The organism is Aequorivita iocasae (assembly GCF_016757735.1).
GTDB lineage: Bacteria > Bacteroidota > Bacteroidia > Flavobacteriales > Flavobacteriaceae > Aequorivita > Aequorivita iocasae.
Map to the genome: position 1 here is coordinate 288,063 of NZ_CP068439.1, position 115,343 is coordinate 403,405.

Consider the following 115,343-nt stretch of genomic DNA (forward strand, 5'->3'; position numbering starts at 1 on the left):
TATTCAAGAATCCATCGCATTTTAAACCCTCAAAGCCCAAAATTTCTTCCATACTATTACTAAATTTACAGTTCCGAAAAAACCAAAAATGAAAAACCTACTCATAGCAAGTACCAGCACTGTTTACGGCGGCGAATATTTAGACTATTTAACCGAAGAAATAGCCGAGCTTTTTAAGGACTCCGAAGAAGTAATCTTTATTCCCTACGCACGTCCCGGAGGAATCAGCCACGACGAATACACAGAAAAAGCCGCAAAAACATTTCAGAAAATTGGCAAAAAACTAATTGGGCTGCACACTTTTGAAAACCCAGTGGAAGCATTAAAAAACGCAAAAGGTGCCTTTACCGGCGGCGGAAACACCTTTGTTTTGGTAAGCGCGCTCTACCGTTTGGAAATTATGCAACCGCTTCGCGAAGCTATTTTTAATGGGTTACCATATTTAGGCACCAGCGCTGGCAGTAATATTTGCGGGGTTTCTATGCAGACTACTAATGATATGCCCATAGTATATCCGCCTTCTTTTAAAACTTTGGGCGTGATTCCCTTCAACCTCAACCCACATTATTTAGATCTCGACCCAAACAGCAAACACATGGGCGAAACCCGAGAAACCCGTATTGCGGAATTCCATACGCAAAACACAATTCCGGTTATAGGACTGCGCGAAGGAAGTTGGCTTCGAGTAAACGGCGATGAAATTATTTTGAAAGGCAAACTGAAAGCCCGCGTTTTTGAGCAAAACAAAGAACCGTACGAGGTTGAAACTGGAACTGAGTTTTCAAATTTTCAATAATGAGTTCTCGGCTGCACTCAAACTGTCACGCTTTATAATTCCTTCACAAAATGATACCCTTTTGCCACAAAACCTTGGTTGTAAAAAAATTTATGCGAAGGAAAATTGTGCACATAGCTATTTAGCTCTACCCAATTGCAGGATTTTTTGGCGGCGTAATCGCTTACAAAATCAACTAGCATTTTGCCAATTCCGTGACGTCGGTAGGTATGGTCAATAATCACGTGGTCCATTTCCAGACTTCTGCCTGCGTAATGCCGCGTTTGAAACCACAGTCCGCAAATGCCAATTAATTTTTCTTCGTCAAAAATGCCAAGGCATTCGTAATTCTGCTGAACCATTTCCTTTAATCGCTCTTTAATGACAGCTTCTGGCACAGCATTATTCCCCAATATTTGTAAATAAGGAACGATGCTAAAAATTTCTGAAGGAGGAATGACTTTAATAGATATTTCAATTTCCGAAGCCATTATTCAACTACAATCATTTTAAGGGTTTTAGTGTTTCCATTCACTGTCAGTTTGCAAAAATAGCTTCCGTTGGCAAGGTTCATTTCGCTTAAATCCATAGGAATTATATACTTGCCGTAACCTTTAGTTTCATTGTTCATTACAGTATAGACCTTTCTTCCTTGTCCATCAAAAAGATCAATACTAACAGTGGCTTCTTCGTGAAGCTTAAACGAAACATAGCTTATCTCGCTGGCAGGATTTGGGTATTGAACAATATTGTTTACTTGCTGTTCTGCTCCATTTCCAGCAAAAAGAATGGGAGATGGGGTAATGTCTGTCCAAATGCTTAATTGAGAGGTATCAAGCCTTGTCCAAATGGGTCGAACGATATTGTTGTGCGCAACTATGTTTGTGTAATCACCAAAGAAAATTCCAGAATTAGGCGTGAAGGGCGATTCACTTATCCGTTTGTTTACAATAGTATTTCCGCCATCATCTGAATAAGCAATATAAACATCCGTTTGGTTGTCGTTATATTCCCTTCTGTCGTAAAACACAAAAAACAAATTGCCGTTGGTTTGGTCTATGTCCATCCAAGTAAAAAATTGATGTTTCCCGACAGGATCGTCATTTACTCGTGTAGGTGCGCTCCATGTATCACCGCCGTCAATAGACTTGCTCATAAAAACATCAGTATCGTTTGCGCCGTTTCGTTGGTCGCTCCAGTTCACATAGATTGTTCCATGGTTCGGACCCCCACTTAAATCGCATTTAGTTATTGGCAAACCATTTGCACGACTAATGCCCGGAATGGAATAATCCCAGCCTGTTGGCATCGGGTCTATTGCAATTTCTTCATTAAGCCAAGTTTCGCCCTGATCTAATGATTTATTGAAAACAAGGCCGTTCGGGCCCGCCCAGGCCACATAAATTTCGCCATTGGGGCCAACTGCAGGGACTGCGCCCTCAACCGTATCGTCTTCATCAATACAATTTCCATCAACAATGTTAATCTTTTTTGCTTCGGACCATGTTTGTCCGCGATCTGTAGATTTTGAAAAAAGAATGACAGACTTATCATTTGGGTTGCTACTTCCATAATCATCAAACTGAGTCCAGGTTACATAAATGTTATTATTGGTTCTGTCCACAATGCTCCACTGCTTATCCTGCGCCTTTGTACCATTCAAACCCATAAATGTACCATTGCTCCAATTGTTGCCGCTATCTGTAGATTTTTGACAGACTATACGGTCAATCCAGTTACCGCTTGGAGGGTTTGAAAGGTGGAAATAATAGAAATTTCCATCCGTATCCACATCAAAAGTGGGGTCACCCCACACACCGTAGCTCGACGTCATTTGCTGCTCACTCCAGGTAAGACCTCCATCGCTGCTGTTATAAACATTGTTTAAGTTAGCGCCCGCCACAAGAATATCCGTGTTCAGCGGGTTCATCATAATGGAAGGTTCGTTTGGAGAGTTGTTATCAGTTATCATTATATTTTGGGCCGCTACAGAAGCAACCATAAAACCTGAGAGCAATAAAGTAGAAGATAGTTTTTTGGGAGTCATACTATTTCAAATTTTGATACGTGGAGTAAATGTATAAAATACATTCGTTTTCTTCGGAAGAAATACTTCTTCAATTGTGAAAATTGAATTAAAAAAGAAACAATAGGCAATCACTAAATTATTTTTAACGAATTTCGTATTGAAAAAGTTATCACTTTTAAGTTATTCAATACTTTCTTCCAAAAAAGTCAATAGCCTAATAACCCATTAACTTAGTAACATTTAAAATGAGACGAAAAGAATTCATCAAAATTTCAGGTATTGCCGGACTCAGCTTGGCTATTTTTCCGCAGTTCTCTTTCAATAATTTTTCAGGAGAATTTAGCCGAAACCAACTAATTGGAAAAGGCAACCCAGATATTGTGGGCGATAGCTACACTTCAAAAATGCACAAAACTGCAAAGGAAGCATTCCATAAAATGAAAGCTGCGGCTGCCAAGGAAAACATAAATATTGAAGTAGTTTCGGCATTTAGAAGCTTTCAGCGGCAGAAGGAAATATTTGAGGGAAAATACAAGCGCTTTACAAATGAAGGGCTCACTCCCGAAAAAGCCATTGAAAAAATCATAGAATATTCCACCATTCCCGGTACTTCGCGCCACCATTGGGGAACCGATATTGATATTATTGATGCCAATGCCCCACGCCCCGCAAATGTACTGATGCCCGAAAATTTTCACGGAACAGGGCCTTTTTGTAAATTGAAAACATGGCTTAACGAAAATTCTGAAAGTTTTGGCTTTTATGAAGTCTATACCGACAACGGCAACCGAAAAGGCTTTAAATATGAACCGTGGCATTTCAGCTATGCGCCAGTTTCCATTCCAATGCTGAAAGCTTATAAAGAGCAGATTGACGTGAAAAAAATGCTTTCCGAAGAAAAGATTGTAGGAAGTGAGCATTTTTCAGAAGCCTTTGTTACAAAATATGTGAAAGAAAATATTTTCGATATCAATCCAAAATTACTTTAACCATCCAACCTATAAGCTCTGGGTTACAGCCTTAAATTTTCAGCAACACTTTGTACCTTTGCAGAATGAATAAAAAAGTCCTTTTAATGATACTCGACGGTTGGGGCATTACGCAAGATCCTGCCGTTTCGGCCATCGCACAAGCCGATACGCCTTTTATCGATTCACTTTATAAAAAATATGCACACGCACAATTGCTCACCCACGGCATGAACGTAGGGCTTCCCAATGGACAAATGGGCAATAGTGAGGTTGGCCATATGAATCTGGGCGCAGGAAGAATTGTTTATCAAGACCTTGCCAAAATAAATATTGCGGTTGAAAACGGAACGCTGAAAAGTGAACCTGAGCTTGAAAAAGCATTCAATCACGCCATCTTTCACAACAAAAAAGTACATTTTTTGGGTCTTGTTTCCAACGGTGGCGTACATTCGCACATAGACCATTTAAAAGGGTTGTTAACAGCCGCTCAGCAACACGGATTAAAAAACATGTACGTCCATGCCTTTACTGATGGCCGCGATGTGGATCCACATTCAGGCAAAGGTTTTATTGCAGACTTACAAAGTCATTTGGAAAAAACGGGTGGAAGACTGGCCTCTATCATTGGTCGCTATTATGCCATGGATCGCGACAAACGCTGGGAGCGTGTAAAGAAAGCCTATGACTTGTTGCGATTTGGAATAGGGAAACCTTCAACCAACGCCGTAAAAAGTATCGAAGAAAGTTATGCGGAAGGCATTACGGATGAATTCATCGAACCCATTGTAATGACAAATCCTGAAGGAAACCCTGTAGCTACTATCGAGAAAGACGACGTTGTAATTTTCTTCAACTTTAGAACCGATCGCGGCAGGCAACTTACCGAGGTTTTGACGCAAAAAGATTACGAAAAATATGGAATGAAAACGCTTCCGCTTTATTTTGTAACGCTTACCAATTATGATGATTCCTTTGGAAATATCCACGTGGTTTACAATAAGGAAAACCTGCACGATACCTTGGGCGAAGTTTTGGAAAGAAATAAAAAGAAGCAAATACGAATTGCTGAAACCGAAAAATACCCGCACGTAACCTTTTTCTTTTCGGGCGGAAGGGAAATTCCCTTTGAGGGCGAAAAACGAATCCTTTGCCCCTCACCAACCGTTGCCACCTACGATTTAAAACCCGAAATGAGCGCTTATGAACTTCGGGATATGATACTTCCCGAGATTGAAAAAGAGACTGCAGATTTTATTTGCCTAAATTTTGCAAACCCAGATATGGTAGGACATACCGGCGTTTTTGAAGCAGCCGTAAAAGCCTGCGAAACCGTGGATAATTGTGCCCGCGCAATCGTGGAGCAAGCCTTGGAAAGCCATTATGTAACAATCATAATTGCAGATCACGGCAACAGTGAAACCATGCGAAACCCCGACGGCTCGCCTAATACGGCACATACCACCAATCCGGTGCCAATTATCATTGTGGACGATGAAATTAAAACCGTGAAAAATGGTGTTCTGGGAGATATCGCCCCGACAATCTTAAAAATTATGGGCATTGAAAAACCAAAAATAATGACGCAACATTCCTTAATTTAAAACTATGAAAAAACTATTTATAATACTCTCAGCAACACTTTTGGTAGCCTGCAATTCTTCCAAAGAGAAAAACAAAGTAGATGAAAACACTTCAAAAGAAATGATTTCAGAAAACAATAAAGAAAAAATAAATGACACCGTACCCTACGAAGATTCCGTGATGCTTTTGGGAAAGGCCAACCGCAAGGGTTTTCAAATGGATGCTTTTAAGGATTGGTTCAATGCGGGTTATGAAGGTTACAATGTAGACTCCGAAACTGTGGAAAAACTGAAACCGCTTTTGAAAGATGTGGAAATCACTGTTTTTATGGGCACTTGGTGCGAGGACAGCCAGCGCGAAACACCACATTTTTATAAAATTTTGGACGAGGCCAATTTTGATGAATCCAAGCTTACGCTTATTACGGTATCAGACGAAAAAACTACACCCCAAGGTTTTGAGGATGGTAAAAATATCACGAATGTCCCGACCCTCATTTTCTACAAAAACGACAAAGAATTGGGCAGAATTGTGGAATATCCTATTGAGAGCCTCGAAAAAGACATGCTAGCTATTTTGAGTGGAAAGGATTACAAACACGCTTACGCCGAATAAAACTTTAGCAACGGTATAATTCTTTGTAAATTTGCGGCTCGAAAAATGACGATGATTAGAGAAACCCTCACCATAGCCGTAGATTTTGACGGAACCATTGTGGAAGATGAATATCCACGCATTGGCAGGCCCATTATTTTTGCTTTTGATACTTTGAAAAAACTGCAGCATGAAGGCCATAGACTTATTTTATGGACTTACCGAAAAGGACGCGCCTTGGAAGAAGCGGTAAAATTCTGTGAAGAAAACGGTGTTGTTTTTTATGCAGTAAACCAAAGTTTCCCCGAAGAGGAATTCGATGTTTCCTATAGTCGAAAAATTCACGCTGATGTTTTTATTGACGATCGCAATGTTGGCGGACTTAAAAGCTGGGGCGAAATTTACCAGCAACTTGTTGGCGAGCCCGTACCCGCAAAACCAAAAACCCAGAAAAAAGGATTGTTTTCCTTTTTAAAATAGCAGTATGATAATTCAAAAGACAAGAGAAGAAATAGAATTGATGCGCGAAAGCGCCTTGGTGGTTTCCCGCACTTTGGGAATGCTCGCAAAAGAGGTAAAACCGGGCGTTACCACCAACCAACTCAATAAAATGGCCGAAGATTACATTCGCAGTCAGGATGCCATTCCCGGCTTTTTGGGATTGTACGATTGCCCCTCAACGCTACTTACAAGTGTAAATGAAGCGGTAGTTCACGGCCTTCCAACGGACATCCCTTTAAAAGAAGGCGATATTGTGGCCATTGATTGCGGTGCTATAAAAAACGGTTTTTACGGTGACCACGCATATACTTTTGAAGTAGGCGAAGTTGCTGAAGAAACAAAAAAACTGTTGAAAATCACCAAAGAATCACTTTACGTCGGTATCCGTGAATTTAAAGCCGGTAACCGCGTAGGCGATGTTGGTTTCGCCATTCAAAATTATTGTGAAGCACACGGTTACGGTGTGGTACGCGAGCTGGTAGGCCACGGCTTGGGAAGAAAGATGCATGAAGACCCCGAAATGCCAAATTACGGGCGGCGCGGGCGCGGAAAAAAATTCATTGAAGGAATGACCATTGCCTTGGAACCTATGATAAATATGGGCACCCACAAAGTGAAACAATTAAAAGACGGCTGGACCATTGTAACCCAAGACGGACAACCGAGCGCCCACTTTGAACACAATATTGCCTTGGTCAACGGAAAACCTGAATTACTTTCCACCTTTGCGTATGTTTATGAAGCCTTGGGGATTGTAAGTAATGAAGAAAATGAGTTTCGGGAAAAGGAATTCGTGTTGTAACAATTTTAAACTTTGTTCAAAAAAATTCTAAATACGATTCCCCGGCCGCTGCTCATCCGATTGAGTATTATTGGCAGACCTATTCTTGCATTTTTTCTTAGGGGAAATAAATACACAGACCCCATTAACGGTAAATCATACCGAAAATTTCTTCCTTATGGATATGAAAATGTTCGTGAGAATGTGCTTTCCCCTGGTACACTTTCGTTGGAAAGACACCGATTGTTTTGGCTTTATCTTGAAAACGAAACCGGTTTCTTCACTGAAAATTTAAAGGTGCTCCATTTCGCTCCCGAGCAGGCATTTTATAAAAAATTCAGAAAAATGAAGAATCTGGATTATACCACAACCGATCTTAATTCGCCCATTGCAGATGTGAAGGCCGATATCTGTAATTTACCCTTTCCCGATAACGAATTTGATTTTATTATTTGCAACCACGTTTTGGAACACATTCCGAACGATACAAAAGCGATGCAGGAAATTTACCGCGTTTTGGCATCTGGCGGGACGGCGATTCTTCAAGTTCCCTATAAAGAAGATTTGGAAAAAACATTTGAGGACAACAGCATCACAGATCCAAAAGAACGTGCAAAAATATTTGGTCAGTATGACCACGTTCGGGTGTATGGAATGGATTATTTCTCCAAACTTGAAAGTATTGGCTTTAAAGTAGAAGCCGTGGATTATACAAAAATTCTTTCTTCAGAAGAAGTTGAAAAATACAGATTGCCAAAAGGAGAATTAATTCCTATATGTAAAAAATATTGTGTTCTTTTGTCCGAAAATAATTCTTAATGAAATTAACATTACTACTTCTTTTTTTGGGGTTTTCAACACTTGTTATTTCCCAAAATCCTAATGATTGTGTAAATGCAATAATTATCTGTGGTGATTCAAGTTTAGGAGTTGATCCAAGCGGAATCGGTTTTGACGAGTTTTCATTGCTTGGAAATGAGGTTCCGCCTTGTTATGTTTTTGATCAAAATAATATTTGGTTCAAATTTATTATTATTGAATCGGGCACTTTCACATTTGATATTATTCCAGATAATGGTGAAGATGATTATGATTTTGCCATATATGGCCCTACAGTTACTTGCACTTCTTTGGGTTCTTCCATTCGGTGTTCCAGCACAAATCCTTTAGATGCCGGCGTTCAGGTTGCAACTGGATTGAATATGGATGAAACGGACGTCAATGAGGGCCCGGGAGAAGATGGCAATGGTTATTTAATGTATATTGAAGCTTCGGCAGGCGACGTTTATTATTTGCTTGTTGACCGCGCTGTGGGTTCTGGCCCATTAAGCCTTTTTTATACAGGTACGGCGAGATTACCAAATGCGGTTGAAGCCAATCAGCCCGATAATCTTATAACTTGTGATACAGACGGCAACCCAGATGGTCTTGCTGACTTTAATTTAGAATTGCAAACTAATGACATAATTGGCTCACAAACTGATGTAACAGTTACTTACCACGAAACACTAAACGATGCCAGTATAGGCATTAACCCGCTTTCAAGCCCTTACCATAGTACAGCTAACCCACAAACTATTTATGCGCGAATTGAAAGAACAAACGGCTGCAGTGATTTGACCTCTTTTACAATTGAAGTTGGATCTCCTGAATTAATGACCCCGGCAGATGTTGTTTTGTGCAATTATACTTCTACGGTACTTTATCCATTGGATACTATTATTCCTGAGGTGATTGACGATCCACAAGGCTATGTTTTCAGTTATCACTATACTGAAAATGACGCTAATAACAATAGCAATCCAATTGGCAGATATATAAATCTCACTGAAACTCCGCTTACTATATATGTTAGAATGACCGATGAAAATGATCCGCTTTGTTTTGCAATAACATCTTTTCAAGGATATATAAATATTATAAAACGGGCTACACAGCCATCAGGCTTTATTGCTTGTGATGATGATTTTGACGGTCAAATTTCTGTAAATCTCAATGAAAAAGATGAAGAAATACTCAATGGTCTCCCCTCCAGCGATTTTCAAATAACTTACTACACTTCTCTTGATGATAGGTTAAACGAAACCAATCCAGTTTCTGGTACTTTTCGAAATACAGTAAATCCTCAAACCATTTATGTAAAAATGCTGGAAATTGCTACGGGATGTTTTGATTATACCCAATTCAACATAGTTGTAAATTCATTGCCAGTCCCTGTATTTGAACAGGATTCGTATTTATATTGCCTAAATGCCACCGAGCCATTAAGAATTTCGGTGCAAGCAGGTTTTCAGTATTATGTTTGGAGTACGGGAGAAGAAGGAGCCAATCTGAATAAAATTTTTATTGACACTCCGGGAACTTATACGGTTACAGTTACAAATTATTTTGGTTGTGAAAACAACGTAAGCGTTGAAGTTTTACCTTCAAATATTGCAACAATAACAAATATTAAGATTAATGATTTTAATGGAAAACATAATTCCATTGAGATAATTGTGGAAGGCGAAGGAGATTATGAATATGCACTAAACAGTACTTCATCTTACCAAGACAGCAATATTTTTGACGGCTTGGCAAATGGTTATCACACAATCTTCGTTCGTGATAAAAATGGTTGCGGGGTAGTTTCGCAAGAGATTTTAATATTGGACTATCCACGCTATTTTACACCCAATAATGATACTCATAACGATTACTGGCACATCATTGGGATGCATGAATTTCCAGAAGCAAAGATTTATATTTTTGATCGCTTCGGAAAGTTATTGAAGCAGATTCCACCGCGATCAAAAGGTTGGGATGGCACCAATCAAGAAGGAAAAGCAATGCCTTCCAGCGATTATTGGTTTACTATTGACATAAGAGACAGACCTACATATCGAGGACACTTCACCTTAAAAAGGTAACTTATTGTGACATCAATTCTTTGAAGCCATCAGTAATGTAAACCTGATGTTGGTTCAAAGAATCTGTGTACGTTAAATAAGCCTCAACATTTGGAAGGCTTTTTAAAAGTTCTTTAGATTTCTCCAATCCCAGCGCCATAAAGGAAGTTGCATAGGCATCAGCCATAGCACAAGTAGGTGCAATAACCGTAGAACTCGTAACGTCACTCATTTCAGCAGAACCTGTTAATGGATTCAATGTATGCACGTATTTTTTTCCCGTAAGGGAGTCAATTCTGAATTTTCGATAATTTCCCGAAGACGCCATTCCTTCATTTTTCAAGGTAACCATCGCTTCGTAACTTCGGTCTTCCAATTCGGAATCTACGGCTTCAATACCCACTACCCATTTTTGATTTTTATCAAGGTTTTCGCCTTTAGTGAGAATTTCACCGCCCAATTCAATTAAGTAATCGGTTACTCCTTTTGACTCCAAATACCTTCCAAGACAATCTATTCCAAAGCCTTTAGCTACGGCGTTAAAGTCGAAATATATTTGTGGATACTCTTTCGAAACGGTTCCATCTGGGTTCATTCTTACTTTGTGAAAACCTACATATTTCATTAAGGAATCTAAAGTGGCGCTGTCTATATCCTTCAATGGTTTCACATCGCCAAAACCGTATGCATTCCGGAGAACACCTATGGTTGGGTCAAAATAACCATTGGTGGTTTTGTTTACTTCTTCGGAAATTTTAAAAACTTCTTTAAAAATTGAATCCACAACAACGGTGGAATCACCATTATTAATTTTTGAAATATCGCTTTGGGGAATATACGTGCTCACGGAATGATTTACGGCATCGATAACGGAGTCCAGCCCTTTTTTGAAATCGACATCCCTTTCCGAATAAAGCTGAATATTGTAAGTAGTTCCAAAAGCTTCTCCCTGTAATAAATAGTTTGTGTTTTCTCTTTTTTCACAAAAAATGAAAAGTAACAGCACGGGAATAAATATAATTTTTTTCATACTATTTCCTGCAATCCTTTATATACCAAGGTATAATCTTCATCTTTAATAACTGGCTTACCGTAATCTGTTCCATGCCCCAGACCCACGCCTGCATAATAGGTTCTTGCCTCAAACTTTTCGGCATGTGCTTTTATGGTTTCCATAAAAACAGGGTCATAGGCGTGTGCATCCTGAGGATATGTAACGGCACGTACTATTATAAAATGAAGCACTTTGTCTTTTAAGGCAACAAATTGTGGGTCTCGTTTCAATTTTGAATTGACGCCCAAAAATTCGTAGCCTTCAGCTTCTAAATTTTTCCCCACAATGTTCATTGCAAGGTTGTGGAGTTCTTGTTTGTTAAGTTTCTCGCCCATAAGTAGCGTCAAAATTACAAATAATTGTATTATTCCAAGGCATAAAAAAACCGTTTCAAATTATTATGAAACGGTTTTTAGATTTTTAAAAATCTTAATTATCCTCCGAAATCGTCAAAACGAATATTTTCATCAGGAATTCCAAAATCCTCACCCATTTTCTGCACGGCTTGGTTCATCAATGGTGGGCCACAGAAATAAAGCTCTATATCTTCTGGGGATTCGTGGTGGCTTAAATAGTTATCAATTACCACTTGGTGAATGAAGCCCACAAAGCCGTCGCCAGCCTCATCATGTATATCTTTTTTCACTTTCCAGTTATCCTCCTCCATCGGTTCAGAAAGTGCAAGGTAGAATTTGAAATTCGGGAATTCATTCTCCAATTGTTTAAAGTGGTCTAAATAGAATAATTCTCTTTTAGAGCGACCTCCGTACCAATATGTAACTTTTCTACCAGTTTTAAGGGTTTTGAAAAGATGGTATAAATGTGAACGCATAGGTGCCATTCCTGCACCACCACCTACATAAAGCATTTCTGCGTCTGAAGGATTGATAAAGAACTCGCCATAAGGACCAGAAATAACAACCTTATCTCCTTTTTTACAGTTGAAAATATAAGAGGAAGCAATTCCGGGATTCACTTGCATCCACTGGTTTTTTGCGCGATCCCATGGCGGTGTGGCAATACGAACGTTAAGCATAATCTCACGTCCTTCAGCTGGATAAGAGGCCATGGAATAGGCTCTCTCTACAGTTTCGGTATTTTTCATCACCAAAGGCCATAGTCCAAATTTATCCCATTCAGCTTGAAACTTATCTGGCGTATCGTGCTCTTCGGGATGTGCGGTAATATCAATATCAGAATATTTTACTTCGCAGGGCGGAATTTCAATTTGAATGTAACCTCCAGCCTTGTAGTTCATATCTTCTGGAATTTCAACCACAAATTCTTTAATAAAAGAAGCAACGTTATAGTTACGAACCACAGTAGCATCCCATTTCTTAATACCGAAAACTTCTTCGGGAATGTGGATGTTCATGTCCTGCTTTACTTTTACTTGACAAGAAAGACGGGCACCTTCCTTTAACTCTTTGCGGGTAAAGTGTGGAGTCTCAGTAGGTAAGGCTTCACCTCCCCCCGAAAGAACGTGACACTCACATTGAATACAAGTTCCACCCCCACCACAGGCAGAAGGAAGAAATATTTTCTCATTTCCCAAGGTGGACAAAAGCGTTCCACCACTTTCAACTTCAATTACTTTTTCATCATTAATAGTGATTTTTACGGGGCCAGAAGGCGAAAGCTTCTGTTTTGTAAAAAGTAATAATGATACCAACAGCAAGGTCAAGACTAAAAAGGCGATGACCGTTACTACAATAACTCCAAGTGTACTTACTGCTAAAAACATACTATTGCTTCGTTATAGTTGAAACTTCAACTGTTTGTGCGGTTTCTATATTTTCTTGATTGATTTGTTCGGTCTGCATTCCCACATTTTCTGGATTTCCGTCCAAAGAAGGGGTAGATTCATCGCCTCCAGTAAGCATTCCCCCAAAACTCATAAAACCAATTGCCATTAACCCTGTTATGATGAAGGTAATGCCTAGGCCACGTAATGGCGCTGGAACATTTGAGTAACGTATTTTTTCTCTAATCGCTGCAATGGCAAGAATAGCTAAAAACCAACCAATTCCTGAACTTACACCATAATTAAGCGCCAAGCCTAAAGTTGCAATATCTCTGGACTGCATAAAAAGCGAGCCTCCCAAGATTGCACAGTTTACCGCAATTAACGGAAGAAAAATACCTAAAGAGTTATAAAGTGAAGGCGAAAATTTTTCAACCACAATCTCTACTAACTGTACCATCGTGGCGATAGTAGCAATAAAAAGAATAAAGGAAAGGAAGCTCAAATCATAAGAGGCATACTCCTCGCCCAACCATACCAATGCTCCGTCTCTCAATATGTATTGATCCAACAACCAATTAATAGGTACGGTAACTGCAAGTACGAAAATTACTGCGGCACCAAGACCCACTGCAGTTGAAACCTTTTTAGAAACAGCAAGGTACGAACACATTCCGAGGAAGGTTGCAAATACCATGTTGTCTATAAATATTGACTTAAAAAATAACTCTACGTGTTCCATTTTTTTAAAGTATTCATTGAGCAGTAGCAGTTTTTCTGTAGTGATTTCTTACAAAATACTGCGAATGCAACTATTTTTTTATTCCTCTATTAAATCTTTATTCTTTGCGCGTTGCACCCAAATAATCAATCCCACGATAATCAAAGCCATAGGCGATAATAACATAAAGCCATTATTCTCATAACCGATGGCATATAAACCAGTTTTTTGAATTGGATCACCCAATACCTGAAAGCCCAACAATGTTCCTGAACCTAAAAGCTCACGGAAAAAACCAACGATTATAAGTATAAGCCCGTAGCCAGCAGCATTACCGATGCCGTCCAAGAATGAACGCCAAGGCCCATTACCCAAAGCGAATGCTTCAAAACGTCCCATAATAATACAGTTTGTAATAATCAAACCAATGAATACTGATAATTCTTTACTTAACGAGTAAGCAAAGGCCTTCAATACTTGGTCAACTATAATTACCAAGGCCGCTACAACTACCAATTGTACGATAATCCTAATTTTTGAAGGTATGATGTTTCGCATAAGCGAAATAACCACATTGCCAATCCCTAAAACGGCAATAACCGATATGGCCATTACGATCGAAGCCTTTAATTGAGCCGTAATAGCAAGTGCAGAACAAATTCCCAAAACCTGAATGGTAATCGGGTTATTGTCCGCCAATGGGTCTAGTATTAATTTACTGTCCTTTTTTGATAGCAATCCCATAATTTAATTATTTAATGATTTTAAGTATGGCAAATACATTCTAACGTCTTTTTTGATCATTGCGGTAACTCCATTACCGGTAATGGTTGCTCCAGCAATGGCATCAACTTTATTGTCCATTTTGTTTTCGTTAATGGGATCATTGTTGCCTTTTGCAACGGTTATGCCCTTAAAAACATCGTTGTCAAGAATAGCTTCACCTTTAAAGTCGTCCATAAAGTAACGCTGCTTAATTTCAGCACCCAAACCTGGGGTTTCACCTTTGTGGTCAAAAAATACTCCTTGCACAGTAAACGATTTATCCAACGCAACAAAGCCCCAAATGGCATCCCAAAGTCCTTTGCCACGCATTGGTATTACATAAATAGTTTCACCGTCCTTCTCTCCTATGAATAGGGGTAACCTTCTCTTATAGTTAGAGTCCTTAGCTTTGGTCTCTTCTTTTTTAAGATCAATTAAATAAGCTTCATCATTTTCGGTAACATCATCCCCTTGAATCACCAATTGCTGCTTAATGTATTTATGAAAGGTTTCTTCCACTTTATCTGTGGGCACAAATGTTACATCGCCCTCGCCCTCGTTATCGTTCACGCCCATGGCATACAGAATATTCTGCATTTTCTCATAACGCTCATTAAGGGTAATCTTGCTTTTTAAACCTTGTGCAACACCAGCCAAAAGGGAGCCCACAACCACAACCATAACAATTGCAAAGATAATTGTGTATGAATTTTTATCTGTATTCTTTGCCATGATTACGCTGTTTTAACTTTTAAACGTTTCATTCTCTTTTTAATATTTCCTTGAACTACATAGTGATCAATAGTTGGTGCAAATACGTTCATCAAGAGTATAGATAGCATAAAGCCTTCTGGATAGGCAGGATTGAATACACGTATCATAATTCCCATGAACCCAATAAAGAAGCCATAAATCCATTTCCCTTTATTGGTTTGCGAAGCCGTTACAGGGTCTGTAGCCATATAAACGATTGCGAAAGCAGCACTACCTATAATTAAGTGATGCCAGAAAGGCTCACTCATCAATCCATAAAAGTTGCTGCTTTTTTCTATCCAGCCTGCATCTGCAACACCATTAAATATAAGCCCCATAACGATGGCTCCAATTACGGAAGAAAGCATAATTCTCCAACTACCCACTTTCGTGAATATCAAGAATAATGCACCTAAAATTATCAAAAACGTAGAGGTCTCACCTACAGACCCTGGAATAAAGCCCCAGAACATATCCCAAGTACTATATACCGGCTCAGTGTTTGCAGCAAGACTTCCCAAAATTGTTTCTCCAGAAATAGCATCCGGTTGGCCGGCCATTTCTTTTGCACCGTGAACCCAAACCTTATCCCCACTCATCCACGTTGGGTATGCAAAGAATAAGAAAGCACGAATTGTAAGCGCAGGGTTGAGGATATTCATTCCCGTTCCACCAAAAACTTCTTTACCTATAACAACACCAAAGATTACCGCAACGGCGAGCATCCAAAGTGGAATATCTATAGGAACAATAAGTGGCACAAGCATTCCTGTTACCAAATAACCTTCCTCTACTTCGTGTTTTTTAATAATTGCAAAAATGAATTCCACTGCCAGACCTACCCCGTAAGAAACAATTACCAAAGGAAGTACCGTCCAGGCACCCAAAATAAAATTGTCCCAAGTGAAGAAATTAGCAAGTGGATCAAGACGCAAAGTATTGTCTATAGCTGCGTAATGCTGATAACCTGCATTAAATATTCCAAATATTAAGCACGGCACAAGCGCCATGATAACGGTGTTCATAGTACGCTTTAAATCATCTACAGCACGCACATGCGAGCCAGAATGCGTAGTTTCATTGGGAGTATATAAAAAGGTATGCAGCGCATTAAACGCAGGCGCCATTTTTGTACCCTTGTACTTTTCCTTTAGCTTATGTAAATTCTGTTTCAATCCCATAGCGGTTATCCTATTTCTTTATACATTAAATCAAGACCGTTCCTGATAATTTGCTGGTGTGGCTGCTTGCTTACACAAACAAATTCGGTAAGCGCAAAATCCTCAGGAGCCACTTCATACATTCCTAAAGCTTCCATTTCATCCAGATCTTGAACCATACAGGCTTTTAGCATTTGTAATGGATACATATCCAGTGGAAAGACTTCTTCGTAAACCCCAGTTACAACAAAAGCACGGTGCTCTCCATTGGTATTGGTATCGAGGTCGTATTTTTTATTTGGCGTTAACCACGAAAAAGTTAAAGCTCTTGAAGTTGAAATTTTATTGAATACGGGTTTGTTCCAGCCAAATAGTTCGTAATCGTCACCTTCGGGAATAACTGTTACTGTATTACTGTAATAGCCCAAATGCCCTTTTGGGGAAATCTTTTTCCCTGTAAGCACATCGCCACTGATAACGCGAACGTTTTCGTCTTTCAAGCCAGAGTCGTATAAAAAGGTTGCTGCCTCAGAACCAATTCTTGTTTTATAATATTTAGGAGTTTTCACTTCAGAACCAGAAAGTGCGATGATACGCTCTGCGTGGAATTTTCCCGTAAGCAATAATTCACCAATAATAATAAGATCCTGTGGCGCGATGGTCCAAACAATTTCGCCTTTGTTAACGGGTCCAAGTTTGTTTATTTGTGTACCCACATTTCCTGCAGGGTGCGGCCCGGAAACGTTATGAAGCACAATATCCTTCAAACCATTAAAAGGAGAGTCACCGCTTTTGCTTACACCTACGTGCACTTGCCCTGTTGTAAGCTTGCTTAGGGCGGTAACTGCTGCTTGTAATTCTTTTTCTTTTCCTTTTAATGAAAAATCGCAGTCGTTTGCAAGTGGAGCGGTACTGTATGCAGAAACATAGATATCTCTTGGCTCTTGCTCAGTATCAGCAATCACCGCATAGGGACGCTGCATAATAAATGGCCAGCAACCAGCCTCCAGCAAACGGGTTTTGATGGCTTCAGCACTTGAAGAATCTGGGCTCAAAATACCAAAATCCCTAAAAGTATCCTGCTGATCCGCTTCAATGATTATTTCAGTAATAACACGTTTTGCGCCACGCTCTATTTTGGTAAGCGTTCCGCTAACAGGCGAAACAAATTTGACGGCCTCATTACGTTTTGAATAGAAAATGATATCGCCAGCCTGAACTTTTCCACCCTCTTTTACCACCATTTTGGGAGTGATGAGATGAAAATCGGAAGGTCTAATTGCGAAAGTTCTGGATCGCGGGGCGTTGGAAAGTATTTTCTCGGCTTCGCCCTTTAATTTGATGGTAAGACCTTTTTTAATCTTAATGTCTTTGGACATACATATGGATATTAATAATACCTTTTTAACACCCTATCTCCCTTTAAAACAAATGTGCAGGGAATAAGGGCGTGCAAATTTATAAATTAAATATACCATTGCACAACAAATGCATATAATTTTCTGTGTTAAAAAGAAGTGTAGTGAAAGTTTATAATGTTTTTAAATAGTTAAAAAAATTGATTCGGAAAAGAATACTAGATTCTAATGAGGAAGAGATTCTATAACTTATGTACTCTCAATTTTAATATAAATCCTGAAACCATATATTATTCCTGAACCCCCCAATGGAAGAGGCACAAAATTTGTTTATATTAGCTTCTTAAATCCCAGTTATGTCAAAAACATTTGCCACCATCCTTTTTATAATACTTTCAGTCTTTCCTGTATTTTCCCAAATTGTCGAAAAAGTAGAACCTTCATACATCAGCACCATACAATTTCGTGGCGCTACGGACCTTAGCCAGCTACCCGTTATCCGGTTGGGCGGTCAGTTGCAACTATCTTTTGATGCACTTAATGGCGAAGAAGAAGACTATTACTACACCATAACCCACCATAATTTTGACTGGAGCCCCAGCGATCTTTCAAAAAGTGAATATTTGGATGGTTTTGATGATGTGCGTATAGACACCTATCAAAATTCGGTAAATACGCTTCAAATTTTTTCGCATTACGAACTCACCATCCCCAATCGTGATACCCGAGCGATTGAAAAAAGCGGAAATTACCTATTAAGCATTTTTAACAGCGATGGAGAATTGATATTTACACGAAAGTTTTTGGTGATTGAAAACATAGCTTCTGTGAGCGTGGAAATAAAACGCGCTAGGGACTTAAGGGTTATTGAAGAAAAACAAGTAGTTCATTTCACCATAAATTCGCCCAATTTACTATTGGTTAACCCCAAGCAAACTGTAAAAACATTAGTATTGCAAAATAGCAACCTTAAAACCGCAATTACAGACCTGGTGCCACAATATACTATGGGTAATGAACTTATTTATAGATATGATAAGGAAGCTTCTTTCGGTGGCGGCAATGAATTTCTTGCTTTTGATAACAAAGACGAACGGTCTGCTACTAACGGTGTACGCTCCATAGAACTTACGGATGTTTATGAGAATTATCTCTACACAAATATACCCAGGTATAACAGGCCATACACTTATAATCCAGATATTAACGGAAATTTTGTGGTGCGCAATGTAGATGCCAGAGACCAAGACCTTGAAGCCGAATATGTGCGTATGCATTTTAACCTTCAATATTATGACGACCTAGGCGATAAGGAACTTCATCTATATGGCAATTTCAACAACTGGACCATCGATGCCAGCACTTATATGAAATATGATCCTACAACGGATACCTACCGAAATTCACGCCTGTTTAAGCAAGGATTTTATAATTACAAATACGTTGTTGTAAACCGTGATGGAAGTATAGATGAAGGTGCCGTGAGTGGCGATTTTTGGCAAACTGAAAATGATTATGCTGTTATTGTTTATTTCCGCGACCTGGGCGCTAGGTATGACCGTATTATTGGCACAGGTTATGCCAATTCTATAAATATTAACAACAATTAATTTAAATGAAATAAAGCTAAAAATCTAACTTTTCTTTTAGCTATGAAACGCAAAAAAAATGAAATTTTCACCGGAAGAAAATCATTGCAATACCGCGGCAACAAATGCTTAAATTGCGAGCAACCTTTAGACACTAGCGATATTTACTGCCCATACTGCTCCCAACTTAACAGCAACAAACAACTTTCTGCAGTTGATTTTTTTGGGGAATTCATCAATAGTATTGTAGTGTATGATTCGCGCCTTAGAAACACGCTAAAGGACCTGCTTTTTAGGCCCGGTATAATTACCCGAAATTATGTAAATGGACAATACCTAAAGTACGCTAATCCTTTTCGGTTTTTTTTAAGCGTATCCATTATTTATTTCTTGCTGAGCGGCTTTATTAATATATTCCAAGCTGATTCAGAAAATGAAACGGCAAATCTAAAAACAGCAGATACCAACACCTTCAGTCTTGACTCACTGGCCCAAAACTTTTCGTCTACTAATTCGCAAGCCTCTCGTTTTTCAGATTCCATAAATAAGCAACAACAGGGTGCACCCACAAAACAGCTTACGGATAAAGAACTTGACAGCATGTCTTTTATTAAAAGTTATTTTAAAAGATTTGTTCTTTATAATGATTTTTACCGAACCCATAAAATAAAAAATGCCCACGCAGCATTGGACAGCCTCAACCACAGGAACACCTCTTTCAACCGATGGGTCTATTCCAAAAATATAACTGTTGAAAAAATTAGGGAGAATCCACCGGCATTTGTAAATTATATACTTGCCAAAATACCTTTCTTTCTGTTCTTTTTCACGCCCTTTTTCGCACTCTTTTTTTGGCTTATCTATTCGCGGAAAAAATATACTTACGTAGAGCATATGGTTTTTATATTCCATATCTTCAGTTTTATCTTTTTGGGAATGCTCATATCACTAATTCCAGACCTAATTTTGAAGACTCAAGTTTTAGTCGGTATTCTCTTTATGCTCATCGGACCCTTTTATTTTTATAAGGCTTTAAGAAATTTTTACAGACAGGATAGGCTGCTAACTTTAATAAAATTCGTATTTTTAAACATTGTGTTTGGAATAGGATTGAGTTTTTCAGCGATCATTTTTGTAGCGATGAGCGCAGCATTTTATTAAATAATGGTACAACAGGTAACACAGGGAATTAAAATTTCGGTAAAAACGGAATTTGACGGCACATTTTACAAAAACCGTAAAATGCAGTATGCATTTGCCTATACAGTAACCATTGAAAATCAAAGCAAAGACACTGTCCAACTTACCTCGCGTCTTTGGAAAATAAAGGATTCTCTCAACAATACTGAAATTGTGGAAGGCGAAGGAGTAATAGGTCAAAAACCAATACTATTGCCCGGGGACAGACATTCCTATACCAGCGGCTGCCTTCTGTTTTCACCTTTTGGGGCTATGAAGGGTCACTATAATATGGTCAACTTTGCTACCACACGAAAATTTAGAGTCTCAATTCCGCTCTTCAATTTAAGCGCGCCATTTTCTATGAATTAAAGACCCTTTGGGTTATTAATCCAGTTTGCAAATCTTCATAACGCATTTCAACGGTTTCTTTTTGTTTGGAAATCTGTGTAATGCTTTTTGTTTTTATAAACCCACGGTCCATAATTAGATCACTGGACAAATCACCTTCTCCAGCGGTTTTGTGGAATTTGAGCAGTTCTTCTTCCGAAGGTCTTACTGTTTCTAATAAAAACCTTGAAAACCACTGCTCGCGCTTTTTCTTTAAGTCTTCAGGGTACAAGGGCGAAGAAGACCAAATAGTGGGTGCAAGGGGTCTTTCGGAAAAATGATATTCCCTTCCATCCCAAACCAATTGAAATAGTTGTATTTCAGAAATCCATGAAACCAAAACTGCAGTAAAAGGTTCTATATCGTTAAAATCATAAGCTTCTATTTCTTTTTGGAAATCGTCAGTTTTCAACAAGTCTTTTACAACCACCCCCCTACTTTTTTCGTAAAATGGTTTTCGCTCATGGGCCACAAATCCACCATTCATCAAACAAATAATCCTTTTTTTTCCACTCACACCAATCCAAGTTCCACCCGCTACTGCATCTTTTGGATAAAGCAATTTTACGCCATCCTCTTCATATATCTTTGGTGGAAAAGTTTCTCTCTCGGGAGCTTCGTCGCGATTGGATGTGAGAATGAAATCGGTGTTTGATTTTGGTATAAATGTGATGGTGCACATATTTATCAGTGTTCAGTGTTCAGTGTTCAGTGTTCAGTAAAACTAAGGAATTAGGAAATTTTTATTTGTTTAAAACGCAACTATTTTCCTATAATAAAAGGAAAACTGCCAACTGCTACGGGATACTGAACACTAAAAAAATTGTACCTTTGCAATCTTCATAAACAGAAAAAACAAAACAGTTATGGGAAATGGATTTTTTGAAGTACCAATCGCCGTAAATGAACCTGTAAAGAGTTATGCTCCAGGTTCACCGGAACGCAAGGAAGTACTTGAAACCTACAAAAAAATGTACGATTCAAAAGTGGAAGTGCCTTTATTCATTAACGGGAAAGAAGTAAAGACGGGGGATACTGCTACTATGTCACCTCCACACGATCACAAACATGTATTGGGAACGTATCATAAGGCTACCAAAAAAAATGTGGAGGAAGCAATTGAAACTGCTTTGGAAGCCAGAAAAAAATGGGCTGCCATGCCTTGGGAGCAACGCGCAGGAATATTTCTACGCGCAGCAGAATTGATTGCCGGGCCGTATAGAGCCAAGATTAATGCAGCCACTATGCTTGCGCAATCCAAAAATATCTACCAAGCTGAAATAGATGCAGCGTGCGAGTTAATCGATTTTTTACGTTTTAATGTTCAGTTTATGACTGAAATATATGCCGAGCAACCAGAATCAACCTCGGCAAATTGGAACCGAATTGAATATAGACCTTTGGAAGGTTTTATTTATGCAATAACACCTTTTAACTTTACCGCTATAGCTGGAAATCTTCCGGCTAGTGCCGCTTTAATGGGCAATGTGGTTCTTTGGAAACCTAGCGACAGCCAGGTTTATTCCGCAAAAGTCGTGCTGGATGTATTCATAGAAGCTGGCGTTCCTGCGGGAGTTATAAATATGGTAATGGGAGATCCGGTGATGATAACGGATACTGTTCTTGCAAGCCCCGATTTCAGTGGAATCCACTTTACAGGTTCAACGAATGTTTTTAAAGATATTTGGCAAAAAATCGGAACCAATATCCACAACTACAAAACATATCCGCGTATTGTGGGCGAGACTGGTGGAAAAGACTTTATCGTCGCACATAAATCATCAAACCCAAAACAAGTTGCAACCGCTATGAGCCGTGGTGCTTTTGAATTCCAAGGCCAAAAATGTAGCGCCGCAAGTAGATGCTATATTTCAGAAAGCATTTGGAAAGATGTTAAAAATGATGTGGTTGCAGACATAAGCTCATTCAAAATGGGATCTCCAGAAGATATGGGCAATTTTATAACCGCAGTAATCCACGAAGGTTCTTTTGACAAGCTTGTAAAATATATTGATGCGGCCAAAAAAGACAAAAATGCCGAAATAATTGCTGGTGGAAATTATGATAAAAGCACAGGATACTTTATTGAGCCTACAGTAATAGTTGTTAAAGACCCAAAATATACTACCATGTGCACAGAGCTTTTTGGACCGGTTTTAACTGTGTATGTTTTTGAGGACAGCAAGTGGGAAGAAACGCTCCATTTGGTTGATGAAACCAGTGAGTATGGTTTAACAGGCGCCGTTTTTAGCGAAGATAGATATGCTTTGGAACAAGCCGTAAAAATTCTTGAGAATGCTGCTGGTAATTTTTATATAAATGATAAGCCTACTGGAGCTGTAGTTGGCCAGCAACCATTTGGTGGTGCACGCGCAAGCGGCACAAACGATAAAGCTGGAAGTAAGTTAAATCTTTACAGATGGATTTCTCCGCGGATGGTAAAGGAAACTTTTGTATCACCAACGGATTATAGATATCCTTTTTTGGGATAAATAAATCAGTAATCTACAAATAAAAAAATCCCTTCCTGATGTTTAGTTTAGGAAGGGATTTTTCATAAATGAATAATTAATTATTCAAAATCCTTAGTCTCATTTATATGGGCTACTTGCGCATTTTTCGCATTATTTTCAGAATCTACAACCATAACAACAAAGCTCAGGTTATTTCCTACATAGTTTGAAGGAACTGAAAAATTGTAGTTTTTAGTAAATTCCTGGAAGGGCTGTGTTTCTGGTATGTTATCACCGAACAAGGCTGATAATGAATTACGCAAGCCATCATTGTGAATATAATCCTCTATAGGATTCCCCTTTCCTTCAAATGGGTGTCCTGGCGTTTCGTTAAAATAGTTTGCCTGATCTGCCGCTACCCCGCTTTCCAATAAATAAACAACGAGTTTATCTCCGGCCTGTGAACCATTTTCATATTTTACTTTTGCTTCCACGGTAAGGTCTGCGCCACTGAGCTGTGAATTAATTGCAATGGAAACGTTAGTTTCAGAACCAGCCATGGCAAGGATTCCAGTATCTTCAATAATAAATTCAGGACCGGATCGGGCAACCCAAGAGGTCGTTCTATTGATTTGAGCTTTTGGGAAACCGTTCCCTACGCCAAATTCCTGTTGTAAATCTGTGATTCTTGGAAAATCCAAAGGATCTGGATGGCTAGAGGCGGTTTTATGAATTGCAACAACCGCTATATGATCCGTTCTCACTCTTAGGCTATCTATAGCAACAACCAAAGCCGGGCAAAAGCCGCACCATGTTCCGGTGTAATCCTCTATAACTACTTTTCGTTTTGGAATAAAGACAGAAAAGCTTTTTGTGCTAGAAGTTATTGTTTGTCCGTTTTCCATATATTCAGCATACACCTCAAAATTTCCTTCATCGGCAGAAGAGTAGCTGAAACCTGTAATAGGATTATTATTAACGTAAAAAATTGCTTCGGAAGCAGTGTTGTTTCCTTCGCTATCCAATAAGCCGAAGGTAATAGTTTGGTTACGCATTGCCTTGGCCACATCTACAGTAAGCGCACGCTCGTTTTCTGAAAGCACTTGAAAACTCAACATATTGCTGGTAATACCTTGGTAAATTGCCTTTACGGTATATTCACCAATTGTTGAAAATGTATATGACCCTCCTTCTATTTCGGTATCATTAACGTATATTATTGAAGAAGAAGTATAGTCTTCACCATCACTTCCAGTAACTCTGAAAGTAACTGTCTGATCAACGGCCAAAACTTCTACAGTGCCATCTCCGGCATCGCTCGTAAGAACAATAGAGGTGTTTTCATTTCCCGCACCAATAGGATCCTCTTTTTTACTACAAGCCACAATAGCTATAAAGGCAAATAGTAATGAAAATTTTAAAATAAATTGATTTCTCATAATAACGAGTTAAAAAATAATGTGTGCTAATATACGTTTTTTATAAAACAGGTACGGCTTTGTAACGTTAAATACATAATTTAAACGCAGCAAAACGATTTTTTTATTAAAAAAAACTTAATATTGCTATTCTTATAAATTAATAATATTTTCAATTCATGAAAAAGTTTCTTTTCCTCTTTCTTGTAATGGTATCAATTCCTGCCATTTCACAAAACGAACTTCCAAATATTGATATGAAAACCCTTGACGGTGAGCCTTTCAATTCTAAAGAATTATCTACAGATGATAGTGTAGTTGTGGTTTCACTTTGGGCTACCTGGTGCGTTCCCTGCATCAAAGAACTAGATGCTATTAGTGAACTATATTCAGAGTGGCAGGAAGAAACCAATGTTAAGCTTTATGCGGTTTCAATAGATGACAGCCGTGGCGTAAAAAGAGTTAAACCCATGGTAAATGGAAAAGGGTGGGAATACACCGTTATTCTGGACACCAATAATGACTTTAAAAGAGCACTTGGGGCTGCAACCGTTCCATTAACACTCTTAGTGAAAAACAATCAAATCGTCTACAGACACTCTGGGTATAGTCCGGGTGCAGAAATGGAGCTTTATGAAAAAATAAAAGAATACACTAATTAAAACTTTTACCAACCAACTTTTTATAATGAGAAAAATTATTCTGGGCGCCTTTATACTTATGGGCACCATATCCTATTCGCAAGACACTGGCTACTTTTTCGGTGGTTTGGAATCAAACTCACAATGGCTGCTTGACGACGACGATCTTCCTTTTATTGCCCCAGAGGATCAGTTTCGCTCTAACAACTATTTTCAGCTTAATTATACGTATGGAAAATTTACTGCTGGCATTCAATATGAAGCCTATCTGCCCTCAGTACTGCTTGGCTACTCTCCCACCTGGGAAAACCAAAATGGAGTAGGCACCTACTATCTTAATTTTAAAAGTGAATCCCTGGACGTTACCGGCGGATATTTTTACGAACAGTTTGGCAGCGGACTTATTCTTAGAACTTGGGAAGACAGACAATTAGGTATCAATAATGCTATAAAAGGAATTCGAGTAAAATTCAATCCTACCGCAGAAGTTGATGTAACAGGGGTATACGGCCAAGTACGGAATGGTTTCGATGTATCGGAAGGTGTGATACAAGGATTAAATGCAAATCTTGACGTTTCCAGCCTAATGAAAGTAGAGACAATTGACGTTAAACTTGGAGCAAGTTACGTAGGTCGATACCAAGCAAACGGAGCCAATGATTCTATTCCTGCAAATGTGAATGCTTATGGAGGACGATTGGATTTTGTCTTGAAAAATTTTTACGGAGGAGTTGAAGCTATCACCAAAGATCCCGATGTTATTGTTAATGAAGGCACAATATCATCTGCACAACATTTTGACGGTACTGCCCTGCAGGTTAACTTAGGATATGCCCAAAAAGGTCTCGGAATTAATTCTACATTTAGAAGGCTTGAAAATTTTAATTTCTATGCAGACCGCTATGCCGAAGGAAACATTTACAATGAACAAATTGTAAACTACATTCCAGCGCTCACAAAGCAACACGATTATCTACTTTCAAATATATATGTGTATAATGCACAGCCAAGATTACTGTTTAACGATACTGAAAAAAGAGCTGGAGAAGTAGGTACACAGGTAGACCTTTTTTATTCCTTTGACAAGGAAAGTACCTTGGGCAAGTTGGGAACGAAAATAGCTGGTAATTTTTCTTATTGGGCCGGTTTGGACGCCACCTTCAACTCTGAAGACCAAACTTATGACGCTAAGTTTATTGGTGAAGGTGATCGGTATTTTCGCGATCTCAACATTGAAATCAAAAACCGATGGTCATCAAAATGGAGTACCGTTGCCACCTACCAAGACGTTATTATTGATAAAGGTGTTTCCTTGGGCGGTCCGCTTGGGGTTCAGGGAGATATTAGAGCTCAAATTGCTGTAGTGGAAGGAACCCGTCGTTTTGAAGGTGGCAAGGCATTGCGCATGGAATTACAGCACTTATGGACACCAGATGACCGTAAAAACTGGGCAGCGGGTGTTTTGGAATATAATTTTAATCCCGCATTTACATTATATGCTGCAGATTCATGGAATTATGGAGGAGAAGACGAATTGCATTATTACAATTTTGGCGGAAGCTACACCAAAGGCCGCACACGCTTTGCAATGAACTATGGCCGCCAACGAGGTGGTTTAATATGTGTAGGTGGCGTTTGTAGATTTGTTCCTGAGAATACTGGCGTTACAGCAAATTTAGTTGTTACTTTTTAACCCTATCATATCAATATATAAAAAAAAGCCCCGAAGAATCTTCGGGGCTTTTTCATTGTATAATTTAAAATGGCTATTGAACCAAAATCTTAGTTGTTTGTGCAGCTCCTTTTTCGTTTTTAAATTGAACGATATAGGTTTGTGGGTTTAAATCGGAAACATTTACTGTTTGACGGCCAGTAGCCAATTGCATTTGTTTTACAACTCTTCCTTGTATATCATACAGCATCATACTTACAGGCTCATTTATAATTAAAACCAATTCACTATCCACAACAGTAGATTGAACTGTTAGGTTAACTTTTGAGTTACTGTTAACTCCCAATGTTGGATTATAGCGGTATGTAAAAGTTAAGGGAGTACCTATCTCTATGGTCCCGGCCGGATCTTCAAATTGACGGAAACTGAAAACAAAATCAACATTGTCGGATCCATTTCCCGGATCATCATTATAAAAATGATTTCCCATCGGAGTGGTTTCTCCAACTCCAATAGCAAGAGCAGATTCAGTAGATGGAGGCACAGTCTCTCCAACTACCAAATTATTATAGCATAATCCATAACACAATTGCTCAAACTCCCCATTTGTGGAATTAGACTCGTCAACATATTCTATTCTGGTATATATTTCCTCGGATGGATTATCATTGGTCACATAAAATTCATATTCTGCATCCAGAAATTCCACTGACCCAAATTCTTTAACATCGCCATCATTAAGGACATTTCCCGCTCTGTCTGTAACGGTAAATTGAGCATTTGCCAAAGCTACCGAACCGAGCACACTCAAAAAAAGTAATTTAAATTTCATAATTTTTTTAGTTTTTAGGATTATTTGAAATATTTACTAAGCAGAGCAAAAGTAAACATAATAATTAAAAAAACTTTGCTAGGGATACTTTCTATTTCAGACTTTTAACGTTTTTGATTGATTTTTAAAAAAATTCTAGTCCTAACCCACCTTTTTTAGAAAATATGTTTTTTGCACCTTCTTATGCTTTTAATGAAAAAAATCATAAAAAAAATTAATATCTGATCTTTTTTATTATAGTGAATGCCTCATTTTAACAATAAAATCCTATATTTTTATTTTCAAAGATTATTTTAATAATATTTTATCAATTATATTTGTAGCTAAACTTATATCAAACAACTATTTAAAATAAAAAATATGTTTAAAAAACTACCCCTCAGTTTGGTTGTTGCCTTATTTGCTATTTCATCATATGGGCAAACAATTGTTTCAACTTCTCCCGAAAACAAAAATGTTGTTCTTGAAGAATTTACAGGAATAAACTGTGTTTTTTGTCCTCAAGGGCACGCAATTGCAAAAGCAATACAGGATGCCCATCCAGATGATGTATCTTTAATTAATATTCACGTCGGTGGTTTTGCTACTCCCAGCGGAAACCAGCCCGACTTTAGAACCCCTTACGGTTCTGCCATAGTTGGACAAACAGGCTTGACAGGATACCCTGGCGGGACTGTAAACCGCCATGTATTCCCGGGTCGCGGAATGAGCCCAGGAGGTACCGCAATGGGCAGAGGCAGTTGGACAGTATCTTCCAATGAAACACTAGCCTTAGGCTCTGAAGTGAATGTAGCCGTGGAAGCTGAAATAGACGTTAACACCAATGTTATAACAATTCACGTGGAAGCTTATTATACGGGAAATAGTCCCGAACCTACTAACAAGTTAAATGTGGCTTTGCTACAAAACAATACCAAAGGCCCTCAAACCGGAGGTGGTCAAGGCAACAATTACAACCACATGCACCGATTAGTAGAAATGATAACAGGACAATGGGGCGAAGACATTAATACAACAACTTCAGGCACTTTTGTGGATCGCACCTATACCTATACCATTCCGCCAGATTACAACGGAGTACCGACAGATATTGCAGAGATGGAAGTAGTAGCTTACATTGCTAATAACACACAGGAAATACCTAGCGGAAGTCGTGCAAACCCTACCTACGCTGGTATTACAAATGATGATGATGCCAACTTAAGATATATAGTTGAACTCCCAAATACATGTAAAAACACCATAACGCCAGAAGTAAACATCCAAAACATGGGGCAAAACACAATTACTTCTTTAGATATCGAATATGTGATTAATGGGGATGTTCATAACTACACATGGACCGGAAGTCTTGAAACCCTTCAAAATGAAACTATCGAGCTTCCCGAAGTATCATATAACCTACAAGGAAACAATACGCTAGTAGTGAGTCTTCCTAATGATGATGACAACGCCAATAATGAAGCTACGGCATCTTTTAATGAAGCCGTTGAAGGAACCGGAATTGTAAACATGGTCTTAAATACAGATGGATATGGAAGTGAAGTAAGATGGTATTTAAGAGACGGAGCAGGAGATATAGTTGACTTTGGCGGACCTTACGGAAACAACCAAACCATAAATGAAACTTTTACATTAGACGTAGATTGCTATTCTTTTGAAATACGTGATACCTACGGTGACGGCGGTGGCTCAGTAACTTTAACAGATCACCATGGAAACCTTATATATTACACTGATGGAGATTATGGCTCAGGTGAAACTATTCAATTCTCGAGTAATGGTGTTTTAGGAGTAAATGACAATCAAGTAAGCAGCATTGCTTTATATCCAAACCCAGCAAGCACAATCTTAAATCTTAAAAATGCTGAGAATGCAGATATTCAAATATTTGATATCCTTGGAAAACTTATTCTTTCGCAAACTAATATTTCTAGAGATGCGCAAGTAAACGTTTCAAGTCTTGAAAACGGAACTTACTTTATGAAAATCGCTAAGGATAATGCGGTAATTACAAAAAGATTCTTGGTTACCAAATAAATGCATTTTTATTAAACTTCTTGGAAACCCCGACTCGTTCGGGGTTTTTTTATTACTTTAATTGAAAATCATATTATGGAATATTCAATAAAAAATGAAAGAACCGTTTTTGATGACCATTATAAAATGGTCAAAGCCGAAGTGATTTATGACACCTTTGACGGCAATAAAATAAATACCGAAAGATTGGCCTTTGAAAGAGGCGATTCTGTAGCCATTCTAATTTATGAAAAAGAAACAAAGAGTATTTTAGCAACCAATCAATTTCGGTATCCAACCTGCAAACATACCGAAGGGTGGCTGCTTGAAATTCCGGCTGGATCCTTGGAAGAAAATGAAAAACCAGATGACTGCATTCAACGTGAAGTAATGGAAGAGTTAGGATATAAGCTAACTAGCATAAATCTGATATATACATTTTACACTTCTCCCGGTGCTTCAACCGAGCGCATTTTTTTATACTATTCTGAAATATCCATTAAAGACAAAATTGAAAAAGGTGGAGGAAATTCACAGGAAAATGAAGATATTCAATTGGTGAAAATCCCCGTGTCCGAAATACCTTCAAAAATTATGGAAGTAAAGGACGCAAAAACTATCCTTGCGCTCCAATGGTATGTATTAAAAAACTGTTCTTAAGTTATCAGCATCAGGCTCTCATCCCTTAAATTTTAAAGGAAGGTGCACTACGCTTTTTGTCTCAAAAAAATCTTCTTCAAAATAATCGTATAAAGGAAAAACTGTAGATTTTGGATAATACTTTAATTCTTCGGCCAAGTCACCCCCCTTTAAATATAAAATTCCATTTTTTCGTTCGTGCAAGCTTTTTTTTGCGATTTTGCCGGCTACCCAATGTACAAAGGTTTCCATTTGGGCAACGGCACGGCTTACAATAAAATCATATTTCCCGGAAACGGTTTCTACGCGTGCATTTGTTGTTTTTACATTTTGCAGTTGCAAGCCGGAAACTACCTCTTCTACAACCTTTATCTTTTTTCCGATACTATCGACCAAATGAAATTGCACCTCCGGAAATAAAATTGCCAGTGGAATACCCGGAAAACCACCGCCTGTGCCTACATCTAATATTCGCGAACCGGGAAGAAACGGTTGTACCTTTGCAATTCCCAAAGAATGAAGAACGTGCCGAAGGTAAAGTTCCTCAATATCCTTTCTGGAAACTACGTTTATTTTTAAATTCCAGTCCTCATAAAGCTCCTGAAGTTTTTTAAATTGAGCTAACTGTGTATCCGTTATTTCCGGAAAATATTTTAATATGAGTTCCATAATTATATTTAAGAGGCAAAAGTATGTTATCTTTGGGAAAATTATGATTTTGTACCTCGAGATTTCCGCAAAAGATAATTATTTTTGTGGCTTTCATTGTAACAATTTCCCGTTAAAAATTTCATTTTGTCATATACACATTTAAATTTCTCCCGAGTTGATAGCGCTAAATTTTTCAGAACGCTGAACAGGCGCGTTAACGATTATTTTAAGGATAACAACATAGCACGCACCGGAAACTGGAAACTGCACTTGAAAACAATCATTATGTTTTCGCTCTATCTAACACCGTACTTCCTGCTTCTTACACTTGATTTTCCTGGCTGGGCACAATTGCTTTTTACCATTATTATGGGCGTGGGCATGGCTGGCGTGGGCATGAATGTAATGCACGATGCAAACCACGGATCCTATTCATCAAAAAAATGGGTGAATAAAATTATGGGCGGAAGCATGTATATTCTTGCCGGAAACGTATATAACTGGCAGGTACAGCACAATGTACTGCACCACACTTACACCAATATCCACGGCCACGACGAAGATCTGGAAGCAGGAAGAATACTTCGATTTTCAAAACATTCTAAGTGGCACAGATTCCATAAATTCCAACACTGGTACAGTCTCTTTTTCTACGGCCTATTAACTTTTAATTGGGTCTTGACCACCGATTTTTTTCAGACAAAAAGATACTTGGCCCGTAAACTTTCCTATGGAAAACTGCCAAAACCGGTTACACAGTGGAGTATTTTGGTCATTACCAAAATAATTTACGTATCCCTTTGGATCGTTATACCCATTCTCTTTTTTAATATTGTCTGGTGGAAAATTCTTTTGGGATTCTTCATTATGCACTATGTTGCAGGCTTAATATTGAGCATTGTTTTTCAACTCGCACATGTAGTAAATTCTACAGATATAATGTTGCCGGACGAAAGCGGAACGATGAAAAACACTTGGGCGATCCACCAGCTATTTACTACAGTAAACTTTTCAACAAACAATAAAATTGTAAATTGGTACACCGGTGGCTTGAACCATCAAGTAGAGCATCATATTTTTCCGAATATAAGCCACATACATTACAAGAATATTTCTAAAATTGTAAAAAGCACTACCAAAGAGTTCAATTTACCCTACAAAGAATATAAAACCACCCGCAAGGCTATTATTGCACATTTTAGGCATTTAAAAGAAATGGGGCTAAAGCCTGCCGTATCCGTTTAAATATTATGGACAACAGACTTTCAAAACGCGTGAACGAGATGGCCACCTCGGCCACATTGGCAATGGCCGCCAAAACAAGAGAATTAAAAGAACAGGGCATAGATATAATTGGGTTAAGTTTGGGAGAGCCAGATTTTCCTGTGCCAGATTTTATTAAGGATGCAGCTATTCAAGCCATTCAAGACAATTACCATTCCTATACACCCGTTGATGGTTATGGCGATCTAAAAAAGGCTATCATTACCAAGTTTAAAAGAGACAATCATTTAGAATATAAGCCATCACAAATTGTGGTTTCCTCTGGAGCCAAGCAGTCATTGGCAAATTTGACAATGGTTTTATTGGATGATGGCGATGAGGTTTTGTTACCAGCACCATATTGGGTAAGCTATGCAGACCAATGTAAAGTTGCCGGTGGTATTCCAAAAGAAATACCTACTTCTATTGAAACCGATTTCAAGGTAACTGCCGAGGCTTTGGAAGCCGCCATTACACCAAAAACAAAACTTATTATTTATAGTTCCCCATGCAATCCAAGTGGCTCTGTTTACAGCAAAAAAGAGCTACGCAAATTGGCCGATGTTTTGGTAAAATATCCAGATGTTATCGTTATCAGTGATGAAATTTATGAACACATAAACTTCAGTGGGGGCCATGCCTCGATGGCAGAATTTGATGATATGTATGACCGTACCGTAGTTGTAAACGGTGTTTCCAAAGCATTTTCCATGACAGGTTGGCGCATTGGCTACATCGGTGGGCCAGAGTGGATCGCAAAAGCCTGCAATAAGATGCAAGGACAAGTTACCAGCGGTGCCAATTGTATTGCACAAAGAGCCACAATCACAGCCTTGGAAAATCCACCAAGCAAGATTCAATTTATGGTAGACGCCTTTAAGGAAAGAAGAAAATTAATTTTGAATTTGCTTTCTGAAATTGAAGGCTTTAAAACAAACCAGCCTGAGGGTGCTTTTTATGTGTTTCCCGATATTTCCTATTTCTTTGGAAAAACCCTGCGCGGAAAAAACATAAACACGGCTTCTGATTTTTCTCTTTATCTTTTGGAGGAGGCCAAAGTAGCAACCGTAACAGGCGAAGCCTTTGGCGACCCAAATTGCATACGTCTTTCTTATGCAGCTTCTGAAACGGAAATAAAAGAAGCCATGCGACGGATTAAGGAAGCCTTAGCGTAACTTGTAGTAGAAACGGGATTGATAAAAATTAATCAATCCCTTTTTTATTTTCAATTTATCAGTACTTTAGACTATTATTTTTTTTAATTTAATCCCAATCATTAACAATGAAAACTAAAATTACCTTAATTCTATTTTTCTTAGTAATTGTCTTTCAAGTACAAGCTCAGGAAAAAACAAATGCTACATACGTTGGTACTATAGGATCGATGGTACATGTACCATCAATAGCTTCCCAAACAAATTTACCGCCTGCGAGGGTAAAAGAACAAGTGATGCAAGATGGAAGAGCTTCAAAAAACTTGATTGTTCCTGGAAAAGACCCCCAGATAGAAGATGATTATTTCAAGAGAAATCCAGACAAGATGGAGCAAGTACTTAGTGGAAGAGCCCCTACCTTGGTTTTTGATGCTGCAGAGTCAAGCTCACAGCCTACCGACCCCTCGATTGGTGTTGGCCCAAATCATGCGGTGGTAGTATTCAATACCGGTTTCAGAATATTTGACAAAAGTGGAAATCCGCTTACAGGACAAATCTCTCCAAATCCAACAATTTTTCCAAACGGAGGTTGCTGCGACCTTACCATTTCATATGATAATGCTGCTGATAGATTTGTAATGACCTTTTTAGGCAATGGTGCACAAATTGCTGTTTCTGATGGTCCAGATCCAGTGAATGACGGCTGGTATGTTTATACTATTCCTCAAATTAATGATTACCAAAAACTTTCTGTATGGAGCGATGGGTATTATATGACTGACAATACTACGGCAACCAATAGAATTTATGCAATGGAACGCACAAAAATGATTGCGGGCGACCCTTCTGCCCAAATAATTGGTTTTCCATTGCCGGGTATTGTAACCAGTGGTTTCTATAGCCCCCAAGCTTTAAATGTAAGCAATAATAATCTTCCTGCCGCTGGAGGCTTACCTATTATATATTTACAAGATGATGCTTGGTCGGGAGTTTCCCAAGATCACATAAAAATATGGACTGTAGACGTAAATTGGGCCAGCCCAGGAAGTTCAACAATATCTGCCCCTGTAGAGCTAACCACTACTCCATTTATTTCAGTTTTTGATGGCGGAAGTTTTTCAAACTTGACCCAGCCAGGTGGTGGCTCTGATATAGATGCATTACAAGCCACCATAATGAATCAGGCCCAATTCAGAAAATTTTCAGACCACAATTCCGCTTTATTCAACTTTGTGGTTGATACGGATGCTTCCGGAGGTGAACTTGCAGGCGTTCGTTGGTTTGAGCTTCGCCAATCTGCAGATGGACAGCCTTGGTCTATTTATCAAGAAGGTACATATACATCACCTGAAGGAAAACACGCTTGGCATGCAAGTATGATAATGGATGTTCAAGGGAATATTGGTATGGGTTATACCGCAATGGCAGGCCCTACGACCCCAAATCCTAATTCAAAGAGAGTTAGTTCCTACTATACAGGACGTTATGCAAACGACCCATTAAATACAATGACTATTGCTGAAGAATTGATCGCTGCAGGAAACCAAAATATTCCTAGCTTTCGCTATGGTGACTATAGTAAAATCGATTTGGACCCTGCTAATGACAAACAATTTTGGTTCATTAATGAATATATGAACAATGGAAGAAAAGATGTGGTAGGTGTATTCCAAATTGCCCCAAACTTCAATAACGATGTTGGAGTTGTTAGTATTGACTCACCAATAACCGGAACCCTTTCAAACAGTGAAACAGTTACCGTTACCATTTTTAACTACGGGCAAAACAGTGCTTCAAACTTTCCTGTAACCTTCCAGGTAGATGGAGGGGCTGTAATTTCAGAAAATTTTACCGGAACAATAGCTTCTGCTGCAACAGCTCAATATACCTTTACAGCTACTGCAAACCTAGGTACTGTAGGGCAAACCTATTCCATTACTTCTGAAACCAACTTGAGTGGTGATCAAGACACATCTAACGATGGTCGCACAAAAATGGTTACTTATCTGCAACCAAATGATATTGGCGTAAGCGCAATTACAGCACCAGTTTCAGGAACTGACTTAACAGCTGCAGAAAATATTGTAGTTACCATTAATAACTTTGGAGGCGAGCCAAAATCAAATTTTGATGTATCGTACAACTTAGACGGAACTATAGTTACAGAAGTAGTTGCCGGTCCTTTAGCAGGAAATTCATCAACCTCATATACTTTTACTCAAACTGGAGATTTTTCTGCACTCGGCACTTATAATCTTAGCGCTTATACTTCCTTACCCGGTGACAGCGATACTTCAAATGATGAAACTTCAGTTGTTATAACAAAGCAAAACTGTCAACCAACAGCCGATTGTACCTTGGGAGATGGCTTTCGATTATTCAGCGTAACCGATATAAACAATCCATCTGCGTGCGAAGGCTATGGTGATTTCACAAATCTTGTTGCCCAAATGGAAGTGGACTCTACCAACGAGCTTACCGTTACTACCGGATATGGTAACCAGTATATTGTAGTTTGGGTAGATTTTAACGATGATTTTGTTTTCACTCCTAATGAAAAAGTAGTTAATAATTACGTAGTAGCTCCCGGTCAAGGTAGCGGAACCTATACAGAAACCATGGATTTGATAATTCCAGCTGGAGCTACAGAAGGACAACACCTTATGCGCGCCAAATCCAATTGGAATAATCCCGTTCCAGAAGATGCTTGTGAGGAAACAACGTACGGTGAAACCGAAGATTATACTGCACAGATTGGAAACTTAGTAGGCATAGATGAAAATATTTTTGACGAAAATGGCTTAACCGTTTTATCGTTGGATAATAACAATTTCGACATAACATTGAAAACAGTAAATTATTCAGGGGCTTTGAACCTCTCTGTTCACAATACGCTGGGGCAAAGATTACTATTCAAAAAACTTGAAAACGACGGTAACGGTTACAGTTATAAATTGGATATGAGCTATGTCGCAAAAGGTATTTATCTAATTCGTGTTGGAAACAAAAAAGACGGAAGAGTTAAACGAATTATCGTAAAATAATTTTAACACATTTTAAATCTTAAAGAACCCAAAGCACAAATTCTGCTTTGGGTTTTTTCATGCTTCCAATTGCTGTATTTTTACAAAAAAACTTACAATGGCTAAAATTTTATTATTGGGAAGCGGAGAACTGGGTAAAGAATTTACCATTGCCGCAAAAAGAATCGGACAAACGGTAATAGCGGTTGATAGCTATGAGAATGCCCCCGCCGCCCAAATAGCAGATATGACAGAAGTAATAAATATGCTCGACGGGCATGCCTTGGATGCAATCGTGGAAAAATACAAACCAGACTACATTGTTCCAGAAATTGAAGCCATACGCACCGAACGCTTCTACGAATATGAAAAACAGGGCTACACCGTAATCCCTTCCGCAAAAGCGGCAAATTTTACTATGAACCGTAAAGCCATTCGTGATTTGGCTGCAAAAGAGTTGGGCTTAAAAACCGCCGAATACCGTTACGCAACCTCTGTTGAAAGCCTTAAGAAAGCAGTTTTGGAAATTGGTATTCCCTGCGTTATAAAACCATTGATGTCTTCCAGCGGAAAAGGCCAAAGCATCATAAAAACTGAGGCAGACGTTAAAAATGCTTGGAACTATTCACAAGCTGGTTCCCGCGGCGATGTTGCTGAAGTAATCGTGGAAGCCTTTATAAATTTCAATTACGAAATCACACTTTTAACCGTTACCCAACAAAATGGAAAAACACTTTTTTGTCCACCTATAGGCCATCGGCAGGAACGGGGGGATTATATGGAAAGCTGGCAACCCGCAACTATGGAAAATTCAGCTTTAAATGAAGCACAACAAATGGCCGAAAAGGTTACCACTGCCCTAAGCGGTTGCGGTATTTGGGGCGTGGAGTTTTTTGTTGCAGATGATGGGGTGTATTTTTCAGAACTTTCACCACGACCGCACGATACAGGGATGGTAACTTTAGCCAAAACCCAAAACTTCAATGAATTTGAACTGCATCTTCGCGCAGTTTTGGGACTTCCAATTACTGAAATTACACAGGAGCGCATTGGGGCAAGTGCGGTTATTTTAGCTTCGGAAAATTCACAAAATCCAACATTTGAAGGTTTGGAAACTGTGGCTGCTTCCCCGAAAACGGATTTCAGAATATTCGGAAAACCCACCTCGCGACCCTACAGGAGAATGGGAGTGGTTTTAACCTATGACGCGCTTAACGGAAATATTTCAGAAGTAACGGAAAAGGCAAAAAAGCTAGCGAGTGAAGTAAAAGTAATTTCAAAATAAACCGAAACAATAATTCTTAACTCAAATTATCTGTTTCTCCAGAAAAAGGGAGTTAACAGAATTAGCACGGTAAACAGTTCCAATCTACCAATAAGCATCAAAAAACTGGACCACCACTTTGCCGCATCGGGCAGATATGCATAATTATCTACCGGTCCAAGATCGCCAAGTGCTGGACCTACATTTCCTAAGGTTGAAGCGGCTCCTCCGAGTGCGGTTTTGAAATCCAATCCTATCCAAGAAAAAACCAAGGTTCCTATAATAAATGAAAGCATATATAAAATAAAGAAGCCAAGAATGTTAAATACAATAGGTTGCGGGACAGCTTTTCTGTTATACCGAACAGGTAAAATGGCGTGTGGGTGCAACGTTCTTTTAAATTCAAGAACGCCATTTTTGATCATTATTAGATGGCGCATTACCTTTATTCCTCCGGCGGTGGAACCCGCACAGCCTCCCAAAAACATCATCCCGAAAAAGAAAATTGTCAAAAATGGTGTCCACATGGTATAATCAGCGCTTACAAAACCTGTGGTTGTAATAATTGTAAGTACTTGGAAAAGTGCATGCCGAAAAGCACTCTCAAATTGCCCCCAAACCATTGGGTGTGCAATTCCTGAAAGCGTCACGTCTGCTTCAAAATAAATTAATAAAGCTGCCACAATGGTAAGCCCAATTATAAAGGCTGAATACATTTTAAACTCTTCATCCTGAAAAATCTTCTGAAATTTCCTTTTAAAGGCAAAATAACTTAATACAAAATTGCTTCCCGCCAAAAACATGAATACAATGATAATATATTGAACCACAGGATTGTCATTCCAATAAGCCACACTCGCATTTTTGGTGGAAAACCCCCCTGTGCTCAATGTTGCCAATGAATGATTTATAGCATCAAAAAAGCTCATTCCGGCAATTTTCAACAAAATTGTTTCGGCTAACGTGTAGCCTACATATATAAGCCATAATCTTTTTGCTGTATCTGTAATCCTAGGATGGAGTTTATCGCCTCCCGGTCCTGGAGCTTCAGCTGCGAAAAGCTGCATACCTCCTATTCCCAGTAAGGGCAATATGGCAATAGCCAAAACAATTATACCCATACCCCCAATCCAATGGGTTATACTTCGCCAAAAGAGTACCCCGCGGGGAATGATTTCTATATCGGTTAAAATGGAAGCGCCTGTGGTGGTATAGCCGCTCATTGTCTCAAAAAAAGCATTGGTAAAACTGGGGATTGCCCCCGTAAATATATACGGCAAAGTACCAATGAGCGCCATAAATATCCACCCAAAAGTAACTATTATGTATCCTTCCCGCTTTTGGATTTCTTTCCGGTGGTTTTTTGTAAAGATCATTCCAATTCCACCTATTCCCAAAGCAACCGTACCCGCTAAAAGCATTTGTGTGAGGACACCATCTTCATAATACCAACTAACTATGGAAGACAACAACATAAAACCCCCATTAACTATGAGCAAAAGGCCCATGAGGTGTAAAATGATTCTATAGTTAAGTTTTGTAAGTGAATTCATTATATGAAAAGTTTTTCCACTTTTCCAATGGATTGCGGAAGACAGCAAACCACTACTCTATCGCCACTTTTAATTTCAAAATCGCCCAATGCAATAATTCCTTCTCCATTTCTTACTACCCCGCCAATGATTGCAGAAGCAGGAAAATCAAGATCCTTTATCTTTTTATTGCAAACTTTGGAATGCGAGTAAACCACAAACTCCAAAAGTTCGGCATTCATGTTGTTCAACTTTGTAATTGCCACAACTTCTCCTTTGCGTACGTAGCGGAATATATTATTTGCCGCGAGAAGCTTTTTGTTAATAAGCGTATCAATGCCAATAGAATGGGATAGCTGAAAATAATCCATATTTTCAACCAAGGCGATGGCTTTTTTTACGCCTTTGGATTTGGCAACCAAACAGGACATAATATTGGTTTCGCTATTCCCGGTTACCGAAATAAATGCGTCCATATCTTCAATAGATTCTTCCTGAAGCAGATCTACATTTCTACCATCCCCATTAATTACCAGACAGCCCGGAATATCATCGGCTATTTCAAAAGCTTTGTCCTTACTGCTTTCTATAAGTTTTACCCTAAAACTGCTTTTGCAAAGGTCTTTTGCTGTTTTGTAACCAATTTTACTTCCGCCGAGAATCATTACATTTTTAATTTCCTGCCGGACTTTTCCGGTAAGTTTAAAAATTTGTTCCAAGCCATTTTTACAAGTGGTAAAATATACTTGGTCGCCCTCCTTAAACTGTGTATCGCCTCTGGGAATCAATGTATATTGTGTTCCGAAACGCTGCAAAGCAATGGGCACATACCGCAGCTCGGGATGCAACTTTGCAACTTCCTTCACAGATTTACCTACAAAAGCAGACGTACGTGAAAGATTTAGACCAATCATCGTCAATGCACCATCTTCAAATTCATAGGTGTCGTTGAAAGCGCTTTGGTTTAACAGCAACTCTATTTCATTTGCAGCCAATGATTCTGGTGAAATAAGTTCGTCAATACCAAACTTCGTAAACCCTACCTCATCTTTTCTATCTATAAATTCGGTGTTGGAAATACGGGCAATGGTCCTTTTTGCGCCCAATTGTTTAGCTAGTACACAAACAGTAATGTTTGTGGTTTCGCTGGAAGTTACAGCTATTACAAGATCGGTATCATTCACCCGGGAATCCTGAAGCACAGAAATGGAAGTGGCATCGCCCCTTACTACGCGAATGTCCAAATGCGTATCCGCATTAGCTAATGAGTCGCGATTGGTATCAATAAGGGTAATGTCCTGTGATTCAAAAGACAATAGCTTCGCCAAGTGAAATCCCACCTCGCCGGCACCAGCAATGATAATCTTCATTAAGATTGAATTTAATTTTTAAAATAGGCTTACCGAAGTTTTTCCAAATAAGGCTATTTTAATATATATGTGTGTGCAAAGATATAGAAATAAAAGCCATGGATTAAGATATTGTATTTCAAGAAGAAATATGGATAAATAGGTTGAAACTTTAACAAAGTTACCAGCGCCTCTCAAAAAATATGTAGTTTTGCAAGCGCAATTTTATGGAAAAGAAAATAACCCCCTATAAAGATTCTTCGGAAGGAAAAAAGAAGCAGGTTGAACAGATGTTCGATACTATCTCTGAAAATTATGACGGCCTAAACCGTGTAATTTCTTTGGGTTCCGATGTCAAGTGGCGAAAAAAGGTAATCAAAATGGTTGCCGCAGTAAAACCTGAAACCATTTTGGACATTGCTACGGGCACCGGCGATCTGGCCATTCAGTTTGCCGAAAAAACTTCCTCGGAAAAAATTGTGGGCTTGGATATTTCCGAAGGAATGTTATCCGTTGCCCGTAAAAAGGTTACTGGAAAGAAAATTTCAGAAAAGATCGAGTTTGTGCAGGCAGATTCTGAAGCTTTGCCTTTTGAAGACAATACTTTTGATGCCATTACTGTTTCCTTTGGAATCCGGAATTTTGAAAATCTTGAAAAAGGCCTTTCTGAAATTCTCCGTGTCTTAAAGAAAGGGGGCTTGTTTGTAATCTTGGAAACTTCGGTACCCTCAAAATTTCCTTTTAAGCAAGGGTATTATTTTTATTCAAAAAATATTTTGCCCTTGGTGGGAAAGCTCTTTTCCAAAGACAAAGTTGCGTACAGATATTTGAGCGAAAGTGCCTCCGTATTTCCGCACGGGGAAAAGCTCAACAATATTTTGCGCAAAATTGGGTTTAATGAAGTGAAAAATAAACCACAGACTTTCGGTGTGGCAACTATCTATAATGCTACTAAATAATTTATGAAGAAGCTATTTTTTGTACTGGCCCTTTTATGTATTGCAAACAGCGCAAATGCGCAGTGGTTTTTTAATAAGGAGCGCCTGGCTAATTTGGAAAATTTCGACAAAAAACGTTTTTCGTGGGGCTACTTTTTAGGTTTTAACAGTTACGATTTCAAAATTGATTATAAAGACCAATATGCAGATACCAATACTGACATTTTGGTAGAGCGATCGGCAGGTTTTAATGTAGGACTTATTGGCGATATGCGGATTAACGAGTATTTCAACCTACGTCTTGAGCCTGGGCTTTATTTTACACAGCGTAACTTAACTTTCCCCGGTTTTGAAGAACCCAAGGATTATCTGCGCGAAGTGAAATCAACCTATATTCATGTACCGTTACTGCTAAAAGTCTCTACAAAACGCTTGAACAATATTAAACCGTTTATTATTGGCGGTGTTTCAACCTCGCTCAATCTTTCCAGCAATCAAGACAATCCCGAGGACAACGAGCAGGGAAAATTCCGTATGACCAAGAGCACCAATTATTATGAATTAGGGTTTGGGATTGATTTCTACTTATATTATTTCAAATTTACACCTTCCATCCGCGGTGTTTTTGCAATGAATGACGAATTGGTTCGCGACGATGACCCAAACAGTCCGTGGACCGGAAATATAGAGAAGCTATCCACCCGTGGAATTTTCGTGAACTTTACATTTCAGTAGCCCTTCTAAATTCGCTTAAAAGAATTGCCGCGGCCGTTGCCACGTTGAGACTTTCTGTTTTTTGGGTTTTTCCGAAACGCGGAATGGCGACTTTATGGTTTATTTTTTTGATTATTTCTTCGGAAATACCATTTGCCTCATTTCCCATTACAATTATACCTTCCTTCGGAAGTTTTTCGGAATAGATATTTTTTCCATCCATAAAACCTCCAAAAATAGGAAGTTTGGTTTCTTCCAAATATTCTGAAAGAGACAGATAATGAACCTGAACCCTTGCCAAGGAGCCCATCGTGGCCTGTACTACCTTCGGATTGTAACTGTCTACCGTGTCTTCGGAACAAATTAATTGCTGCACCCCAAACCAATCGCAAAGCCGAATAATGGTACCCAAATTTCCAGGATCGCGTACGGCATCCAAGGCTACAATCAAACCCGAATCCTGCAATGGCTTTGGTTTCGGAATTTCAAAAAGTGCCAAGGAAGTGTTTGCGGTTTTCAGAAAACTGATTTTTTTTAGCTCTGCTTCGGTAACCTGAAAATGATTTTTTTCGGTAATTTGAGCAGCATCGGTTGAAAAAAACGAGTGGAGATGCAAGCCCTCCTCCAACAATTCATCAATAACTTTTGAGCCTTCCGCCACAAAAAGTCTGCTTTGGTTACGGTACTTTTTTTGTTGCAGGCTCGTTATTAATTTTGTTTGACTTTTGCTGACCAAAATATAGTATTTTTGAAATTGAATAATAACGTACACTTGAAGCGCGACCTCACAAAAATATCACTATTTATAGTATTAATAAGTTTATTTTTATCCTGTAATGCTGTAAAGAGGGTTCCGGAAGACAAATATTTGCTCACAGAAAATATTATTTTGGTGGATAGCGTGAAAATTAAAGAAACTGGCGTTTACAGCCAGTTAGCGCAAAAACCAAATACTTCTATTCCTTTAATTGGCCTGCCATTGGGCCTGCATATTTACAATCTTGCAGACCCACAGCCCGACTCAACTTTTAACAGATGGCTCCATAAAAACCCCAAACGCGAGGAACGACTTATTCGCCTTTTATCAAAAAAACAGGTAAACCAATTGGACAGTAGTTATGTTAACTTCAACCAATGGCTTCAAAAATCTGGAGACGCTCCGGCTATAATCGATAAACAAAAAATAGAGAAATCATTGGTCAGGTTAAAACGCTGGTATGCCAGTTACGGCTATTTTAATGATGAAGTGGACTATAAAATTGAGCCGAGCGAAAAAAAGAAAAAACGCGCAAAAGTCACTTATTTTGTAAAAAAACACCAACCTTATTTTGTGGGCGATTCCATTATTGAAAAGATTAGCTCGCCAGTGGTAGATTCCCTTTTTCAACGCACCAAAGGCAAATCATTTATAACTCCTGGAAAACAATATGCTGCCAATGATTTTGTGAACGAACGCGATAGGCTCACCATTCAATTCAGGAACTCTGGGCTATACCACTTTGAACAGGAATACGTAGGTTTTGAAGCCGATACGGTAAACACAAACCACAAAGCAAATATTACCTACATTATTCCAGACCGAAAAATAACGGAGGGCGACAGCACCTACACGGTTCCTTTTAAAGTGCACAATATTAATGAGGTGAGAATCGTGACCGATTATTCCTATGAAAATCGTGACAAAATTTTTCAAGATTCCATAAGTTACAAAGGGTATAAGCTTTTCAGTTATGGCAAGATGCGATTTCGCCCCAAAGCCATTACAGATGCAATTTCCATCATCCCAGGAAATATTTATAAAGACATAGACCGCACGTTGACCTATAATCAGATTAGCGATCTTCGAATTTTTAAATATCCAAATATCAATTATTCTGAGGTTGCCTCAGATACCACGGGCGGCTTGCTAAACTCCACTATTCTTTTAAGTCCCCGCGATCGGTTTACCCTAGGTGTAGACTTTGATGCCTACACGTCCACCATTCAGCAATTCGGAATTAGTTTCAGTGGAAACATGATTTTCAGAAATATATTTCGCGGGGCGGAAATACTTGAAATTTCAGGTCGTGGTAGTCTTGGTTCTTCAAAAGATGCGGCAGACAGCGAAAGCAAATTTTTTAATATTTCAGAATTTGGAGGCGATGCAAAACTTACATTTCCGCGCATAATTTTTCCCATAAATACCGAAAAACTTATTCCCAAGTATATGTCGCCTTCTACTAGCCTCAGTCTTGGCGCAAGTTTACAGAACAACATAGGCCTGGACAGGCAAACCATAAATGGGGTTTATAACTACCGATGGAAACCCTCAAAAATACTAACCTATCAAGTAAACTTATTAAATTTACAATATGTAAGAAACTTAAATGTCGAGAATTACTACAACGTTTATAAAAGCTCTTATAACAGGCTGAATGAAATAGCACAGGAATTAAATTATGATTTCAACAATCCAGCAAGCAACCCGAACCTTGAAATTCCCAATGAGACCCAACAATTCATCTCAGATGTTTTAACCGAAACCATCCCAGCCAATACAGATAATTATGCCGAGGTTTTAAGTATTTCTGAACGTCAGGCCAGATTAACGGAGAACAACTTAATTTTTGCGTCAAATGTAACCCTAACAAGAGATACTAGAGAAAATTTAAATGACAATAATTTTTCGCGCCTACGCCTGAAAATTGAATCTGCAGGAAACCTGCTTTCAGGAATATCAAGCCTTATCAGCTCACAAAAAAATGAGGATGGAAATTACAGGGCATTAGGAGTGGTTTATTCACAATATATTAAACCAGAAGTCGAGTACATCAAACACTGGGATATAGACAGTAAAAATATAATAGCCGTACGCGCTTTTGGCGGAATTGCAATACCATACGGAAACAGTAACAGCATACCCTTTACTCGAAGTTATTTTGCCGGGGGAGCAAATGATAATAGGGGCTGGAAAGCTTATGACGTAGGCCCGGGAAGCAGCGGCAGTATTCTGGATTTTAACGATGCAAACTTCAAGCTTGCCTTTAATGCCGAATATCGTTTTACAATACTGGGCGATTTTAAGGGAGGTTTGTTTGTAGATGCAGGCAATATCTGGAACGTCCTAGATAACATTGATGACGAAGCTTCTGTTTTTAATGGCATTGCAGATTTAAAGGAAATTGCCGTTGCGACCGGTATTGGGCTTCGGTACGATTTCGGCTTTTTTGTATTTCGATTTGATGTAGGTTTTAAAACCCACAACCCCGGAAAACCTGTTGGCGAGAGGTGGTTTACAGACTATAGTTTCCGCGAGGCAGTTTACAATATAGGCATCAACTATCCCTTCTAAACCATATAAATTTGTTATTTTTGCTTGCTAAACACATTTAATTATGAGCCACGGAATTGTACCCGGTGTAGCAACCGGAAAAGAAGTTCAAAAAATACATAAATACGCAAAAGAGAAAGGTTTTGCTATGCCAGCAGTAAATGTTGTGGGTTCTGATAGCGTTAATGCCGTTATGGAAACTGCTGCCGCACTAAATTCCCCCGTTATTATTCAGTTTTCAAACGGCGGAGCACATTTTAATGCAGGTAAAGGACTTTCGAATGAAAACGAAAGAGCTGCAATAGCGGGAGGTGTTGCCGGGGCAAAACACATTCATGAACTTGCAAAGCTCTATGGCGCCACGGTAATACTTCACACAGATCATTGTGCAAAAAAATTACTTCCTTGGATTGACGGCTTGCTGGATGCAGGTGAAAAATTTTACAAAGAAACCGGAAAACCCCTATACAGTTCGCATATGATAGATCTTTCCGAAGAACCTATCGAAGAAAATATTGAAATCTGCAAACGTTATTTGGAACGCATGAGCAAAATAGGGATGACACTAGAAATAGAGCTTGGAATCACAGGTGGTGAAGAGGACGGCGTGGATAATACCGATGTAGATTCATCAAAACTATACACCCAACCCGAAGAGGTTGCTTATGCTTACGAAGAGCTTTCAAAAATAAGCGACCAATTTACCATAGCTGCGGCCTTTGGGAATGTGCATGGGGTGTACAAACCCGGAAACGTAAAGCTGACTCCCGTTATTCTTAAAAATTCTCAGGAATATGTTCAGAAAAAATTCAATACTGGCCATAACCCGATAGATTTTGTTTTCCACGGCGGAAGTGGTTCTACTTTGGAAGAAATTCGCGAAGCCATTAGCTACGGCGTAATAAAAATGAATATTGACACCGATATGCAATTTGCTTTTACAGAAGGTGTACGCAACTATATGGTGAATAATCTGGAGTATTTAAAAACTCAGATCGGGAATCCCGAAGGCGATGACCTTCCAAATAAAAAATATTACGATCCACGAAAATGGCTTCGCGAAGGCGAAATCACATTCAGAAAAAGACTTGAAAAAGCTTTTGAAGATTTGAACAACGTCAATACGCTATAAACCTTCATTGATAATATAAACATTAAATAAACAGTAGTTTATGCCTTGGTTTAAAAGAACAAAAAAGGGAATTCAAACCCCAACCGAAGAAAAAAAGGACGTACCAAAAGGATTATGGTACAAATCGCCCACCGGAAAAATTGTTGATAGCGAAGAGCTTGAAAAGAATTTTTACGTAAGTCCCGAAGATGGGTATCACGTACGCATAGGAAGTAAAGAATACTTTGAAATCCTTTTTGACGATAACAAATTTAAGGAGCTTGATAAAAACCTTACGTCCCAAGACACCTTAAGGTTTGAGGACAAAAAGAAATATACCGATAGGCTTAAGGAAGCCCAAGATAAAACTGGACTTAAAGATGCTATTCGGTGTGCCGTTGGAAAATCCATGGGAGCAGATTTGGTAGTTGCCTGTATGGACTTTAGCTTTATTGGAGGTTCTATGGGAAGCGTTGTAGGCGAAAAAATTGCACGTGCTGCTGACTATTCTCTTCAAAAGAAAATACCTTTGCTAATAATTTCAAAAAGCGGCGGCGCCAGAATGATGGAAGCTGCCCTTTCACTGATGCAACTTGCCAAAACAAGTGTAAAACTTGCTCAGTTAAGCGATGCTAGAATTCCTTACATTTCATTGTGCACAGACCCAACCACAGGAGGAACGACCGCATCATTTGCTATGTTAGGAGATATAAATATTAGCGAGCCTGGAGCCTTAATAGGTTTTGCAGGACCACGCGTAGTTCGTGATACTACAGGAAAAGAACTACCTGAAGGTTTCCAAACTGCTGAATTTTTATTAGAGCACGGCTTCCTCGATTTTATTACCCACCGCCGCGATCTCAAAAGAAAAATAAATCTTTATCTCGATTTGGTTTTGAATAGACCACTTCGTGAAAAAACCGCATAAAAAAAGCTGCTCTATTCGAGCAGCTTTTTTTCATTTTTTTAATCTCAATTCATTATAAATGGATATTCTTCTCCATTAAAAATAAAAATTGCTTGGTTATCGCATGTACCATCACCAAAATCAATAGCTGCCGTTACGCCGTCTTGGGTTACTTCCAGTACTCCACTAACCAGATATCTACAAGCTAATTTACGCACCAAAGTATCAGTCACCGCTCCGCTTCTTTCAAAACCATTGGTGAATTCGGTTTGCCAATTTCCGGTTACATGATACACATTATCCAACCAAGTGCCGGAGCCAACACCTTCAACCCATTCAGAAACACGTAGGCCGTTACGGGTTCCTGTTATGGTTGAGTTAGGAAAACTAACAGTTATACTTTCATTCAAAGTTGATTGTGGGTTTCCATTTTGATTGGCAATTTCATATAAAAATTCACCGCCGCCGCTCACGCCATTATCATTGAAAATAAAATCATTATATATGTAAGTTACCGTATAAGTGCCCCCCACCAAAGGACCATAATCCAAAATAATACTTCCAGAAACAACGTTTCCATTGTTTAATGTACAGGAATCGCCAAAATCTATCAAAACCAAGACACTATTACCTTGAACACTCACAGTAATCTCTGTACATTCTGGAAATAAAGATAGCTGATTCATGCCACGGCCCTCTACTTCTATTTCAACAAACGCCTGCTCCATTATATTAAAGGTTCCTTCAGCAACATTATCCATTTTTGCAGCTCTAGCCGAATTATCCGAATTAAAATTCACTTCTTCTTTAGGATCGTTATCTTCTTTATCGCAACTTGTAAAAAGAAAAAATCCTCCAAAAAGCAAGGTAAAAAAAAGTTTAAAAATGATGTTTTTCATACATTAAGGTTTAGGGGTTAGGTGTCTATAACGCTGAAAACCTCATTTCAATATATTTGAATTAATTTTTATTTGAAACACAGCTATTTCAAAATCGATTTTGTACTTTTGCAACCTTGATTATCAAAATGGTAATCAGTACATAAAAATCATTTTAATAATATTGGCATGTATTTATCCACAGAAGAAAAAGGTAAAATTTTCGAAAAACACGGAAAGTCTAAAACTGATACTGGTTCAGCAGAAGGACAGATTGCGCTATTCACATATCGCATCGAGCATTTAACAAAGCATCTTAAAACAAACCACAAAGACTATAACACTGAGCGTTCTTTGGTAATGTTGGTAGGTAAAAGACGTTCGCTACTAGATTATCTTATGAAAAAAGATATTCTTCGTTACCGTGCAATCGTTAAAGAATTAGGATTACGTAAGTAATATTTTAAAGGGCTCTTACGAGCCCTTCATTTTTAATTTTTCAGAACTTACTTCTGAAACACACAGAAAAGCTACCCTTAGGTTTTTCATTGGTCAACCACAACAACACAACAACACGCGACTGATAAACAGTCGTTGACCATTTTTAACCGTCCGTTTTAAGGACAAAATGAAAAACAAATGATACCTAAAGTATTTAGAGAGGTCATAGACCTTGGTGATGGACGTGAAATCTCCATCGAAACCGGAAAATTGGCAAAACAGGCACACGGTTCTGTAGTTGTGCAATCCGGAAAATGTATGCTGCTTTGTACCGTAGTTTCAAACTACAAACAGAGCGATGTTGATTTTCTACCATTAACCGTAGATTATCGTGAAAAATTTGCTGCTTCGGGTCGTTACCCTGGCGGTTTCTTCAAAAGGGAAGCAAGACCAAGCGATGGCGAAGTACTTACAATGCGCCTTGTGGACCGCGTACTGCGTCCACTTTTCCCAAAAGATTATCACGCCGAAACCCAAGTGATGATCCAATTGATGAGCCACGATGAGGATGTAATGCCAGATGCAATGGCAGGTTTGGCCGCTTCCGCAGCTATCCAGCTATCCGACTTCCCTTTTGAATGTGCAATTTCTGAAGCGCGTGTGGGAAGAATAGATGGTAAATTCATCATTAACCCAACTCGTGCTCAATTGGAGGAATCTGACATCGATATGGTTATTGGCGCATCTGCAGATTCTGTGATGATGGTTGAAGGCGAGATGAAAGAAATTTCAGAAGAAGAAATGGTAGAGGCGATTAAATTTGCCCACGAAGCCATTAAAAAACAAATTGATGCCCAAATAAGGTTGGCTGAGGCTGTTGGAAGAAAAGAAGTTCGTGAATATGAACCAGAGCGCGAAGATGATGATTTGAAAAAGAAAATACACGAGTTGGCCTACGATAAAGTGTATGCCGTAGCAAAATCTGCTTCCGCAAAACACGAACGTAGTGCTTCTTTTGATGCAATTAAGGAGGAAATTAAAGCAACTTTTTCTGAAGAGGAATTGGAAGATTTTGGAGATTTAATTTCAAAATATTATTACAAAGCAGAAAAAGCTGCCGTTCGCGATCTTACCTTAAACGAAGGTTTGCGCTTGGACGGAAGAAAAACAGACGAGATTCGCCCAATATGGTGTGAGGTTGATTACCTTCCTTCAACCCACGGTTCGGCTATTTTTACACGTGGTGAAACACAAGCTTTGGCAACCGTTACTTTGGGAACTTCTCGCGAAGCAAACCAAATTGACATGCCATCTTTTGAAGGCGAAGAGACCTTCTATCTTCACTACAACTTCCCTCCTTTCTCAACTGGTGAGGCCCGCCCAATCCGCGGTACTTCCCGTAGAGAGGTTGGTCACGGAAACTTGGCGCAACGCGCATTGAAAGGAATGATTCCTGCAGATTGCCCTTATACCGTTCGTGTGGTTTCAGAGGTTTTGGAATCTAATGGTTCTTCTTCTATGGCAACGGTTTGCAGCGGAACAATGGCGTTGATGGATGCTGGGGTTCAATTGAAAAAACCAGTTTCAGGGATTGCAATGGGATTGATTTCTGATGGTGAAACTGGAAAATACGCAGTACTTTCAGATATTTTGGGTGATGAAGATCACTTGGGAGATATGGACTTTAAAGTTACCGGAACGGCTGACGGAATTACCGCTTGCCAAATGGACATTAAAGTGAAAGGCCTTTCCTATGAAATTTTGGTAAATGCGCTGAAACAAGCTGCTGCCGGTAGACTTCATATTCTTGAAAAATTGACGGATACCATTGCAACACCAAATGCAGATGTGAAGCCTCACGCTCCAAAAATGGTTACCGTTACTATTCCAAACGAATATATTGGTGCTTTAATTGGACCTGGCGGAAAAGTAATTCAAGAGCTTCAAAAAGCTACAAAGACTACAATTGTAATCAACGAAGATCCTGTTACCGAAGAAGGTATCGTGGAAATTCTTGGAACAAACCAAGAAGGAATTGATGCCGTATTGGCGAAGATTGATTCGCTTACATTCAAGCCAGAAGTGGGTAGTGTTTACGAAGTGAAAGTTATTAAGATGCTTGATTTTGGGGCTGTTGTGGAGTACACAGACGCTCCTGGAAACGAGACCTTGCTTCACGTGAGCGAACTTGCTTGGGAACGTACAGAAAATGTATCCGATGTTGTAAATATGGGTGATGTGTTTGATGTGAAATTCCTTGGTTTCGATCCTAGAACCAAAAAAGATAAAGTTTCAAGAAAAGCATTGTTGCCAAAACCGGAAGGCTACAAAGAACGCCCACCACGCGACGACAACCGAAGCGGCGGACGTGATAATCGTGGACGCGACAACCGTGGCCGTGACAATCGCGATAGAGATAGAAAGAGAGATTAATTCTTTTTTAGTAAATAAAAAGCCTTCAGAAATGAGGGCTTTTTTTATTTAGCACGCAACCTTTTAAAAATTGTCAGACTATAGGGAAACACCGCAATAAAACGATTATGAAAAATTTTTGGTTTTTGCCCTTAATACTTCTATTTATAACTTTTAATTCCTGTGAAGACGAACCCATCAGCAAAGCGGATCCCTCAAAAGTGATTCAGGTAAACTCTGAACTTTACAACCTGATAGAAAGAGCTGCAGGAAAAGATTTTGACAACGAAATTACCTGTATAGACTTCAACTACGCTTTTACACTTGTTATTTATGATGAGAACATGGACATCTTCGGCTACCAACTTATAAATAGCGATATTGAATTCAGTGATTTTTTAGGCACTTTGGAAGAAGGAAAATCCATCAGTCTAAGTTATCCAATAAGCAGTATTCTAAACAACGGTCAGCCCTATGTAATAAATAACAACGACGAACTGAAAGAAGCAATAGACCAATGTTTGGACGCAGATACAATTATAACTTGCAACAATATTCTAACGGAAACTTTTTGTATATGGCAAATAGATCATCTGGATGGCCCCAATAGTCAGTATGACAATTCCTATTTTGAAGTTAGTAATTTCGGAAATGCAGGACTTTACTTCCAAGAGCATGCTTTTGGAGGAACTTGGGTCAACTATTTTATTGAGGATGAATTGCACCTCAATATTTTTATCACAGGCGATGAAAATGTAAGCGATGACTGGAATTTTGATTGGAAAGTGGTCAGTTTTGACGAAACACAATTAGAAATATCAAATGGAACGGATAGCTATCGTTTCATAAAGGACTGCTATGAGCCCTGCCGAAAATTTCTTTTTGAGGAATGCGAAATTGACCCCGGTTCCCAAAGGGCAATGTTTGATCTGGAAAGTTATTTTGAATGTTTCTTTCCTCTTACCGGAATAAATAATCCAGAAACGGTAATTGCAACATATTTTGAAACTTATGAAGATATGCTTGCCAGGGCCAACCCAATTGGAAATTTGCTATACGAAAACAGCATCAACCCACAAGTAATCTATATTAGATTTGACGATGCAAATACTGGCGAATATGTTACATTTTTACCTATAATTTTAAAAGCAGTTCAATGTTAATAATTAAATCATTCAATATGAAAAAACAGTATCTTTTTTTCGCTTTTTCAATAATACTCTTAAGTGTATTTTCAGCTTGCAGCAGCAGTGATGAAATCCCTGAAGAAGAATTAATTCTAGAAATTGGGCAGGAATACCAAGGAGGAAAAATCTTTTATATAGATGAAACTGGTCAACACGGATTAATTGCGCATACGGCAGATTTAGGATTGGGAGATTGGGGCTGTTTTTACAATGACGGTTCCGTCCCAGACTTTGAACCGCCCACGGAACCCATAGCACAGAATAACGGTATTGGTTTCGGCATGCAAAATACGACGGCTATTTTAAATTTTTGCGGAGATCCGGATATTGCAGCTAGATTGGCATCAAACCTAGATGTCAATGGCTTTAATGATTGGTATTTGCCTTCTATTGATGAATTGGAATTAGTATATCAGCACAGAGATTTAATTGGAGGATTTCCAGATTTAGACAATGATCCTATTGAAGATGGATTCATAATTTACGCAAGTTCTTCTGAAGGTTGGGCAACAAACGATGGCAATGGTGGATTTATATATTTGAATTATCAGGTGTATGATTTTTCCATAACCACGGCATTACCAAATACCCGAAATCTTTATACTAGCAAAAGTAGTGAGGCGCTGGTGAGACCTATACGTTCGTTCTAAAAAACCAATATTTTATTTGAAAATAGAAGAATTAATAAAACAATGCATTAAAAATGACCGGGCAGCACAAAACGAGCTGTTCCGGAAGTATAAAGACACCCTTTATTTTACCTCTCTGAAATATTGCAGAAACGAAGCCGATGCCGAAGACAACCTACACGATGCTTTTATAACCATATTTCAGAATATAAAAACATACAAAAACAAGGGTTCTTTTGAAGGTTGGATGAAGCGGATAACCATTTATAAAGCGATTGACAAATACAAAACCAAAAAGCTGCTAAATGTTGAAATTAAAGATGATATACTGGAAGATGAAGTGATAGTTGAATATGAAGAAAATCTCTCACTGGACCAACTTTTGACGCTTATCCAGAATTTGCCGGATCAGTACAGGCTCGTGTTCAACCTTTATCAAATGGATGGATTTTCACACAAAGAAATTGCTTCACTTTTAAATATTTCTGAAGGGACTTCAAAATCAAACTATCATCGGGCAAAACTTATTTTACGTGATAAAATCATTGCTTTAAGCGAGGCTATTAACCCAAAAATATTTTGAAATGGGAGAGAAAAAAGACATAGGAAAGCTTTTTGAAAATAAGCTGAAGAAAGGAAAGAAAACTCCCGAAAACAGGCTTTGGGAGAAGATAAACACTTCGCTTAACAAAGAAAAACGCCGTAGAAAAAGAATCTTTTACTATTGGATTTCAGGAGGGCTAATTTTAAGTTTATCGGGAGCATTTTTGTTTTTTGGTAACAGCGATTTTTTAAAAATAAATTCAACGGCAACAAAAAATATTAATGAAAAATTGGAGAATAACGCTTCTTCGGAAAAAATAGATGATGCGAAATCTTTTAAAATTGTACCTATTGATTCACTTTCCACGCAAGTCCAAGATGAAAAGCTGCGTAAAATAACCAGTGCCAAAGAAAATCAGCCTGCTCATTTCCCACAGAAATTAGAAGAAAAAAAATCAAAAAAGAATTCTGAAAAAAAGGCTTCAAAAAACACAAGCTTAGATGAAAGTTTTAAAGTTTCAGAAAAATATTATTACTACAACAGCCGTGACGGTAAGCAAATTGTAACCCAAGACAAGAGCGAAATTGACAGTTTAATATTAAAAAATAATAGAGAGCTTGATTCTTCAAATATTAATAAAAACGATACTTTAAGGCAATAATTAAATAGCTCCTGTAGTTAAATTTTAAAAAAAATAAAACTTTTGTAACCTTTTCCGTATTTGTTACGTATAATCCAATACACAAGTTTAAACCTTAATCTACAGGACAAACCTTAATGAGACAACTTAAAATTACAAAGCAGGTAACCAATAGGGAAACTGCTTCATTAGACAAGTATCTTCAAGAAATTGGAAAAGTTGACTTAATCACCGCAGACGAAGAAGTAGAATTGGCACAGCGCATAAAAGCGGGTGACCAGCGCGCTTTGGAAAAATTGACCAAAGCAAACCTTCGTTTCGTAGTTTCGGTGGCAAAGCAATACCAAAACCAAGGACTTACCCTTCCAGACCTTATTAATGAAGGAAATCTTGGCCTTATTAAAGCCGCACAACGTTTTGATGAAACCCGTGGTTTTAAATTTATTTCATATGCCGTATGGTGGATTCGTCAATCTATTTTACAGGCATTGGCAGAGCAATCGCGTATTGTGCGATTGCCGTTGAACAAAATTGGAAGCATCAACAAGATAAACAAAATGTATGCTTATCTTGAACAAGCCAATGAGCGCCCACCTTCCGCTGAGGAAATCGCGAAAGAGCTGGATATGACCATAAACGATGTAAAAGAGTCCATGAAAAACTCCGGCCGTCACGTATCCATGGACGCACCACTCGTTGAAGGAGAAGACAGTAACCTTTACGACGTTTTGCGTAGCGGTGAGAGTCCAAACCCAGATCGTTCCTTATTGCACGAATCACTTCGAACCGAAATTGAACGTGCTTTGGAAACGTTAACTCCCAGAGAGGCTGATGTTATAAGATTATATTTTGGGCTTGGTGATCAGCACCCAATGACTTTGGAAGAAATAGGCGAAACCTTTGATCTTACCCGTGAACGTGTACGCCAAATTAAAGAAAAAGCGATTCGCAGATTGAAGCACACTTCACGCAGCAAAATATTGATGACTTATTTGGGATAATTCCCGTAACGATAACTTACAGTATCAGTTTCTCAGTCTTACTGAGAAAATACTGTTCGTTTTTTGATTGATGAATGACCTCCGGCTGATTACCGGAGGTTTTTTCTATCTTTACAGCAGCATGGAACATACAATCTGTTATTTGAGCAAGCAAGCCGAAACCCTGGAAAATCCAGAGTTAGAAAAATTGTTTGAATTTATTGTAAATATGAATCCATCGTTGGATATAACTGGAGCGCTTCTTTACAACAATAATTTCTTTCTTCAAGTATTGGAAGGCAGTAAAAACACCGTGAAAGAATTATTTTCAAAAATCAGAAAGGACAAAAGGCACACAGATGTTCTGATGATATTTGATCAACAAATTGAAAATAGAATTTTTCAAAATTACGAAGCAAACTTCAGCATACTAAAAACCGAATCAGACATTAAAAGTTTGAATACTTATCTTTCCAATTATGATTTTGAAAACAAATATCCCAAAAACATAAAATCACTTATCGAACCTTTTTTACTTTAAACATAATGAAACATACAATTATAGCCCCATCCATACTTGCGGCAGATTTTGCAAATCTTCAGCGCGATATTGAAATGGTTAATAACAGTGAAGCGGACTGGTTTCACCTTGACGTAATGGATGGTGTTTTTGTGCCGAATATTTCCTTCGGAATGCCCGTTATAAAAAGTATTGCCGCACACGCTAAAAAACCATTGGATGTTCACCTAATGATTATTGATCCTGATCGTTACATAAAGACTTTTGCAGACTTGGGTGCTAACACCCTTACCGTCCATTATGAAGCCTGCACGCACCTCCACCGTTCGCTACAGGCTATAAAATCTGAAGGTATGCAAGCTGGAGTTGCCATTAATCCCCACACCAATGTCTCATTTTTAGAAGACACCATCAAGGACATTGATTTGGTGTGTATGATGAGCGTGAATCCTGGTTTTGGGGGACAGAGCTTTATTGAAAACACCTATAAAAAAATAAAGCAACTCCGAAAAATTATTGACGCCAATGACGCTTCAACCAAAATTGAAATAGACGGGGGCGTAACTAATAAAAATGCAAAACAATTGGTTGATGAAGGCGCAGATGTTTTGGTAGCAGGCAGTTATGTATTTGGCGCGAGCAATCCTTCACAAACTATTTCTGAGTTAAAGGATCTCTTAAAATAATTTTGAATGTCTATTGATAAATCTGCAAAAGATGTTCTAATTATTGGCGCGGGGCCCATAGGCATTGCATGTGCCCTTGCATGCAAAAAGAAAGGCTTGGACTATGTTGTGGTAGAGAAAGGCGCGCTAACCAATTCAATTTTTAATTATCCTTTAAATATGACTTTTTTTTCCACTTCGGAAAAATTAGAAATTGACAACATCCCTTTTATAAGCAACAACCCAAAGCCTAACAGAAATGAGGCTCTGGAATATTATCGAAGAGTTGCTACTTCAAACAACCTTAACATAAACCTGTACGAAGAAGTTATTTCTCCCAAAAAGGAAGATGAATATTTCAAAATTATTTCTGCTAAAAACACATATATTGCTAAAAACGTTATCATTAGCACTGGTTTTTATGATATTCCAAAAACGATAAATGTTCCGGGAGAAGAATTGCCAAAACTGATGCATTACTACAAAGAAGCACATCCTTTTGTAATGCAAAAAGTAGTGGTGGTAGGGGCTAGCAACTCTGCTGTTGATGCGGCTTTGGAAATATGGCGAAAAGGTGGCGAGGTAACAATGGTGGTAAGAGGTGATGGAATAGGCGAACGTGTAAAATATTGGGTGAAACCCGATATTGAAAATCGTATTAAAGAAGGTAGCATTAAAGCATATTTTAATGCTGAAATTGAAAAAATTACAAAATCAGAAGTTTTTATAAAGACTTCAAAAGGCTCAATCAGATTAGAAAATGACTTCGTATTGGCCCTAACAGGTTATAAACCAAATTTTTCCTTTTTAAAACAATTGGGCATTAAGCTTTCTGATGATGGAAACTACTTTCCATCTTACAATCCTGAAACAATGGAAAGTAATATACCAGGACTTTATCTGGCTGGAGTAATTTGCGGTGGAATGGAAACCCACAAATGGTTTATTGAGAATTCCAGAATACACGCTAAAATAATTCTTAAGGATATTTCTAAAAAACTTAATAGTTCGCAAAATTAAAATTGAGCAGTTTTTTTGTATAGCTATATATTTTTGGGAAAATATGTTTAAAATCTTCGGGTGACTCAAAAAAATATTCGGCCAGGACGGCCATAAATTCATATTGATTGGTAAAAGCATAGGTGCGAAAGTATTCTGTCTTGTCTAATTGGTCTTTTACCTCTTGCCGGGTTAATTGTTTCAATATATTTTGAAATTGTTTCGTAAACCGTATAGAATCCAAATCACGACTTCTTTTGGCCTCTAGTTGCATAGCATGCATAAATTCATGAATTCCCACATTCAAATTATCATTACTTATTGCAAAACCCTGCTCAAAATCTTTCCATGAGAGTACCAAAGCCTTTTCTCTAGGGTTAAATTCTCCTTTGTGGTAGTTTTTATTTACTGTACTGAAAAATTCAGCGGGATAGATAAGGATGAAATCAATTAAAGAATAAGAATAATTTTTCCTTCCGAAACTGAGCATGCAACCTACTGCAGCAATCAAAACTTTCATTTGTTCAGTAATAATCAAATCACTTCTTCCAACGAATTTTTTTTCAGAAATGAATTGTGCTACTCTGTGTTGGAATTGCTTTTTGTGTTTTTCTGAGAGCTTTCCGTAAAAAGCAAATTCATTTTTAAGTATTGTCAATTGTGAATTTGAAAGTTTTTTAAAGACAAAATAGTGTCTGAAAAGCGGTTTGTCAAAATGGGCTGCAAACCAATTCTCAAAAACTCTAAATAGAAAAAAGGTAAATCCCAGTATTACTATTGCATATGCATAAGGGGCTAGCCAAGGAGCGTAAGCTTCAGGTTTAAGAAAATGCAACATATTTTAAAAAGAAGCTTAGGTTTAAGTAGTTATAACGCTTCAAGGGTATAATTATTTTTTAAGATGGAATATAATAAAAAAGCCCCGACAAAATTGTCAGGGCTTTCAAAATATAATATCTCTATTTTTTAGAAATCAAAAGTGTAAAATTTGTCCCAGAAAAGTTGAGTCTCTGGAGCATCTCCACCAATTGCGCTAGAAGCAGCCTCGTAGTTAGCACCATTTAGTGTTTGTTCAACAACTGGATAGGTGTAACGTGTAGGGAAACCAGAAACAGCATCAGTTGGTTGTGCTAAGATTGGATAGTCCAAACGACGTATTGATAAGTAGCTTGCAAAGGTTCTGTTATAAAGTCCTAAATAAGCTTGAACACCAATTACTTGTTTCCATGCTGGAGAGGAAATACTACTTGCCAAAGCAGATGTATAATCAACTTGAGGCATAGCTAAATAATCTGCTACGTTAGGAGCATTCCAATAATCGAAAGAAGCTGTAATGGCAGCGTTATAATGCGTTTCGGCATCACCACCTACTGAATATCCTCTTGCGGCAGCTTCAGCTAATAAGAATCTAACTTCTACATATGAAAGCAAAACACCTGGAGCGGAAGGATCCACCAAACGGTCAGCAACATGTGAAAAATCAGGATAAGAAGATATTTCTCCTATTTGGCCACCAATATATTCACCATCAACATCGGTAAAATAAGAGGCTCTCCTTGGATCCTCTAAATCATTCATAATGTCAATTATCGTAACCGCAGCAACATAATCGTTACGACCACTAAGAACTAAATTATCGTTCATTGGGTTATTGTTCGGAGCGGCACCAGAATATTGGTAACTACCATTATCGGCATTACTAGTAAATACGCCACTAGAAAAAGCAGATTGTACAGTAGATTGGGATAAACCTGCATCCACATCGGCAAGTGTGATACCCATTCTCAATTTTAACGAATTAGCAAATTTCTTCCAATGTGCAACATCTCCACCATAAATAAGATCTGTTGAACTGTCAAAGCTACCTACTGATGTATTCATGTTGCCAATAGCAGCATTTAAACGAGAAAGTAAATCTTTATAAACAGTTAAACCATCATCATAGGCTGGCAATAAGTTGTCAATATCCAATGCTTCAGAGTAAGGAATATCCCCATAAGTTTCAACCAAATTACTATAAGCATAAACTGACAGCACTTCTATAATTGCTAATTTGTTAGGCTTTAGGTTATTGGTAAGATCATTGTCTGTATCCTCAATAACTCTTGCTGCTTCTTTAAGATCTTTTAGAACATCTCTATACATCTCTCTCCAGTGGTTATCAGGAATTGCACGGGTAATTTGATCATACTGACTTTCATCAGTATAAGTAGTTTCCTGCAATTGCTGGGTCCATAAACGTAAGTTATTAAGGTTTACGTTCGGAGTAACAATTTGATCCGCAAGTTGCTTTTGTGCAGAAGCGAACAAACTCTCACCGCTAACCGCAGTAGGGTCTTTTATATTTTGGTTCAGGTCCTCAAGGTTATCTGAACACGACACGGCAAATACGGCCGCTGTTAAAATTAAAATCAGTTTCTTCATTTTTCTATGTATTAAAATTGTGCTTTAATGTTAAACCCGTAATCTTGGGTAGTTGGCAATGAACCTGTAACATATCCTTGTAAGTTACCAGAACTTAAACCTGCTTCTGGGTCTGCATAAGGCAAGTTTTTGTCAATAATCCACAAGTTAGATCCAGTAACACTAAACGACAAACCTGTCATAAAAGTATTATCAAGGAATCTTGAAGGCATATTATAGGTAAGTGATACTTGGCGCAGTTTTATATAGCTTGCATCATATACAAACTCCGCAGCGGGAAGTGCAGCGTAACCAAATCCACTAAAGTTATTGGCATCTCTTCTAGTGGTATTTACAGAACCATCAGGGTTAACACCTGGGTTAATATATCCACCACCTTCATCTAAAGGATTTCTTACTGGATTACCAAGATCGTTAGTATAAACAGTATTAGCATAGATACCAGTTGCCTGTCCATAATATTGATCAAGAGAGAAAAGGCTACCCCCTTCTTGAATATCTATCAAAAAGCTGAAAGAAAGATCTTTATACGTTAATGTATTTGAAATCCCCATTAACCAATCAGGGTTAGTATCTCCAAGGATATTGTTAGATGTTGGAGTTTTAAGGTAACTTCCTGTTTCAGGGTTCACCACTCTTTGACCATTTAGGTAAACATAGTCTTGTCCGTAGATTACACCATAAGGTTCACCTTTTACAGCGTTAATAGTAACACCTCCTTGGAAGCTTCCTAACTGCAAAGTCTCGATACCTTCTGGCAATTCTATAACCTCATTTTTGTTTTGAGACCAGTTAACATTCAAGCCCCAGCTAAAGTTATCATTTTTAACAGGCATAGCATTTAAGGAAACCTCAATACCTTTGTTTTCAATTTCACCGGCATTCAATAATTTCCCAGTATAACCTGTAGCAGCTGAAATTGGAACTGTTACAATTTGGTCTATAGAGTTAGATTTGTAATAAGCAACATCAAAACCTAAACGGTTGTTTGCAAAACGCATTTCAAGACCCGCTTCGTAACTTTTAGTAGTTTCAGGTTTCAAATTTGGATTATTTGAAACATTTGGAATAGAAGTTCCTATGTCGTTATTAATAACATAGGTATCAACCAATCTGTCAAACGGAGCTCCGTTACCTACCTCAGCATAGTTTAAACGTAATTTACCAAATGATATGGCATTCACATTCAGTAATTTGCTGAATACAAAACTGGTTGAAACCGATGGGTAATAAAAGGAGCTTTCATCTTTTGGAAGGGTAGAGAAATGGTCTCTTCTAATAGTACCATCCAAGAAAACAACATTGCCAAAGCCAAAAGATGCACTTGCGTATACACCATCAACTCCAATTTTTTCAGCCTGTTCAACTGGATTTGGAAGCGGTGAAGCACTATTTTGTAAAGAGTATAGCCCAGGAACTACTAATCCGCCAGCTGTAGAAGATGTTATTGAATTAAATTCATTTCTACGAATATTTGTCCCTAAGATACCTGCAAAGCTGATACTTTCAGAAAAATCTGCATCAAAATTAAACATCAAATCATAGTTTGTTTCTGAAGCAGTAATATCTCTTCTTAAATAACCTGAATCCACATTTCCACGGGCTACACCAAAAGGAGTCGCAACAGATCCAACTGCTCTTCGCTCTTCTTGGTTTTCGTTATAGGTATCAGTAGAAACTCTACCTGTTACATTAACCCATTCAGCCAATTCATAGTTTAACTCAAAGTTACCGATAAAACGGTTTCTTCCGTCATTCTGATAGTTTTCGTAACGTGTCCAATAAGGGTTATCCCAATAGATAGGAGCTGAACCGGGTTCAGAAGTTGCTGGGTTCCAGCTCACGTTTCTATGAGTTGCAAAATAAATATCTCTTTGTTCTTTAATATCTGTACTTACTGCCCACCATTGCTTAAAGTTACCTACAACGTTGTCATTATAACCTGTAGAGTTACGTCCTAATGCATCAGTCTTAATATAGTTTGCGAAACCGCTAGCGGTTAAATTTTCACTAACATTATATGTTCCGCTAAAGATAAAGTTGTGTCTGTCCAAGGTACTATTAGGCAACAAACCGGATTGATCCAATTTAGTGTAAGACAAACGGTACGAACCATTCTCAAGGCCATTTGATATAGAAATGGAGTTTGTTAGGGTAATGGGAGTTTCAAAGAAGGTAATAGGACCGTTCTCTGCCGCAACGTAAGGTTTTCTTTGTAAATAGCTTGGTGAAGATGGATCAAAAGAATCCCATTGATAGATGAATAGATTCGGGTCAAATGCAGGCCCGTATGAAGCATCATCTACATAGTTTTCCACTTGATCATCAATACCATCACCATTGATATCTTCAAATGTGAAGTAATCACCGTAACCTGGTCCATATTGGTTCTGATATTCAGCAAAAGTACTCTTATCAATAAAACCAACCTGAGCATTAGAGTTGATTGTTACTCCCAGCCCCTTAGCTTTTTTACCTTTTTTGGTAGTAATGATTATTACCCCGTTTGCGGCACGTGAACCATAAAGTGCAGAAGCAGCAGCTCCTTTTAGCACGTTAATTGACTCGATATCATCTGGATTAATATCTGCAGCGGCATTACCATAATCATAGTAGTTACCTCTAGCCTGAGTTTGCGCAGCGTCATTTGTGTTTCTGTTACTGATAGGAACACCATCAACAACAAACAATGCTTGGTTATCACCAGTTAAAGAGGTATTACCCCTTATAACCACATTGGTAGAACCCCCAAGGTTATTGTTTCTTCTAATGCTAAGACCTGAAACTCTACCAGAAAGCGCATTGGTAAAGTTGTTAGTTGCTGTCGTGGAGATTTCCTCTCCGCCTACTTGCTGCGTGGAATAACCTAGTGATTGTTTTTCACGAGATACCCCAAGTGCAGTTACCACCACCTCGTCCAGAACTGAACCAGCCTGCATTGTAACGTCAATTTTATTTGAGGCCCCAACAGTAATCTCTTGGGTCTCAAAACCTACATAACTATAAACAAGTGTTTGGCCCACTGCAGCGTCAATGGTATAGTTACCATCAAAGTCAGACTGTGTTCCAGTGCTTGTACCTTTAATAATTATGTTAACTCCTGGAAGCGGCAGACCCGTGTCATCGGTCACCATTCCGGAAATTGTTTTTTCCTGTGCAAAAGCGAGCTGCACAATCAACACTAATAATAGTGTCAAAATTCCACTAAACTTTGTTTTCATTTTTTTGTTTGTTTGAATTAGCACCTCAAAAGTGCCAATAAAATCTTACAATTCCAACTTTTATAGGTAGTAGATTATGAAAATTTTATCAAAAAGTTAATTTAAAAAATCTCTTTCGGTTTAAAACTTTAAACAAAACTCTATAAAACCTTGATTTTCTAAGGCATTGAGAGGGACGCCCAAATTTGTTAGTAATAAATAAGTCGCGAAGAATATTTAAAAAAATTTCAAACACTTTATGAACAATTGCCCCAACAATACAAATAATGGCGTTTTAAGGCGTTTGTGAACTTTTTGACCAACGGGAGCTTTTGGTATTATTCAACGGCATAGTAGGTTAAAAAAAATCACTTGAATTAACATAAAATATGTTAATGAATATAGTTAGCGATTGAGGACTTATTTTGAAGTTGATTCGCCTTTAAAATGCTGGGAATTATTTTTAAATAAAACATTGAAGGTAGTCAAGCTTCCATAGCAACGCGTAATATATTGCTGCAAATCTATCTTATCTTGTTCGGCCAATTCTTTACTGGAATTGATTTTTTGCTCCATCACCCGCAGCCTATCGCGTAACATTACTATTTTATGAAAAAAAGTATCGATAGGAATTTCTTTTGAAGCTAAATTTGAATCAGCGGGCTTTAGGATTATAACTCCGCCTTTCCATTTGTCGGCCATTGGGACAACCTCACTAAAACCGCTCCATTTTTTTAAAATATCGCGAAGGCTTTTTTCAACTTCGTAAAAACTTACAGTGTCCACCTCATCTTCTGCCGCATCTATTATTTCAAAATCATCATCAGTAGCAATTGTTTCAAGACCGTTTTCGATAAAGGTTACCCAATACAATTTTGCCGTAACGTTAGTTACAACTCCTTTTCCGTATTCGGGATGGTTAATTCGGGAACCTATTCCTAAAATTTGTTTCATTATAATTCTAATTTAGCCAGTAAAAATAATTAAAATGATCTTATGCATTAGCCTACAAAATGTACTTCACAAAAAAAACCATCCAAATTATAAATCTGGATGGTTCCTCGGGTCCAAATGTGACCGGTCAAAAACTACTTCTTCTTAGAAGCAGTTGGCGAAGCCTTTTTGTTATCCTGCTTTTTGGCTTGTGGGCCTTTTGCAGGTTGCGGCTTTTTGTTTTGCTGTTGTTGTGGCATAGCAATTACTTTTTTTGGATTAATAATATAAAGGTAAAAGAAGCCACTGTTAAATTATTCTTTTCTTAGCTAAACTTTAACAGCCCGTTTAAGCTAAGTAATTACGGCACTCTTCGGCACATTTTCTACAGGCCTCTGCACAATCTTGGCAATGTTTGGCTTCGTGTTGAGAACATTCATCTGCGCAGGTGTCACATATCTTTGCACAATATCTTACTAAATCATCTACGTCTTTAAAACCGGTTGCCAGTAATTGGTTAAGCGTACTGCAAACTTCTGCACAAACCCTATCGGTTCGGATGCAATTTACCATCATTTTTACATTTTCTTCGTCTAAACAGGCATCTGCACAATAATTACAGTGATTGATACAATTGCCCAAGGCGTGAATAAGTTTTTCGTTTTTCATAATTTAAATTTTTATAAAATCAATTTACTAAATTCACTCAATCTTAGCTATTAAGAAAATTATAAAATCATGATAAAATTATTCACCGTCCTGCTTATGATCATCAATTACCTGTTGGTCGCGATATCTGCAGCAAGGATCTATTTGTTCATAAACTTCATCTTTTGCTTTTATATCTTGGGTATCGTGACCACTGTCGGCAATACTTTGCTGGATTTTGGTCAAATCAGTCTTTCCCTCATTATAAATCAAATTCAACTGATGGGTTTGAACATCCCAAGTAGCGGACTTCACTCCTTTTGCTTGAATGGAGGCTTTTTCAATTCGCTCCTTGCACATTCCACAAACACCATCCACTTCAATGGTGGCTTTGGCATTTTTGTTTTGGGAAAAACCGGAAACTCCGACTACTAACATTCCTAAAATTAAAATTACATTTTTCATACATTACATTTTAATAGTTGATTTTCATTTTTTAATTAAGTCTAAATCTTAAACCCGCATAGTACGAACTGCCAAAAATGGGCCCGTACACATAGGTTGTGTCAAAAGTTGTTCCAAAAGGATTATCGCTTCCCACAATGGGGTTTGATTGTGTAACATTCGTGATATTTTCACCACCCACATAAATTTCAAAATTAGCAGAAAAAACTTTAGTAATCTGTGCATTCACCGTGGAAACCGATGGCGAAAATTCTGAAAGCCCAATGGTATTCAAATAGGTTTCGGTTGAAGCAAAGCGCTGCTCACCTAAATAGTTGAAGGTAGCATCAAACTTCCAATTTCCTCCTTTTGCAGTTTGATTTGTTTCGTAGGAAGCATTTGCAAAAAACCGATGGTTCGGCGTTAACGGCGTTTGTTTCTTTCCGCTTAAATAAGTGGTCTCAACATCATAATATTTGTACGCCAAGCGCATATCAAAATGCTCAAAAGGATTATAGTTGAATTCTGCCTGAAAATTATTTGAAAAACTTTCTCCTTCTAAATTATAAAAATTCACTTCGGAAGGGTTTTCCATATCCACCACAATTTGGTTTACAAAATCTGTTCTATAAAAATCAAAAGTAACATCCGCTTTTCTGTTGAAAAGATTAAAACCTTGCATATACGAAACTCCGTAGTTCCAAGCAATTTCTGGGTCCAGCCCATAAATTTCCCCACCGTTGCCCAAAATATTCAAGCTGCGCGAAGTGGCAAAAATCTGTTGGTTTTCGGTGAAAATATTCGCACTTCGTTTTCCCCTTCCCGCAGAAATTCTAAATGCAGATTTATCCCACGGCGAGTATCGCAAATGGAATCGTGGCGTCAAGAAAGTCCCCAATCTATTGTGAACATCCGCCCGAATTCCGGCACTAAAATTAAGATCTCCCAAATTGTCAAAATTATATTCAAAAAAGGCTCCAACTGAATTTTCAACCCGATTGAAATTTTCGGTCAAAACCAATTCGTCATACCCATCATAAGTCGCGCTCAAACCAGTTTTTATCTTGTGGCGCGAATCGCTTATTATAGAGTTATAAAGCAAATTAGCATACAAGCTATTGTGCTGAATGTTATAATTGTTAAGCCCAAAATAAGATTCTTGGTCGTGATGGCTGTATGCAAGCTGCAAGCCGCCTGTACGCCAAGGAATTTCCGGGTTTACAAAACCGAATTTTCCAGAAACGTCAAACCGCTGGGTTTTTATTTCACTTCCCCAAGCGTTGGTTGTTCCGCGATCATTATCGGGATTAAAAAATGTTTGGCCAGTCTGTTTTTCATCATTCAAATACCTAAAATTGATAAACCCAACATAGCCGTTTTCTGTGTCTGTATATTGCCAGCGGTTCATTACATTCACTTGTTGCATCAATGGCGCATCGAGAAAAGAATCATCATTTTTATCAAATTCCGTTTCGCGCATATTTCCGTGAATATATAAACCTGTACTCCAACGCTCACTTAGCTTGGTGTTTAAATGAGTATTTAACTCGAAACGGCCATTGCCCGCTCCATAAGCGTTCACAAAAAGTTTATCGTCCATCATGGGTTTTTGAAGTTCGGCATTTATTTGTCCGGCAATACTTTCATAACCATTAACTACACTTCCAGCACCTTTGGTAATTTGAATGCTTTCCACCCACGTTCCAGGAATAAAACTCAGTCCATAAGCCTGCGAAGCCCCTCGAATGCTCGGCACGTTTTCGGTAGTAATCAAAATATACGGACTGGTAAGCCCAAGCATTTTAATTTGGCGCGTTCCCGAAATGGCATCGGCAAAATTCACGTCTATGGAAGGATTGGTTTCAAAACTTTCCGCCAAATTACAGCAAGCAGCCTTCAAAAGCTCGGCGCTGCTTACGTTCAATACATTCGTGGCTTGAATGAAAGACCGCGAAGTAGCTTTCTGCCGGGCGGTAACGGTAACCTCATCCAGATTGGCGGTGGAAGTAAGTGAATGTGTTATCTTTTTAGGCGCATTAACTGAAAGGGTATCGGTTTTATAACCCACAAAACTGATGACCAATTTTTTGTATTCTGGTTTATAATTTAATTCAAAATTACCATCAAAATCGGTAACGGTTCCCACTTGGGTATTCAGCCAATAAACATTTGCCCCACTAAGCGGAATTTCTTTGTTATCGATATTTTCAGTAATGGTTCCCGTTATTTTTTCTTGTGAAAAAACGCAGAATGGAAGTATAAAAAATAAGTATAATAGATTTTTCATTTTTTTAAATTTTTGCACCACGCAACCGCAAGGCGTTGGTTATAACTGAAACTGAGCTGAAACTCATAGCCAGCGCAGCAATCATTGGTGATAATAATATTCCAAAAACTGGATAGAGCACTCCGGCGGCAATCGGGACGCCGAGTGTATTGTAAATTAAAGCGAAAAAGAGGTTTTGCTGAATGTTTTGCATCACTTTTTCACTTAAATGAAACGCTTTTACTATGCCGTGCAGATCGCCTTTTACCAAGGTAATTCCAGCACTTTCAATGGCAACATCGGTTCCGGTTCCCATTGCAATGCCTACATCACTTTTTGCCAAAGCAGGCGCATCGTTTATACCATCGCCGGCCATTGCAACTTTTTTTCCTTCGGCGTGCAATTTTTCAACTACCTCCAGTTTGTCCTGCGGAAGCATTTCAGCTTTAAAATCGGCGAGATTTAATTCAGCGGCTACGGCTTTTGCGGTGTCGTGGTTATCGCCCGTCAGCATAATAACTTCAATTCCTTTTTGCTGAAGTTCATTTATTGCTTTTTTGCTGGTTTCCTTTATTTTATCGGCAATCACAACGTAGCCCCCTACTTTTCCATCAACGGAAAGCATCGGCACCGTTTTGCCTTTTTTCTGTTCTTCGGAAATTTCTTTTTGAAGTGCTTCGGAAATATCCGCGCCCGCTTCCTGCATCATCTTTTCGTTCCCCAGTGCAACTTTTTTTCCATTGATATTTCCCGTAACCCCTTTTCCGGTAACGGAATTGAAATCGGTAGTTTTTAACCCCGAAGCTTCGGGGTCGGAATTTTTCTCCATTCCATATCTTACGGTGGCATCAGCTAAAGGATGTTCGCTGTTTTGATTGAGCGAAACGATATATTGCAGCACTTCCTCTTCCGAAAAATCTTCCGAACAACCTACTTTTTCAACAGACGGTTTTCCTTCGGTAATCGTTCCGGTTTTGTCAATAATCAAAGCATCAATTTTATTTAGCGTTTCCAGCGCTTCGGCGTTTTTGATCAACACACCGTTTTGGGCGCCCTTTCCTACTCCAACCATTACAGACATTGGCGTGGCAAGCCCAAGCGCGCACGGACAGGCGATTATCAAAACCGCAATTGCGTTTACCAAGGCATAAACGTATCTGGGTTCGGGCCCGAAAATTGCCCAAACAATAAAAGTTATAACCGAAATTAAAACCACAATCGGCACAAACCAGCCCGAAATTTTATCGGCCAGTTTTTGGATGGGCGCACGGCTTCGGCTGGCTTTGTTTACCATTTCGATTATTTGCGAAAGCAGGGTGTCGCTGCCCACTTTTTCGGCTTTCATCACGAAGGTTTGTTTTCCGTTAATGGTGCCCGAACTTACTTTGTCGCCCTCAGCTTTTGAAACGGGCACGGGTTCGCCAGTAATCATAGACTCGTCAATGGAACTTTCGCCTTCGAGAATGCTGCCGTCCACGGGGATTTTCTCGCCCGGTTTTACACGGAGTTTGTCGCCAACCTTAATTTTGTCGATGGCGATGGTTTCCTCCTTTCCGTCGACAATTCTAATGGCTTTGTTTGGCGCCAATTTCAGCAATTCCTTTACTGCGGAATTGGTGCGGTTGTGTGCGCGTGCTTCCAAAACCTGTCCCATTAAAACCAAGGTGAGAATTACCGTTGCCGCTTCAAAATATACATGCACCGTCCCCATTTCGGTTTTGAATTGGTCTGGAAAAAAATCTGGAAACAACATCCCGAAAACACTGAAAAGCCAAGCCACGCCAGCACCTATACCGATGAGGGTGAACATATTGAGATTCCAAGTTTTGATGGAGCGATAGGCACGTTCAAAAAACATCCAAGTGGCATAAAAAACCACGGAAATTGAAAGACCGAATTGAACCCAATTCCATGTGCCCATTGGCATCCAATCATACAATGGATTGTTGGGAATCATTTCGGACATCGCGATTATGAATATGGGAAGCGTAAAGGCTACGGCAATCCAAAACTTTTTCAGCAACTTTTTATAGGATTTGTTTTCGGCAGATTCGTCGGCTTCCTTTGGCACCAAATCCATTCCGCAGATTGGGCAAGAACCCGGTTCGTCGCGAATTACTTCCGGATGCATTGGGCAGGTATATTCCGTTGCCGAACTTGTTGAAGTTTTTGCCTCTTCCACTAAATCCATTCCGCAGACTGGACAATCGCCGGGCTTGTCGTAGGTTTTATCGCCTTCGCAATGCATTGGGCAATAAAAGGTGCCTGAACTGCTTTGCTTGGCTCGTTTCTCTTCCTTTTTCTCTTTGTGCTTTTGCGCGGCTTCGGCGTCGTCGGGAAGGGAAATACTGTACCTTCCACCGTCGTCTTCCAAAGCTTTTTCAAAAATTTTCAATGGAATATGTTTTTCCATTTCAATAACAGCTTCGGCTTTTTCGAGGTTTACTGATGCGTTGGTAACGCCTTCAACCTCACTCAATGTCTGCTCTACGTGGCCTCGGCAGCCGTTGCAGGTCATTCCATATATGTGATAAGTATGTTTCATTTTAATGTGTACTAAATTTTAATTTCATTTCTGTTGAAAGTCCTTCAGCATTTAGTCCATATGCATCTACTAAAAGACCTTTTACGCCTTTTGCTTACAAATCGTTTATAGCTTCTGAAAGGGTATCGTAGTTTTTCATTTATTGTGAATTTAGAGAATAAAAAACTTAACAATTAATCCGCCAGCAAGCCAGACATAACAACTCAATGCAGCGTATTTAAGAATGTTTTCCAAAAGTTGACTTTTTGGTGCCATTTCTTTCATTTGTTTTACATCCTTCCTCTTAAAAAATCCGAGGTAGATTAAAAACCCTGAAACCAGTAAAAAGGCTATGTTTAAAAAAAATGTATAATCAATTTTAAAATATTCACTATCCTGAATTTTTACTTGTGAAGGATCTGGCAAAATACCCAACAAATCAAATGAGTAATGCAAAATCAAGGACGCGCCAATAAGTGACATAAACAATAAGAACAGTATGAATAAGGACATTTTCCAACCGTAATATTTTGCATTGATACGAAGGATTGGAAACACCACTAAATCGCTAAAAATAAAAGCCATAACTCCTGCAAAACTCACGCCCTTGCCAAATAAAAGTGCTGCCAAAGGAATATTTCCCATGGAGCCAATGAAGGTCAAAAATGCAGCAACAGGGCCAACGATTATGTGCTCTAGGATTTCAAAAAATGTAAAGTCGGTATTTCCATTACCACTATTGATAAACAGGGTTTGGAAAAAAGAATCTGGCACAAAAGCCGCAACAATTCCAGCAATGGTAAAGCCTACTGTTACATCTTTCCATACCATTTTCCATTCCATCCCATACTGCTTGGAAACTTTTGCCCAACCTTTTTCAGATTGCATTTTCTTTTTCCATGATTTGGATTCGTCGCCTTCGTCATCGTCCTTCTCCTTTAGGTTTTTTCGGGCGTTTTTGATAAGCTTTTTTGGATTAATTAGCCGTATTAGCAGCCACGAAATAAGTATCAATAAAACACCCCCCACATATTCACCAACCACAAACTGCCATCCCAGGAAAATTGAAATGATAATTCCAAGCTCAATAACCAAATTGGTAGATGCCAACAAAAAGGCTATGGAAGAAACAAAGCTCGCTCCTTTTTTAAAAAGGGATTTGGTAGATGCCAAGGCCGCAAAACTGCACGAACTGCTGATAAAACCAAAAAATGTTCCCAGTAAAACACCTTTACCTTCGGTATCTCCCATTGTTTTTTGCATCCGTTTTTCGGTCACAAAAACCTGAATCATACTACTAATGACATAACCAAGGGCAAATGCCCACAGCGCCATCCAAAAAAATCCAGCGGTAGTGTAAGCCGCTTCTGACCATTGTTTTAGAAAGTTGTTCATAGGTTATCGAATTAAATAATTAATAATTGACTGTTGCAAATAGTATTGCTGCACAGCTTCTATACGGTTAACTTGAAACTTCAATTGCAGCTCTTGGATGTCCAGTACATCATTGAAATCAATAGTTCCAGTTTCGTAATTTTTGATTAATATTTCTTCTGCATCTTTCGCCTGTTCGAGATTCTTCTGTTGTGTATTAAATTTTATCCGTGCCTGGTTTCGTTCTGATATAGCTCGGGCCAAATTAGATTCCAACACATTCAACCGTTCATTCTTTTCGGACTGAATTTCCTGTTGGCGCAATTCATTCTGTTTTGAAACGGACTTGTATCGATTATTGAAAATAGGAATTGAAATTGAAACCATTGGCATCAAAATATCTTTACCATTGTCTATCATATTCATATCCGTTCGTTCGGAAACGGGGATGTAATCCAATCCTAAACCAAACATCGGTTGGCCTTCTCTTTTATTAAGTGTTTCAGATTGCGCTACCGATTCGTAGAGCTTATCATATTTCAACAATTCTGGATTTAGCGAAAGTGCATCAAATGAAAACTGAATATCTTCCATTGGCATCTCCAAAGTTTCAATAACCGTTATATCTCTTTGATAATCGCGATTCAACAAACTGTTCAGAGCTGCTTGAATCCCCCTTGACTGTTGTGTAAGAACTTCCTTTTCCTGTTGCAGTTCATTTTGCCTAATCTGTAACCTCAATACGTCCACAGCAGATGCCTTACCTACTTCTACAGACGTGAGAGCAAGCTTTTCGTATGTTTGCAGCAACTCAATGTTTTCGTCAAGTACAAGCTGTTTTGCCTTAATCTCATAAAGTTGATAGTACAGTTTCGAAACCGAAAGGGCAAGTTTTCGCTTTGCGATAGTGACTTCCACATAATCGGCATCAGCCATTGAAGACGCATAGTTTTCCCTTGCCGTAATGGTACCAAACCAAGGCAACATTTGTTTTACCGAAAAACGGGCACGTTGCGCTCCCACCCGTGTTTCAGGTTCGCTCACAAAATAGCCTGCGCTTACTTTGGTATTTGGCAACCAGTTTGCTTCGTTAACCTTTTCAGAAGCTATATCATATCGCAATTGAAACTTTTCGATTTCGGGACTACTTATAAATGCTTCTTTGATGAGCAAGTCCAATTGTTGCGCATTTCCCTTGAGAATAAAAAGAAAAGAACAAAGAACAAGGGCTTTAACCCTAAAGATATGGTGGTATTTTAAAGTCATGATATTGATGTGTTAAGACTATTTTCATGATACATATTTCGTTTTTTTGCGGAAATTTCTTGTTTCCAACTAAACAAAACAGGAACAACAAATAATGTGATTAAGGCTATGAGCATCCCACCAAAACTAGGTATCGCCATCGGAATCATGATATCGCTTCCTCGACCGGTGGATGTTAGAACTGGCAATAGTGCCAAAATAGTGGTTGCAGTGGTCATTAAGCAAGGGCGAATACGTTTTTCTCCAGCTTCAACTACGGAGGCTCTTATTTCCTGCTTTGTTTCAGGTGTATTTTTGTCAAAAGTTTGTGTCAGATAGGTTGCCATTACTACGCCATCATCTGTAGCAATACCAAACAAAGCAATAAAACCGACCCAAACGGCAACGCTCAAATTAATGGTGTGCATTTGGAACAAGTCTCGTAAATTTTCTCCAAAAAAATTGAAGTTTAAAAACCAACCTTGTCCATACAGCCAAATCATTACAAAACCACCTGCAAATGCTACTGCAATTCCTGTAAAAACCATTAAGGATGTGGCTACCGACCTAAATTGGAAATACAAAATTAAGAAGATAATGACTAATGCTAAAGGCACTACTACCGATAAGGTTTTTTCTGCTCTTAATTGATTTTCATAGGTTCCTGTGAAGGCATAATTAATGCCTTTTGGCACTATTAATTCACCAGAATCTATCTTTTCTTGAATAAGAGCTTGGGCATTTTCAACAACATTTACTTCTGCAAATCCATCCAGTTTATCGAACAGCACATAGCCCACTAAAAAAGTATCTTCACTTTTAATTACCTGTGGACCCTGTTCGTAACGAATGGTTGCCAATTCGCCCAATGGAATGGGGCTACCATTCTCAACAGGCACATATATCTGCTTTAAATCGTTTGGATTTTCTCGTAATTCTCTTGGATAGCGAACACGAACCCCATAACGTTCACGACCTTCAACGGTTTGGGTCAATGACATTCCACCTACGGCTACTTTGAGAACATTTTGCACTTCTTCAATTGTTACGCCATACCGTGCCAGTTTCTCCCTATCGATATCAATTAATAGATAAGGTTTTCCTACTATTCTATCTGCAAAAACTGCTTCGGTTTTAACACCTTCGGCTTGTTTCAAGATATTTTCCAATTGAATTCCAAAAGCTTCAATCTGTTTTAAATCTTGCCCCTTTACTTTAATTCCCATTGGTGCTCGCATTCCTGTTTGAAGCATTACCAATCTGGTTTCAATGGGTTGCAATTTAGGTGCGGATGTAACCCCTGGCAGTTTGGTTACTTTTACGATTTCTTTCCAGATATCATCGGGGGATTTTATTTCAGGTCGCCAGTTTCTGAAAAATTCGCCATCATCATCAGGAATTAGATTACTGGAAGATTCATCAACGGTTATCAAAACTTTTTTGCCCTCTTTTCGGGTATTTTCAATTTTTTCAGAACCAAGTGGATAATTTGGGTTTTCAACCAAACTACCATCTTTTCGTATAAAAAAACCATCATCGTTCACTTTATAGCGTTGTCGATTTCCTTTCTTATTCAATATGTATTCTGATTTATACTGAATGACATTTTCGTACATCGACAAAGGTGCTGGGTCTAAAGCAGATTCTGTCCTACCTGATTTCCCCACAACCGTTTTGATTTCTGGAATACTGGCCACGGCCATATCTAATTGTTGTAAAACCCGTTTGTTTTCTTCCACTCCTGCGTGTGGCATAGAAGTTGGCATCAATAGGAAAGAACCTTCGTTTAATGACGGCATAAATTCCTTTCCAGTATTTTTCATAATGAAAAAACCAGCAATGACAATTAAGGTTGGAATGGATAGGAACAGTATTTTATTGGCTAAAGCCCATCTTAAAATACGTGTATAGTATTGTCTGAATAAGGTAAAGATACCTAATAGTCCAAAGCAGATTAGTCCAACAAAAATAAGATTCCAAAAGATGCTTCTATCTACGCCTAAAGGTCTCCAGTATTCGGCTAACATGGATACTATAGCAAAGGCGGAAATGTATATATTGAAAAGATTCGCACGTTTTTCGGTTACTCTACCTTGTAGTTTTAATAGCCTAATAACACCGAACGCAATTAGGATCAACCCTAACCAATAACCAAAAAATATTGCTACGATACCGAGAACTATTAAAACGCTGTTAATTAGATATCCCGATGTCTTTTTTATGCTTTTCTTTCTGAATAAGAATGCTGCAAATGGTGGAATTAAAAATAATGCCACAATTATGGATGCCGTTAATGCAAATGTTTTTGTAAATGCCAATGGTCTAAACAATTTACCTTCTGCACCAATCATTGTAAATACAGGAAGGAAACTAATAATGGTGGTCATTACTGCCGTTACGATTGCCCCAGAAACCTCAGCAGTAGCGTTATAAACAACTTTATTTATGGTTAATGTTCCGTCGTCTTCATCAAGATGTCTGATAATATTTTCTGAAAGTATAACCCCCACATCCACCATTGTACCAATCGCGATAGCGATACCTGACAACGCCACAATATTAGCGTCCACGCCAAAGAGTTTCATTGCTATAAATACCATTAAAACTGCGACTGGTAGAAGTCCAGAAATGAGTACCGAAGCTCGAAGGTTGAATACCATAATAATGATGACCAAAATGGTAATGAGTATTTCCAAGGTCAATGCTTCGTTAAGTGTTCCTAAAGTTTCTTGAATGAGTTCCGTCCTGTCATAAAAAGGAACAATGGTTACTTGGGAGGTTCTTCCATCACTCAATACTTTCGATGGCAATCCTGCACTTAATTCATTTATTTCCTTCTTGACATTGTTGATTACCTCCATTGGGTTTGCACCATATCGTGCAACTACAACCGCTCCCACAACTTCTGCACCTTCTTTGTCCAAAATTCCTCTACGGGTTGCTGGGCCTATAGACACTTTGCCAATATCCTTGATTTTGATTGACGTATAATTTTCAGAAGTGACTACGGCATTTTCTATATCTTCAATAGACTTAACATAGCCCAAACCACGTACCAAATATTCAGCTTTATTTATTTCTAATGCCTGTGCACCAATATCTTTATTGCTCTCCTTTACCGCTTTTACAACTTGGTTCAACGCAATATTGTATTGACGCATCAATTCGGGATTTACATCAATTTGATATTCCTGAACATAGCCACCAATAGAGGCTACTTCTGAAACACCACTTGCAGATGACAAAGCGTATTTTACATAGTAATCCTGAATGCTCCGTAATTCGTGCAAATCCCATCCCCCGGTAACGTTGCCTTTTTCATCACGACCTTCCAAGGTGTACCAAAATATTTGCCCCAATCCAGTAGCATCAGGACCCAAAGCTGGATTTACACCTTCGGGAAGCAATCCATTTGGCAATGAGTTTAGTTTTTCGAGAATACGACTACGGCTCCAATAAAATTCGATATCCTCTTCAAAAATGATATAAATGCTCGAAAACCCAAACATAGAAGAACTACGAATTGTTTTAACACCTGGAATTCCGAGAAGGGAGGTGGTTAGTGGATAAGTGATTTGGTCTTCTATATCTTGTGGGGAACGACCATCCCATTTGGTAAAGACGATCTGCTGATTTTCGCCAATATCTGGTATGGCATCAACAGCTACAGGGTTACTTGGCAAAAAACCTGTGTCCCAATTGAAGGGGGCATTTACTACTCCCCAAGTTATAAAAAGAACCAACAGGAGAACGGCAACCAATTTGTTTTCAATCAAAAATTTAATACTTCTGTTCAGCATGGCTCCTTATTTAATGGTATCTATTACACTTCCGCAGTTCAGCATAGCATCACCATAATAGGGATTGTGGATTTCTGGAGAATGACTCAGCCAAACCGCACCCCGGTTGCTATTTGCCATTGGGCATTCAGCCACGTAAATGGCTTTTGGCAACATTTTTATATTATTTGTAATGGCCACCATATTTTCTGAAAGAATGATAAAATGGTCCCGCTGATTTTCAATGTCCGCGCTCTCCGTTATGGCCACGAGCATATCCTTTATCTTGAAAAGGTGCCCTTTCTCCATTTTGTGCAAGCCTTCGGTTTTGATACTTTTTAGTTGATGGAGCATTGCTTCTGCTTTCGGTTTTACCACCTTAAAATTAGAAGTTACAAAGGCCTCCTTTAAGGTGATATAGGAGTCAATAACGGGTAAAAAATCTTTTTGAAAATTTTCCGGTAGCTCCATTTTCATTTGTACGGTTTTCAGTGTGCCACTGGCTTTTTTCTTCTCCAATGGGCCTTGGTGGTTCATCATTGAGGTTTTACCCTGCAATTGGGCGGCAGCATCCACGGTAAAAGTTCCGTTGGTAACAACCTCCTCTCCAGGACGCAAACCGCTGATAATCTCATAGCTGTCGTTCATTGTGGCACCCAAAGAAACCTCACGCATTTCAAAAATCGGTTCTTCGGGGTTGGATTTCACATAGACTACCGAGCGTTTTCCAGTCCAAAGCACTGCTGTTTTAGGGATTGATATTTTGTTATTATTGCTTGGGGCAGCATCGGTAATTATACCCTCAACGAACATCCCGGGTTTTAGTATTCCGTTTTCATTATTTAGTTCCGCGCGAACATTTACGGTTCTTGTGGTTGTGGTCAATGTAGGTTCTATAAATGAAATTTTTGCATGGAATTCTTTATTGGGATATGCATTGGTAGTCACTTTAATCTCCTGCCCAACTTGTAGGCTGGAGAGTTGATTTTCGTATGCATCGAACATCGCCCAAACGCTGTTGAGGTCAGCTATTTTGAGAAGAGGCTGTCCCTGTTTCACATAATCTCCCTCGTTGACCAATTTTTCGGAAACCGTTCCAGAAACAGTGGCGTAAACGGGAAAATTTTCGCGTACTTTACCTGAAGCCTCAATGGCGTTTATCTGCTTTTCCGAAAGTTTCCATAATTTCAGTTTGTTGCGCACCGCTTGATAAAGATTGGGTTGCGACTCTTTTAATGAAGCAGCAGTAATAAGTTCCTGTTGTGCCGCAACCAGTTCGGGTGCATAGATAGTGGCCAACAATTGTCCACGTTTTACTTTTTCGCCTGTAAAATTGACGTCTAACTTTTCAATCCGACCTGAAAAATAAGAAGCTTGAATAACATTGCCTTCCTGGTTTTCCTGAATTTTGCCCGAAAGCTTCAGTGTTCCATCGGCACCTTCACTTCCTCCCACGACGGTAGTCTGGATATTGGCTAGGGCCATAGCATTTTTAGAAAGTTTTATTTGGTGCAGTCCCAGTCCATCGCCATCAGATGTGGCAGGGATAAGTTCCATACCACAGATGGGACAGTCGCCTGGTTCGGGCTGGAGGATCTGTGGGTGCATGGAGCAGGTCCACATTTGGGTTTCACTTTCGTGGTTCCTGTCCTTTTCGGAAATGTTTTTAGTGTTTGAAGAACCTTCCAAGGAAGTTCCAAAGAACACATAGCCCAGAACAAGTCCTAATGCTAAAATGGCGATGTAAATAATGTATTTTTTCATATTATTTTATTTTCCTACAAGGTATCATTGCGATTCCCACGGCTATTGGGAGAAACTATCTTATTGTAGGTATTATTTTTATTTTTTCGCTTCCAGACGCTTTATATATCCTTTCATTTCTTCAATTTCTCTTTCTTGTGCTTTAATGATTTCTTCTGCCAACAGTTTAACCTCTGGGTCTTCAATGTCTGCTCTTTTACTGGTCAAAATTGCAATTGAGTGATGTGGAATCATGGCTTTCATCCATAAAATATCGCCAATGGGTTGTTGTTGGCGAACTAATAAAGTAGCACTTATAAAAAGTAAAATACTGCCAATAACTATAGCTCTGTTTTTTTTCTTATTCTTATAGATTTTCAGCATAAATAGCAGCATTATTATAGCCATTGCTGAAATACCGATACAGGCCATATAAAACCTAGTTAGGCTAAAATAAACGTGGTCTATTTCATAAGTGTTCAAATACATTGTGATATACATTGCGACAAAGGATGTTGCAAGCATCAATATGAATTTTGTATAATTTGATTTTTTCATAATGGTATTTTTTGTTTTCTGCTTTATATTTTAAACTCTCTTTTATTAATGGGGCTTTTATTGCACAGCGCATTGGACGGATACTCATTAAAGACGAAATAAATGCAGCCTTATAATAAATCTGGGGATTAAACCCCTCGTCTTAAATTGGTTTTGAATCCTTTATTTTTATATATTGATATTTTCATAGATTTCGGTTCACAAAAAATTTAGTTGAAGCCAATAAGAAAGCAATTGTACACACAGAGGCCGTCTTCTTAAAAGCGAAAATGAATCAGATTTGAATTCATCCATCGTCACGCTTGGCGGCGAATAGGTAGTCAAACCATGGTTTTAGAAAGTTTTGCATTAGCGAAAGTTTGATTAATATGATGATTTGCCTCCAAAGTTAAATGGAGGTATGCCATGGGATACCCGCTGGCGCGGGCATTAATCAAATTAGGAAAGACTCGTACAGAATATTTAAATCCTGTTCGAGTGGTGGCGGACTATAATCCGCAAAGAAGATTTTTTCAGCGGAAGTTATTTCTACTTCCTGCAGCACAAATACCGAAACGAAGGTAGCCGCAAAGGTTTTGTTCAATTTCAAATCAAACGAAGCTTTTGCAAAATTGTCGTCGGTTTGTATCTTAGTAATATGATTTTTGCAACAATTATGGGCTTCGGGAGCAACGCTCTCATCACCACAATCAGATGCTGGGGCATCTTTCTCCATTCCGCAGAAAAGATGTTTTTCGCCCAAAGTAACCTCAGCCATCATTTCCATCCCGCTGCAAAAGTGCTGCGCATAGGCTATCCCTGAACTGCTTGCGAGCATCAGTATGGATAAGAATATGGAAATGGTTTTTTTCATGCTTTCGCAAAAATACAAAAAAAAAGCCTCCCATTGAAATGGAAGGCTTTGTAAAATTATTTTACCTCGGAATCTACTCTTCCGCATTTCAGCATTTTATCGCCAAAATATGGATTTAAAATATCTTTGCTGCTGCTTATCCAATAGGCTCCTTTATTGTTGAAAGCCATCGGGCAATATTGCTTGTAAAGTGTTCCGGATTTTAAGCTTCCCTGTAGCATCTTTTCAATGCTGCTGCTCAAGGTTTCGAAGTTTTGGCGCTGAACACTGATATCTTCGGAAGTTGCCATTGCTGCAACTGCCGTTTGAGTAGCCTCATCTGCATTTACATCTTTAAGAAGCGCCTCAAGTTTTGATGATTCGGTGGCTGTTTTACCGGCATCGGTATTAATTAATGCTGCTTCAACCTGTAAATATTGATCAAAAATAGCCTCCATCTTGGGGTCGTTGAATTCTACTTCGGCTTCTGGAAGTTCGTAGGCTTTGGCTGTGGCTTCAGTATTGTCAACCGTTACAACTTCTGGCTCGTTTTCCTTTGTGTTGTCTTTACAGGAAATAACTGTAAACGACATAAAAGCGAAGAAAATCAGGATTACATTTTTCATAGGATAAATAGAATTTTTAGAGATGCAAAGGTATTAAAAAATCAGCTCGATTTGTATTTCTGAAAGTAAAAAGCGGGAAGCAAAATAAGTAATAACAAAGGCTGAATTAGAAATCTTCTAACATAAAACAGCACAAAATGCCCGCTAGATTCTTCCGAAGTGAAAATAATAAAACTGAAAGCCATAAAAAGTATTGCAAAAAGTATACTGTAAAGTATGAGGGAAAGCTTAATGATTTCCCTGTCCTTAAAGACCAGCCAAAGAATGGCCAAGGAAATAATGGTGTTCAACAAAAATCGTAATGCAATACCCGTTTGTAGCGCAAAGGTGTCCATTTTTGGCAACGGCATTGATTTGTAATCCATTTCAAAAAAAAGAAGCAATGGGTCGTAAAACAGGGAGTTTTCAAAAGTGCGAATCAAGACCAGCAAACCTGCGAGAATTATAAAGCCAAATATTTTTAGAGTCCTTTTCATTTAGCTGAATTTGGTTTCAGCATCCGCACCCAAATCATCCAGAGTATAAATACCAGACTATAAATTATACCAGGAAATACTACGGAATGGAGCACATTTTCATATTGTGGATATTTGTAAAGCGCAACTACCAAAATTGCAATACGCAGTAAGTTTACTATATAAATTAATACTGCTCCCGCAAGAATAAACAATACCGTTTTTTTAAAATTTTCAGCAAAGGCAATAACAAAAGCTACAAATAAAATAATCACACTGATTGAATTACAGCCCTCCACGATACTTACAGTATAACTGTTATCAATGGTCAACAACATTGATTTTTCCATTAAATCAGGTGTCAAACCTGAGGTAAAACCGACACTTTCCAGAATGGTCGCACTTTGCAAGGCAACGAGATTAGTTACAAAATCAGGAAAATAATTTCCATCCCCCGATATGGTTAAATAAAACGAATATCCTACGCTCAACAAAAGATATGTGCCCATAAAAAGCAACACAAAGCGAATTACGGTTTTGTATTTCTCAAAAAGTTTATTCAACTAAAGTGGGTTTAAAATTTGGCCTTCATGCAGTAAAAATTATATTTTCCTGCTTTTATATTTAACAAAAATACAGGATTTGTTTTTGGTGTTTGTAACCGTTTTGAAATACTTTTGCCAAAGCAATCAACATATACAAACCTAATGCCTTTTACACACTTAAAACCAAAAGTAACTACAATTCTTGCAAACGATAACGAAAGTGCCGAACAACGTTTAAAAGAAGTTTGCGAACTGCTTCAATCTTCCATAGGGTATTACGATTGGGTTGGTTTCTATTTTGCAAATGAAGCAGAAAAAACGCTACACCTAAAAGCTTTTGCGGGCGAACCAACGGACCATACGGTTATACCCTTCGGAAAAGGAATTTGCGGACAAGTGGCAGTGAGCAATAAAAACTTTGTGGTGCCTGATGTAAAAGCTCAGGACAATTACATTGCGTGCAGCATCACTGTAAAATCCGAGATTGTAATTCCGCTTTTTAAGGATGGAAAAAACATTGGGCAGATCGATATCGATTCGCACGTAGAAGACCCTTTTTCACCAGAAGACGAGCGCTTTTTGGAATGGGTCAATGAAGAAGTTGCGAAAATTCTTTAACTACATTCCCGTTCTGATTGCTTCAACAGGATCTAATTTTGAAGCTGAAATAGCAGGCAGAATTCCCGAAATTAAACCGATTGCGGCAGAAATTGCCGTTCCAACGAACATATTCCAAGGCGAGAGAATAAATTCAAAATCGCCCGTAAAACTAGAAGCGATTATTGAAACGATAAAAACCAAAAACAGCCCGATCAATCCGCCGATTACAGAAAGAATAACAGCTTCAAACAAAAATTGAAATAGTATAAATTTATTCTTTGCACCCAAAGATTTTTGAATACCGATTAAATTAGTTCTTTCCTTCACACTCACAAACATAATATTGGCAATCCCAAAACCGCCCACAAGCAGTGAAAATCCACTGATTATCAAACCAATTATATTCATACTTGTCGTAATTTCATCTATAAAATCAGTAAAACCCTGCAATTGATTTATAAAAAAGTTACTTATTTCATCTGGTTTTAATCCTCTTTTGGTTCGAAGTTGTTGGGTGAGCATTGCTTTAAATTCGGCAATATCCACATCTTTTTCGGGTTTTATTACAATCTGCGGAAAGGTGTTTTTATTATTATCACCATAAATTCTTCGCACAACATTCACTGGCATCCAAATGGAAGTATCCTTAGAATTCCCGAAAAGACCCGCGCCCTCTTTTTCCAACACGCCAATAACGTTAAATTTTCTACCATACACGCGCACTTCCTTGCCTATGGCAGATGCCGCATCGCCAAAAAGCTGATTGGCAATTTCCTCGCCCAAAACAATGACCATAGAACCACTGTTTGACTCTGAACCATTAAAAAATCGTCCTTCGGAAAGCTGCAGCGATTCTATGTAGTAATAACTATCTGTTACCGCGCCAATAGGTACATTATCTACTTGCCTATCTTCGTATTTTACGCTTTCATTTGGCACATTTAACGTAAAAGTTGCGGCTTCAATATTCGGTGTATTTCTTTCCAGATATTGATATTCATCAAAAGTAACATCGGGAAATTGTTGCCACTTCCAACGCGGAATATCCGTTGGTCCAAAGTTGAAACGCATAATAATTATGGTACTATTGTCTAGCCCGCTGATGCTGCCCTCAATTTCACGTTTTAAAGAATCAACCGCCGCCAATACCGCGATAATGGAAAAAATACCGATTGTAACGCCCACCAACGAAAGAAAAGTCCGTAATTTATTGTTTCGAAGCGCATTGAGCGCAAAATTGAAACTTTCCTTTAAAACGCGAAGGTATATTAGCATTTATAACTTTAGATTAATGATTGGGAGTTTTCAACTTCCAACTCTCAAAGGGTTGATAAAATTATGAAAAGTAAGACGTTTTCTCTGCTGTTATGTTACAAATTTACTATGCAATTATGTACTTTTGCTCCTTAATTTTCGATAATGAACAGTTCCAAAAAGATTACATCCGCTTTAATTTCCGTATTCAGCAAAGAAGGCCTGGCCCCCATTGTTAAAAAACTACACGAACAAAACGTAAAAATCTACTCTACTGGAGGCACCGAAAAGTTTATAAATGACCTTGGCATTGAAGTAATTGCGGTAGAAGACATTACAGATTATCCTTCCATTTTGGGCGGGCGCGTAAAGACTCTTCATCCAAAGGTTTTTGGTGGAATTTTAAACCGTCAGGACCACGAAGGCGATGTTGCAGAAATGGAGCAATACAACATTCCGCAGATTGATGCCGTAATCGTTGATTTGTATCCTTTTGAAAAGACCGTTGCTTCGGGCGCTTCGGAAGCAGATATTATTGAAAAAATAGACATTGGCGGAATTTCCTTGATTCGAGCCGCAGCGAAGAATTTTAAAGATACCATTTGTGTTTCCTCAGTGGACGATTACGCAGAGTTTGTGGAATTGATTTCAGCAAACAATGGCGAAATTTCCTTAAAAGATCGCAAACGTTTTGCTGCAAAATCTTTTAACGTTTCATCAAATTATGACACCGCAATTTTCAATTATTTCAACCAAGAAGAAAAGTTGCCGGCTTTTAAACTGAGTGAAACCAACGGACAGGAATTGCGTTACGGTGAAAACCCACACCAAAAAGGATATTTCTTCGGAAATTTTAATGAAATGTTCACCAAACTTCACGGAAAGGAACTGAGCTACAACAACCTTTTGGACGTTGATGCAGCTGTAAATTTGATGAACGAGTTTAAGGGCGAAGCGCCAACTTTCGCAATTTTAAAACACAACAACGCCTGCGGAATTGCACAACGCGAAACCGCACAACAAGCCTATATGGCTGCTTTGGCGGGCGATCCAGTTTCAGCTTTCGGAGGAATTTTAATCAGCAATGTTGAAATTGACGAAGCAACCGCAAACGATATCCACGAACTTTTCTGCGAAGTGGTAATTGCACCTTCTTTTTCTACAAAAGCACAGGAAATTTTAGAAGGAAAAAAGAATCGAATTTTGTTGGTTCAAAAAGAAATTGAACTACCTTCAACAACCGTTAGAACTTGTTTGAACGGCGTTTTGGTACAGGATAAAGACAATATTACAGACAGTGCTGAAATTGTAACGCACGCCACAAACAATAAACCCAATTCCGAAGAGTTAGAAGACTTGTTGTTCGCTTCAAAAATTTGCAAGCACACAAAATCAAACACTATCGTTTTGGCAAAGGGAAAACAACTTTGCGCCAGCGGAACCGGCCAAACCAGCCGCGTTGATGCATTACGGCAAGCCATAGAAAAAGCAAAAGCCTTTAATTTTAACCTTGAAGGTGCCGTAATGGCGAGCGATGCTTTTTTTCCGTTTCCCGATTGTGTAGAAATTGCGGACAATGCAGGAATAACTGCTGTAATTCAGCCAGGTGGCTCTATTAAAGACGAACTGAGCATAGATTATTGCAACGCACACGAAATGGCGATGGTATTTACAGGAACCCGTCATTTTAAGCATTAAATTTTATTACATTTGTTAAAAACAAACCTTACACGTTAACCTTCAATACCACCAATTTAAACTATGGGATTTTTTGACTTCCTGACTGAAGAAATAGCCATTGACCTTGGTACCGCAAATACCCTGATCATCCACAACGATAAAGTTGTGGTTGATGCGCCGTCAATTGTTGCGCGCGACCGAACTACCGGAAAAATAATCGCCGTAGGCCGCGAAGCCGCGATGATGCAGGGAAAGACCCACGAGAACATTAAAACAATACGCCCTTTAAAAGACGGTGTAATTGCAGATTTTGACGCGAGTGAAAAGATGATAAATATGTTTATCAGCGATATTCCTGCATTAAAAAAGAAATGGCTGAAACCTTCGTTGCGAATGGTGGTTTGTATTCCCAGTGGAATTACCGAAGTAGAAATGCGCGCGGTTAAGGAAAGTGCAGAACGCGTTAACGGAAAAGAAGTTTATTTGATCCACGAACCAATGGCGGCCGCCATAGGTATTGGTGTTGACATTATGCAACCAAAAGGAAATATGGTTGTAGACATTGGAGGCGGAACTACCGAAATTGCCGTAATCGCCCTTGGTGGTATTGTTTGCGACAAATCCATAAAAATTGCAGGCGACGTTTTCACAAACGATATTGTTTATTACATGCGCACCCAACATAATCTTTATGTGGGTGAAAGAACTGCTGAAAAAATAAAAATCCAGATTGGGGCGGCCACCGAAGATCTTGAGCTTCCACCAGATGAAATGGACGTACAAGGCCGAGATTTGCTAACCGGAAAACCCAAACAGGTTCAAACTTCTTATAGGGAAATTGCAAAAGCTTTGGATAAATCCATTCTTCGCATTGAGGATGCTGTAATGGAAACCCTTTCGCAAACGCCTCCGGAACTCGCCGCAGATATATACAACACCGGGATTTATCTTGCAGGTGGTGGTTCGATGCTTCGCGGATTGGATAAAAGGCTCTCGCAAAAAACCGATCTTCCGGTTTATATTGCTGAAGACCCATTACGCGCTGTAGTTCGTGGAACTGGTATTTGCTTAAAAAACCTGAACAAATATAAAAGCGTGCTGATTAAATAGTTTTCAGAAAAATCATTTCACTGAAAAACTTAAATAGAATAATTGCCCATTTATGGCGTTGCTCCCATTAGAAAGCAGAATATTTTAACCCCACAAAGCAATGCAGCAGATTATATTTTTCTTCATTCGGAATAAAAATTTCCTGTTGTTTGCCGTGCTTTTTACAATTTCCGTAGGGCTCACTATCCAAACGCACAATTATCACAACGACAAATATATAAGCTCTGCCAATTTTATAACGGGAGGAATATTTACTTTCAGAAATAATATTGCTGATTACCTGAATCTCGGCAAGGAAAATGAACAATTACTGCAGGAAAATTTAATGCTTCGGAAGAAATTGGATCAATTTAAGGAAGTAGTAAATGTTGAAAAACTGGACAGCACCGTGCTTCCCAATAAATTCAACTATTTTACTGCGCGGGTAATCAACAATAACTATTCAAAAACCAAAAATCAGCTTACCCTTGATAAAGGCCGAAGCGATAGCTTAAAAATTGATTTGGGCGTAATTTCTTCAAAAGGAATTGTTGGTATTGTGAGCGATGTTTCGGAAAATTACGCAACCGTGCAATCTATTTTGAACACCGAAAGTAGAATAAATGCAAAGCATAAAAATTCGGGACATTTCGGCTCCCTAAAATGGGACACAAAAAAACCAAACGTAATTCAATTAGTAGACATCCCGAGAATTGCACCGCTTGCAAAAGGTGACACTATTGTAACCAGTGGGCGCTCTACCATTTTTCCAGAGGGCATTTTAATAGGCACTATAAAAGATTTTCAACTTGATAAAGATAACAATTATTATTATGTGAACATTGAACTTTTCAATGATATGACAAGCCTTGAACACGTATATTTAATAGAAAACAGCGAAGCAAAAGAAATTTTGGAACTGGAAAAAGGAGTGAAAGATGTCGAACAGTGATATCCTTATAAATATTGTCCGTTTTGTACTGTTGGTTTTCCTTCAGGTACTACTGCTCAACAATGTGAATCTTGCAGGCTACATCAATCCATATCTTTATATCTTATTCATACTTCTTTACCCTTTAGACGGGAATAAAGGACTTTTAATTTTTCTCAGTTTTCTTTTGGGGCTTTCCATAGATATTTTTGAGGATTCCGGTGGTGTGCATGCCGCTGCATGCGCATTTATAGCGTACATACGCCCCGTGGTTTTAAAATACTCTTTTGGTGTAAGTTATGAATACAATAGCGTCAAAATCAAGAAAGCCGACCCTATGGAAAGGCTCACTTATATCGCTTCATTAGTCTTTATGCATCATTTTGTAATGTTTTCTTTGGAAATTTTCAGCTTTAAGCATATACTGTTACTGTTGAAATCTACGTTTTTTTCAGCCTTGTTCACCATTATTGTTGTAATGTGCACAATGATACTTTTCAATAGAAAGTCCTCATGAGAAAAATAGTATTGATAGCATTGGTTTTGTTGAGCGGTGTGCTTTTTACCGCAAGACTTTTCTATCTGCAGGTTTATGATGCTTCTTCCGATTCGCTTTCACAAAATAGCGCTATAAAGGTAATGTATGATTATCCGCAGCGCGGCTATATGTTTGACAGAAATATGAAACTCTTGGTTTCCAACCAACCTTCATATGATGTGATGGTGATACCGCGCGACGTTAAACCGCTTGACACTTTGGAATTTTGCGGTCTGTTGAAAATTACAAAGGAAGAATTCAAGGAAATTCTTCATAAAGCACGAGTGTATTCGCCAAGATTGCCCTCGGTTGTAATTCCCCAACTCAACAAGGCAGATTATGCTTCCCTTTCAGAAAAAATGTACAAATACGAAGGGTTTTACATTCAGCGGCGTTCCCTTCGCGAATATCAAGTGGACCATTCGGCAAACGTAATGGGTTACATTGCCGAGGTAAACAACGCCATTATTGAAAAAAATCCGTATTACCAAATGGGAGAACTTATTGGTACCGCCGGTGTGGAAAAGGAATACGAAGAAGTGTTGCGCGGCGTAAAAGGCGTGAAATATATTCAGAAAGATCGCTTCAACAGAGACATTGGACCCTACAAAGAAGGAATTTTTGACACTTTGCCCGAGCGTGGCCACGATGTACAATTGACCATTGATGCGGTGCTTCAAAAATATGGTGAAGAATTAATGATTCACAAACGGGGCGGTATTGTTGCTATTGAACCTGAAAGTGGTGAAATACTCGCTTTGGTAACTGCACCAAGTTATGACCCCTCACTATTGGTGGGGCGAGATAGGTCAAAGAATTTTACAAAATTGTGGTATGATACTATTAGCAAGCCACTTTACGACCGGGTTTTGATGGGTGAATATCCGCCAGGATCACCTTTTAAAACCTTAACGGCATTGATCGGTCTCCACGAAAACGTTGTGGATACACTTGATACCTTTGCCTGTTATCATGGTTATCGCTATGGCAACCGAACTTTAGGCTGTCACTCCCACCCTAGCCCCCTTGCAATGGTGGGCGGAATTGCAAATAGTTGCAATGCTTATTTCTGTAATGTCTACAAGCGTATTATCGATAAATATCCCAATCCACGTGAAGGTATTGATCATTGGCGCGAAGGGCTTTTGAGTTTTGGCTTAGGCGATTTTTTGGGTTACGATCTCCCAAGTGGGAAACGAGGTAATATCCCAACCTCAAAATATTATAACAAAATTCACGATTTCCCAACCCACAACTGGTCTTCATTGGCAACAATCTCTAACGCTATCGGGCAGGGTGAGGTTTTATTGACGCCAATGCAAATGGCAAACTTTACCGCAGCCATAGCAAATAGAGGTTATTATTACACGCCTCACGTAATCAAAAATGTTATTGGTCCGGACACCATTCCGCAGAAATTTAAAGAAAAGCATTACACTACTGTAGAACCCGAACACTTCAAGCCAGTTGTGGAAGGAATGTTTCAGGTATATCAACGAGGTACCGCCTCTTCCATTCAAGTTCCGGGAATAGAAATTTGTGGAAAAACTGGGACGGCAGAAAATTTTACAAAAATTAATGGCAAACGGGTTCAACTTACCGATCACTCCATTTTTGTAGCCTTTGCGCCAAAAGACAATCCAAAAATCGCCATTGCGGTTTTTGTGGAAAACGGCTATTGGGGTTCGCGATGGGCGGGACGGATTGCAGGCCTTATGATTGAAAAATATCTTAAAGGTGAAATAACCCGGACCGATATGGAAAAATATGTGCTGGAAGGCAGTTTGGAAGCAGAATACGCCAAACCCTACAGCGGACAACCTTTTTCAATTAACCGCTAATGGCAGGAGGCAGAACTTATGTACGCTTTGATTGGCTGATGATTTTTATGTACATCGCCCTTGTAATTATGGGGTGGGTCAACATCTACTCAGCATCCTTGAGTGACACTGCAAAAGGCTTTTGGGATTTTGACCAAATCTACGCCCGACAATTTATGTTTATTGGGTTTAGCATACTTCTGATTATATTTTTGCTTGCCATAGAATCAAAGTTTTACGAAAAATTCGCAAGTGTTTTTTATATCATTTCATTAGTTTCTTTGTTGGGACTTTTTGTTTTCGGAAAAAATATTTCGGGTGCAACCTCATGGTATGCCTTTGGTAGTTTCAGTCTTCAACCCAGTGAATTTGCAAAAGCCGCAACTGCTTTGGCACTCGCAAAATATGTGAGTGACATTCAAACAAATATGCAGGAGCTGAAGCACCAAATTGCAGCTTTCACCATTATAGCCTTGCCTGCCGTTTTGATTGTTCCGCAACCAGATCCGGGCAGCGCCCTGATTTATGCTGCGTTTGTCTTTACACTTTATAGAGAAGGATTGCACGGGGTTTACCTTTTGTTAGGCTTATTTGCTGTCATGCTTTTTGTTTCTACACTTGCCTTTGGCGCGGTTTGGGTTGCAGTTGCAATTTTAATTATTGGCGGAATCATTTTTTTCAGAAATAGAAAAAAGCGCCCCAGTATTATAAAATATGCCTTAATTGCCGTGGGATGTATTGCCTTTGCTTTTTCGGTGAGTTATATTTTCAACAATGTTTTTGAACAACGCCACCGCGACCGATTCAACATTGTTTTGGGAAAAGAAGTGGATGCCCGCGGAATAGGCTACAACACCCACCAAAGTGAAATTGCGATAGCAAATGGTGGCTGGCTTGGTAAGGGCTGGACACAAGGCACGCAAACCAAAGGAAACTTTGTCCCCGAACAACACACCGATTATATTTTCAGCACCGTGGGCGAGGAATGGGGCTTTGTAGGAAGCATGCTTGTAGTTCTCCTTTTTGTAGGACTTATATTGCGGATTATTTTTAAAGCCGAAAAACAGAAATCGCAGTTTGGAAGGGTGTATGGGTATAGCGTTGCAGCAATACTATTTTTTCATTTCTTTGTGAATGTAGGGATGGTTACAGGTATTTTTCCCACGGTGGGAATTCCTTTACCTTTCTTTAGTTATGGCGGTTCGGCACTCTGGGGCTTTACTATTTTGCTCTTTATTTTTGTAAAGTTGGATGGGGCGAATTATAGTTTTTCTTGAAAAATCAATCCTGATTGCTATCGTGAGAAATCACAAATCAAAGGTGAAGTTGAAAAAATATTTTTTTGGAAAAAACACATAAATACATTCAATCTATTGTCAATGCAATGAAAACCCTTCATAAAGGAAAAATTAGTTTTGTTGATAAAGGTGATAATTGGTCTGTAAATGTTGAAGTTGAATGGAACAAGAGGATTACAAAAACAACTATTAAATCAAAAAAAGTAGATTTAAAATCTGATTTTGCTTCTTGTAAACTTTCGAAATCCAACTTTTTAACAAACCTGTCATACATTTTCTCTTCATATATTATCTCTCATAGATCTGAAGCCTATAGTTTTTCTGGAACTAAAAGTGAATATTCTGAAGCAATCTTAATGAGTAAAGCCACTATACCTTTAATGGAGTCTAAAAATCCTGTTATCGGATTAGAAGGAAAATATTTAATTTTTTCTGGCGGAACGAGAAAAAAGGACATTTCAAGTTTATCTAATATCTTCAAATTGAATGAAGTATTAATGAAAGAAATTGATAAAAATAAGCTTAACAAATAATTACTGCTAACTTACTTTCTCCCCCAACTTTTCAGATCTATCATTGATTCCAACTTATTTTCTATGGAATCTGGCAGTTGCGGAAAAAAATCGATTCCGGTTCTCGCTTCAATTTCATCAATGGAAACTGCATATTTGTAAAAAGATTCGCTTGAAGATTTATTCGGAATCAAAAAAGCAATTGCTTTATAATTTCCATCAGAAGCATCCACCACTATTTTATAAAATTCAGTGGGAACCGATACATTTTCATAGCCGATGGTTTTCAAATTTCCTTTTAAAACTCCGCCCGTAACTATATAAACACCATCATATTTTTCTGCCCAATAGCGAACTTTCTGCTCCAGTCGGTTCCAGATTCCCGCATTAAAATCGTGATCCTGCGGACTTATATTACTGGTTAAAAACGTTTCATTATAAGCTTCAAAAGACATCCTCCTGTCGCCAGCGGGGCAAAGATGGCCACGATCGTAACCAGAGTTTTTATAATTGCGCCAATCTGCAGAATTTGTTTTTACACTTTTATCTTCAATAAAATAAGGCCTCTCAAATTCATTCTTAGTCAAATCGCTTTTTTTCAATTCGTACGCCACCCACTCTGCCTCTTCATTTTCTTCGGAATAGGATAGTGTGAAATAGTTGTGTTTTACAACGGCTCCCGTGGTTGAAGTAGGAAGAAACGAGTCATCAAATTCTTCAGAGGTATTATTTGTAGTTTTTGAAATTTCTGAAGTGGAAATGTTTTCTTCCCACAAAAAGTCGTCTGCATAATACAATGCAACGGTTACGATGATAATTACTAAAGGGTAAATGTATTTTCGGTTCATTTAAATTCTGTTAAGCATTCCGAACATCCATTGCGTCCCGAAGTGCATTGCCAATCAACATAAAAGCGGTAACCAAACTCATAATCGCCAAACCGGGAATTAGAGCCAAGTAAGGTTTCCCCAAAATGATATATGCATAATGATCTTTAATAATCCCGCCCCAGCTTGGCATAGGCGGTTGGGCTCCAATTCCGAGAAAGGAAAGGCCGCTTTCAATGAGTATGGCTCCCGCAAAATTGGCAGCTGAAATAATGATAACCGGCGCCATACTATTTGGCAATATATGTTTTATAATTATTCTGAGATCATTAAAGCCCAAAGCTCGGGCGGCGGTAACGTACTGCATCTGTTTTACGCCCATTATCTGCCCGCGGACCACACGAGCAACTTCTACCCACATTGTTAAACCAACTGCAATAAAAACCTGCCAAAACCCTTTTCCGAGCGCTAAGGTGATAGCGATTACCAATAATAGCGTAGGGATCGACCAAGTAACATTAATAAGCCACATGATAGCTGCGTCTATCTTTCCGCCAAAGTAACCCGCAATAGCTCCGAGAGTGATTCCTATTACCAACGAAATAAAAACCGCAACAAACCCGATAGCCAATGAAATTCGGATCCCTATCAACATTCGGCTCAAAAGGTCGCGACCGTACTTATCGGTGCCGAGAAGGAACTTTTTTTCAGAAATATATTTGTTGGGAATCTCCCCCGCTGAAGTTACATCTGGAAAAAGCGAAAGCGCAAAATTCTTTTGCAAGCCCTCTGTGCCATCGGGGGTATATTCTGTAATTTCAATGGAATTATTATTTAGTCTGTATTTTGAAATTGGAACCTCAGTGTCCGCATTTTTCTTTCCGAAAAAGAAAACCGATAGCTCCTGCTGCGCTTCCACTTTTGCAGGAATTGTAAGCATTTGTACAGAGAATCCCGGGTTCTTGGAATGAATGGAAAGATGCATCTGGTTTGCATTCTGCGAATTATCTGGAGCCAAGGCATACGCAAAAATCGCCACCAAAACACAAAGTGACAAAAAGCACAAACTGAAAACGCCCCAAAAGTTTTTCTTGAACTTTCGGAGCGCTATCTTAGTTAATGAAGTAGTGTTTTTCACACTTCAAATTTAGTAAAATTTGGCGTGTTTCATTCAGAAACACACATTCGGTTTACATAATACTAGTTTTTAATATCTGCAACTTTTCCGGCCTTGATGTTGTTGAGTTTTAAATCTTCAAGCACATGGACTGCTTCTTCAATATACATATCCTTACTTAGATTTTTATGCCATCTTTTACGTTTTTCAGAAAGTGTGGTATCCTTCTTCATCAATGCGGTTTCATAGGGTAAGGATTCAAAAGTGAGCTGGTTGTCATATTCATCAATGGCATCAAAACGTTTTGTCTCCTGCTTGCGTTGCTCGATTTCGGCACTGTAAGTTTCAAAATTTAAATTTACTTCTTTTTCATCCCTACGGGCCTTAATCCATCGCGCATCTTCATCAATCAACTTCAACTGATCGTTTTGTGCCATTCGTTCTTTACTTTTTTGGATGGTTTCATCATAATCTATATAACCATCCCAAACATCATATTTTGCGGCATCAATTTTATCATAAGGAAGGGGATTGTCATAATCTCTCTCGCCTACATCTATATAGCTGTAGCGGTCTGGCATAACCACATCGCTCTTAACACCCTCCAGTTGGGTGGAACCTCCGTTTACACGATAAAATTTCTGAGAAGTGATTTTCAAGGCACCCAAATCGCCCAAATCATTTTTACGAAGCCATTGGTTCAAATCAATTACGTTTTGAACCGTACCCTTACCATAGGTTTGCTTGCTTCCTATAATGATGGCGCGTTTGTAATCCTGCATGGCTGCAGCAAGAATTTCGGAAGCCGAAGCAGAAAGTTCGTTCACCAAAATCACCAACGGTCCGTCCCAAACAATCTCGCTATCTTTATCCTCAAGCACTTCCTTATTTCCGTTTGAAGCTACTTGCACTACGGGTCCTTTTTTGATGAAAAGCCCAGCAATATCAACCGCTGTGCGCAAAGATCCTCCACCATTGTCGCGAAGGTCCAAAACCAAACCTTCCATTCCTTGTTCTTTCAAACGAAGAATTTCCTTTTTAACGTCGGTTGCAGCATTGCGTTCTTTGTAGTTTTCCATATCAAAGTAGAACTGCGGTAGGTTGATAAGCCCGAATTTGCGATCGCCTTTATCAATCAACGACGATTTTGCGTAGGTTTCTTCAAGTTCAACTACATCGCGGGTAATCACTTTATCAGAAATAGTTCCGTCCACGTTTTTAATGGTAAGTGTAACCTTGGTGCCTTTTGGTCCTTTGATTAATTTTACGGCATCGTCAATGCGCATGCCCACAATGCTGACCGCATCTTTTTCATCTTCTTGTTTCACTTTTAAAATTACATCGCCTACTTCTACTTTCTCACTGCGCCAGGCTGGGCCACCACTTATGATTTCAATAATAGTGATGTAATCGTTCTTTTTTTGAAGCCTAGCCCCAATACCTTCCAACTTTCCAGACATACGAAGATCGAACCTGTCTTTATCGGGCGGCGCAAAATAATTGGTGTGCGGATCAAACTCTTCAACTATAGTATTTAAATAGATTGAAAAATAGTCCTTGCGTTCCAAATCTTTAGTAAAATCAAAATATTCATCCAGTGAACTTTTGGTTGTCTCGCGAGCTTTCTCTTCAAGCTCTGCCATTGATTTTCGCTCAAAAGGCTCATCTGCTGAGGCACTTTTTGCAGTATTTGAAACTTCGGAAGTATCCATTTCATCCTTTTTTTCGGTAGACGAAGTAATTCCCTTTTCGCGATTCTTTTGATCTTCCACCAAATCATAATATGAAGAAAGTGTCGTAAATTTCAACTGCTGTTTCCAGCGTGCTTTTAATTCTTTTATAGAATTTGCATACGTAAGATTATCATAATCAACATTTATGGTTTCATTTAAAGAAAAATCGAATGGTTTATCGAGCACTTCCGGATAAATTTTCTTTACATCTTCCATTCTTTCATTGAAACGCTCATAAACCAAATCAAAAAACGACAAATCCTTATTCTTGAGTTGATCGTCTATTTCTGTTTTATATTTGCTGAATTCCTCAATATCTGAAGCCAGGAAATATCTCTTTAACGGGTCGAGTCCGTTGATGAAATCTTTATAGACTTCTGCTGAAAATTCGTCATTGATATCTTTAGGGTCGTAATGCCCTTTTTGAAGGACATAAGTAATAAGGTCTATAAGTAGTTTATCCTTATCGGGATCGTTAAACTCCTTGGTCGTAAAACTGCAGGAAGCCACAGAAACGAAAACCGCCAAAAACAAAACTTTAAAATTCTTTTTCATTATCCGCATAGTCGTGGTATTATTTTATGAGTGCCTAAATTATATAAAAAACTGTGCCATTAAAGTATATTGGTACTAATTTTTTGTTAAACAGTTTTTTTCGGTCCTAAATCCAGAATTCTGTTTCCGAAGGCTGTCGGGACAGCATTAATAAATGTATTTTTGTTTTTCAAAATTTAAAAGATTTTATGTCCAAAAAAAGACCACTGATATTAGTAACCAATGACGATGGCATCAACGCGCCTGGTATCCGTACCTTAATTGATGTAATGAATACATTGGGAGACGTTATGGTAGTTGCACCAGATTCGCCCCAAAGCGGAATGGGTCACGCCATAACTATTAACGATACATTGTACTGCAATAGTATAAACGTAGTGAATGGTGATCCACACAAAGAGTACAGTTGCAGCGGAACGCCCGTAGACTGTGTAAAAATAGCTGTGAACGAAATTTTAAAACGAAAGCCCGATCTTTGTGTTAGCGGTATAAACCACGGAAGTAATTCATCCATCAACGTAATTTACAGCGGAACAATGAGTGCCGCTGTGGAAGCGGGAACGCTGGGTATTCCATCCATCGGGTTTTCACTTTTGGATTATTCAATGGAGGCAGATTTCGGACCCGCAAAAAAGTTTGTAAAAGCCATTGCTCAGCAAACCATAAAAAATGGCCTGCCAAAGGGCGTGGTGCTTAATGTGAACATCCCAAAATTAAATGCTTCAGAAATTAAGGGTATTAAAGTGTGCCGCCAAGCCAACGCCCATTGGGAAGAAAAATTTGATAAAAGAACCAATCCACTGGGTCGTGATTATTATTGGCTAACTGGCGAATTTGTAAACGAGGACAAAGGTGAAGATACCGATGAATGGGCGCTCCACAATGGTTTTGTGTCCGTGGTTCCGGTACAGTTTGACCTAACGGCACACCACGCGATGAAAGAACTTAATACCTGGGATTTCTAAAAAGAATAAAATGAAACCACACATTAAAGAAGTTCTTATTGGTTTAGTAATCGGTTTGCTCGCAAATATGGCGGGCACCTATCTATACATTTTCTTTTTTTCTGAACTTAGCCTGGAGTCAACATTACAGGCAGCACTGGAAAATGATTTTCTGGGAAGCTTGATTGCATTGGGCGCAATTTTAAATTTAATTGTATTTTTTATTCTTTTAAAAAAGAATCAATACTACCGTGCACGTGGTGTGGTTTTAGCTACCGTTATCGCCGCGCTTGCTATTTTGATTTCGAAATTTTTCTGAAAAGAAAATTGTTTTAATATTAAGTCATTAACTTAGTAACCAAATATCATTAAAAATGAAGCGCGCAGTTTTTCCCGGAACTTTTGACCCCATAACCCTTGGGCACGTAGATATTATAAAACGTGCGCTGCCGCTTTTTGATGAATTGATTATTGCCATTGGCGTGAATGCCGATAAAAAAACCATGTTTTCCTTGGAAGAGCGAATCCAATTTATAAAAAACACGTTTGGTGATAATTCCAAAATTAAAGTAAAAAGTTATACAGGACTTACGGCAAATTTCTGCAAAAATGAAAAAGCACAATTTATTGTTCGTGGGCTTCGCAACAGTATCGACTTTGCCTATGAACAGTCTATCGCACAAGCCAATGCAAAGGTTAACGGAGTAGATAGTATCTTTTTAATCTGCAGCCCGGAGTTTTCACATATTTCTTCTTCAATTGTTAGGGATATCGCAAGGCATGGGGGTGATTATCAAGACTTAATACCCTAAAAAAATTTAATTTCAGCGAATAATTCCTATCTTTATGAGAACTAATTTTAACCAAATAAAGTTTTCAAGTTATGGGGCAGGAAAACACTTCACAAGAAAAAGAAAAAAGATCATCCATCTTAGATTCCGTCAGTAATTGGATTAAACTTGTAGCATTAATTGTTTTGGTAATGGAAGCTATTTTATTGCTCGCCATGACTCTCACTCCTGCTTCGGAACCTATATTTACCCTCTATCCTATCTTGATGCTCCTTTTGGCATTGGCTGTTTTGGCAGCACTATTTATGGATAGATTTCAGCACCGGAAGTCTGATATCGAAAAAATAAAAGCCACCACCGAGCTTCAACGAGTGCAGCAAACTGTTAAAGTGGATACTATGGAAATATCAGTAGATCCCGAAAAAAGCACTACCAAAGAACTGGAAACAGGGCTAAATATGTTTACAGATAATATGCTGCAGTTTTCTTTTAAAAAACCAGTTGGCGATGGATGGCATGCTCCAAAATTTATAAAATATGCAGATTTTGTTCGTAGCACTTACTTTACAAATCTTCCGGATAACCAACTGGAAGAATTGATTACAGCAAATTCTCCCTACGGAAAACTATTTTTCAACGCAAAGATAGTATCAGTAGTTTTTGGGGAGCCTAAGGCTATTGAAATGGACGAAAATACATCTACCGAAAGCATTGAGGAATACTTGGTGAATATGGTAGAAAAGTTCAAAAAAGAAGGAACCGAAGTTTCCGAAGAAGAAATAAAAGACGCACGTGTAAAACTGAACCAAACCGAAAATGTATCAAAAATTGGTTTTGCGGTCGATTTCAAAATAATGGCGATGGATAAAAACGATATAGACACTCCTTTTCTGGACAGTAGCCTGCCCAATTTATTTCTCAATTTTGGATCGATTATCAAAGAGCCCATTGATTCCCTCAAAACCGACGAGAACTCCCTTCTCTGGACCACAAAAAACAAGTTAAAAAATGTAACCTTAGATGGCGAACCCTATGCCAGTTTCAGTATATACCGTCTTTACAGGCTATTGAAAAACGACGATTATATCTACTTCTGTTCTGCGCAATGGTCACCACAAATTGAAGGCGCCCATTTTGCCTGGGATAGTCTCAAAAAATCGTTTGAGTCCTTCAAAATATTGAAATAAAAAACCCTCTCAGTTTCCTGAAAGGGTTTTTAAATTTTTTTATTAAAAAGAAATTATAGTGCAGCTACGTGCTTAGCCATGTTCGATTTTAAATTGGAAGCTTTATTCGAATGAATAATATTTTTCTTCGCCAATTTGTCGATCATAGAAACAACGCTTGGAAACATAGCCTCAGCTTCTTTCTTATCAGAAAGCTCTTGAAACTTCTTCATGGCGTTACGGGCAGTTTTGTGCTGGTAACGGTTACGCAAGCGCTTTGCCTCGTTGCTTCTTATTCTCTTTAATGCTGACTTGTGATTTGCCATTGTGTTTTTCTTAAATTCTAATTTTTGTAGTCCGTAGGGGAATCGAACCCCTGTTACCAGGATGAAAACCTGGCGTCCTAACCCCTAGACGAACGGACCATTTTTTATTTTCAAATGCGGATGCAAAAATACAACAATTTTTGAATGGCGCAAATCCTAAATAACTTTTTTCAAAAAAAATTAATATGCCTTTGCGAAAAGTACTTTTCTTTCGGATGGCTTACCAGTAACAATGCACGTTCCCGAGGTACTATCACCTTCCAAAGGAATACATCTAATGGTCGCTTTTGTTTCATTTTTAATTCGCTCCTCGGTTTCGGAAGTGCCATCCCAATGGGCCAGCACAAAGCCTCCTTTTTCATTTAAAACGGACTTAAATTCTTCATACGAAGCAACTTCAGTAGTATGCTCAGTTCTATATGAAGCCGCTTTTTGAAAAAGATTTTCCTGAATTTCATCCATTAAAGAAATTACTTTATCTACAACATTTTCATTGGCTATAAACTCTTTTTGTAGCGTGTCTCTTCGCGCAAGTTCCACAGTCCCTTTTTCCACATCTTTTGGACCAATGGCTATACGGACAGGAACACCTTTCAACTCGTATTCATTAAATTTCCATCCCGGTTTGTGCGTATCACGATTGTCATATTTAACACGAATTCCTTTGGACCGCAATTTCTTCATCAAATCTAATGCAACTTCATTTACGGCATCAAATTCTTCATCTTTTCTGTAAATAGGCACAATCACCACTTGATCTGGTGCTAAATTTGGAGGCAGCACCAAACCGTTATCATCACTGTGGGTCATAACCAAAGCACCCATCAATCGTGTAGACACTCCCCACGAGGTTGCCCAGACATAATCCAATGAACCATCTTGGGCCGCAAATTTCACATCAAATGCCTTCGCAAAATTCTGACCCAAAAAGTGTGAAGTGCCAGCCTGCAATGCTTTTCCGTCTTGCATTAAGGCCTCAATACAGTAAGTTTCAAGGGCGCCGGCAAAGCGCTCGCTCTCGGTCTTTGTTCCTTTTACAACTGGAATGGCCATATAATTTTCGGCAAATTCAGCATACACATTCATCATTTGTTCCGCTTCGGCTATGGCTTCATCTTTGGTGGCGTGCGCAGTGTGGCCTTCCTGCCAAAGAAATTCTGCGGTGCGTAAAAACAGACGCGTACGCATTTCCCAACGCACTACGTTTGCCCATTGGTTTATTAAAAGCGGTAAATCTCGATAAGACTGTATCCATTTTCGGTAGGTATCCCAAATAATTGTTTCTGAAGTGGGACGCACAATAAGTTCTTCTTCCAGTTTTGCGTCAGGATCAACAATTATCCCACTTCCATCTTCGGCATTTTTTAATCTATAGTGAGTAACAACGGCACATTCCTTTGCAAAACCATCCACATGGCTCGCTTCCTTACTGAAGTATGATTTTGGAATAAAGAGTGGGAAATAAGCATTTTGATGGCCAGTTTCCTTAAACATTCTATCCAATTCTGCCTGCATACGCTCCCAAATGGCATATCCGTAAGGTTTTATAACCATACAACCACGAACTCCTGAGTTTTCGGCAAGGTCTGCCTTGATTACCAGCTCATTGTACCACTTGGAATAATCTTCTGCTCTTGTTGTTAAATTCTTTGCCATAGCCCGGTTTTTGGCACAAATGTTGTGTCTATGTTAAATGATTAGTTATTGTCCACAAAACTACTTATTTTTATGAAGTCCAACAATAAAATTACCACAGATATGTCCTTTCAAAATATAAATATTAAACGTTTCAAGCCTTTAGCAATTATAGGCCTTTTCGCCTTTTTGTTAACTTCCTGTGGAACACATAATAGTGGATACAATCAAAATGACGGCATTTATTCTTCTGGCAATAATTCTAATTCTGAAGAAGAATACACAGAAGAAGAGGTTTCAAACGAAAAAGCAAATTATTACCAACAATATTTCCGAAGCAAATCTGATGCATATTCCGACCTCCCAGAAAAAGGAGCAATTTTTACAGATATTGAAGCCTATTCCACTTCCGAACGATTAGATGAAGAAGGAAATATTATTATTGAGGAAAATTACGACTATGCGGAAGATGGTTACGGCCCTTGGGGTAGTAATGGAGAGGAAATAACAGTAAACATCTATAACACTGGAGGCTTCGGCTATGGATATGGATTTTACCACAGGCCTTATTGGTACGGCGCATACTGGGGCGTTAATTGGGGCTATCCCTATTATGGATATTATAATCCCTATTGGGGAATCAGCTATGGATGGGGTTATCCTTACTATGGTTATGGCTACGGCTATGGATATCCTTATTACGGTTATGGATATTATAACCCCCATTATTATAACTCTCACTACGATCATGTATCTTACAATCGTGGCAGAAGAAATACAGATTATACAAGAACCAACACACGCGGAAGGTCAAATAACGTTTCAACACGTAACTCCTATAGCAGGTCAGAATTATCAAGACGTGTAAATAGAAACAATGTACGTGCAAACAATACAACTACCCGAACCACGCGAAGCAATGTTAGAACCACTCGATCCAATTCTAATGTAATAAGAAATACACGTTCAGGTTCAACACGCAACAATAGCTATTCGCAGCCTACACGAAGCAATTCCCGCAGCACACGCAATAGCAATTATTCTACACCAACCCGAAGTAGCTCATCCGGTTCCGTTAGAAGTTCTAGTAGCGGAAGTAGAGGAAGCAGTAGCGGCAGTAGAAGCGGCGGCGGAAGAGGTGGTCGCGGTTAAACTAATTCCCAAAATTATTTACAAGTTTTTAGACTATGAATAAGATACTTTTCTTCATTATAGCTGTATTAACATTGTCTGCTCTAAGCGCCCAAAACACAACAGACGGTCTAAGATACAGTACAGAACAAAATATAGGAACAGCTCGATTTACTGGACTTAGTGGAGCTATGGGTTCTTTGGGCGGTGACTTTTCAGCTATTAATGTCAATCCAGCGGGAGGTGCGGTTTTTTTGAATTCAAACTTGATGTTTTCTACAAATCTATTTGATGTAGAAAACGAAGCCAACTATTTTGGGAATTCTGAGAAAAGCATAACTGATGATATTAATTTTAATCAATTGGGCGGTATTTTTGTAATCAATAATTCAAATGGGGATGCGGCTTTCAGAAAGTTCACTATTGGCGTCAATTATGATGTTACCAAAAATTTTGAAAATGAAATGTATATTGCCGGTACCGGAAATACATCTATTGGGAGCTTCTTTTTGGAACAAGCCCAAGGCATTCCTTTAAATCTTTTGCAGTTACAATCTGGGGAAACCATTTCAAGCCTTTACAGATATTTAGGCGAAACTGAAGGTACAACTGCCCAAAATGCATTTTTAGGCTATCAAGCTTTTCTTTTTGACCCTTTGGAACCCAATGATTTGTCAAACGTTTCCTATACTTCAAATATTGCAGCTGGTAATTTTAACCAAGAATACCTTTATCTTTCACAAGGTTATAACAGCAAATTCTCTATAAACCTGGCCACTCAGGTGGACAATAACCTATTTTTTGGGGTAAACATTAATACGTATACTATAGATTTTGACCAAAGTTCATTTCTTCTCGAAACCAATAACAACGCCGGTTCTACAGTAAACAGGGTTGGTTTTGAAAATAACTTATCTGTTAATGGAGCAGGAGTTTCCGCGCAGATTGGCGCTATTGCGAAGGTTGCTGAAAATTTTCGCCTCGGGCTAAGTTTTGATAGCCCTACGTGGTATCAAATTTCTGAAGAAACTACCCAATATCTTGAAAGCCGACGTCTTTTTGAAGGACAAGCAATCACCGAAATAGTAAACCCAAGAGTAATCAATGTTTATGAAGACTATACTTTGAGAACCCCCGCAAAAGTAACCGCCAGTGCGGCATACGTTTTTGGTCAAAATGGGTTAATAAGTTTTGACTATTCATATAAGGATTATAGCACTATAGATTTTAGCCCTGACCAGGATTATTTTGACCCTTTTTTCAGCGACCTTAATAACACTATAGAAAATACCTTGACCGGGGCAGCTTCTTATAAGGCGGGTGCAGAATATCGTATAAATCAATTGAGCCTTAGGGGTGGTTTTCATTATGAGGAAACTCCTTATAAAAATAGTGAAATATTAGGTGAACTTATTGGATTTTCAGTAGGTGCAGGATACAATTTTGGTCGTTACACCTGTGATATTGCATACTCAAGAGCGGAGCAGGAAAGAAGCCAACAGCTTTATTCCGTAGGGTTAACTGATGCGGCTAATATAAATACCATATATAGTAATTTGGTGTTCTCCCTTGGTTACCATTTTTAATTTACTCCAAAACTTATTTTTTTGAACAATTGAAAATTGCACAAAAACTCCTGCAATTTTCACTACCAAAATGCTATTGCGTATCTTTGCAGGCTTATTACATAATTTATTAGATGGATTTAGAGAAACAACTAAAAGAGATTGAAGCAATGGGGAATGATCACATAGGTAGTTCCACTGAAACGCCTATGCGCCCTGATGCTTTTGAGCTTAGTGATATTGAAAAAATTGCAAGCATCAAAAAAGACGTTCAAAACATTATGCATACTTTAGGACTCGATCTTAGTGATGATAGCTTAAAAGGAACACCTACCCGTGTGGCAAAAATGTTTGTCCAGGAAATTTTTGGTGGGCTTCATCCAGACAGAAGACCCAAAGCCTCTACTTTTGAAAATAAATACAAGTACCAGGAAATGCTGGTAGAAAAAAATATTACCCTCTACTCTACCTGTGAACACCACTTGTTACCCATTGTCGGAAAAGCACATATTGCTTATATCTCTAATGGGACGGTAGTGGGACTTTCAAAAATGAATCGGATTGTAGATTACTACGCTAAAAGACCTCAAGTGCAGGAACGGCTTACAATGCAAATAGTGAAAGAATTACAGCAGGTTTTGGGCACTGAAGACGTAGCTTGTGTTATTGACGCCAAGCACCTTTGCGTCAATTCTCGTGGTATTCGCGATATTGACAGCAGTACCGTAACCAGCGAATTTGGCGGTGCTTTTAAAAACGTTGAAACTCGTAGAGAGTTTTTGGATTACATAAAACTTGATACCGAGTTTTAAAAACCGATTCCAAAGGAAAAATCGCTAACCTGAAATCCGAAAAATTGAAACAGCACGAACTTTTTATTTACAATTCCCTTTCAAAAAAGAAAGAAAAATTCAACCCAATCCACAAAGACGCAGTGGGTATGTACGTTTGCGGCCCTACTGTTTATAGTAATGTGCATTTGGGTAACTGTCGTACCTTCCTTTCGTTTGATTTGGTTTTTCGGTATTTAAAACATTTGGGCTACAAAGTACGTTACGTGCGCAATATTACAGATGCTGGCCATCTTGAAAACGATGGAGAAAGTGGTGATGACCCAATTCTTAAAAAAGCACGAATTGAGCAATTGGAACCTATGGAAGTGGTTCAAAAATATACGGTAGATTTTCATACCATTATGGCAAAGTTCAATGCCTTGCCCCCAAGTATTGAACCCACTGCTACAGGCCATATTTATGAGCAAATACATATAGTTGAAAAAATAATTGAAGAAGGTTTTGCTTATGAAAAAAATGGCTCCGTTTATTTTGACGTTTTAAAATTCAATGAAACAAACAATTACGGGAAATTGAGCGGAAGGCAACTGGAAGATATGATTTCCAACACCCGTGAGCTTGCTGCGCAGTCCGACAAGAAAAACCCTCAGGATTTCGCACTTTGGAAGAAAGCTGAACCTCAGCACATTATGCGCTGGCCATCACCTTGGAGCGAAGGTTTTCCGGGCTGGCACTTGGAATGTACCGCAATGAGTACTAAATACTTAGGCAACCAGTTTGATATTCATGGTGGGGGGATGGACTTAAAATTTCCGCACCACGAGTGCGAAATTGCACAAGCAGAAGCATGCAACCACACTTCGCCTGTAAATTATTGGATGCACGCAAACATGCTTACGCTCAACGGTAAAAAAATGTCAAAATCTACCGGAAACTATATTCTTCCGAACGAAATGTTTACGGGCGAAAACGATATTTTGAGCAAGCCGTTTTCACCAACAGTCACAAAATTTTTTATGTACCAAGCCCATTACCGAAGCATACTCGACTTCAGCAGTGAGGCTTTGGAAGCTTCTGAAAAAGGATTTAACCGTTTAATGGATGCCTATAGAATGCTGAATGAAATTAATACTTCAGAAAAAAGCTCTCTAGATATAAAAAGCTGGGTAAATGCATGCTATGAGGCGATGAATGACGACTTTAACAGTCCTATTTTGATTGCGAACCTTTTTGAAGCGGTGAAATTCGTAAATTTATTAAAGGAAGAAAAAGAAACCATTTCCACTGATGATTTGCAATTGCTGAAACATACGATGGACGGTTTTCTTTTTGATGTTATGGGCTTGGAAGACAGCGTTTCGGAAAATTCACAGGACGCTGAAAAACTTTCAGCGGCAGTGGAACTTCTTATTCAATTGAGAAATCAAGCACGCGCCAATAAGGATTTCGCGATGAGCGATAAAATTCGGGATGAGCTTTCGGCAAAAGGTATTCAACTAAAAGATGGAAAAGAAGGAACTACCTTTTCCTTAAATTAAATTTTACGTGAAAAATATACTTACATACCCTTTTGTTTTATTGATAAAAGGGTATCAACTTTTTATTTCTCCACTATTGCCATCAAGCTGTCGTTACACCCCTAGTTGTTCACATTATGCCGTGCAAGCTCTGCAAACACATGGTTTGCTAAAAGGTGGTTGGCTGGCAGCAAAACGCATTGCAAGTTGCAATCCTTGGGGTGGCTCTGGCTATGATTCAGTTCCACCCAAAAACAAATAATAATATGTTTGAAATTACTTTTTCGCTTTTAGTATCTTTACGCTGCTTAATAAAACACCCGCTATGCAATATTTAAGTTTTACCTGGAATCCTTCAGAAGGGATTGATCTTGGTTTTTTTATGATCCGTTTCTACAGCTTGATGTTTGTAGTAGCATTTACGCTTGGGTGGATTCTCACCAAAAAGATTTACGAACGCGAAGAACTGGCGCAAGAAAAACTGGACAGCCTTTTTATCTATATGGTTGTAGCTGTTTTGGTGGGCGCACGGTTGGGCCACGTTATATTTTACCAGCCCGAGCTTTTTGTGGAAGACCCGCTTTCGGTATTTCTTCCTATTAGTACAGTTCCAGAATTCGAGTTTACTGGTTTTCAGGGTCTTGCCAGCCACGGCGCAGCTATTGCCATCCTCATTGCCATGTATTATTATACAAAAAACGTAATAAAAAAACCTTTTTTGTGGATCATGGATCGTATTGTTATTGCCGTAGCCGCTGGGGGAACTTTTGTGCGTATCGGCAATTTTATGAATTCTGAAATAATAGGAAAGCCTTCAGGAGATTTCCCATTGGGTGTTCGTTTTGTTCACGAAGGCATTCGGAAACAAGAAGCAGTTCAAGCAACCGGAATTCAAAACCCAAATAAGGCATATGACGCTATTGTAAATAATCCACAGTTTTCGGAATTGCTGAATTCCATTCCTTTCCGCCATCCCGCACAACTTTATGAAGCAGCCGGTTATGTGATTGTTTTTTTGGTTTGCTGGTATCTTTATTGGAAAACCGAACGCAGAAAACAGATTGGTTACATTTTTGGAGTGTTTTTGATCCTTCTTTTTATGGTTCGTTTCTTGGTGGAATTTGTAAAAGAAAGCCAAGGTGGGTTTGAATCTGTACTTGGGTTACTTTCCACGGGACAATGGCTTAGCATACCTTTCATACTTGCAGGAATCTACATCATGTGGAAAGCTTCAAAAAAACCAATGATTGAATAAAAATAAGGCCCATAATTCACGAATCTATTTTTAAAAAAATCATTTGCGAATTACCGGCAATAATATCTTCAAGAATGAAAAAAATACTTATTTCCGCCGTACTTGCTGCGTCAATTCTTTCATTTTATAACTGTAAGGATAGTTCTACTTCAGAGAATAAAAGCCTTACCAAAGAAATTACTTTTACCAAAGAAGGTGAGCTTCAGCTTTTTAAGGCGGAAAACGATTCCCTTATAGCTAGGCTGAATATTGAAATTGCCGATGACGAATATTCAACCCAAACCGGGCTTATGTACCGCCATTCCATGGCTGAGGACCAAGCGATGCTTTTTATTTTCAATACCATGCAGCCACGCTCCTTTTATATGAAGAACACGGAAATACCTCTGGATATTATCTATCTGAATGCAGACAAGCAAATTGTAAGTATTCAAAAAAACGCCAAACCATTTGATGAATCTTCACTGCCTTCCGAAGCTCCCTCGCAATATGTTTTGGAAGTAAATGCAGGCCTTGCAGATAAATGGAAACTTGAAAAAGGCGACAAGATTTCTTTTAGCAGAAATAATTAATTTCTAATAAATTTTATGCAAAAAAAGACCTTTCCAAGTTGGAAAGGTCTTTTTGTATAACTTCAAAAGATTTAAAATTACGCCTCTAAAGCAGGGTCAACTTCTTCTTTCTTATCAATTAAATCCTCCACTTTTTTACGTTTCACCGTATCATACATAATAGGTGTCGCGATGAACAATGATGAGTAAGTACCTACTATAATACCTACAATTATTGCGAATAAAAGGCCACGGATAGATTCCGCGCCAAGGAAGAACATACTTAACAACACAATAAGTGTGGTGAAAGAGGTATTCAATGTCCTACTTAAAGTGCTGCTCAAAGCCACATCAATAATACGGTTCATCTTCCAGCTTGGGTGTTCACCAAAGTATTCACGAATACGGTCAAATACAATTACCGTATCGTTCAATGAGTATCCAATAACCGTAAGTATCGCCGCAATAAATGCCTGGTCAATCTCCATGCTGAAAGGCATAAACTTGTAAGTTAGTGAGAATACCCCAAGTACAATAAGCACATCGTGGAATACGGCCGCAACCGCCCCCAAACTAAATTGCCATCTTCTAAAACGCAGCAAGATGTAAAGGAAAACCACAACCAATGAACCAAATACGGCCCAGAAGGAATCTTTCTTAATGTCATCTGCAATGGTAGGGCTCACTTTGTAGTATTCCATTCTACCGATGTTTTTTCCTTCGCGATCGCCCACAAAGTCTTCGTAGGTCATATCTGCAGGCATATCTTTTTTAACGGTTTCAAAAACCATTCGCTCTATTTCTTCGTCAACCTCAGTTCCAGTTTCATCAACTTTATACTTGGTTGTAATCTTCAACTGGTTGTCGCCACCATAGGTTTTTGCTTCAGCACTTCCAAAAGTTTCTATAAGATTGTTCTGGATTTCCTGTGAATTTACATCCTTAGCAAAGCGAACGGTATAGGTTCGTCCACCCACAAAGTCAACACCTTGGTTTAGGCCATTGAAAAACAATGAAGAAACGCTTATCAAAATCATAATTGCAGAAATAACGTAGGCCATTTTGCGCTTCTTTAAAAAGGAAACGTGAACGTTTGTGAAAAGATTCTTTGTAAGTGAAGTAGCACATGGCAAGGACTTGCCGTTTTTCGTATAACTGTCAATAAACAATCTTGTAATAAAAATTGCCGTAAACAATGAAGTGGCAATACCTATCAATAATGTAGTTGCAAATCCTTGAATTGGACCTGTTCCGAAAACCAAAAGAATCAAACCAGTTAAACCGGTGGTAATGTTTGCATCAAGAATAGAAGACAATGCATTGTTGAAACCATCTTTAATGGCATCTTTCTGCGCCTTCCCTTTTGCAAGCTCTTCCTTAATCCTTTCAAAAATAAGTACATTCGCATCTACCGACATACCTATAGTCAATACAATACCCGCAATACCAGGAAGCGTTAGCACGGCACCAAGACCCGCCAAAATTCCAAAGATGAAAAGAATATTCACCAACAAAGCAACGTCAGCAAAAACACCCGCTCTTCCATAATAGCCTATCATCCATAAAAGCACAATGAAAAGTGCAATTACGAAGGACATAACCCCACTGTTTATAGCTTCGTGACCCAAAGTAGGACCTACCACCTCACCCTGGATAATTTCAGCCGAAGCAGGCAGTTTACCAGCGCGAAGCACATTTGCCAAATCCTGACCTTCATTTACCGTAAAGTCACCTGAAATTTGGCTACGTCCACCAGCAATAGGGCCAGAGGTTACACCCGGCGCAGAGTACACAATATTATCAAGCACAATAGCAATCTGGCTCTGGTTTTCATAAGCATTACCAGTCATCTGTTCCCACACCTTGGCACCTTGGCCATTCATTTGCATAGATACCACTACGCGGCTCAAGTTGTCGTATTCCTGTCTTGCATCTACAACTACACTTCCCCCAAGTGGCGGAACATTGTCGCGGTTCGCTTTTAGTGCATAAAGAGCCGTTATTTCTTCGCCATTCAACTGCTCGCTAATTTCTGGCAAGCCCCAAACAAACTTTGCATAACGCAAATCATTCGGTAAAAGTGATTTTATCTGTGGGTTGCGAAAATAGTCATTGATAACTGAAGTATCTTTTAATCTAAAGGTAGCAATTACAGGGCTACCTTGATTTCCCAAAGAAACCATTTTGGAAAGAATTGGGTTCGCTTTGTTATCATCCACAAGTGAATCATTAACGTCTTGACCCCCCAATAGTTTGCTCACGTCATCTTCTTCCGTTTTTGAAGAATCTGCAACTGCTTCAGTAGTATCTGCAGTTTTCACCGTTTCAGAAGCTGATTGTGCCATAGCTATTTCACCTGCTTTGGCATCGGCAGCTTGAAGGAAACCTGCTATTTCCTCAAATTTATAAACATCCCAGAATTCAAGTTGGGCAGTACTTTGAAGTAATTTTTTTACCCTATCCACATCTTTTGCCCCTGGAAGCTCCACAAGTATTCTTGCAGATTTTCCCAATCGCTGGATGTTTGGCTGGGTTACCCCAAACTTATCGATACGCTTTCTTAAAACTTCAAAGGCAGAGGTAATGGACTCATCAATTTTCTGCTCAATAACTGGTTTTACTTGCTCATTGGTCATCCCAATCTCTATCACATCTTCCAAATTCTTGTTGAAGAAAATATCTGGAGAGGCAAGTTCATTTTCACCAGGAAGGGCTTCAAAAGCCTTAAAGAAAGATTCCAAGTAAGTATCCTGGCTGTTTTTCTGAAGCTCTTTTGCATTTTCCAACGCTTGGTTGAATGCAGGATCTTTGGTATTGTTTGCAAGACCTTTCAATATATCCTTTACGGAAACTTCCAGAATTACGTTAATCCCCCCTTTAAGGTCAAGACCTTTATTAAGCTCTTTTTCCTTAGCGGTATTGTAATCTATCCCCAAGAATACTGGGTTATTGGCCACAGAGTCCAGATAACGCGCTTCTGCGTTGTCACGTTCGTGGGGTTGGTCTTCTGAAAATTTGCTGTTCGCAAATTCCTTCGCGCTATCTTCTACTTTATTCGCTACGAACGTAAAAGAAAGTTGGTAAATACTCACCAATCCAAATAGGATGGCAAATACGGTAACTAGTCCTTTGTTTTGCATGTTTATGTTTTTTGGTCAGATTTTTTTATAATCGCGCAAATATATGATTTGCAGCAATATCTGACAATTATCGTGATTGTTTAAAAATTATTTTTTTGGCTTCGGAAATATCTGAGCCAAAATAATTGTTTAACCTGAAATAATTTTTCAGCTTAAAAATTTAATGGAAAGATTTTTTAAGATAAGGGGCCGGCACGCACCTCTGGTATTTTATGTGAAGCAGTATCTATTAAAAGCGAAATACTGCGATAGTTTTTAAAAGCAACATTTCCAAAGCATTTTTTAAAACTGAAAGTGGCTTCGGGAACACCCAAAGACATTATTGGATTTAAATATTGATCTGTTGTAGATTTAATCTCTACAGGCAATCCTTGAAATCCAAGATCAATTCTTGAGTCTTTTTGGATTTTAAGGACATTTACTTGGTAGGCATTAGGATTTTCTGCGGAAGGAAATTCAGCAGGAACATCTGTATTGCCACCAGACGTACTGCACGATTGAAAGTGAATAGGCGCCGCAAAGAGGTTTTTAATAATTGCAATATCTTTGGCGCTGTAATAGGTAACCTTTAGTGTTCCGTTTTGTATTTCAGATATTTGAAAATCTTCAACCCCAATTGATTTTAATTGGCTCGTAATATTGGAAATAGCTTGTTTGGCCTCAACTTCACTAACGGAGTTTGTGTGAAACTGTACCACAATTTCCTGATTGGGAAGGGTAGATTGCTCCCAGCTTACACCCACAAAAGCAAGGGCTATTAATAATAAGGGTATATACCATTTACAGTTCACGCGCCAAATATAAAAAAATAAAGACTGTATTGCTACAGTCTTTAAACAATATAAAAAACAATTCAAAAATTTAGAACTCCAGTTCAAAATAAAGACTACTCTCAGGGTTTGCCTCCGTTACGTCCTCGCCCTTTAAAATTTCTCCATTTGCGTTCAACAGCTTCAAATTGATTCTCCAATACCCCGTCATGGTTAAGGACAGCTTTCCATCATACATTTTTGTTGCTGAACTATAAGTCATATCTTCATTGTTTGGCGAACTGTGGTTGCCCATACCGGGCATTCGTGGATCCACCGTTATTTTGAAGTTTTCAACTATTGGAAAACTCATCATATTCTCCATTTTGTAAAGTACGGCCTGTAAATCGTTCACTGCTACTTTTGGATCTTTTGGATTCACATAAGCCAAAACATAACGGGTATCATCGCTGCCCATAAATACTTGAGTCTTGTTAAGTTCATCTGTTGGTAGCGAAACAGCTACCCGAAGGGCCTCCTCCTTTTGTTGCCCATTTAGGGAATAATTAAACACCACCTCCCAATATTCGGTGTCGTTACTGGCCATCTGAAAAACAATATGCCCTTTGTAAACGGTACTTTCATCAGTATTGGTCAACATACTGTGCGGTGCGGAATGTTGCATCGTTTCCATATGCATTATTGGCATCCAGTTAGGCGCAGCATTTGCAACATAGGTATCACTGGCAAGGTTTTTTATTCTAATCAAAATTTCATTGTAACCTACTTCAAGGTTTTGCTTTTCTGAATAAATCTGAACGGTGTGGTCTGCAGCAGGAATTTCATAAATCATTGTCAAGCCTTCGACTGGATTTTGCTCCACAGTAGGATTTTCATCCTCACTTGAACAGCTTACAAATGAAACGGATAGAAAAAATATTGCCAATATATATTTTAGTGTTTTCATAATTTTTATTATTTATTAATTAATTGAATAAGAGATTGTTAAGTATAAGTTTCTGCCTATACGTGGAATGTTGTTCCAGTCGGTATAAGTAGAATAGTTAGTGTCAAAAATGTTTTCAATTCCACCTTTTAGGAAAAGATCGCTATCCTTTAAAAAGAAACGTTTTCCAAAGCTTACCGAAAGTGTAGCATAAGCGGCACTTTTGGTTTCTCCGTAAGCGGGATTATAATTTGTCTGTTCTCCAGCGCCATCAACTGAAAGCGATGCGGAAAATTGGTTTTTATAAAAATCGATTGCACTTCTATAGGAAAGTGGACTAATCAAAGGTAAATTTTCACCTTCATTGTCAACACCTCGGTGATACGAAACATTGCCAGACAATTTAAACGCATTTGAAATAGTATACCTTCCCGACAGTGAAGCGTTGAAAAGCTGCGCGTAATCCAGATTGGTATAAATCTTAACGCCCTGCGCACCAATAGTCATTGTGCTAAGCGATGGATCAACTAACCCAATGATATAGTTAAAAATGCGGAAGTAATTAGCACTGGCCGTAATTTCAAAAATTGGCTTTTTTAAGGTTACCGAAAAGTTGGCTTCCGCAGAGCTTTCTGTATTCAATTCTGGATCGCCAATGTAATCGTGGTTGTCAAAACTGTTGAAAAGATAAAACCCATACCCTTCTGAAACGGAAGGGGCACGCTCACCATAGGAAAGTCCTCCGTTAAAGTGAAAGTCCTTCACCATTTTATGGTGTTGAGCTGAAAAACTTTTCAAAAAACGCGTATTGGTCCTGTCCATTTCCGGATAGAAAATTTTCAAACTATTCAAACCAAAATCATCCGCTACCGTATTGGCATGGTACGCCAAACGTGTTGAAAGCTTTAAAGAATTTTTCTGAAAAGCAATATGATCTTCAGCATAAAAGCCAACATTTGCGGTGCGCACATCAGGCCACGTAAGCATAAACATCAACGGTTCATCCCCGTTGGTGGGATACATTGTCATTTCAGCATAACTCTTATTGTAAAACCCATCCCACTTCAAGAAAAAATGATTTTTTTCTTTGTTGAGATTTGCCTGCGTATAAAACCCAGCAGTTTCGCTCCTACCTGGCATATCCATGTGTATCGGCACATCGGGACGCTTGGTGTCGTCCATTACGTGTTTTATGGTATTATAATACAATTTAGACTCCCAATTGCTTAAATTACCAAACAATGTATTCTGATTAAACCCCACCGAACCAATCACCGCCCGCGCCAAGGAAACGTCCATTGTCAAGGCAGGATAACCCACATCGTTCGCTTCATCATATATTAAGGTAGCAGAGATGGATTTACCTTCAGCAAGTTTATAGCCTGAATTGATGGAGAAATTATACTTTTCAAACTGTGAAAATTTCACCTCTTCATCACCGCCCGCATAGTAATTATCGGCTTTGCGGTAAATACCATCCGTATTCAAATAAATCTTTTCATCAGAATAGTTTAGCTCACCCCCAAAAACACGCATGGTATTGTTGCTTTCAATGGCACTTTCCAAAGAACCGCCCCACCCTGTGGGTTTGAAATTACTTTTGTCCAATTTCAAATTGATGCCACCACCTATTGTATTGCCAAATGCTGCGCCCTGCTGTCCGGAACCAATTTGTGCTTCTGATAGGTTGGAAACATCAACGTAGGAAGTTATTGGATCCATTTTATCGGTACAGGCGCCAAAAATTTGCATACCATCAATAGTTACCGCCAAACGCTCTGAAGCCATATCGTTCATTGTGGGCTCCCAGGCATAGGCCCCACGTTTTACCATGTTGATACTACGCGAAGATTCCAAAAATTCATCTAAAGTTGATAATGGCTTTCGCTGTTTTTGATGGTCTAATTGTTTGCCCGCGGAAATAATGACCACTTCATTTAGCTGAATTAGTTTTAGACTATCCGCCGGGGTTACTTGGGCGCGCACTTGGGGTATAAAAACGCCGCAAAACAATGCACACCAAAGGCCGCCTATAAGTATTCCCTTTAATGGGAACACAGGTATAAGTGCTTTCATTTTTGTAATAGTTTTGATAATTTTTAAGAATGGTTACTAAGAAATTTTCCCAAGCAACCTTTACTGAAAATTATCCTAACTGTGGTGGATGAAAAATTTTTGAGGTAAAAAGGGAAGAATTCAAATGTGGCCTGTAGTCTATACTTTCAACAATAATGATTTCATCTGCCCAAGCAAATGCGTATTCATCAATGTTTTCAGAAATAATAAATTGCGGAATCTCAGTTTTTGAAGTTTTGCTGTTAAAGGGATTATCATTTTCCGCTCCTGCTTCCTTTGCCAGCTCTTTAGACAGATGGCATTTTCCGTTACACTTCATTTCCGGCTTGTCTTTGTTTTCGCAAAGTACGTTAACTATATAGTCGTAATTCACTACATACTCTACTACTGGCCATAAAGGTTTTGTGAGTACTATAAGGGAAGCTGCTATAAGAATTACGTTTTTCACACCGCAAATATAGCAAACCCACTAACCTTTGTAATATGATATTTATCACCTAATAGAATATATTTAAGATAATTTAATCTGTAATACTAAAAAATAATTTTTCACTTTACATTATTTTAAAAAATTGTCAACTTTTCGCTGTTGATAAATTTTTATTAAACTGATTTGCAATATATTAACAATTGATTATTGACAACTTTAAATTTTAAATTTTAAATCAGGATTACTATTTCATTATATTTACCTACTTTAAATTTCAAATTCAAAACAATCCAAAATTCATTTCAGAATATGCAAATAAAAACATCCATCCCCGCCCCCAAAACTTATACACAAGATGAAGCTTTCAATGCTTCTGTAGAATATTTTAAAGGTGATGATCTTGCCGCCCGAGTTTGGGTGAACAAGTATGCTCTGAAAGATTCTGAAGGCAATATTTATGAAAAAACGCCGAATGATATGCACCGTCGTATCGCCAAAGAAATTGCCCGCATTGAACAACGTTATGCCAATCCCATGAGTGAAGATGAGATTTTTGAAGCAATAAAGGATTTTAAATACATCGTTCCACAAGGTAGTCCAATGGCGGGAATTGGCAATCCGTATCAAGTGGGTTCCCTTTCAAATTGTTTCGTAATTGGCAACGAAGGCGATTCCGATTCCTACGGCGGCATAATGAAAATTGACCAAGAACAGGTACAATTGATGAAACGTCGCGGCGGTGTAGGCCACGATCTTTCGCACATTCGCCCCAAAGGCTCACCGGTGAAAAATTCAGCTTTGACCTCAACTGGCATTGTTCCTTTTATGGAGCGATATTCAAATTCAACCCGTGAAGTTGCGCAGGATGGGCGTCGTGGCGCCCTTATGCTTTCCGTTTCAATAAACCATCCTGACTCCGAAGATTTTATCGATGCCAAAATGGAGCAGGGTAAAGTTACGGGCGCAAATGTTTCCGTACGAATGGACGATACTTTTATGAAAGCCGTAAAAGACGAGAAAAAATATACCCAGAAATATCCAATTTTCAGCGAAAACCCAAAGTTTTCAAAGGAAATTGAAGCTGGAAAACTTTGGAAAAAAATAGTGCACAACGCTTGGAAATCTGCCGAGCCAGGCATTCTTTTTTGGGATACAATTA

101 protein-coding genes and 1 tRNA gene (1 of these 102 only partly in view) are annotated in these 115,343 nt (G+C 38.6%); 55 read left to right on the forward strand and 47 right to left on the reverse strand.

Features of this window, described 5'->3' with window-relative positions; translation table 11 throughout:
* Window positions 1-88 precede the first annotated feature (88 nt).
* Window positions 89-796 (forward strand): dipeptidase PepE, encoded by a 708-nt coding sequence (gene pepE, locus JK629_RS01420; RefSeq protein WP_202336866.1) that lies wholly within the window; start codon window positions 89-91, stop codon window positions 794-796.
* Window positions 797-828: 32 nt separating this feature from the next.
* Here the strand turns inward: pepE and JK629_RS01425 are convergent, their stop codons facing one another.
* The gene (locus JK629_RS01425; protein WP_202336867.1) at window positions 829-1,266 is read right to left on the reverse strand and encodes a GNAT family N-acetyltransferase; all 438 of its coding nucleotides are present in this window, start codon (window positions 1,264-1,266) and stop codon (window positions 829-831) included.
* Window positions 1,266-2,822 (reverse strand): T9SS type A sorting domain-containing protein, encoded by a 1,557-nt coding sequence (locus tag JK629_RS01430; protein ID WP_202336868.1) that lies wholly within the window; start codon window positions 2,820-2,822, stop codon window positions 1,266-1,268. The genes JK629_RS01425 and JK629_RS01430 overlap by 1 nt, the downstream gene beginning before the upstream one ends.
* A gap of 227 nt (window positions 2,823-3,049) precedes the next feature.
* Here JK629_RS01430 and JK629_RS01435 point away from each other — a divergent pair, with 227 nt between their 5' ends.
* The 7 genes from JK629_RS01435 to JK629_RS01465 all read left to right on the forward strand — a co-directional run bounded on the left by JK629_RS01435 (window position 3,050) and on the right by JK629_RS01465 (window position 10,141).
* The gene (locus JK629_RS01435) at window positions 3,050-3,793 is read left to right on the forward strand and encodes a M15 family metallopeptidase (RefSeq protein ID WP_202336869.1); all 744 of its coding nucleotides are present in this window, start codon (window positions 3,050-3,052) and stop codon (window positions 3,791-3,793) included.
* Window positions 3,794-3,858: 65 nt separating this feature from the next.
* Window positions 3,859-5,376, forward strand: coding sequence for a 2,3-bisphosphoglycerate-independent phosphoglycerate mutase (gpmI, locus tag JK629_RS01440; protein WP_202336870.1), 1,518 nt, complete (start codon window positions 3,859-3,861; stop codon window positions 5,374-5,376).
* 4 nt (window positions 5,377-5,380) lie between these two features.
* A complete protein-coding gene (locus tag JK629_RS01445) occupies window positions 5,381-5,971 on the forward strand; it encodes a thioredoxin family protein (protein ID WP_202336871.1) in 591 nt (196 codons plus the stop codon).
* Window positions 5,972-6,022: 51 nt separating this feature from the next.
* A complete protein-coding gene (locus JK629_RS01450) occupies window positions 6,023-6,430 on the forward strand; it encodes a BT0820 family HAD-type phosphatase (protein WP_202337961.1) in 408 nt (135 codons plus the stop codon).
* 4 nt (window positions 6,431-6,434) lie between these two features.
* Window positions 6,435-7,253, forward strand: a complete 819-nt coding sequence (gene map, locus JK629_RS01455; RefSeq protein WP_202336872.1) for a type I methionyl aminopeptidase — start codon at window positions 6,435-6,437, stop codon at window positions 7,251-7,253.
* A 12-nt stretch (window positions 7,254-7,265) separates the two neighbouring features.
* Window positions 7,266-8,051, forward strand: coding sequence for a class I SAM-dependent methyltransferase (locus tag JK629_RS01460; RefSeq protein WP_202336873.1), 786 nt, complete (start codon window positions 7,266-7,268; stop codon window positions 8,049-8,051).
* Entirely contained in the window at window positions 8,051-10,141 is a 2,091-nt protein-coding gene (locus tag JK629_RS01465; protein ID WP_202336874.1) for a T9SS type B sorting domain-containing protein, read from the forward strand. The genes JK629_RS01460 and JK629_RS01465 overlap by 1 nt, the downstream gene beginning before the upstream one ends.
* 1 nt (window position 10,142) lies before the next feature.
* Here JK629_RS01465 and JK629_RS01470 read toward each other — a convergent pair whose 3' ends face one another.
* The 8 genes from JK629_RS01470 to JK629_RS01505 form a co-directional block, all read right to left on the reverse strand.
* Window positions 10,143-11,150 carry an FAD:protein FMN transferase gene (locus JK629_RS01470; protein ID WP_202336875.1) on the reverse strand — a complete coding sequence of 336 codons (1,008 nt, stop codon included), beginning with the start codon at window positions 11,148-11,150 and terminating at the stop codon, window positions 10,143-10,145.
* Entirely contained in the window at window positions 11,147-11,509 is a 363-nt protein-coding gene (locus JK629_RS01475; protein WP_202336876.1) for a Na(+)-translocating NADH-quinone reductase subunit F, read from the reverse strand. Before JK629_RS01475 ends, JK629_RS01470 begins: the two co-directional genes overlap by 4 nt.
* Before the next feature lie 98 nt (window positions 11,510-11,607).
* A complete protein-coding gene (gene nqrF / locus JK629_RS01480; protein ID WP_202336877.1) occupies window positions 11,608-12,918 on the reverse strand; it encodes an NADH:ubiquinone reductase (Na(+)-transporting) subunit F in 1,311 nt (436 codons plus the stop codon).
* A gap of 1 nt (window position 12,919) precedes the next feature.
* Window positions 12,920-13,660, reverse strand: coding sequence for an NADH:ubiquinone reductase (Na(+)-transporting) subunit E (nqrE, locus tag JK629_RS01485; RefSeq protein WP_202336878.1), 741 nt, complete (start codon window positions 13,658-13,660; stop codon window positions 12,920-12,922).
* A gap of 78 nt (window positions 13,661-13,738) precedes the next feature.
* A complete protein-coding gene (locus JK629_RS01490) occupies window positions 13,739-14,383 on the reverse strand; it encodes an NADH:ubiquinone reductase (Na(+)-transporting) subunit D (RefSeq protein ID WP_202336879.1) in 645 nt (214 codons plus the stop codon).
* Window positions 14,384-14,386: 3 nt separating this feature from the next.
* Window positions 14,387-15,136 (reverse strand): Na(+)-translocating NADH-quinone reductase subunit C, encoded by a 750-nt coding sequence (locus tag JK629_RS01495; RefSeq protein WP_202336880.1) that lies wholly within the window; start codon window positions 15,134-15,136, stop codon window positions 14,387-14,389.
* A gap of 2 nt (window positions 15,137-15,138) precedes the next feature.
* A complete protein-coding gene (locus JK629_RS01500; protein WP_202336881.1) occupies window positions 15,139-16,338 on the reverse strand; it encodes an NADH:ubiquinone reductase (Na(+)-transporting) subunit B in 1,200 nt (399 codons plus the stop codon).
* Between the two features lie 5 nt (window positions 16,339-16,343).
* A complete protein-coding gene (locus JK629_RS01505) occupies window positions 16,344-17,696 on the reverse strand; it encodes a Na(+)-translocating NADH-quinone reductase subunit A (protein ID WP_202336882.1) in 1,353 nt (450 codons plus the stop codon).
* A 335-nt stretch (window positions 17,697-18,031) separates the two neighbouring features.
* Between JK629_RS01505 and JK629_RS01510 the strand changes: the two genes are divergently transcribed.
* From JK629_RS01510 to apaG, 3 genes are read left to right on the forward strand one after another with little or no spacing between them, the layout of a single operon-like run.
* A complete protein-coding gene (locus JK629_RS01510; protein ID WP_202336883.1) occupies window positions 18,032-19,285 on the forward strand; it encodes a type IX secretion system plug protein in 1,254 nt (417 codons plus the stop codon).
* A 42-nt stretch (window positions 19,286-19,327) separates the two neighbouring features.
* Window positions 19,328-20,425, forward strand: coding sequence for a DUF3667 domain-containing protein (locus JK629_RS01515; RefSeq protein ID WP_202336884.1), 1,098 nt, complete (start codon window positions 19,328-19,330; stop codon window positions 20,423-20,425).
* Window positions 20,426-20,428: 3 nt separating this feature from the next.
* The gene (apaG, locus tag JK629_RS01520) at window positions 20,429-20,815 is read left to right on the forward strand and encodes a Co2+/Mg2+ efflux protein ApaG (protein ID WP_202336885.1); all 387 of its coding nucleotides are present in this window, start codon (window positions 20,429-20,431) and stop codon (window positions 20,813-20,815) included.
* Here apaG and JK629_RS01525 read toward each other — a convergent pair.
* Window positions 20,805-21,515, reverse strand: a complete 711-nt coding sequence (locus JK629_RS01525; protein ID WP_202336886.1) for an NRDE family protein — start codon at window positions 21,513-21,515, stop codon at window positions 20,805-20,807. The genes apaG and JK629_RS01525 overlap by 11 nt on opposite strands.
* 184 nt (window positions 21,516-21,699) lie before the next feature.
* Between JK629_RS01525 and pruA the strand changes: the two genes are divergently transcribed.
* Complete coding sequence (gene pruA, locus JK629_RS01530) at window positions 21,700-23,325, forward strand: L-glutamate gamma-semialdehyde dehydrogenase (protein ID WP_202336887.1); 1,626 nt, start codon at window positions 21,700-21,702, stop codon at window positions 23,323-23,325.
* 80 nt (window positions 23,326-23,405) lie between these two features.
* On the opposite strand, the gene JK629_RS01535 is transcribed toward pruA, so the two are convergent.
* A complete protein-coding gene (locus JK629_RS01535) occupies window positions 23,406-24,725 on the reverse strand; it encodes an Omp28-related outer membrane protein (RefSeq protein WP_202336888.1) in 1,320 nt (439 codons plus the stop codon).
* Between the two features lie 158 nt (window positions 24,726-24,883).
* Here JK629_RS01535 and JK629_RS01540 point away from each other — a divergent pair, with 158 nt between their 5' ends.
* Both JK629_RS01540 and JK629_RS01545 read left to right on the forward strand, forming a co-directional pair.
* Entirely contained in the window at window positions 24,884-25,366 is a 483-nt protein-coding gene (locus tag JK629_RS01540; protein ID WP_202336889.1) for a TlpA family protein disulfide reductase, read from the forward strand.
* 25 nt (window positions 25,367-25,391) lie between these two features.
* Entirely contained in the window at window positions 25,392-27,038 is a 1,647-nt protein-coding gene (locus tag JK629_RS01545; protein ID WP_202336890.1) for a DUF6029 family protein, read from the forward strand.
* A 73-nt stretch (window positions 27,039-27,111) separates the two neighbouring features.
* Here JK629_RS01545 and JK629_RS01550 read toward each other — a convergent pair whose 3' ends face one another.
* The gene (locus JK629_RS01550; protein ID WP_202336891.1) at window positions 27,112-27,849 is read right to left on the reverse strand and encodes a T9SS type A sorting domain-containing protein; all 738 of its coding nucleotides are present in this window, start codon (window positions 27,847-27,849) and stop codon (window positions 27,112-27,114) included.
* 360 nt (window positions 27,850-28,209) lie between these two features.
* Here JK629_RS01550 and JK629_RS01555 point away from each other — a divergent pair, with 360 nt between their 5' ends.
* Window positions 28,210-29,889 (forward strand): T9SS type A sorting domain-containing protein, encoded by a 1,680-nt coding sequence (locus JK629_RS01555; RefSeq protein WP_202336892.1) that lies wholly within the window; start codon window positions 28,210-28,212, stop codon window positions 29,887-29,889.
* A gap of 75 nt (window positions 29,890-29,964) precedes the next feature.
* Complete coding sequence (locus JK629_RS01560; protein ID WP_202336893.1) at window positions 29,965-30,528, forward strand: NUDIX domain-containing protein; 564 nt, start codon at window positions 29,965-29,967, stop codon at window positions 30,526-30,528.
* Between the two features lie 18 nt (window positions 30,529-30,546).
* Here the strand turns inward: JK629_RS01560 and rsmG are convergent, their stop codons facing one another.
* A complete protein-coding gene (rsmG, locus tag JK629_RS01565) occupies window positions 30,547-31,176 on the reverse strand; it encodes a 16S rRNA (guanine(527)-N(7))-methyltransferase RsmG (RefSeq protein WP_202336894.1) in 630 nt (209 codons plus the stop codon).
* A gap of 126 nt (window positions 31,177-31,302) precedes the next feature.
* Here rsmG and JK629_RS01570 point away from each other — a divergent pair, with 126 nt between their 5' ends.
* The 4 genes from JK629_RS01570 (at window position 31,303) to purT (ending at window position 37,883) form a co-directional block, all read left to right on the forward strand.
* The gene (locus JK629_RS01570; RefSeq protein ID WP_202336895.1) at window positions 31,303-32,403 is read left to right on the forward strand and encodes a fatty acid desaturase family protein; all 1,101 of its coding nucleotides are present in this window, start codon (window positions 31,303-31,305) and stop codon (window positions 32,401-32,403) included.
* Window positions 32,404-32,408: 5 nt separating this feature from the next.
* A complete protein-coding gene (locus JK629_RS01575) occupies window positions 32,409-33,596 on the forward strand; it encodes a pyridoxal phosphate-dependent aminotransferase (RefSeq protein ID WP_202336896.1) in 1,188 nt (395 codons plus the stop codon).
* A 107-nt stretch (window positions 33,597-33,703) separates the two neighbouring features.
* On the forward strand, window positions 33,704-36,619 hold the full coding sequence (locus tag JK629_RS01580) for a GEVED domain-containing protein (protein WP_202336897.1): 2,916 nt from the start codon (window positions 33,704-33,706) through the stop codon (window positions 36,617-36,619).
* A 97-nt stretch (window positions 36,620-36,716) separates the two neighbouring features.
* Window positions 36,717-37,883, forward strand: a complete 1,167-nt coding sequence (gene purT, locus JK629_RS01585) for a formate-dependent phosphoribosylglycinamide formyltransferase (RefSeq protein ID WP_202336898.1) — start codon at window positions 36,717-36,719, stop codon at window positions 37,881-37,883.
* A 26-nt stretch (window positions 37,884-37,909) separates the two neighbouring features.
* Here the strand turns inward: purT and JK629_RS01590 are convergent, their stop codons facing one another.
* Window positions 37,910-39,415, reverse strand: a complete 1,506-nt coding sequence (locus JK629_RS01590) for a TrkH family potassium uptake protein (protein ID WP_202336899.1) — start codon at window positions 39,413-39,415, stop codon at window positions 37,910-37,912.
* Complete coding sequence (trkA, locus tag JK629_RS01595; RefSeq protein WP_202336900.1) at window positions 39,415-40,764, reverse strand: Trk system potassium transporter TrkA; 1,350 nt, start codon at window positions 40,762-40,764, stop codon at window positions 39,415-39,417. The genes JK629_RS01590 and trkA overlap by 1 nt, the downstream gene beginning before the upstream one ends.
* Window positions 40,765-40,970: 206 nt before the next feature.
* Here trkA and ubiE point away from each other — a divergent pair, with 206 nt between their 5' ends.
* The gene (gene ubiE, locus JK629_RS01600; protein WP_202336901.1) at window positions 40,971-41,702 is read left to right on the forward strand and encodes a bifunctional demethylmenaquinone methyltransferase/2-methoxy-6-polyprenyl-1,4-benzoquinol methylase UbiE; all 732 of its coding nucleotides are present in this window, start codon (window positions 40,971-40,973) and stop codon (window positions 41,700-41,702) included.
* A gap of 3 nt (window positions 41,703-41,705) precedes the next feature.
* The gene (gene porT, locus JK629_RS01605) at window positions 41,706-42,416 is read left to right on the forward strand and encodes a type IX secretion/gliding motility protein PorT/SprT (protein WP_202336902.1); all 711 of its coding nucleotides are present in this window, start codon (window positions 41,706-41,708) and stop codon (window positions 42,414-42,416) included.
* On the opposite strand, the gene JK629_RS01610 is transcribed toward porT, so the two are convergent.
* Window positions 42,403-43,131 (reverse strand): RNA methyltransferase, encoded by a 729-nt coding sequence (locus JK629_RS01610; protein ID WP_202336903.1) that lies wholly within the window; start codon window positions 43,129-43,131, stop codon window positions 42,403-42,405. The genes porT and JK629_RS01610 overlap by 14 nt on opposite strands.
* Window positions 43,132-43,143: 12 nt before the next feature.
* Between JK629_RS01610 and tamL the strand changes: the two genes are divergently transcribed.
* The 3 genes from tamL to accD are packed head-to-tail and all read left to right on the forward strand — an operon-like array spanning window position 43,144 to window position 47,744.
* Window positions 43,144-45,726 carry a translocation and assembly module lipoprotein TamL gene (gene tamL / locus JK629_RS01615; protein ID WP_225626083.1) on the forward strand — a complete coding sequence of 861 codons (2,583 nt, stop codon included), beginning with the start codon at window positions 43,144-43,146 and terminating at the stop codon, window positions 45,724-45,726.
* A gap of 43 nt (window positions 45,727-45,769) precedes the next feature.
* On the forward strand, window positions 45,770-46,837 hold the full coding sequence (gene fbaA / locus JK629_RS01620) for a class II fructose-bisphosphate aldolase (protein ID WP_202336904.1): 1,068 nt from the start codon (window positions 45,770-45,772) through the stop codon (window positions 46,835-46,837).
* A gap of 40 nt (window positions 46,838-46,877) precedes the next feature.
* Entirely contained in the window at window positions 46,878-47,744 is an 867-nt protein-coding gene (gene accD, locus JK629_RS01625) for an acetyl-CoA carboxylase, carboxyltransferase subunit beta (RefSeq protein WP_202336905.1), read from the forward strand.
* 44 nt (window positions 47,745-47,788) lie between these two features.
* On the opposite strand, the gene JK629_RS01630 is transcribed toward accD, so the two are convergent.
* Window positions 47,789-48,622 carry a hypothetical protein gene (locus JK629_RS01630; protein ID WP_202336906.1) on the reverse strand — a complete coding sequence of 278 codons (834 nt, stop codon included), beginning with the start codon at window positions 48,620-48,622 and terminating at the stop codon, window positions 47,789-47,791.
* A gap of 168 nt (window positions 48,623-48,790) precedes the next feature.
* Between JK629_RS01630 and rpsO the strand changes: the two genes are divergently transcribed.
* The 10 genes from rpsO to JK629_RS01680 all read left to right on the forward strand — a co-directional run bounded on the left by rpsO (window position 48,791) and on the right by JK629_RS01680 (window position 57,639).
* Window positions 48,791-49,060, forward strand: coding sequence for a 30S ribosomal protein S15 (gene rpsO, locus JK629_RS01635; RefSeq protein ID WP_202336907.1), 270 nt, complete (start codon window positions 48,791-48,793; stop codon window positions 49,058-49,060).
* 180 nt (window positions 49,061-49,240) lie between these two features.
* Window positions 49,241-51,475, forward strand: a complete 2,235-nt coding sequence (locus tag JK629_RS01640; RefSeq protein WP_202336908.1) for a polyribonucleotide nucleotidyltransferase — start codon at window positions 49,241-49,243, stop codon at window positions 51,473-51,475.
* A 107-nt stretch (window positions 51,476-51,582) separates the two neighbouring features.
* A complete protein-coding gene (locus JK629_RS01645; RefSeq protein ID WP_202336909.1) occupies window positions 51,583-52,617 on the forward strand; it encodes a hypothetical protein in 1,035 nt (344 codons plus the stop codon).
* 17 nt (window positions 52,618-52,634) lie between these two features.
* A complete protein-coding gene (locus JK629_RS01650) occupies window positions 52,635-53,291 on the forward strand; it encodes a hypothetical protein (protein WP_202336910.1) in 657 nt (218 codons plus the stop codon).
* Window positions 53,292-53,307: 16 nt separating this feature from the next.
* A complete protein-coding gene (locus JK629_RS01655) occupies window positions 53,308-53,853 on the forward strand; it encodes an RNA polymerase sigma factor (protein ID WP_202336911.1) in 546 nt (181 codons plus the stop codon).
* Window position 53,854: 1 nt separating this feature from the next.
* Window positions 53,855-54,475: a hypothetical protein gene (locus JK629_RS01660; protein ID WP_202336912.1), complete on the forward strand. Its 621-nt coding sequence runs from the start codon at window positions 53,855-53,857 to the stop codon at window positions 54,473-54,475.
* 116 nt (window positions 54,476-54,591) lie between these two features.
* Window positions 54,592-55,455, forward strand: a complete 864-nt coding sequence (locus JK629_RS01665; protein WP_045080767.1) for a sigma-70 family RNA polymerase sigma factor — start codon at window positions 54,592-54,594, stop codon at window positions 55,453-55,455.
* A gap of 70 nt (window positions 55,456-55,525) precedes the next feature.
* Complete coding sequence (locus JK629_RS01670) at window positions 55,526-55,975, forward strand: BLUF domain-containing protein (RefSeq protein WP_225626213.1); 450 nt, start codon at window positions 55,526-55,528, stop codon at window positions 55,973-55,975.
* A 5-nt stretch (window positions 55,976-55,980) separates the two neighbouring features.
* The gene (rpe, locus tag JK629_RS01675) at window positions 55,981-56,640 is read left to right on the forward strand and encodes a ribulose-phosphate 3-epimerase (protein WP_202336914.1); all 660 of its coding nucleotides are present in this window, start codon (window positions 55,981-55,983) and stop codon (window positions 56,638-56,640) included.
* A gap of 6 nt (window positions 56,641-56,646) precedes the next feature.
* Window positions 56,647-57,639 carry a YpdA family putative bacillithiol disulfide reductase gene (locus JK629_RS01680; RefSeq protein WP_202336915.1) on the forward strand — a complete coding sequence of 331 codons (993 nt, stop codon included), beginning with the start codon at window positions 56,647-56,649 and terminating at the stop codon, window positions 57,637-57,639.
* On the opposite strand, the gene JK629_RS01685 is transcribed toward JK629_RS01680, so the two are convergent.
* From JK629_RS01685 to xrtF, 17 genes are all read right to left on the reverse strand, one after another.
* Complete coding sequence (locus tag JK629_RS01685) at window positions 57,620-58,456, reverse strand: zinc-dependent peptidase (RefSeq protein ID WP_202336917.1); 837 nt, start codon at window positions 58,454-58,456, stop codon at window positions 57,620-57,622. The two genes, JK629_RS01680 and JK629_RS01685, sit on opposite strands and share 20 nt — an antisense overlap.
* A gap of 128 nt (window positions 58,457-58,584) precedes the next feature.
* Entirely contained in the window at window positions 58,585-60,042 is a 1,458-nt protein-coding gene (locus tag JK629_RS01690) for a SusD/RagB family nutrient-binding outer membrane lipoprotein (RefSeq protein WP_202336918.1), read from the reverse strand.
* A gap of 11 nt (window positions 60,043-60,053) precedes the next feature.
* A complete protein-coding gene (locus JK629_RS01695; protein ID WP_202336919.1) occupies window positions 60,054-63,263 on the reverse strand; it encodes a SusC/RagA family TonB-linked outer membrane protein in 3,210 nt (1,069 codons plus the stop codon).
* A 399-nt stretch (window positions 63,264-63,662) separates the two neighbouring features.
* The gene (locus tag JK629_RS01700; RefSeq protein ID WP_202336920.1) at window positions 63,663-64,196 is read right to left on the reverse strand and encodes a hypothetical protein; all 534 of its coding nucleotides are present in this window, start codon (window positions 64,194-64,196) and stop codon (window positions 63,663-63,665) included.
* Between the two features lie 327 nt (window positions 64,197-64,523).
* Window positions 64,524-64,844 (reverse strand): four-helix bundle copper-binding protein, encoded by a 321-nt coding sequence (locus JK629_RS01705; protein WP_202336921.1) that lies wholly within the window; start codon window positions 64,842-64,844, stop codon window positions 64,524-64,526.
* A 78-nt stretch (window positions 64,845-64,922) separates the two neighbouring features.
* Window positions 64,923-65,288, reverse strand: a complete 366-nt coding sequence (locus JK629_RS01710; protein ID WP_202336922.1) for a heavy-metal-associated domain-containing protein — start codon at window positions 65,286-65,288, stop codon at window positions 64,923-64,925.
* A gap of 31 nt (window positions 65,289-65,319) precedes the next feature.
* Window positions 65,320-67,554, reverse strand: coding sequence for a TonB-dependent receptor (locus JK629_RS01715; RefSeq protein WP_202336923.1), 2,235 nt, complete (start codon window positions 67,552-67,554; stop codon window positions 65,320-65,322).
* Between the two features lie 4 nt (window positions 67,555-67,558).
* Window positions 67,559-70,078, reverse strand: a complete 2,520-nt coding sequence (locus JK629_RS01720; RefSeq protein WP_202336924.1) for a heavy metal translocating P-type ATPase — start codon at window positions 70,076-70,078, stop codon at window positions 67,559-67,561.
* 150 nt (window positions 70,079-70,228) lie between these two features.
* Window positions 70,229-71,452 carry a permease gene (locus JK629_RS01725; RefSeq protein ID WP_202336925.1) on the reverse strand — a complete coding sequence of 408 codons (1,224 nt, stop codon included), beginning with the start codon at window positions 71,450-71,452 and terminating at the stop codon, window positions 70,229-70,231.
* A 3-nt stretch (window positions 71,453-71,455) separates the two neighbouring features.
* A complete protein-coding gene (locus tag JK629_RS01730) occupies window positions 71,456-72,697 on the reverse strand; it encodes a TolC family protein (protein ID WP_202336926.1) in 1,242 nt (413 codons plus the stop codon).
* Window positions 72,694-76,476, reverse strand: a complete 3,783-nt coding sequence (locus tag JK629_RS01735; RefSeq protein WP_202336927.1) for an efflux RND transporter permease subunit — start codon at window positions 76,474-76,476, stop codon at window positions 72,694-72,696. Before JK629_RS01735 ends, JK629_RS01730 begins: the two co-directional genes overlap by 4 nt.
* Window positions 76,477-76,482: 6 nt before the next feature.
* On the reverse strand, window positions 76,483-78,219 hold the full coding sequence (locus JK629_RS01740; RefSeq protein WP_202336928.1) for an efflux RND transporter periplasmic adaptor subunit: 1,737 nt from the start codon (window positions 78,217-78,219) through the stop codon (window positions 76,483-76,485).
* 78 nt (window positions 78,220-78,297) lie between these two features.
* On the reverse strand, window positions 78,298-78,756 hold the full coding sequence (locus JK629_RS01745; RefSeq protein ID WP_202336929.1) for a DUF305 domain-containing protein: 459 nt from the start codon (window positions 78,754-78,756) through the stop codon (window positions 78,298-78,300).
* A gap of 433 nt (window positions 78,757-79,189) precedes the next feature.
* A complete protein-coding gene (locus JK629_RS01750; protein WP_202336930.1) occupies window positions 79,190-79,609 on the reverse strand; it encodes an HYC_CC_PP family protein in 420 nt (139 codons plus the stop codon).
* Window positions 79,610-79,665: 56 nt separating this feature from the next.
* Complete coding sequence (locus JK629_RS01755; protein ID WP_202336931.1) at window positions 79,666-80,214, reverse strand: DUF3347 domain-containing protein; 549 nt, start codon at window positions 80,212-80,214, stop codon at window positions 79,666-79,668.
* Between the two features lie 41 nt (window positions 80,215-80,255).
* Window positions 80,256-80,690, reverse strand: a complete 435-nt coding sequence (locus JK629_RS01760) for an exosortase F system-associated membrane protein (RefSeq protein ID WP_202336932.1) — start codon at window positions 80,688-80,690, stop codon at window positions 80,256-80,258.
* On the reverse strand, window positions 80,687-81,232 hold the full coding sequence (gene xrtF, locus JK629_RS01765) for an exosortase family protein XrtF (RefSeq protein WP_202336933.1): 546 nt from the start codon (window positions 81,230-81,232) through the stop codon (window positions 80,687-80,689). The genes JK629_RS01760 and xrtF overlap by 4 nt, the downstream gene beginning before the upstream one ends.
* Window positions 81,233-81,376: 144 nt before the next feature.
* On the opposite strand from xrtF, the gene JK629_RS01770 reads away from it, so the two are divergent.
* Window positions 81,377-81,832, forward strand: coding sequence for a GAF domain-containing protein (locus JK629_RS01770; protein ID WP_202336934.1), 456 nt, complete (start codon window positions 81,377-81,379; stop codon window positions 81,830-81,832).
* Here JK629_RS01770 and JK629_RS01775 read toward each other — a convergent pair whose 3' ends face one another.
* Window positions 81,833-83,089 carry an ABC transporter permease gene (locus JK629_RS01775; protein ID WP_202336935.1) on the reverse strand — a complete coding sequence of 419 codons (1,257 nt, stop codon included), beginning with the start codon at window positions 83,087-83,089 and terminating at the stop codon, window positions 81,833-81,835.
* Window positions 83,090-83,233: 144 nt separating this feature from the next.
* Here JK629_RS01775 and purH point away from each other — a divergent pair, with 144 nt between their 5' ends.
* From purH to JK629_RS01810, 7 genes are all read left to right on the forward strand, one after another.
* Window positions 83,234-84,766: a bifunctional phosphoribosylaminoimidazolecarboxamide formyltransferase/IMP cyclohydrolase gene (gene purH, locus JK629_RS01780; RefSeq protein ID WP_202336936.1), complete on the forward strand. Its 1,533-nt coding sequence runs from the start codon at window positions 83,234-83,236 to the stop codon at window positions 84,764-84,766.
* Between the two features lie 63 nt (window positions 84,767-84,829).
* Window positions 84,830-85,858 (forward strand): rod shape-determining protein, encoded by a 1,029-nt coding sequence (locus tag JK629_RS01785; RefSeq protein WP_045080783.1) that lies wholly within the window; start codon window positions 84,830-84,832, stop codon window positions 85,856-85,858.
* A gap of 100 nt (window positions 85,859-85,958) precedes the next feature.
* The gene (mreC, locus tag JK629_RS01790; RefSeq protein ID WP_202336937.1) at window positions 85,959-86,789 is read left to right on the forward strand and encodes a rod shape-determining protein MreC; all 831 of its coding nucleotides are present in this window, start codon (window positions 85,959-85,961) and stop codon (window positions 86,787-86,789) included.
* The gene (locus JK629_RS01795; RefSeq protein ID WP_202336938.1) at window positions 86,776-87,285 is read left to right on the forward strand and encodes a rod shape-determining protein MreD; all 510 of its coding nucleotides are present in this window, start codon (window positions 86,776-86,778) and stop codon (window positions 87,283-87,285) included. The genes mreC and JK629_RS01795 overlap by 14 nt, the downstream gene beginning before the upstream one ends.
* On the forward strand, window positions 87,282-89,147 hold the full coding sequence (locus JK629_RS01800) for a peptidoglycan D,D-transpeptidase FtsI family protein (protein ID WP_202336939.1): 1,866 nt from the start codon (window positions 87,282-87,284) through the stop codon (window positions 89,145-89,147). The genes JK629_RS01795 and JK629_RS01800 overlap by 4 nt, the downstream gene beginning before the upstream one ends.
* Window positions 89,147-90,403 carry a rod shape-determining protein RodA gene (gene rodA, locus JK629_RS01805; protein WP_202336940.1) on the forward strand — a complete coding sequence of 419 codons (1,257 nt, stop codon included), beginning with the start codon at window positions 89,147-89,149 and terminating at the stop codon, window positions 90,401-90,403. Before JK629_RS01800 ends, rodA begins: the two co-directional genes overlap by 1 nt.
* Before the next feature lie 65 nt (window positions 90,404-90,468).
* Window positions 90,469-90,957 carry a hypothetical protein gene (locus JK629_RS01810; protein WP_202336941.1) on the forward strand — a complete coding sequence of 163 codons (489 nt, stop codon included), beginning with the start codon at window positions 90,469-90,471 and terminating at the stop codon, window positions 90,955-90,957.
* A gap of 11 nt (window positions 90,958-90,968) precedes the next feature.
* Here JK629_RS01810 and JK629_RS01815 read toward each other — a convergent pair whose 3' ends face one another.
* From JK629_RS01815 to JK629_RS01825, 3 genes are all read right to left on the reverse strand, one after another.
* Window positions 90,969-91,784: a DNA/RNA non-specific endonuclease gene (locus JK629_RS01815; RefSeq protein WP_202336942.1), complete on the reverse strand. Its 816-nt coding sequence runs from the start codon at window positions 91,782-91,784 to the stop codon at window positions 90,969-90,971.
* Between the two features lie 10 nt (window positions 91,785-91,794).
* Window positions 91,795-92,901, reverse strand: coding sequence for an ABC transporter permease (locus JK629_RS01820; RefSeq protein ID WP_202336943.1), 1,107 nt, complete (start codon window positions 92,899-92,901; stop codon window positions 91,795-91,797).
* A gap of 62 nt (window positions 92,902-92,963) precedes the next feature.
* Window positions 92,964-95,168, reverse strand: a complete 2,205-nt coding sequence (locus JK629_RS01825; RefSeq protein ID WP_202336944.1) for a carboxy terminal-processing peptidase — start codon at window positions 95,166-95,168, stop codon at window positions 92,964-92,966.
* 188 nt (window positions 95,169-95,356) lie between these two features.
* Here JK629_RS01825 and surE point away from each other — a divergent pair, with 188 nt between their 5' ends.
* The 4 genes from surE to JK629_RS01845 all read left to right on the forward strand — a co-directional run bounded on the left by surE (window position 95,357) and on the right by JK629_RS01845 (window position 98,090).
* Window positions 95,357-96,133 (forward strand): 5'/3'-nucleotidase SurE, encoded by a 777-nt coding sequence (gene surE, locus JK629_RS01830; protein WP_202336945.1) that lies wholly within the window; start codon window positions 95,357-95,359, stop codon window positions 96,131-96,133.
* 10 nt (window positions 96,134-96,143) lie between these two features.
* The gene (locus tag JK629_RS01835; RefSeq protein ID WP_202336946.1) at window positions 96,144-96,431 is read left to right on the forward strand and encodes a hypothetical protein; all 288 of its coding nucleotides are present in this window, start codon (window positions 96,144-96,146) and stop codon (window positions 96,429-96,431) included.
* A 55-nt stretch (window positions 96,432-96,486) separates the two neighbouring features.
* Window positions 96,487-96,924, forward strand: coding sequence for a pantetheine-phosphate adenylyltransferase (gene coaD, locus JK629_RS01840; protein WP_202336947.1), 438 nt, complete (start codon window positions 96,487-96,489; stop codon window positions 96,922-96,924).
* A gap of 71 nt (window positions 96,925-96,995) precedes the next feature.
* Window positions 96,996-98,090 carry a hypothetical protein gene (locus tag JK629_RS01845; protein WP_202336948.1) on the forward strand — a complete coding sequence of 365 codons (1,095 nt, stop codon included), beginning with the start codon at window positions 96,996-96,998 and terminating at the stop codon, window positions 98,088-98,090.
* Window positions 98,091-98,143: 53 nt separating this feature from the next.
* Here the strand turns inward: JK629_RS01845 and rpsT are convergent, their stop codons facing one another.
* From rpsT to proS, 3 genes are all read right to left on the reverse strand, one after another.
* Window positions 98,144-98,395 carry a 30S ribosomal protein S20 gene (rpsT, locus tag JK629_RS01850; protein ID WP_045080838.1) on the reverse strand — a complete coding sequence of 84 codons (252 nt, stop codon included), beginning with the start codon at window positions 98,393-98,395 and terminating at the stop codon, window positions 98,144-98,146.
* Between the two features lie 27 nt (window positions 98,396-98,422).
* A tRNA-Glu gene (locus JK629_RS01855) sits at window positions 98,423-98,494 on the reverse strand.
* Window positions 98,495-98,575: 81 nt separating this feature from the next.
* The gene (proS, locus tag JK629_RS01860) at window positions 98,576-100,051 is read right to left on the reverse strand and encodes a proline--tRNA ligase (RefSeq protein WP_202336949.1); all 1,476 of its coding nucleotides are present in this window, start codon (window positions 100,049-100,051) and stop codon (window positions 98,576-98,578) included.
* Window positions 100,052-100,123: 72 nt separating this feature from the next.
* Here proS and JK629_RS01865 point away from each other — a divergent pair, with 72 nt between their 5' ends.
* The 7 genes from JK629_RS01865 to JK629_RS01895 all read left to right on the forward strand — a co-directional run bounded on the left by JK629_RS01865 (window position 100,124) and on the right by JK629_RS01895 (window position 106,864).
* Window positions 100,124-101,182 carry a hypothetical protein gene (locus JK629_RS01865; RefSeq protein ID WP_202336950.1) on the forward strand — a complete coding sequence of 353 codons (1,059 nt, stop codon included), beginning with the start codon at window positions 100,124-100,126 and terminating at the stop codon, window positions 101,180-101,182.
* A gap of 35 nt (window positions 101,183-101,217) precedes the next feature.
* Window positions 101,218-102,747, forward strand: a complete 1,530-nt coding sequence (locus JK629_RS01870; protein ID WP_202336951.1) for an OmpP1/FadL family transporter — start codon at window positions 101,218-101,220, stop codon at window positions 102,745-102,747.
* A 113-nt stretch (window positions 102,748-102,860) separates the two neighbouring features.
* On the forward strand, window positions 102,861-103,538 hold the full coding sequence (gene folE, locus JK629_RS01875) for a GTP cyclohydrolase I FolE (RefSeq protein WP_202336952.1): 678 nt from the start codon (window positions 102,861-102,863) through the stop codon (window positions 103,536-103,538).
* A gap of 44 nt (window positions 103,539-103,582) precedes the next feature.
* Entirely contained in the window at window positions 103,583-105,058 is a 1,476-nt protein-coding gene (gene cysS / locus JK629_RS01880; RefSeq protein WP_202336953.1) for a cysteine--tRNA ligase, read from the forward strand.
* 7 nt (window positions 105,059-105,065) lie between these two features.
* On the forward strand, window positions 105,066-105,299 hold the full coding sequence (gene yidD / locus JK629_RS01885) for a membrane protein insertion efficiency factor YidD (protein ID WP_202336954.1): 234 nt from the start codon (window positions 105,066-105,068) through the stop codon (window positions 105,297-105,299).
* 63 nt (window positions 105,300-105,362) lie between these two features.
* Window positions 105,363-106,292: a prolipoprotein diacylglyceryl transferase gene (lgt, locus tag JK629_RS01890; protein ID WP_202336955.1), complete on the forward strand. Its 930-nt coding sequence runs from the start codon at window positions 105,363-105,365 to the stop codon at window positions 106,290-106,292.
* 74 nt (window positions 106,293-106,366) lie between these two features.
* Window positions 106,367-106,864, forward strand: coding sequence for a DUF192 domain-containing protein (locus JK629_RS01895; protein ID WP_202336956.1), 498 nt, complete (start codon window positions 106,367-106,369; stop codon window positions 106,862-106,864).
* Between the two features lie 77 nt (window positions 106,865-106,941).
* On the opposite strand, the gene secDF is transcribed toward JK629_RS01895, so the two are convergent.
* The 5 genes from secDF to JK629_RS01920 all read right to left on the reverse strand — a co-directional run bounded on the left by secDF (window position 106,942) and on the right by JK629_RS01920 (window position 114,202).
* Window positions 106,942-109,983: a protein translocase subunit SecDF gene (secDF, locus tag JK629_RS01900; RefSeq protein WP_202336957.1), complete on the reverse strand. Its 3,042-nt coding sequence runs from the start codon at window positions 109,981-109,983 to the stop codon at window positions 106,942-106,944.
* 176 nt (window positions 109,984-110,159) lie between these two features.
* Window positions 110,160-110,774, reverse strand: coding sequence for a hypothetical protein (locus JK629_RS01905; RefSeq protein WP_202336958.1), 615 nt, complete (start codon window positions 110,772-110,774; stop codon window positions 110,160-110,162).
* Between the two features lie 70 nt (window positions 110,775-110,844).
* Entirely contained in the window at window positions 110,845-111,699 is an 855-nt protein-coding gene (locus tag JK629_RS01910; protein WP_202336959.1) for a hypothetical protein, read from the reverse strand.
* A 15-nt stretch (window positions 111,700-111,714) separates the two neighbouring features.
* On the reverse strand, window positions 111,715-113,754 hold the full coding sequence (locus JK629_RS01915; protein ID WP_225626085.1) for a TonB-dependent receptor: 2,040 nt from the start codon (window positions 113,752-113,754) through the stop codon (window positions 111,715-111,717).
* A gap of 70 nt (window positions 113,755-113,824) precedes the next feature.
* Complete coding sequence (locus JK629_RS01920) at window positions 113,825-114,202, reverse strand: hypothetical protein (protein ID WP_202338081.1); 378 nt, start codon at window positions 114,200-114,202, stop codon at window positions 113,825-113,827.
* 291 nt (window positions 114,203-114,493) lie between these two features.
* On the opposite strand from JK629_RS01920, the gene JK629_RS01925 reads away from it, so the two are divergent.
* A protein-coding gene (locus JK629_RS01925; protein ID WP_202336960.1) for an adenosylcobalamin-dependent ribonucleoside-diphosphate reductase crosses the window boundary here: on the forward strand, window positions 114,494-115,343 show its start. The gene runs 1,703 nt beyond the window's last position; 850 of the gene's 2,553 nt are visible here — the first part of the coding sequence; the start codon lies at window positions 114,494-114,496; its stop codon lies off the right edge, out of view.

Bases quoted from the DNA above. Each gene is read 5' to 3' on its own strand.
- pepE (WP_202336866.1), top strand. From the start codon at position 89: ATGAAAAACCTACTCATAGCAAGTACCAGCACTGTTTACGGCGGCGAA.
- JK629_RS01425 (WP_202336867.1), bottom strand. From the start codon at position 1,266: ATGGCTTCGGAAATTGAAATATCTATTAAAGTCATTCCTCCTTCAGAA.
- JK629_RS01430 (WP_202336868.1), bottom strand. From the start codon at position 2,822: ATGACTCCCAAAAAACTATCTTCTACTTTATTGCTCTCAGGTTTTATG.
- JK629_RS01435 (WP_202336869.1), top strand. From the start codon at position 3,050: ATGAGACGAAAAGAATTCATCAAAATTTCAGGTATTGCCGGACTCAGC.
- gpmI (WP_202336870.1), top strand. From the start codon at position 3,859: ATGAATAAAAAAGTCCTTTTAATGATACTCGACGGTTGGGGCATTACG.
- JK629_RS01445 (WP_202336871.1), top strand. From the start codon at position 5,381: ATGAAAAAACTATTTATAATACTCTCAGCAACACTTTTGGTAGCCTGC.
- JK629_RS01450 (WP_202337961.1), top strand. From the start codon at position 6,023: ATGATTAGAGAAACCCTCACCATAGCCGTAGATTTTGACGGAACCATT.
- map (WP_202336872.1), top strand. From the start codon at position 6,435: ATGATAATTCAAAAGACAAGAGAAGAAATAGAATTGATGCGCGAAAGC.
- JK629_RS01465 (WP_202336874.1), top strand. From the start codon at position 8,051: ATGAAATTAACATTACTACTTCTTTTTTTGGGGTTTTCAACACTTGTT.
- JK629_RS01470 (WP_202336875.1), bottom strand. From the start codon at position 11,150: ATGAAAAAAATTATATTTATTCCCGTGCTGTTACTTTTCATTTTTTGT.
- JK629_RS01475 (WP_202336876.1), bottom strand. From the start codon at position 11,509: ATGGGCGAGAAACTTAACAAACAAGAACTCCACAACCTTGCAATGAAC.
- nqrF (WP_202336877.1), bottom strand. From the start codon at position 12,918: ATGTTTTTAGCAGTAAGTACACTTGGAGTTATTGTAGTAACGGTCATC.
- nqrE (WP_202336878.1), bottom strand. From the start codon at position 13,660: ATGGAACACGTAGAGTTATTTTTTAAGTCAATATTTATAGACAACATG.
- JK629_RS01490 (WP_202336879.1), bottom strand. From the start codon at position 14,383: ATGGGATTGCTATCAAAAAAGGACAGTAAATTAATACTAGACCCATTG.
- JK629_RS01495 (WP_202336880.1), bottom strand. From the start codon at position 15,136: ATGGCAAAGAATACAGATAAAAATTCATACACAATTATCTTTGCAATT.
- JK629_RS01500 (WP_202336881.1), bottom strand. From the start codon at position 16,338: ATGGGATTGAAACAGAATTTACATAAGCTAAAGGAAAAGTACAAGGGT.
- JK629_RS01505 (WP_202336882.1), bottom strand. From the start codon at position 17,696: ATGTCCAAAGACATTAAGATTAAAAAAGGTCTTACCATCAAATTAAAG.
- JK629_RS01510 (WP_202336883.1), top strand. From the start codon at position 18,032: ATGTCAAAAACATTTGCCACCATCCTTTTTATAATACTTTCAGTCTTT.
- JK629_RS01515 (WP_202336884.1), top strand. From the start codon at position 19,328: ATGAAACGCAAAAAAAATGAAATTTTCACCGGAAGAAAATCATTGCAA.
- apaG (WP_202336885.1), top strand. From the start codon at position 20,429: ATGGTACAACAGGTAACACAGGGAATTAAAATTTCGGTAAAAACGGAA.
- JK629_RS01525 (WP_202336886.1), bottom strand. From the start codon at position 21,515: ATGTGCACCATCACATTTATACCAAAATCAAACACCGATTTCATTCTC.
- pruA (WP_202336887.1), top strand. From the start codon at position 21,700: ATGGGAAATGGATTTTTTGAAGTACCAATCGCCGTAAATGAACCTGTA.
- JK629_RS01535 (WP_202336888.1), bottom strand. From the start codon at position 24,725: ATGAGAAATCAATTTATTTTAAAATTTTCATTACTATTTGCCTTTATA.
- JK629_RS01540 (WP_202336889.1), top strand. From the start codon at position 24,884: ATGAAAAAGTTTCTTTTCCTCTTTCTTGTAATGGTATCAATTCCTGCC.
- JK629_RS01545 (WP_202336890.1), top strand. From the start codon at position 25,392: ATGAGAAAAATTATTCTGGGCGCCTTTATACTTATGGGCACCATATCC.
- JK629_RS01550 (WP_202336891.1), bottom strand. From the start codon at position 27,849: ATGAAATTTAAATTACTTTTTTTGAGTGTGCTCGGTTCGGTAGCTTTG.
- JK629_RS01555 (WP_202336892.1), top strand. From the start codon at position 28,210: ATGTTTAAAAAACTACCCCTCAGTTTGGTTGTTGCCTTATTTGCTATT.
- JK629_RS01560 (WP_202336893.1), top strand. From the start codon at position 29,965: ATGGAATATTCAATAAAAAATGAAAGAACCGTTTTTGATGACCATTAT.
- rsmG (WP_202336894.1), bottom strand. From the start codon at position 31,176: ATGGAACTCATATTAAAATATTTTCCGGAAATAACGGATACACAGTTA.
- JK629_RS01575 (WP_202336896.1), top strand. From the start codon at position 32,409: ATGGACAACAGACTTTCAAAACGCGTGAACGAGATGGCCACCTCGGCC.
- JK629_RS01580 (WP_202336897.1), top strand. From the start codon at position 33,704: ATGAAAACTAAAATTACCTTAATTCTATTTTTCTTAGTAATTGTCTTT.
- purT (WP_202336898.1), top strand. From the start codon at position 36,717: ATGGCTAAAATTTTATTATTGGGAAGCGGAGAACTGGGTAAAGAATTT.
- JK629_RS01590 (WP_202336899.1), bottom strand. From the start codon at position 39,415: ATGAATTCACTTACAAAACTTAACTATAGAATCATTTTACACCTCATG.
- trkA (WP_202336900.1), bottom strand. From the start codon at position 40,764: ATGAAGATTATCATTGCTGGTGCCGGCGAGGTGGGATTTCACTTGGCG.
- ubiE (WP_202336901.1), top strand. From the start codon at position 40,971: ATGGAAAAGAAAATAACCCCCTATAAAGATTCTTCGGAAGGAAAAAAG.
- porT (WP_202336902.1), top strand. From the start codon at position 41,706: ATGAAGAAGCTATTTTTTGTACTGGCCCTTTTATGTATTGCAAACAGC.
- fbaA (WP_202336904.1), top strand. From the start codon at position 45,770: ATGAGCCACGGAATTGTACCCGGTGTAGCAACCGGAAAAGAAGTTCAA.
- accD (WP_202336905.1), top strand. From the start codon at position 46,878: ATGCCTTGGTTTAAAAGAACAAAAAAGGGAATTCAAACCCCAACCGAA.
- JK629_RS01630 (WP_202336906.1), bottom strand. From the start codon at position 48,622: ATGAAAAACATCATTTTTAAACTTTTTTTTACCTTGCTTTTTGGAGGA.
- rpsO (WP_202336907.1), top strand. From the start codon at position 48,791: ATGTATTTATCCACAGAAGAAAAAGGTAAAATTTTCGAAAAACACGGA.
- JK629_RS01640 (WP_202336908.1), top strand. From the start codon at position 49,241: ATGATACCTAAAGTATTTAGAGAGGTCATAGACCTTGGTGATGGACGT.
- JK629_RS01645 (WP_202336909.1), top strand. From the start codon at position 51,583: ATGAAAAATTTTTGGTTTTTGCCCTTAATACTTCTATTTATAACTTTT.
- JK629_RS01650 (WP_202336910.1), top strand. From the start codon at position 52,635: ATGAAAAAACAGTATCTTTTTTTCGCTTTTTCAATAATACTCTTAAGT.
- JK629_RS01660 (WP_202336912.1), top strand. From the start codon at position 53,855: ATGGGAGAGAAAAAAGACATAGGAAAGCTTTTTGAAAATAAGCTGAAG.
- JK629_RS01665 (WP_045080767.1), top strand. From the start codon at position 54,592: ATGAGACAACTTAAAATTACAAAGCAGGTAACCAATAGGGAAACTGCT.
- JK629_RS01670 (WP_225626213.1), top strand. From the start codon at position 55,526: ATGAATGACCTCCGGCTGATTACCGGAGGTTTTTTCTATCTTTACAGC.
- rpe (WP_202336914.1), top strand. From the start codon at position 55,981: ATGAAACATACAATTATAGCCCCATCCATACTTGCGGCAGATTTTGCA.
- JK629_RS01680 (WP_202336915.1), top strand. From the start codon at position 56,647: ATGTCTATTGATAAATCTGCAAAAGATGTTCTAATTATTGGCGCGGGG.
- JK629_RS01685 (WP_202336917.1), bottom strand. From the start codon at position 58,456: ATGTTGCATTTTCTTAAACCTGAAGCTTACGCTCCTTGGCTAGCCCCT.
- JK629_RS01690 (WP_202336918.1), bottom strand. From the start codon at position 60,042: ATGAAGAAACTGATTTTAATTTTAACAGCGGCCGTATTTGCCGTGTCG.
- JK629_RS01695 (WP_202336919.1), bottom strand. From the start codon at position 63,263: ATGAAAACAAAGTTTAGTGGAATTTTGACACTATTATTAGTGTTGATT.
- JK629_RS01700 (WP_202336920.1), bottom strand. From the start codon at position 64,196: ATGAAACAAATTTTAGGAATAGGTTCCCGAATTAACCATCCCGAATAC.
- JK629_RS01705 (WP_202336921.1), bottom strand. From the start codon at position 64,844: ATGAAAAACGAAAAACTTATTCACGCCTTGGGCAATTGTATCAATCAC.
- JK629_RS01710 (WP_202336922.1), bottom strand. From the start codon at position 65,288: ATGAAAAATGTAATTTTAATTTTAGGAATGTTAGTAGTCGGAGTTTCC.
- JK629_RS01715 (WP_202336923.1), bottom strand. From the start codon at position 67,554: ATGAAAAATCTATTATACTTATTTTTTATACTTCCATTCTGCGTTTTT.
- JK629_RS01720 (WP_202336924.1), bottom strand. From the start codon at position 70,078: ATGAAACATACTTATCACATATATGGAATGACCTGCAACGGCTGCCGA.
- JK629_RS01725 (WP_202336925.1), bottom strand. From the start codon at position 71,452: ATGAACAACTTTCTAAAACAATGGTCAGAAGCGGCTTACACTACCGCT.
- JK629_RS01730 (WP_202336926.1), bottom strand. From the start codon at position 72,697: ATGACTTTAAAATACCACCATATCTTTAGGGTTAAAGCCCTTGTTCTT.
- JK629_RS01735 (WP_202336927.1), bottom strand. From the start codon at position 76,476: ATGCTGAACAGAAGTATTAAATTTTTGATTGAAAACAAATTGGTTGCC.
- JK629_RS01740 (WP_202336928.1), bottom strand. From the start codon at position 78,219: ATGAAAAAATACATTATTTACATCGCCATTTTAGCATTAGGACTTGTT.
- JK629_RS01745 (WP_202336929.1), bottom strand. From the start codon at position 78,756: ATGAAAAAATCAAATTATACAAAATTCATATTGATGCTTGCAACATCC.
- JK629_RS01750 (WP_202336930.1), bottom strand. From the start codon at position 79,609: ATGAAAAAAACCATTTCCATATTCTTATCCATACTGATGCTCGCAAGC.
- JK629_RS01755 (WP_202336931.1), bottom strand. From the start codon at position 80,214: ATGAAAAATGTAATCCTGATTTTCTTCGCTTTTATGTCGTTTACAGTT.
- JK629_RS01760 (WP_202336932.1), bottom strand. From the start codon at position 80,690: ATGAAAAGGACTCTAAAAATATTTGGCTTTATAATTCTCGCAGGTTTG.
- JK629_RS01770 (WP_202336934.1), top strand. From the start codon at position 81,377: ATGCCTTTTACACACTTAAAACCAAAAGTAACTACAATTCTTGCAAAC.
- JK629_RS01775 (WP_202336935.1), bottom strand. From the start codon at position 83,089: ATGCTAATATACCTTCGCGTTTTAAAGGAAAGTTTCAATTTTGCGCTC.
- purH (WP_202336936.1), top strand. From the start codon at position 83,234: ATGAACAGTTCCAAAAAGATTACATCCGCTTTAATTTCCGTATTCAGC.
- JK629_RS01785 (WP_045080783.1), top strand. From the start codon at position 84,830: ATGGGATTTTTTGACTTCCTGACTGAAGAAATAGCCATTGACCTTGGT.
- mreC (WP_202336937.1), top strand. From the start codon at position 85,959: ATGCAGCAGATTATATTTTTCTTCATTCGGAATAAAAATTTCCTGTTG.
- JK629_RS01795 (WP_202336938.1), top strand. From the start codon at position 86,776: ATGTCGAACAGTGATATCCTTATAAATATTGTCCGTTTTGTACTGTTG.
- JK629_RS01800 (WP_202336939.1), top strand. From the start codon at position 87,282: ATGAGAAAAATAGTATTGATAGCATTGGTTTTGTTGAGCGGTGTGCTT.
- rodA (WP_202336940.1), top strand. From the start codon at position 89,147: ATGGCAGGAGGCAGAACTTATGTACGCTTTGATTGGCTGATGATTTTT.
- JK629_RS01815 (WP_202336942.1), bottom strand. From the start codon at position 91,784: ATGAACCGAAAATACATTTACCCTTTAGTAATTATCATCGTAACCGTT.
- JK629_RS01825 (WP_202336944.1), bottom strand. From the start codon at position 95,168: ATGAAAAAGAATTTTAAAGTTTTGTTTTTGGCGGTTTTCGTTTCTGTG.
- surE (WP_202336945.1), top strand. From the start codon at position 95,357: ATGTCCAAAAAAAGACCACTGATATTAGTAACCAATGACGATGGCATC.
- JK629_RS01835 (WP_202336946.1), top strand. From the start codon at position 96,144: ATGAAACCACACATTAAAGAAGTTCTTATTGGTTTAGTAATCGGTTTG.
- coaD (WP_202336947.1), top strand. From the start codon at position 96,487: ATGAAGCGCGCAGTTTTTCCCGGAACTTTTGACCCCATAACCCTTGGG.
- JK629_RS01845 (WP_202336948.1), top strand. From the start codon at position 96,996: ATGGGGCAGGAAAACACTTCACAAGAAAAAGAAAAAAGATCATCCATC.
- rpsT (WP_045080838.1), bottom strand. From the start codon at position 98,395: ATGGCAAATCACAAGTCAGCATTAAAGAGAATAAGAAGCAACGAGGCA.
- proS (WP_202336949.1), bottom strand. From the start codon at position 100,051: ATGGCAAAGAATTTAACAACAAGAGCAGAAGATTATTCCAAGTGGTAC.
- JK629_RS01865 (WP_202336950.1), top strand. From the start codon at position 100,124: ATGAAGTCCAACAATAAAATTACCACAGATATGTCCTTTCAAAATATA.
- JK629_RS01870 (WP_202336951.1), top strand. From the start codon at position 101,218: ATGAATAAGATACTTTTCTTCATTATAGCTGTATTAACATTGTCTGCT.
- folE (WP_202336952.1), top strand. From the start codon at position 102,861: ATGGATTTAGAGAAACAACTAAAAGAGATTGAAGCAATGGGGAATGAT.
- lgt (WP_202336955.1), top strand. From the start codon at position 105,363: ATGCAATATTTAAGTTTTACCTGGAATCCTTCAGAAGGGATTGATCTT.
- JK629_RS01895 (WP_202336956.1), top strand. From the start codon at position 106,367: ATGAAAAAAATACTTATTTCCGCCGTACTTGCTGCGTCAATTCTTTCA.
- secDF (WP_202336957.1), bottom strand. From the start codon at position 109,983: ATGCAAAACAAAGGACTAGTTACCGTATTTGCCATCCTATTTGGATTG.
- JK629_RS01910 (WP_202336959.1), bottom strand. From the start codon at position 111,699: ATGAAAACACTAAAATATATATTGGCAATATTTTTTCTATCCGTTTCA.
- JK629_RS01915 (WP_225626085.1), bottom strand. From the start codon at position 113,754: ATGAAAGCACTTATACCTGTGTTCCCATTAAAGGGAATACTTATAGGC.